The 86,664-nt window shown below is 62.4% G+C and carries 77 protein-coding genes, 1 tRNA gene and 3 pseudogenes; 40 read left to right on the forward strand and 41 right to left on the reverse strand.

Features of this window, described 5'->3' with window-relative positions; genetic code table 11:
• Positions 1-141: 141 nt before the first annotated feature.
• On the forward strand, positions 142-1,581 hold the full coding sequence (locus IVA95_RS01520; protein WP_247508891.1) for an IS1182 family transposase: 1,440 nt from the start codon (positions 142-144) through the stop codon (positions 1,579-1,581).
• Between the two features lie 919 nt (positions 1,582-2,500).
• Here the strand turns inward: IVA95_RS01520 and IVA95_RS01525 are convergent.
• From IVA95_RS01525 to IVA95_RS01535, 3 genes are read right to left on the reverse strand one after another with little or no spacing between them, the layout of a single operon-like run.
• Positions 2,501-2,785 (reverse strand): DUF1488 domain-containing protein, encoded by a 285-nt coding sequence (locus IVA95_RS01525; protein ID WP_247508955.1) that lies wholly within the window; start codon positions 2,783-2,785, stop codon positions 2,501-2,503.
• Between the two features lie 45 nt (positions 2,786-2,830).
• Positions 2,831-3,127: a hypothetical protein gene (locus tag IVA95_RS01530; protein ID WP_057847551.1), complete on the reverse strand. Its 297-nt coding sequence runs from the start codon at positions 3,125-3,127 to the stop codon at positions 2,831-2,833.
• Positions 3,120-3,389, reverse strand: coding sequence for a hypothetical protein (locus IVA95_RS01535; protein ID WP_247508892.1), 270 nt, complete (start codon positions 3,387-3,389; stop codon positions 3,120-3,122). Before IVA95_RS01535 ends, IVA95_RS01530 begins: the two co-directional genes overlap by 8 nt.
• 912 nt (positions 3,390-4,301) lie before the next feature.
• Between IVA95_RS01535 and IVA95_RS01540 the strand changes: the two genes are divergently transcribed.
• The gene (locus tag IVA95_RS01540; protein WP_247508893.1) at positions 4,302-4,784 is read left to right on the forward strand and encodes a lipocalin-like domain-containing protein; all 483 of its coding nucleotides are present in this window, start codon (positions 4,302-4,304) and stop codon (positions 4,782-4,784) included.
• 381 nt (positions 4,785-5,165) lie between these two features.
• Here IVA95_RS01540 and IVA95_RS01545 read toward each other — a convergent pair whose 3' ends face one another.
• Positions 5,166-5,378 carry a hypothetical protein gene (locus IVA95_RS01545; RefSeq protein WP_247508894.1) on the reverse strand — a complete coding sequence of 71 codons (213 nt, stop codon included), beginning with the start codon at positions 5,376-5,378 and terminating at the stop codon, positions 5,166-5,168.
• Positions 5,379-5,428: 50 nt separating this feature from the next.
• Entirely contained in the window at positions 5,429-6,766 is a 1,338-nt protein-coding gene (pcaB, locus tag IVA95_RS01550) for a 3-carboxy-cis,cis-muconate cycloisomerase (protein ID WP_247508956.1), read from the reverse strand.
• Positions 6,767-6,907: 141 nt separating this feature from the next.
• Between pcaB and IVA95_RS01555 the strand changes: the two genes are divergently transcribed.
• Positions 6,908-7,159 (forward strand): UTRA domain-containing protein, encoded by a 252-nt coding sequence (locus IVA95_RS01555; RefSeq protein WP_247508895.1) that lies wholly within the window; start codon positions 6,908-6,910, stop codon positions 7,157-7,159.
• Positions 7,160-7,239: 80 nt separating this feature from the next.
• Here the strand turns inward: IVA95_RS01555 and IVA95_RS01560 are convergent, their stop codons facing one another.
• Together IVA95_RS01560 and IVA95_RS01565 are read right to left on the reverse strand one after the other, a co-directional pair.
• Positions 7,240-10,485: an alpha/beta fold hydrolase gene (locus IVA95_RS01560; protein WP_247508896.1), complete on the reverse strand. Its 3,246-nt coding sequence runs from the start codon at positions 10,483-10,485 to the stop codon at positions 7,240-7,242.
• A 247-nt stretch (positions 10,486-10,732) separates the two neighbouring features.
• Entirely contained in the window at positions 10,733-10,990 is a 258-nt protein-coding gene (locus IVA95_RS01565; protein ID WP_247508897.1) for a hypothetical protein, read from the reverse strand.
• A gap of 272 nt (positions 10,991-11,262) precedes the next feature.
• Between IVA95_RS01565 and coaD the strand changes: the two genes are divergently transcribed.
• From coaD to IVA95_RS01595, 6 genes are all read left to right on the forward strand, one after another.
• A complete protein-coding gene (coaD, locus tag IVA95_RS01570) occupies positions 11,263-11,760 on the forward strand; it encodes a pantetheine-phosphate adenylyltransferase (RefSeq protein WP_247508898.1) in 498 nt (165 codons plus the stop codon).
• 44 nt (positions 11,761-11,804) lie between these two features.
• Positions 11,805-12,347, forward strand: a complete 543-nt coding sequence (locus tag IVA95_RS01575) for a peptidylprolyl isomerase (protein WP_213256549.1) — start codon at positions 11,805-11,807, stop codon at positions 12,345-12,347.
• Positions 12,348-12,351: 4 nt separating this feature from the next.
• Entirely contained in the window at positions 12,352-12,792 is a 441-nt protein-coding gene (locus IVA95_RS01580) for a TonB C-terminal domain-containing protein (protein ID WP_247508899.1), read from the forward strand.
• The gene (locus tag IVA95_RS01585) at positions 12,768-13,232 is read left to right on the forward strand and encodes a peptidylprolyl isomerase (protein WP_213256545.1); all 465 of its coding nucleotides are present in this window, start codon (positions 12,768-12,770) and stop codon (positions 13,230-13,232) included. The genes IVA95_RS01580 and IVA95_RS01585 overlap by 25 nt, the downstream gene beginning before the upstream one ends.
• A 148-nt stretch (positions 13,233-13,380) precedes the next feature.
• Entirely contained in the window at positions 13,381-14,457 is a 1,077-nt protein-coding gene (queA, locus tag IVA95_RS01590; protein WP_247508900.1) for a tRNA preQ1(34) S-adenosylmethionine ribosyltransferase-isomerase QueA, read from the forward strand.
• 182 nt (positions 14,458-14,639) lie between these two features.
• The gene (locus IVA95_RS01595) at positions 14,640-15,950 is read left to right on the forward strand and encodes a sorbosone dehydrogenase family protein (protein WP_247508901.1); all 1,311 of its coding nucleotides are present in this window, start codon (positions 14,640-14,642) and stop codon (positions 15,948-15,950) included.
• Positions 15,951-16,057: 107 nt separating this feature from the next.
• Here the strand turns inward: IVA95_RS01595 and IVA95_RS01600 are convergent, their stop codons facing one another.
• The 6 genes from IVA95_RS01600 to IVA95_RS01625 all read right to left on the reverse strand — a co-directional run bounded on the left by IVA95_RS01600 (position 16,058) and on the right by IVA95_RS01625 (position 21,790).
• Positions 16,058-16,528: an SgcJ/EcaC family oxidoreductase gene (locus IVA95_RS01600; RefSeq protein WP_247508902.1), complete on the reverse strand. Its 471-nt coding sequence runs from the start codon at positions 16,526-16,528 to the stop codon at positions 16,058-16,060.
• A 328-nt stretch (positions 16,529-16,856) separates the two neighbouring features.
• Entirely contained in the window at positions 16,857-17,243 is a 387-nt protein-coding gene (locus IVA95_RS01605) for a tautomerase family protein (RefSeq protein ID WP_247508903.1), read from the reverse strand.
• Between the two features lie 158 nt (positions 17,244-17,401).
• Complete coding sequence (locus tag IVA95_RS01610; protein WP_247508904.1) at positions 17,402-18,451, reverse strand: aspartate-semialdehyde dehydrogenase; 1,050 nt, start codon at positions 18,449-18,451, stop codon at positions 17,402-17,404.
• Between the two features lie 227 nt (positions 18,452-18,678).
• A complete protein-coding gene (locus tag IVA95_RS01615; RefSeq protein WP_247508905.1) occupies positions 18,679-19,284 on the reverse strand; it encodes a PepSY domain-containing protein in 606 nt (201 codons plus the stop codon).
• 273 nt (positions 19,285-19,557) lie between these two features.
• Positions 19,558-20,298 (reverse strand): TetR/AcrR family transcriptional regulator, encoded by a 741-nt coding sequence (locus IVA95_RS01620; protein WP_247508906.1) that lies wholly within the window; start codon positions 20,296-20,298, stop codon positions 19,558-19,560.
• Between the two features lie 313 nt (positions 20,299-20,611).
• Positions 20,612-21,790 (reverse strand): patatin-like phospholipase family protein, encoded by a 1,179-nt coding sequence (locus tag IVA95_RS01625; protein WP_247508907.1) that lies wholly within the window; start codon positions 21,788-21,790, stop codon positions 20,612-20,614.
• 198 nt (positions 21,791-21,988) lie between these two features.
• Between IVA95_RS01625 and tgt the strand changes: the two genes are divergently transcribed.
• A complete protein-coding gene (tgt, locus tag IVA95_RS01630) occupies positions 21,989-23,137 on the forward strand; it encodes a tRNA guanosine(34) transglycosylase Tgt (protein ID WP_247508908.1) in 1,149 nt (382 codons plus the stop codon).
• A gap of 30 nt (positions 23,138-23,167) precedes the next feature.
• Here the strand turns inward: tgt and IVA95_RS01635 are convergent, their stop codons facing one another.
• Positions 23,168-24,391, reverse strand: coding sequence for an MFS transporter (locus tag IVA95_RS01635; RefSeq protein WP_247508909.1), 1,224 nt, complete (start codon positions 24,389-24,391; stop codon positions 23,168-23,170).
• Between the two features lie 55 nt (positions 24,392-24,446).
• Between IVA95_RS01635 and IVA95_RS01640 the strand changes: the two genes are divergently transcribed.
• Positions 24,447-25,061: an Ada metal-binding domain-containing protein gene (locus IVA95_RS01640; protein WP_247508910.1), complete on the forward strand. Its 615-nt coding sequence runs from the start codon at positions 24,447-24,449 to the stop codon at positions 25,059-25,061.
• Positions 25,062-25,189: 128 nt separating this feature from the next.
• On the opposite strand, the gene IVA95_RS01645 is transcribed toward IVA95_RS01640, so the two are convergent.
• Positions 25,190-25,405 (reverse strand): hypothetical protein, encoded by a 216-nt coding sequence (locus IVA95_RS01645; RefSeq protein WP_247508911.1) that lies wholly within the window; start codon positions 25,403-25,405, stop codon positions 25,190-25,192.
• A gap of 234 nt (positions 25,406-25,639) precedes the next feature.
• On the opposite strand from IVA95_RS01645, the gene cysK reads away from it, so the two are divergent.
• Together cysK and IVA95_RS01655 are read left to right on the forward strand one after the other, a co-directional pair.
• Positions 25,640-26,617: a cysteine synthase A gene (gene cysK, locus IVA95_RS01650; protein ID WP_247508912.1), complete on the forward strand. Its 978-nt coding sequence runs from the start codon at positions 25,640-25,642 to the stop codon at positions 26,615-26,617.
• A gap of 2 nt (positions 26,618-26,619) precedes the next feature.
• Positions 26,620-26,859: a BrnA antitoxin family protein gene (locus tag IVA95_RS01655; protein WP_247508913.1), complete on the forward strand. Its 240-nt coding sequence runs from the start codon at positions 26,620-26,622 to the stop codon at positions 26,857-26,859.
• 302 nt (positions 26,860-27,161) lie between these two features.
• Here the strand turns inward: IVA95_RS01655 and IVA95_RS01660 are convergent, their stop codons facing one another.
• Together IVA95_RS01660 and IVA95_RS01665 are read right to left on the reverse strand one after the other, a co-directional pair.
• Entirely contained in the window at positions 27,162-28,589 is a 1,428-nt protein-coding gene (locus IVA95_RS01660) for a caspase family protein (RefSeq protein WP_247508914.1), read from the reverse strand.
• Between the two features lie 174 nt (positions 28,590-28,763).
• Positions 28,764-29,638, reverse strand: a pseudogene (locus tag IVA95_RS01665) (DMT family transporter).
• A 159-nt stretch (positions 29,639-29,797) separates the two neighbouring features.
• Here IVA95_RS01665 and IVA95_RS01670 point away from each other — a divergent pair.
• Both IVA95_RS01670 and IVA95_RS01675 read left to right on the forward strand, forming a co-directional pair.
• Positions 29,798-30,196 (forward strand): RidA family protein, encoded by a 399-nt coding sequence (locus IVA95_RS01670; RefSeq protein WP_247508915.1) that lies wholly within the window; start codon positions 29,798-29,800, stop codon positions 30,194-30,196.
• 78 nt (positions 30,197-30,274) lie between these two features.
• Positions 30,275-30,478 (forward strand): hypothetical protein, encoded by a 204-nt coding sequence (locus IVA95_RS01675; RefSeq protein ID WP_065747310.1) that lies wholly within the window; start codon positions 30,275-30,277, stop codon positions 30,476-30,478.
• A gap of 178 nt (positions 30,479-30,656) precedes the next feature.
• Here IVA95_RS01675 and IVA95_RS01680 read toward each other — a convergent pair whose 3' ends face one another.
• From IVA95_RS01680 to IVA95_RS01695, 4 genes are all read right to left on the reverse strand, one after another.
• Positions 30,657-31,226 carry a hypothetical protein gene (locus tag IVA95_RS01680; RefSeq protein WP_346657972.1) on the reverse strand — a complete coding sequence of 190 codons (570 nt, stop codon included), beginning with the start codon at positions 31,224-31,226 and terminating at the stop codon, positions 30,657-30,659.
• Positions 31,171-31,524, reverse strand: a complete 354-nt coding sequence (locus IVA95_RS01685; RefSeq protein WP_247508916.1) for a hypothetical protein — start codon at positions 31,522-31,524, stop codon at positions 31,171-31,173. The genes IVA95_RS01680 and IVA95_RS01685 overlap by 56 nt, the downstream gene beginning before the upstream one ends.
• Positions 31,525-31,723: 199 nt before the next feature.
• Positions 31,724-32,323: a formyltransferase family protein gene (locus tag IVA95_RS01690; protein ID WP_247508917.1), complete on the reverse strand. Its 600-nt coding sequence runs from the start codon at positions 32,321-32,323 to the stop codon at positions 31,724-31,726.
• A gap of 144 nt (positions 32,324-32,467) precedes the next feature.
• Positions 32,468-32,713, reverse strand: coding sequence for a hypothetical protein (locus IVA95_RS01695; RefSeq protein ID WP_247508918.1), 246 nt, complete (start codon positions 32,711-32,713; stop codon positions 32,468-32,470).
• A 158-nt stretch (positions 32,714-32,871) separates the two neighbouring features.
• On the opposite strand from IVA95_RS01695, the gene IVA95_RS01700 reads away from it, so the two are divergent.
• The 3 genes from IVA95_RS01700 (at position 32,872) to IVA95_RS01710 (ending at position 36,296) form a co-directional block, all read left to right on the forward strand.
• Positions 32,872-33,267: a hypothetical protein gene (locus IVA95_RS01700; RefSeq protein WP_247508919.1), complete on the forward strand. Its 396-nt coding sequence runs from the start codon at positions 32,872-32,874 to the stop codon at positions 33,265-33,267.
• A gap of 201 nt (positions 33,268-33,468) precedes the next feature.
• Positions 33,469-35,802: a PAS domain S-box protein gene (locus IVA95_RS01705; protein WP_247508920.1), complete on the forward strand. Its 2,334-nt coding sequence runs from the start codon at positions 33,469-33,471 to the stop codon at positions 35,800-35,802.
• Positions 35,803-35,813: 11 nt separating this feature from the next.
• Positions 35,814-36,296 (forward strand): response regulator, encoded by a 483-nt coding sequence (locus tag IVA95_RS01710; RefSeq protein ID WP_247508921.1) that lies wholly within the window; start codon positions 35,814-35,816, stop codon positions 36,294-36,296.
• A 19-nt stretch (positions 36,297-36,315) separates the two neighbouring features.
• Here IVA95_RS01710 and IVA95_RS01715 read toward each other — a convergent pair whose 3' ends face one another.
• The 4 genes from IVA95_RS01715 to IVA95_RS01730 all read right to left on the reverse strand — a co-directional run bounded on the left by IVA95_RS01715 (position 36,316) and on the right by IVA95_RS01730 (position 39,879).
• Positions 36,316-36,717, reverse strand: coding sequence for a hypothetical protein (locus IVA95_RS01715; protein ID WP_247508922.1), 402 nt, complete (start codon positions 36,715-36,717; stop codon positions 36,316-36,318).
• A gap of 218 nt (positions 36,718-36,935) precedes the next feature.
• A complete protein-coding gene (locus IVA95_RS01720; RefSeq protein WP_247508923.1) occupies positions 36,936-37,313 on the reverse strand; it encodes a hypothetical protein in 378 nt (125 codons plus the stop codon).
• 1,480 nt (positions 37,314-38,793) lie between these two features.
• The gene (locus tag IVA95_RS01725) at positions 38,794-39,105 is read right to left on the reverse strand and encodes an H-NS histone family protein (protein ID WP_213255062.1); all 312 of its coding nucleotides are present in this window, start codon (positions 39,103-39,105) and stop codon (positions 38,794-38,796) included.
• A gap of 102 nt (positions 39,106-39,207) precedes the next feature.
• Positions 39,208-39,879 (reverse strand): CHRD domain-containing protein, encoded by a 672-nt coding sequence (locus IVA95_RS01730; protein WP_247508924.1) that lies wholly within the window; start codon positions 39,877-39,879, stop codon positions 39,208-39,210.
• 429 nt (positions 39,880-40,308) lie between these two features.
• Here IVA95_RS01730 and IVA95_RS01735 point away from each other — a divergent pair, with 429 nt between their 5' ends.
• Positions 40,309-40,695 (forward strand): hypothetical protein, encoded by a 387-nt coding sequence (locus tag IVA95_RS01735; RefSeq protein ID WP_247508925.1) that lies wholly within the window; start codon positions 40,309-40,311, stop codon positions 40,693-40,695.
• 266 nt (positions 40,696-40,961) lie between these two features.
• On the opposite strand, the gene IVA95_RS01740 is transcribed toward IVA95_RS01735, so the two are convergent.
• Positions 40,962-41,204: a PilZ domain-containing protein gene (locus IVA95_RS01740; RefSeq protein ID WP_256470139.1), complete on the reverse strand. Its 243-nt coding sequence runs from the start codon at positions 41,202-41,204 to the stop codon at positions 40,962-40,964.
• 2,596 nt (positions 41,205-43,800) lie between these two features.
• On the opposite strand from IVA95_RS01740, the gene IVA95_RS01745 reads away from it, so the two are divergent.
• The 4 genes from IVA95_RS01745 (at position 43,801) to IVA95_RS01760 (ending at position 46,418) form a co-directional block, all read left to right on the forward strand.
• Complete coding sequence (locus IVA95_RS01745; protein ID WP_247508927.1) at positions 43,801-44,298, forward strand: hypothetical protein; 498 nt, start codon at positions 43,801-43,803, stop codon at positions 44,296-44,298.
• 315 nt (positions 44,299-44,613) lie between these two features.
• Positions 44,614-44,988, forward strand: a complete 375-nt coding sequence (locus tag IVA95_RS01750; protein WP_247508928.1) for a hypothetical protein — start codon at positions 44,614-44,616, stop codon at positions 44,986-44,988.
• Between the two features lie 249 nt (positions 44,989-45,237).
• The gene (locus IVA95_RS01755) at positions 45,238-45,495 is read left to right on the forward strand and encodes a hypothetical protein (protein WP_247508929.1); all 258 of its coding nucleotides are present in this window, start codon (positions 45,238-45,240) and stop codon (positions 45,493-45,495) included.
• A gap of 212 nt (positions 45,496-45,707) precedes the next feature.
• Positions 45,708-46,418 carry an outer membrane beta-barrel protein gene (locus IVA95_RS01760; RefSeq protein ID WP_247508930.1) on the forward strand — a complete coding sequence of 237 codons (711 nt, stop codon included), beginning with the start codon at positions 45,708-45,710 and terminating at the stop codon, positions 46,416-46,418.
• A gap of 616 nt (positions 46,419-47,034) precedes the next feature.
• On the opposite strand, the gene IVA95_RS01765 is transcribed toward IVA95_RS01760, so the two are convergent.
• Positions 47,035-47,412 carry a hypothetical protein gene (locus IVA95_RS01765; RefSeq protein ID WP_247508931.1) on the reverse strand — a complete coding sequence of 126 codons (378 nt, stop codon included), beginning with the start codon at positions 47,410-47,412 and terminating at the stop codon, positions 47,035-47,037.
• A gap of 271 nt (positions 47,413-47,683) precedes the next feature.
• On the reverse strand, positions 47,684-47,875 hold the full coding sequence (locus IVA95_RS01770) for a hypothetical protein (protein WP_156908450.1): 192 nt from the start codon (positions 47,873-47,875) through the stop codon (positions 47,684-47,686).
• Between the two features lie 556 nt (positions 47,876-48,431).
• Here IVA95_RS01770 and IVA95_RS01775 point away from each other — a divergent pair.
• Complete coding sequence (locus tag IVA95_RS01775; RefSeq protein ID WP_247508932.1) at positions 48,432-48,629, forward strand: hypothetical protein; 198 nt, start codon at positions 48,432-48,434, stop codon at positions 48,627-48,629.
• Between the two features lie 1,072 nt (positions 48,630-49,701).
• Here the strand turns inward: IVA95_RS01775 and IVA95_RS01780 are convergent.
• The 3 genes from IVA95_RS01780 to IVA95_RS01790 all read right to left on the reverse strand — a co-directional run bounded on the left by IVA95_RS01780 (position 49,702) and on the right by IVA95_RS01790 (position 53,365).
• A tRNA-Lys gene (locus IVA95_RS01780) sits at positions 49,702-49,777 on the reverse strand.
• Positions 49,778-49,906: 129 nt separating this feature from the next.
• Complete coding sequence (locus tag IVA95_RS01785; RefSeq protein WP_247508933.1) at positions 49,907-52,585, reverse strand: glycosyltransferase; 2,679 nt, start codon at positions 52,583-52,585, stop codon at positions 49,907-49,909.
• Positions 52,586-52,804: 219 nt separating this feature from the next.
• Positions 52,805-53,365: a beta-1-3, beta-1-6-glucan biosynthesis protein gene (locus tag IVA95_RS01790; RefSeq protein WP_247508934.1), complete on the reverse strand. Its 561-nt coding sequence runs from the start codon at positions 53,363-53,365 to the stop codon at positions 52,805-52,807.
• Positions 53,366-53,614: 249 nt separating this feature from the next.
• On the opposite strand from IVA95_RS01790, the gene IVA95_RS01795 reads away from it, so the two are divergent.
• A complete protein-coding gene (locus IVA95_RS01795; RefSeq protein ID WP_247508935.1) occupies positions 53,615-55,240 on the forward strand; it encodes a beta-(1-6) glucans synthase in 1,626 nt (541 codons plus the stop codon).
• Here the strand turns inward: IVA95_RS01795 and IVA95_RS01800 are convergent.
• Together IVA95_RS01800 and IVA95_RS01805 are read right to left on the reverse strand one after the other, a co-directional pair.
• Entirely contained in the window at positions 55,200-55,580 is a 381-nt protein-coding gene (locus IVA95_RS01800; RefSeq protein WP_247508936.1) for a hypothetical protein, read from the reverse strand. The genes IVA95_RS01795 and IVA95_RS01800 overlap by 41 nt on opposite strands.
• Before the next feature lie 96 nt (positions 55,581-55,676).
• Entirely contained in the window at positions 55,677-56,966 is a 1,290-nt protein-coding gene (locus tag IVA95_RS01805; RefSeq protein ID WP_247508937.1) for a hypothetical protein, read from the reverse strand.
• A 164-nt stretch (positions 56,967-57,130) separates the two neighbouring features.
• Here IVA95_RS01805 and glmU point away from each other — a divergent pair, with 164 nt between their 5' ends.
• From glmU to IVA95_RS01820, 3 genes and pseudogenes are all read left to right on the forward strand, one after another.
• Complete coding sequence (glmU, locus tag IVA95_RS01810; protein WP_247508938.1) at positions 57,131-58,489, forward strand: bifunctional UDP-N-acetylglucosamine diphosphorylase/glucosamine-1-phosphate N-acetyltransferase GlmU; 1,359 nt, start codon at positions 57,131-57,133, stop codon at positions 58,487-58,489.
• A 1,516-nt stretch (positions 58,490-60,005) separates the two neighbouring features.
• Positions 60,006-60,426: pseudogene (locus IVA95_RS01815) on the forward strand (DapH/DapD/GlmU-related protein); the annotation flags it as partial.
• Positions 60,427-60,725: 299 nt separating this feature from the next.
• Positions 60,726-61,670: a tripartite tricarboxylate transporter substrate binding protein gene (locus IVA95_RS01820; RefSeq protein WP_247508939.1), complete on the forward strand. Its 945-nt coding sequence runs from the start codon at positions 60,726-60,728 to the stop codon at positions 61,668-61,670.
• A gap of 396 nt (positions 61,671-62,066) precedes the next feature.
• Here IVA95_RS01820 and IVA95_RS01825 read toward each other — a convergent pair whose 3' ends face one another.
• Together IVA95_RS01825 and IVA95_RS01830 are read right to left on the reverse strand one after the other, a co-directional pair.
• The gene (locus tag IVA95_RS01825; protein ID WP_247508940.1) at positions 62,067-62,747 is read right to left on the reverse strand and encodes a TetR/AcrR family transcriptional regulator; all 681 of its coding nucleotides are present in this window, start codon (positions 62,745-62,747) and stop codon (positions 62,067-62,069) included.
• Positions 62,748-62,848: 101 nt separating this feature from the next.
• The gene (locus IVA95_RS01830; RefSeq protein WP_247508941.1) at positions 62,849-63,037 is read right to left on the reverse strand and encodes a hypothetical protein; all 189 of its coding nucleotides are present in this window, start codon (positions 63,035-63,037) and stop codon (positions 62,849-62,851) included.
• Here IVA95_RS01830 and IVA95_RS01835 point away from each other — a divergent pair.
• From IVA95_RS01835 to IVA95_RS01855, 5 genes and pseudogenes are all read left to right on the forward strand, one after another.
• Positions 63,036-63,929, forward strand: coding sequence for an NAD(P)/FAD-dependent oxidoreductase (locus IVA95_RS01835; protein WP_247508942.1), 894 nt, complete (start codon positions 63,036-63,038; stop codon positions 63,927-63,929). The genes IVA95_RS01830 and IVA95_RS01835 overlap by 2 nt on opposite strands.
• Before the next feature lie 199 nt (positions 63,930-64,128).
• A pseudogene (locus tag IVA95_RS01840) lies at positions 64,129-64,425 on the forward strand (methyltransferase domain-containing protein); the annotation flags it as partial.
• Between the two features lie 841 nt (positions 64,426-65,266).
• Positions 65,267-67,093 (forward strand): glutamine--fructose-6-phosphate transaminase (isomerizing), encoded by a 1,827-nt coding sequence (glmS, locus tag IVA95_RS01845; RefSeq protein ID WP_247508943.1) that lies wholly within the window; start codon positions 65,267-65,269, stop codon positions 67,091-67,093.
• Between the two features lie 92 nt (positions 67,094-67,185).
• Positions 67,186-67,968, forward strand: coding sequence for a DUF502 domain-containing protein (locus IVA95_RS01850; RefSeq protein ID WP_213253804.1), 783 nt, complete (start codon positions 67,186-67,188; stop codon positions 67,966-67,968).
• 58 nt (positions 67,969-68,026) lie between these two features.
• On the forward strand, positions 68,027-69,010 hold the full coding sequence (locus tag IVA95_RS01855; protein WP_247508944.1) for a dihydrodipicolinate synthase family protein: 984 nt from the start codon (positions 68,027-68,029) through the stop codon (positions 69,008-69,010).
• Here IVA95_RS01855 and recG read toward each other — a convergent pair.
• Entirely contained in the window at positions 68,962-71,070 is a 2,109-nt protein-coding gene (gene recG, locus IVA95_RS01860; RefSeq protein ID WP_247508945.1) for an ATP-dependent DNA helicase RecG, read from the reverse strand. The genes IVA95_RS01855 and recG overlap by 49 nt on opposite strands.
• Positions 71,071-71,346: 276 nt before the next feature.
• Here recG and IVA95_RS01865 point away from each other — a divergent pair, with 276 nt between their 5' ends.
• Positions 71,347-71,637 carry a succinate dehydrogenase assembly factor 2 gene (locus tag IVA95_RS01865; protein ID WP_247508946.1) on the forward strand — a complete coding sequence of 97 codons (291 nt, stop codon included), beginning with the start codon at positions 71,347-71,349 and terminating at the stop codon, positions 71,635-71,637.
• Positions 71,634-75,152, forward strand: coding sequence for a transcription-repair coupling factor (gene mfd, locus IVA95_RS01870; RefSeq protein WP_247508947.1), 3,519 nt, complete (start codon positions 71,634-71,636; stop codon positions 75,150-75,152). Before IVA95_RS01865 ends, mfd begins: the two co-directional genes overlap by 4 nt.
• Before the next feature lie 115 nt (positions 75,153-75,267).
• On the opposite strand, the gene IVA95_RS01875 is transcribed toward mfd, so the two are convergent.
• From IVA95_RS01875 to IVA95_RS01885, 3 genes are all read right to left on the reverse strand, one after another.
• Positions 75,268-76,512, reverse strand: a complete 1,245-nt coding sequence (locus IVA95_RS01875) for a GGDEF domain-containing protein (RefSeq protein WP_247508948.1) — start codon at positions 76,510-76,512, stop codon at positions 75,268-75,270.
• An 89-nt stretch (positions 76,513-76,601) separates the two neighbouring features.
• On the reverse strand, positions 76,602-78,107 hold the full coding sequence (locus IVA95_RS01880; RefSeq protein ID WP_247508949.1) for a class I adenylate-forming enzyme family protein: 1,506 nt from the start codon (positions 78,105-78,107) through the stop codon (positions 76,602-76,604).
• Between the two features lie 46 nt (positions 78,108-78,153).
• The gene (locus IVA95_RS01885) at positions 78,154-79,920 is read right to left on the reverse strand and encodes an extracellular solute-binding protein (RefSeq protein ID WP_247508958.1); all 1,767 of its coding nucleotides are present in this window, start codon (positions 79,918-79,920) and stop codon (positions 78,154-78,156) included.
• Between the two features lie 322 nt (positions 79,921-80,242).
• Here IVA95_RS01885 and IVA95_RS01890 point away from each other — a divergent pair, with 322 nt between their 5' ends.
• A complete protein-coding gene (locus IVA95_RS01890; RefSeq protein WP_247508950.1) occupies positions 80,243-81,070 on the forward strand; it encodes an invasion associated locus B family protein in 828 nt (275 codons plus the stop codon).
• 67 nt (positions 81,071-81,137) lie between these two features.
• On the opposite strand, the gene hspQ is transcribed toward IVA95_RS01890, so the two are convergent.
• On the reverse strand, positions 81,138-81,470 hold the full coding sequence (hspQ, locus tag IVA95_RS01895; RefSeq protein ID WP_027537766.1) for a heat shock protein HspQ: 333 nt from the start codon (positions 81,468-81,470) through the stop codon (positions 81,138-81,140).
• Positions 81,471-81,594: 124 nt separating this feature from the next.
• Between hspQ and IVA95_RS01900 the strand changes: the two genes are divergently transcribed.
• Entirely contained in the window at positions 81,595-82,548 is a 954-nt protein-coding gene (locus IVA95_RS01900; protein WP_247508951.1) for an AEC family transporter, read from the forward strand.
• Positions 82,549-82,635: 87 nt separating this feature from the next.
• Here the strand turns inward: IVA95_RS01900 and IVA95_RS01905 are convergent, their stop codons facing one another.
• On the reverse strand, positions 82,636-83,826 hold the full coding sequence (locus tag IVA95_RS01905) for a UbiH/UbiF family hydroxylase (RefSeq protein WP_247508952.1): 1,191 nt from the start codon (positions 83,824-83,826) through the stop codon (positions 82,636-82,638).
• A 135-nt stretch (positions 83,827-83,961) separates the two neighbouring features.
• Between IVA95_RS01905 and pcsA the strand changes: the two genes are divergently transcribed.
• The 3 genes from pcsA to IVA95_RS01920 all read left to right on the forward strand — a co-directional run bounded on the left by pcsA (position 83,962) and on the right by IVA95_RS01920 (position 86,490).
• Positions 83,962-84,696 (forward strand): phosphatidylcholine synthase, encoded by a 735-nt coding sequence (gene pcsA, locus IVA95_RS01910; protein ID WP_247508953.1) that lies wholly within the window; start codon positions 83,962-83,964, stop codon positions 84,694-84,696.
• Entirely contained in the window at positions 84,693-85,421 is a 729-nt protein-coding gene (locus IVA95_RS01915; protein WP_247508954.1) for a TerC family protein, read from the forward strand. Before pcsA ends, IVA95_RS01915 begins: the two co-directional genes overlap by 4 nt.
• A 94-nt stretch (positions 85,422-85,515) precedes the next feature.
• Complete coding sequence (locus IVA95_RS01920) at positions 85,516-86,490, forward strand: quinone oxidoreductase (RefSeq protein ID WP_213253791.1); 975 nt, start codon at positions 85,516-85,518, stop codon at positions 86,488-86,490.
• Positions 86,491-86,664: the final 174 nt, after the last annotated feature.

An 86,664-nucleotide genomic window follows, 5' to 3' on the forward strand; every position in this document is an offset into this window, starting at 1 on the left:
TGCAGGGCCCAAGAGATGAGCCTCATCGATTCCTGGAGAGCTGATTCTGAGAGCTTCAGTATGGCTCTGGCCCGGAATTACCCCATGTGTGAAAACGCGGTGCTGCTGTTATGATTCTCCCGTGATTCTAAGGGGGAATTGATGAGGCGCTTCGTTGAAGAGGCGGATCGCGGGCAATGGACGCTACTGCCCGAGTGCCTCGATGATTTCATTGACGAGAGCAACCCCGTCCGCGTGATCGACGTGTTTGTCGGTGCGCTCGATTTGGCTGAGATGAGCTTTGAAGGAGTGGAGCCGGCGGCGACTGGTCGGCCCTCGTTCCATCCCTCGGTTCTGCTTAAGCTTTACATTTACGGCTACCTAAACCGGGTGCAGTCGAGCCGCCGGCTCGAACGAGAAGCCGGACGCAATGTCGAGGTGATGTGGCTGCTGGGCCGGCTCGCTCCCGATCACAAGACGATCGCGGACTTCCGGAAAGACAACGGCTTGGCGCTTCGCAAGGTCTGTGCGCGCTTCGTCGAACTCTGCCGCGAAATGGGGCTTCTTGCGACGGCGAGCGTCGCCATCGATGGCAGCAAGTTCAAGGCCGTGAACAATCGGGACAGGAACTTCACAAAGGCGAAGGTGCAACGGCGGCGTGCTCAGCTTGAGGAGAGCGTCGCGCGCTATCTGAGCCAGCTTGACACGGCCGATCGACAGGAGCCAAGCGAGGCGCTGGCCGCAAAGGTAACAAGGCTCACCGAGAAGCTGACGAAGCTCAAGGAGGAAATGGGCAAGCTTGCGGTTTACGAGAAGCAGATGCTGGATTCGCCGGACCAGCAAATCTCCCTGACCGATCCCGACAGCCGTTCGATGGCGACGAGTGGCCGGGGCTCCGGCGTTGTCGGCTATAATGTGCAGGTCGCCGTCGATACCGAGCACCATCTGATTGTGGCGCACGAGGTGACAAATAGCGGCTCAGATCGGGCGCAACTGGCCAATATGGCCAAGCAGGCGAAGACCGTCCTAAAGACCGAGACGCTCGAGGCTGTGGCCGATCGCGGCTACTTCAATAGCCCGGAGATCCTTGCGTGTCATGAAGCAGGCATCACGGTAACTCTGCCCAAGCCGCTGACGTCGGGCGCCAAGTCGGATGGACGCTTCGGTAAGCAGGACTTTGCCTATCTGCCAGAAGAGGACGCCTATCGCTGTCCAGCTGGGGAGCGATTGCCGTATCACTACACAAACGAAGAAGACGGCAAGATGCTGCGGCGCTACTGGACCACTGCCTGTCAAAATTGTTCGCTCAAATCGCAGTGCACGACCGGGCCAGAGCGGCGAATTACACGATGGGAGCATGAGCATCTGCTCGAAGCTGTGCAGCGGCGCCTTGACGCAAACCCAGAAGCCATGCGTCAGCGTCGCGAGACGGTCGAGCATCCGTTCGGCACGATGAAGGCCCGCATGGGAGCGACACACTTCCTCACTAAAACGCTTCCAAAAGTAGCCGCCGAGATGGCGCTCTCGGTTCTGGCCTACAATCTGACACGGGCCATGAACATCATCGGAACCAAGCGCCTAATCGCTGCAATCGCGGCCTGAGACTTCCTCTGCGCCTGGCTCTCAGAATTGACCTCCCGTAAGACCGTTTTTACACGGCCAAGACCCCTATCGGACATTCGGCGTGGTGCTCTCGTGCATCCACAGTCCGCGCCTGGGGGAGACTACGTGAACAAGCGGTCGGTCGCTTTTTATCGAGCCGCTTGTCCGAACCGCTCGCGTCATTTAGATGACCAATCAACTCTCCGGAAGCCGGTAGATGTTGATCCCTTTGAGGTCATATAGCTTCGTACCATTACGGTCGAAAATTTCTCGACCCACTATAACACCAACGTGACTACCCTTGCTGTTGAATATATTGCCTTTCACAAGAGCCTCCTTGCTTCAGGTCGAGCCGTGCGAATCGCTGCGCTCTTTCGCCGTTGTGTCAGAGCCGCCTTTATGGGGCGGCTTCGGTCACCGCCGCGCCGCCTCTGCCGAGCACAAGGCAGGCCAATGGCTCATTGAGCTGGCTTCGTTGAGCCCGCGCCGGGATCAGCAATCGTCTCCCAGCTGTTGCCGCAAGCGGAACACCGCCATTCGTTGACAACAGCCGTGGGCCCCTCGTGATGGAGAGCGGCGCGGCTCGCTGACCATTCTAGAAGCCCAGCGCCGCTCGAACCTTCGCTGAAAATGCAATGGATAGATGATCGAATTCATGGGCTCCCTCCTATTGGGCGGCGGGAGCACGGTACGGTCTCTCAGTCACTGAAGCCTTTTTACGATCAGTGATGCTAGTAATATGGGGCTCGAGCCACCCTATGCTCTTAGCAACCTTCGCGTCGGCTGCGGGAAACGATGTAGATGAACCGCGTCCAGCGGATCTGCCAGCGGGCGTTCGTTTGCGTGCTGCCGAGCGCATAGAGCGGTCGCTAACCCCGACAGCAGCACTTCCCCATGTGCCGCGGCGAGCCGCGCGGTCTCATCGCAGCTTTCGGAAATCGATGCTGCGCAGGACAATTCCGGGCGGCGTGTCCTCGAACTCGGTCGCCCGATATTTGTCGGCTGCGCACACCTCGATGCGCTCGCGCAACCGCATGAATTGCCCCTCACGCTGGCCCGCTCTCGCGCGCACCACACCATCCAGCTCATCCATGGCGGAGGTCGAGACCGCGCAAGGGATCTCCCTGTTGCCGTCGAGCATCGAGAACAGCACCACCATCCTGTCGTACTCGTAACTGATGAAGCGTCCGTGCGTGAGCGTCAGTGACCTACTCCTTACGCGGCGCCGCGATCGCAGCCCTCTTTTGCCTCAGCCCTGCTCAGTGAGCCGGGCAAAGTCCTCGAGGATGGCCGCGACGAGGTCGCGATGCCTTGTGTCTTCCGGCGCCAGTCCTGCGGCATACAGCTTCAGGACGTAGCGCGCCTTGGCGGCCGCCTCCGGCCACGACGCGGCGGGAAACGCCAGCAAGTGATCTTCGATCTCGGCCCGCCGTTCGCGCAGCTCCCGCGCATGGGTCTCGACTTCCGCCAGCGCGCGGCGGATGTCGGTCGCTTTCTGCGCCGCCATGCCGCGGTGGCTGTCGAGGTCGAGTGGTTCGTCAGTCATCGGATGTGCTCGCGTCGATGCGGTGGGCGTCCGACAAATCGACCGGGCCGATCGAGACCACCTCCATCGCCAACCCGCGCGAGCCTTCCGCCGGCACCTTGATCATGGTGGCGACGCGGCGGAACGCCGCGAACGAAAGGCCCTCGATCGTCTCCTCATCGGTGACGACCTCGTAGGCGCCGGCGGGCAACAGGCGATCGATGCCCCTGATCCGGAACGGATGTTTGAAGGTGACGACTTCACGTCGGGAACGGATGGTCATGCGCGCCTGCCTTTCGCAAAAGTGCCGGCGCCGGCGCTGCCCGCAGAGCAGCATGCGCCCCCTCCGCCGCAATAGCCATCGCTTTCTTGCCGCGCCGCGAATGGAGGCAGTTCCTTGTCGCTTCCTGCGCGCTCTTGCCGCGGCCGGCGCGAAGCGTTTTGGCGTTCGCTATTGCTGGAACATCAGCGTAGGGTCAGCCATCACCGCATTTCCCACGGCATCCACCGGTGACTGAGGGCCGCGCGCGCTCCCGCCACAAAGCGGAGGAGCATCCCCTTGCGGCAGTTTCGCCTGGCCGAGTGGATCGTATCGCCCGTCATCATCCCGCTGCTGCTTGCGATCGTGGTGATCGCGGTGGCCGTCCTCCATGCCTAAACTGAAATACCGGGTCAGTGGCAACCATGAAGGGGCCCGCGAAAATCTCGGCCGCGTCACGGCGGCGGCCGCGCTGAAGAAGGCCAGGCAGTTCGTGCAAGAAGGCTACATCGACGTGAGGATCTGCACCCCGCGCGGGCAGTCCTGTTGTCAGACGAATTCAACCATCTTGAAAAACAGGAGGAGACTGCCATGGCCAAAAGCTAGCAACGAGGCAACCGCGAAGCCAAGAAGCCTAAGAAAGAAAAGGTCAAGGTCATCGCCGCGGCGCCCAGCCAAAAGGCCGCGACCTGGCAGCCGAGCTTCATGCCAGGGAGGAAGAAATAGCTCCGGTTGAACCGGTCAATCTCTCAACGATCGGCTGCTATTGGCACTTTTCGGATCTGACAGGCCCGGCTGGCGACGTCTGTTATTGCGGGTATGAACGGACTTTGCGCGGACGCGTCGTAAGGTCGTTTTTGACCCGTCTCAGACATTGCGACGGAGGCTCCGCAGTACAAAACTTCCCCTGATCGGAGCGCGCGATTGGAGGAAGCGATGTTCAGATTTTTGGGAATCACGTTCGTGCTGTGCCTCGTCGGTCAGCCGAGCTTCGGTGACGACACCCACAAGGTACTCGGCACCTGGAAACTGGTATCCTACGAGACAGAGGTTCAGGCGACCGGCGAGAAAGAGCCGGCGATGGGACAAAACCCAACCGGCTATGTTGTCTTCAACGCTGAGGGGCGCGTGTTCCTCGTCCTGACCGGAGAGGCGCGCAAGCCTGCAAAGACCAGCCAGGAACGTGCCGAACTATTTGCCACACTCATCGCCTGTACCGGCACTTATCGCATTGAAGGGGACAAGTGGACTACCAAGGTCGAGGTGGCGTGGATTCCCGAGTGGGTCGGCACCGAGCAAGCCCGATCTCTCACGGTGGACGGTGACCGACTGCAAGTGTTGTCGCCATGGCGAGTGAACCCGAATTGGCCGGACAAGGGGATGACGCGCAGCATCGTTACCTTCGTACGGTCCAAATAGGCGTGCAGCAGAATGTCCGGAAGTGGCCCGAAACGGACCTTCCGGGGCGGCCTGGCGACGTCCGCTCTTAGGGGATTGTGTTGCAAAAGTTTTTTTGGGGTGGCGAACGAAAATTCTTAGAGCCGCTGATCCGTTTTACGCGCGGCGACGTGAGGGGGCCAAGTCGCTTCATCCAAAATTGATCACGGACCTCCGTAGTGGCGCTGAAAAGCGACGCAGCAGCAGAGAAGTCAAAAAATCACTTTCGCGAGATTTTTGGTGCTGTTCGATTTTCGACTTTTGCAACACAATCGAGGGCACAACGGACGTGTTGTCCAAGCAGGGACACTTCCGATACCGTTTCCAGATTTCGCTCCGTTTTATCCGGGCTGCGGGCAGCCATCACTCGATCGTCAGCCCCGCCTGACGGATCAGCGGCACAAAGTCGCGCGAGAGGAATTCGGCATAGATGCGCGCGATCGCATTGGTCGGTCCGCCGGCGGCAACGGGCACGATCAGGTTGATCGGCTGGTCCGGATAGCTCGCCTGGGCGCGCAGGATGCGAAGGCATGCAGAGCGCGCCGGCCAGCCCGAACGTAACGGCGCGGCGATCAAGAGTGCGGGTCGCCGTGAATCGATCCTCGCAGATGCTTGTTTGATCGTGCTTATCGTTGGCTTTGACGCGCCAGCACGCGGTCCACCATCGCCCCGGCGGTGCCGAGATAGTTTGACGGCTCGCACAGGGCGGCGAGCCGATCGCGCGGCAAAGCGGATGCGATGGCCGGGCGCCGCAGCAAGGCATCGAGCAGCGCGTCGCCACGGTCGAACGCGTCGCGGCAGGCGGCATAGACCTCGTCGTGCGCCAACTGACGGCCAAGCGCCGGCGCAAGCCCCATCATAACCGCTTCGGCGACGATCAGCCCGCGCGTGGATTGCAGGTTTCGCTTCATCGCCGCGGGATCGACGCTCAGGCCGGACAGCATAAATTGCGCCTGCGCCAGCGACCCGGCGGTCAGAAGACAGACCTGGGGCAGGGCGAGCCATTCGCAGTGCCAGGGCCCGGTGGCGCGCTCGAGATCCTGAACCATGGCATCTAACATCAGCGAAGCGGCATCGCGCGATGCCTTTGCGTTCGCCAGCAGGATTTCCGAGGAGATCGGGTTGCGCTTCTGCGGCATGGTCGAGGATGCGCCGCGATGCGAGGAGAAGGGCTCGAACACCTCGCCGATCTCGGTCGCCATCAGGATCATGACGTCGTAGCCGATCTTGCCGAGCGCGCCGCAGATTACGGCCAGCGTCTGCACCAGTTCGACCAGCCCGTCGCGGGCGACATGCCAGGTGATGTCGGGTTCGGCCAGGCCGAGCACGCGCGCGTAAGCCGCACGCACATCCAGTCCGCGCTCGCCGAGCGCAGCCAGCGTTCCCGCCGCGCCACCGAGCTGCGCCTGAAGGGCGCGAGGCTTGGCCTGTTCGAGCCGTTCGGCCGAGCGCTGCAGCGCCGAGAGCCAGATCGCTGCCTTGTGCCCGAACGTGATCGGTAGGGCCTGCTGCAGATGGGTTCGGCCGGCCATCGGTGTATCGCGGTGGAGGCGGGCGAGGTTGGCGAGCGTTGCCATGACCTCGGTGAGCTGGGTTTCGATCAGCGCGACTGCTTCGCGCAGTTGCAGCACGGTCGCCGTATCCATGATGTCCTGGGTGGTCGCGCCCCAATGCAGATAGCGGCCGGCGTCGCCCAGCCGCTCAGATAGCTGGCGAACCAGGCCGACGATGGGATAGCCGACATTCTCGGTGTCGCGCTTCAACTGCTCGACGTCGAGCGCGATCGCCGGCGCCTGCCGCGCGATCGCCTCGGCCGCCTCGCGCGGAATCACGCCGGTCTCGCCTTGCGCGGTGGCAAGCGCCACCTCGGCCTGCACATAGGCCTTGAGCTGGGCCTCGTCGGAAAACACCGCCCGCATGGCCGGCGTCGAGAAAACGTCGCGATAGAGGGCGCTGTCGAACATCGTGCTGGCCACGCGCTTGTTTCCTCCCCGTTAGTATGTCCGGCCATCTGATTGATATGTACCAATCCGTCAAGCGCGGCCTGCGAAGGCCGAACTCGTTCTAAGAGAGCGGGCCGACCGCGAGAACTGCTCGAATGCGAATTGCATCAGACCGTTGCGGCAACCGTTGTGCCGAACGAGTTTGCCAAAGCTCTGGGCGCAGACGCAGGATCGGCTGCGCTCGAGGTCATCCGCCGATATCTGGATTCGCACGGCCGCCTGTTCGAGATATCGGAAAGCATCCATCCCGCCGGCCGATACGTCGTGACGTCGGTGCTCAAGCGCGTCGCCAATCCGGGGACGGCAGACGGCCGCGCGCCGCGACCTTCCAGCAAGACGAGATCGCGTTCCTGAGCCGGAAGAGATGTGGCGCAAGCCAAGGTATAGGCGGGCATTGGGCGACGTCTCGGTTTAGCGTTTCCTGACTCTTTGTTTTACGCCGCCAGCGATCCTCGAGACGTTCTTTCCGCGCGTCCCGTGCGAATGAAATTGCGAAGCACATCGCAAAACTCGTCCGTGGCCGAGAACATCGGGTTGTGCCCCTTGCCGTCGAAGAGATAGAGCTGAGCGTCGGGAATGTGCGAGGCGATGAATTCGCTGGCGGCGCAGGGGACGAGCCGGTCTTCTCGACCGTGCGCGACGAGCGTGGGAACCGCGATCGATTCGAGCAGCGGCGCGATGTCCATATTCGGATCGGGATCATAGAAGCTGAGGATCGTCTCGATTGGCAATCTGCAGACGCGCTCAGCAGCCATCCGCCGCAACTCGTCGGTATCTGGCTCGCTGTAGACGTACCGATTGTGCACGCGAATCAATTCCTCAATGGCACCCCGGCTATTAGCGTCCTCACAAAGCGCCATCTCGTGACAAAACGCCATGTAATCCGGATTAAGTACCGGGCAACCGTCCGCTCCGATCAGCGGCGTGCCCACCGTCATGATCCTTCCCACAAGTTCCGGGTGTTTGTGGGCAAGCTGGATAAGCAGGTTGGAGCCGCGCGAGATGCCGACGCCGACGATTGGAGCTGCGTCGGCTGCCTGGATGATCACCCGCAGATCCTCTATGTGTTGGAGAATGCCGTAAGGCCGCACCAGTGGGGCCGACCGTCCGGCGCCCCGGCAGTCGACGGTGATGACACGGAATTCTTGGCGAAGCTGCTCGAGAATCGGCTCGAAGGTCGAAAGCCCATAGACAATGGGATTGATGAATACGATCGTCGGCTCGCCGCTGCCGTGCTCGTAGAAGACGAGCCGCGCGCCGTCTCGCTCCGCGTACCGGGCGCGGTGAACGCAGTTGCGCGCGCGGTCGCGGTCGGCGTCAGTCTCGCTGAGCGCCATGGCGCGCTCGTAGTAGTCGTTCGCTCTGTCGAGATCGTCCTCGACGCCGGCCAAGTCACCCAGCATCAGGACGCACTCGCGCTCGGTGCGCCGATCGGCCGATGCTGCATTGTCCCGAGGACGGGACATGAGCTGCAGGCACGTTTCAAGTTGAGAGACCGCCTCTTTGACGGCATGCCGCGCCTTTGCCAGCCGACCGGCGGCCAGAAGATAAATTGCCCCTTGGTCGAGCAGGCCGCCTTCGATGAAATGATGGGCGACGATCTCGGGCTGGCCCGCCGCGATCTCCGGCCGCAACCGCTCGATCGCTTGCGCGATATGTGCATGCAGCTGCTGACGCGGTGACTTAAGCAGGGTGGCGTAGGCCGCGTCGCGGACGAGCGCGTGCTTGAAGCTGTACGTATGATGCGGCGGCGTCCCACGTCGTTGGATGAGACCCGCCCGGCATAGCTGATCGAGCACCGCCGTCAGCTGCTGCAGATTTGGGTATCCCGCGACCGCACCGACGATCTCCTCGTCGAACTCCCGGCCGATACAGGCAGCGATCTGCGCCACCTCGCGTGCCGGAGCCAGGCGGTCGAGGCGCGCCATGAGCGACTCCTGCAGCGTCGCCGGAATGGCCAGCGGCGGAAGTGGGCCGACGAGCTCGAGATGGTCATCGCCGGCCGTTGTCTTCCAGATCACCGATTCGAGGACCGCTTTCGTCAATTCCTCGACGAACAGCGGCACGCCCTCCGTGCGGGCGAGGATGGCTTCGATGACGATGGGCGGAAGCTGCTGTCCGCCCGCCGCACTCTGGATGAGCGCTCGGGATGCTGGCCGCCCGAAGCGATTGAGGCTGAGGAATGTGACATGCGGGAAATTCGTCCAAGGCGTCGGTACGTCAGGCCGCAATGTGGCGACGAGAAGTATCGGCAGAACCCGGATCCTGTCCACCATCCGCTCGAAAAGCTCCGCCGACGTCGGATCGAGCCAATGCGCGTCCTCAAGGACCATGAGCATCGGCCGCTGTCGTGAGAGCCCCTCCATTTGCGCCAAGAGGATGCCAAAGACGCGCGCCTTTTTCTCTTGCGGCGTGCCAGCGGGCGCTGCGTAGCGTCCAAGGAGCGGCAGCCCCAGCAGGTCAGCGAGCAGCGGCGTCGCGTCCTCGCCGAACCCGCCCGCTTTGTCGAGGAGCTGCTCCAGCTTCTCGAGCTTCAGCGAGGGTGCATCTTCACGCAGATACCCTGCCGCCCGTTGGAGCTGCACGAACACGGGCCAGAGCGCGCTATCCATATGATGCGGCGAGCAGGAATAGCCGATCCGGAACCGAGGTTCGTTGCGGATACGCTCACGCAGCGCAAGGACAATGCGAGACTTGCCGATGCCGGCCTCGCCGGCCAACACGACGACCTGACCTTCGCCGCCCTTGGCCATCTCCCAGCGATCGAGGAGGAGAGCGAGTTCCTGTTCGCGGCCGATCAATGGACCCACCTCCGCGCGTCGCAGGGCCTCGAACCGATCCTCGGCGGCCGCTTCGCCAAGAACTCGGAACGCCAGTTCCGGGCACTCGATCCCCCGGATCTGTTGCGGGCCCAGGTCGGTGAGCGCGAACCAGCTGCCAAGAAGGCGTCGTGTGCTCTCGGAGATCACCACGCCGCCGGGTTCTGCGAGCTGCTGCAGACGCGCGGCGAGGTTGGGCGTGGCGCCGACGACCCCTTCTTCCTGGGCAGCGCCTTCCCCGATCAGATCGCCGACCACGACCAGCCCGGTCGCAATCCCGACGCGCGCGGAAAGAGCTGCGCCGGCTCGTTTCTCTAACCCCTCTACGGCTTCCACAATAGCAAGCCCGCTGCGCACCGCACGTTCGGCCTCGTCCTCATGCGCCTGCGGCCAGCCGAAATAGACCAGCACGCCATCGCCCATGAGCTTGGCGATATATCCCTCGAAGCGGGCCACCTCCGCCGCCACCGCTTGGTGGTAGGTGGCAAGGATCTCGCTCAAGTCCTCGGGATCGAGGCGCACCGAGAGGGCAGTCGAACCAACGAGGTCGACGAACATCACCGTCAGATGACGGCGCTCGGCGGGCCGATTTTTAATCGACGGTCGCGAAGGGCTAGCCTCCGCTAGCGGCGGCCCGCGATCGTCCTCCATATTCTTGCCAAGTCTATTCTCAGCGAGTGTCGGAGATAGTGCGGCGATCGCCGAGAGGAGCTTCTTGCGGTGGCCCAGCGATGTGATGCCGAGTTCACGCAGATCCTCTGCCGTCAAGCTGGGCAGGGTCTCCGTGTCTACGTCGTTGTCGCGAAACACGCTCTCGTACTGATGCAACCCGAGGCGGCGTAGCCAATCCGCTATGTCCACATCGTCCTCCCGCAGGAGAGGGACGGTCACTAGTCGCAGGGGGAAGTCTACCGCAGCCTTCAACAGCACACCATCCCTGGTCCCGCCCACTGGCAAAGAGCCGCGTTCGGCGCCAGCTCGAGTTGCCAGCGCAATCCCGGTGTGATGAGAGTCTGGAACGCAAATGGCGAGCAGGAGGGCATCCCTACTCGCCATCATTTGCGTATTTGGAGGTATTTGGAGCTTGGTCTGAACGAAGATTGTACCGCTACGGGGTGCGGTCGGCGGTAACCAGGCGCGCTTCACGCACCACCGACCTGGACCCGGCCGAACGGAGGCAGGAGGCCTCGAAATTCGGCCAGGCCTGCTGCGAGCAATCCTTGCCGACGGTGCGGATATCCAGGCGGTCACCCTTGGCAAGCGCCTGCGGCACGCTGGCTTCGACCTGGGGGGCAAAGCCGGGCAATACAGTGAGCGCGGCAGCAATGAACGCGGCGGCAGCGATGGCGGAAAAAGCCTTGATCATGACGGTCCCCTGTCATGGGCCTTCGCGGCCCGTCGTTTCGTTGGGAGTACTTGTAGTCAGGGCAAGTTTCCGGCCGTCTTCGCGGGCGCGGAAAATGGTTTCGTCAGGGCCGAGTTTTGTTTCGTCGTTCATTGGCGGACGAAACACTACCGGCCCGCCCGAGACGCAGGGGGCCTCGGGATTGGTTCATTGGCCGACTCGAGGTAAAAAGCCGGCTCAGCGGGAACCCGACCCGGCTTGCCGGGCCGCCCGGGGCGGGGTAGGAGGGGCCTATGTCCCGTATTGCGCTCTATCCCGGTTCATTCGATCCCATCACCAACGGCCATCTGGACGTGCTGCGGCACGCCGTGACGCTGTGCGACCGGCTGGTTGTCGCCATTGGCGTCCATTCCGGCAAAAAGCCGCTGTTTTCGACCGAGGAGCGGCTCGAGATGGTTCGGGCGGTATGTGAGCCGATTGCGCAAAAGGCCGGCTGCGCGTTCGACTGCACCACCTACGACAACCTCACCGTAGCCGCGGCGCGGCAGGTTGGCGCGACCATCATGATTCGCGGCCTGCGCGACGGAACTGACATGGACTACGAAATGCAGCTTGCCGGCATGAACGAGGTGATGGCGCCAGAGGTGCACACCGTTTTCGTCCCGGCGTCACCCGCGGTCCGCCCGATCACCGCCACGCTGGTGCGCCAGATCGCCGGCATGGGCGGCGACATCTCCGCCTTCGTGCCGCCCCAGATTGCCGCGAGGCTGAAGGCCAAATTCGCGGGTTAACGCGCTCTTACGCGCTGTCCTGTTTCCATATGACCGGAGCTTTCATGATCCGAATTCTCGCCGTTCTCGCCGCGCTGTTCCTTGTGGCCCCCGCGATCGCGCAGCCGCTCCCTGCCAATCTCGACAAGGCAAATGCGATCGTAATCGACACCACCAAGGGCCGCATCGTGATCAAGCTGCGGAACGACATTGCGCCCCAGCATGCCGAGCGCATCAAGCTCTTGGCGCGCGAGGGCTACTACAACAACGTGCCGTTCCATCGCGTGATCGAGGGATTCATGGCGCAGACCGGTGACGGCAAGAATTTTAACGGCACTGGCGGATCGAAACATCCGAACCTGCCGGCCGAGTTCTCCAACGTGCCGTACAAGCGCGGCATCGTCGGCATGGCGCGAACGAGCGATCCCAACTCGGCCAATTCGCAGTTCTTCATCATGTTCGCCGAAGGCGCGTCGTTGAACGGCAAGTACACCGTGATCGGCGAAGTCGTGTCGGGCATGGATGTGGTCGACAAGATCAAGCGCGGCGAGCCGGTCGTCGACCCTGACAAGATGGTGAAGGTGCAAGTCGCATCCGACATCAAGTGAGGCCATGACGGCGGGCCGCAGCAAGCCATTCGTCTGGTTTGTCGTTGCTCTCGCGTGGCTCGCATTGGGTGCGCATGCGCCGGCTCAGCCGCAGCAACTCAACACCATCAAGGATGTCTTTGCCAAACTGTATTCCTGCTGGCGGCCGCCGCCTTACTCGCGCGCCAACCCGATGGACATCACGGTCGTCGTCAGCTTCAACCGCGAGGGCGCCATTCTGGGTCAACCCAGGATCACCTACGAATCGGAACGCGCCAGCGATAACGACAGGATTGCGTACCGAACTGCCGTGATGGAGACATTGCAACGCTGCACGCCGTTGCCATTTACCGAGGGACTGGGCGGTGCGGTCGCCGGCCGGCCTTTCGCGGTCACTTTCAGAACCCGCAAACGTCCACCCAAACCAGAAGAGACAAGAGCATGGCTGATACAGAAAATACTTTGATCCTTGAAACCACCCAGGGTCCCGTCACCATCGAAATGCGTCCCGATCTGGCGCCGGGCCATGTCGCCCGGATCAAGGAACTGGTGCGCGAAGGCTTCTACGACGGCATCGTGTTCCATCGCGTCATCGAAGGCTTCATGGCGCAGACCGGCTGCCCGCACGGCACCGGCACCGGCGGCTCCGGCAAGAAGCTGAAGGCCGAGTTCAACAAGGAACCGCATGTGCGCGGCACCGCCTCGATGGCCCGTGCCGCGAGCCCGGATTCCGGCGACAGCCAGTTCTTCATCTGCTTCGACGACGCCTCCTTCCTCAACGGCCAGTACACGGTCTGGGGCAAGGTCACCTCGGGCATGGAAAACGTCGACAAGATCAAGCGCGGCGAGCCGGTGCAGAACCCGGACAAGATTGTGAAAGCGCGGATGGCAGTGGACGCGGCTTGAGCTGCGAGAAACAAACTCCAATGTCATGCTCCGCGAAAGCGGGGCATCCAGTACTCGCCAGCCTTCGCTATAAGAGAGGTCTGTGAGTACTGGATCGCCCCGCCCCAGTGCGCAATTGCGCACAAGGCGGGCGATGACGGCTTAGGCCATGCGCACCGATCTCTTCGATTTCGAACTTCCTGCGACCAGCATCGCGCTGCGGCCTGCGAGCCCGCGCGATTCCGCGCGCATGCTGGTGGTGCAGCCGGATGGGGTACTGCGCGACCGAACCGTCGCCGAGTTGCCGCAATGGCTGGAGCCGGGCGACCAACTCATCGTCAACGACACCAAGGTAATTTCCGCCCAGCTCAAGGGCCGCCGCATCGGCCGCGAGACCGAGCCGATGATCGAGGCGACCCTGATCAAGCGACTCGACGGCTCGCGCTGGCAGGCGCTGGTCAAGCCGGCGAAGAAGCTCGCGCCCGGCGACGTCGTTCGCTTCGGCAACGAGGGCAAGGTCTGCCTGCTCGGCCATCTCGACGCCGAGGTCGAGGCCAAGGGCGAAGAGGGCGAAATCACGCTGTCGTTTTCGTTTCACGGTCCGGCGCTGGATCAGGCCATCGCCGATCTCGGCACGCCGCCGCTGCCGCCCTATATCGCCTCCAAACGCACGCCTGACGATCGCGATGCCGCCGACTATCAGACCATGTTCGCCGCAAACGAAGGAGCGGTCGCGGCGCCGACGGCGGGACTGCATTTCACGCCTGAGCTCGAGACGGCGTTGCGCCGCCACGGCGTCGAATTGCATCCGATAACGCTGCATGTCGGGGCAGGGACCTTCCTGCCGGTGAAGGTGGAGGAGACCTCCGAGCACAGGATGCACGCCGAATGGGGATCGATCTCGGCCGACACTGCGGCGGCGCTGAACGCGGCGCGCACCCAGGGCGGCCGCATCATAGCTGTCGGCACCACGTCGCTGCGGCTGTTGGAGAGTGCCACGGCCGAAGACGGCACCATTCAGCCGTTCGACGGCGAGACCTCGATCTTCATCACGCCGGGCTATCGCTTTCGTGCGGTCGATATCCTCATGACCAATTTCCACCTGCCGCGCTCGACGCTGTTCATGCTGGTGTCGGCGTTCTCCGGCCTCGATACGATGAAGCACGCCTATGCGCATGCAATCGCGGCCGGCTACCGGTTCTATTCCTACGGCGATGCCTGTTTGCTGTTCCGTGCGCGGGATTGAGGCAAAGCCGGGCGTCCTCGTGCTTGAAAAGAGGCCCGCCAATTGGGCGGGCAAAGGTTCAGGGAGGAAGCGCTCTGACAATAAAGCGCCAACGCCTGTCTTCTTGATTCGGCTGATGTCGCCAAGATCGTATAACTACCGTCTCTCGGCGCATCGATGCGCGGGAACAACAGGGGCCTTACATGAACTTTTCCGGCATTTTTGCGCGAATAGTCGCGCTGATCGGCGCCGCTGCGCTGCTGTGGCGCCGTCTGCAGGGATCCGTGCCTAAACCGGCCTGGGGCAACACGCCGGCAATTCCGGCGGCGAAGCCGCAAGGCGCGATCCCGACGCTGAAGATGCCGACGGCGCAGGGCTGGAGGGAGGGACAGAAGCCGACCGCGGCCCCCGGCCTCAAGGTCAACGCGTTTGCGTCAGGCCTGGACCATCCGCGCTGGATCAACGTGCTGCCCAATGGCGACGTTCTCATCGCCGAGGCGACGCAGATCCCGGGCCCCATCAGGACCGTGTTTCATTATGCGATGCAGGCGACGATGCGGCGCGCCGCGGCACTCGGCGTCAGCGCCAACCGCATCACGCTGTTGCGCGATCGCGACGGCGACGGCGTTGCGGAGGGGCGCGGGATCTTCATGGAGGGACTAAGCCAGCCGTTCGGCATGGCGCTGGTGGGCGACACCTTCTACGTCGGCAACACCGACGGCGTGGTCGCCTTTCCCTATGTCGCGGGCGCGGACCGCATCAGCGCCGAGGGGCGAAAACTCGTGGCGTTCAAGCCCGGCGGTCATTGGACGCGGAGCCTGCTGCCGAGCGCGGATGGCAAAAAGCTCTATGCCGGCGTCGGCTCGCTCAGCAACATCGCCGAGAGCGGCATGGAGGTCGAGCAAGGCCGCGCCGCGATCTATGAGCTCGATCTGGCGAATGGCACGAGCCGCATCTTTGCAAGCGGCCTGCGCAACGCTGTGGGTCTCGCCTGGGAGCCCAACACGGGCGTGCTCTGGACCGTGGTCAACGAGCGCGATGGGCTGGGTGACGAAACGCCGCCGGACTATCTGACCTCAGTGCGCGACGGCGGCTTCTACGGCTGGCCCTATTGCTACTGGGGGCAGACGGTGGACGATCGGGTGCCGCAGGATCCGGCAATGGTCGCCAAGGCAATCACGCCGGACTATGCGCTCGGCGGCCACACCGCCTCGCTCGGTCTGTGCTGGATGCCGGCAGGCACGCTGCCCGGTTTTCCTGACGGCATGGTGATCGGCCAGCACGGCTCCTGGAATCGCAGCACGCTGAGCGGCTACGCCGTCGTGTTCGTGCCGTTCGAGAACGGCCGGCCATCCGGTCCGGCGCGGGATATTCTGACGGGTTTCCTCGCGCCCGACGAGAAGGTCTCCTACGGACGACCGGTCGGCGTCACGCTCGGTCCCGACAGCTCGCTGCTGGTGGCTGATGATGTCGGCAACGTCATCTGGCGCGTGACGGGCGATCGAGGTGGCTGAGCCGGCTCGGCTCGTGGGCTGCGACCGCGGCTCCGGATCAATCCAGACGAGCCGCGACCCGGCTGCAGCGGAGTTCCTACCGATATCACCAATTGAAAGCTGGTGAGCTATTTCGGTGTTGAGGGCATGGCCGAGGAATGGTGGTCGACGATCAGCCAACGCTCGCCGTTCTTGACGTAAGTGAAACTGTAACGCGCGGGCAAGGTCTTCGCCTCGCCATCCCTGACATAGGAGAACGTGTAGTAGCCAGTGTTGATCGCCGCATTCCCGTACACGCGGACCAATTGATCGCCGAAGGCGACCTTCAGGCCGGGCAGAACCTTGAAGGCGTTCACGAAATAATCTTGTAGCGCCGCCCGATCGGAACGCACGGTCGGCGACAGCGTGCCCCAGAGCACGGCGTCGTCCGCATAGAGCGTCAAGACTTTTTCGGGATCGCCTCCGCCAATAGCTTGCCCCCATGCCGAGGCCGCTGCCGCTACCGCCGTTTTTGGTTCGACCAAAGCGCTGGAGCCAAAGGATAGCAGCACCATGCACAGGGCAAGCGCTGCACTAGCTGCTCTTGTAAATGATCGCATGACGCACTCCCTTGCGAATACGGCCAGATATGAGACGGCCTCTTGCAATGCGAGCGATTAGACTTGCGTGGTTTGGCGTCAGGTAATCGATGTCACCTGGGCTCATAAATTGAACTTGAACTGTCCCAACCTGGCTTGACCGTGTTTCGTGACCTCACACGAGTGAAACTACATCATCCGCGACCGGCGAACCATAAGTCAGAGCGGTTGACTTACCAGAGAGCAAAAGGTCGATGTCCCATTGGATCAAGATGGGCACTGATTGAGAAGTGCGTAGTGGCTTGCGCTTCCGAAGTGACCAGCGATGCCTACGTGGCGCGGGCGGTGGTCAGACGTCAATGCGGAATCCAAGATCGATCTCGGAAGCAGGTTGGCCGCCGCGCAGGCCCCAGTCTTCGGGAGGAGCCTCAATCAGAACGATCTTGATTTCACTCGCTGGCACTCCGAGGTCATGCAGATTGGCAACCAATGCCTGATAGAGCGACCTTTTCGCGTCCAGAGATCGCCCGGAAAACAGCACGACTTCGATGCGCGTGTACCGCTCAGATCGCCCGGTAGGAATAATCCTTCTATTCGCATCATACAGGTCCAGCACGATATCGCGGTCGTAATCGGGGATTTTCAGCGCAGAGAGGAGAGCATTCTGAACGGCTTCAAGAACGCTGGCCTCGCGGCCTCTCGCCCAGCTTCCTGTCGTGATCCGCGTGCTTGGCATGGTGGTCTTCCCAAATTCGTGTGCGTGTCGAAACAGCGTCGCGCGTCGTTAGCTGTATGGCGGGCCAAGCGAAGCGTGCCCACCATCGCGAGCCAGAGCGCTCGACGATGGGCACGGCGCAAGAGCGCCTTTGCCCACCCTCACATCATCTCGCCACTTCACGCCATCGCGCGCTGCGGCAGCAATTCCGCGATCTGAATCGCATTCAGCGCCGCGCCCTTGAGGAGCTGGTCGGCCGACACGAACATCGAGATCGAGTGGCCGGAAGCGTCGCTGAGATCCTTCCTGATACGACCGACGAGCACATCGTCCTGGCCTGACGCATCGATCGGCATCGGGAAATAGTTCTTCGCCCGGTCGTCGACGATTCTGACGCCTGGCGCCTTCGACAGGATCGCGCGCACTTCATCCTCGGTGATCGGCTTTTCGCATTCGAAGGTGATCACCTCGCAATGGGCGCGCAGCACCGGAACGCGGACGCAGGTGACGCCGATGGCGATCTTGTCGTCCTCGAAGATCTTGCGGGTCTCCTTGATCACCTTGGTCTCTTCGTCGTTGTAGCCGGTCTCGGGATCGATCGCCGTGTTGTGGCTGAAGACGTTGAACGCATAAGGCAGCGGGATCACCTTTGGCGTGAACGGCCGGCCGTCGAGATAGGCGCGAGTCGACTCCACGAGCTCTTCCATGGCGGCCGCACCTGCGCCGCTCGCCGCCTGATAGGTCGAGACGATCATGCGCTTGATGCGGTTCTGGCGGTGGATCGGCCACAGCGGCACCAGCGCTGTTATCGCCGAGCAGTTCGGATTGGCGATGATGCCCCTGTGGTCGCGGATGCGGCCCGCGTTGATCTCGGGGATCACCAGCGGCACGTTCAGGTGCATCCGGAACGCCGAGGAATTGTCGACCACGACCGCGCCGGCCTTCACGGCGGCGGGTGCGAACTTGCGCGAGATGCTGCCGCCGGCCGAGAACAGCGCGATGTCGACGCCCTCAAACGACTTTTCAGTGAGCTCCTCGATGATGATCTTCTCGCCGCGGAAATCGATGGTCTTGCCGGCCGAGCGGGCGCTCGCCAGCGCCTTGAGCTTGCCGACCGGAAAAGCGCGCCTGTCCATGGTGGCGATGAATTCGGCGCCGACCGCGCCGGTTACGCCGACGATGGCAACAACGGGTTGATAGCTCACGGGTCTGTCCTCTGGGTTAAGCATGTGTTTGCGGGCAATAAAAAAGCCCCGGTCCTTTTCAGGCGGGGCTTCGGTTCAGATAATGCGATCGTTCGACTACGCGCGCACGGCTCCCGAGCCCCCGGAGGGTGCTTTGGTTTTCGTGGTCGCTTTGGTCGAAGTCGTCATGGCGCGGACTTATGCGGCAGCTCGGGGCCGCCGTCAACGGCTTTTCGCCCCATCCGGGCTGCAATGGTGGCAGACGAGCTCCGTCATGGCCGCCTTGCGGCGCCAGGAGGCTCGAGGATCACCTCTTTCAGGTCGTTGCCACTCATGACGACGATCGCGAAACTCACCCGGCCGCGTTCGCGGATCAACCCGCCGCTGATAGCCTTGCCCGACGCCGCGTGCTCGGCAACGCGAACGGCATCTGCCAGGCGCTGCCGGATTGTCTTGAGTGCAACGAGGTTGCTGCGGTCCTCGGCGTCGAACTCCTTCAGGGGCAGTGCGGCTTCGCCGCCGACGATCTTGCCAGTCGTCGCGTCGATGGCGTGGTGCCAGATGCGGTCGTTGTGAAGAGTTTTGACGCGGTAGACCGGTGAATCCGGGGCACCGTCGAAGCTGACATCGGCCGTCGTCGCGCCGGCATGCAGGGCTTCCGCGATGGCCATCGCCTGGGTCAGCGAGACCGCCGACCCGCGGAAAAGCGCGAGCTCGCGGTCAACCGCCTGCTGGTCGGACGCGGCGCCATCCTCGGTCTCATTGCGAAGCGAGGCGGGTTCACCGGTCGGCGACGCGGTGGCATAGATCGGAGCAGGGAGGATGATCGCCACCAGGATTGCTGCAAGCAACGGTCTCCAAGATCTCGGCGCATGCATTGCGCAGTCTCCATCCATGAGCCTGTCTCTGCCGGCGGTTGGGCCGGATCGTCTCGAAGAAAGCGCGGCCGACCCTTTGGAGGCATACGGGTCGGCCGCGGAACGTCGCAAGTACCGTCGTTTTGCGACGATCGAAGCGGCGCGCGCCCCCGCTGGGACCACTGAAAGCGGAAACCGCACTTCGCTTGCAACAAAACCATACCGTATCGTTTTGTTTTGGTCAACGATGCTGCTGTGGCGTAACGCACGTGAAACGCGGTTCTCACGGAATTGTCAGCGGGAAGGGCGCCGCCGAATGGTTCCTTTGGGGGTGGACTGAACGCGGCTCGATGGCCCAAGCGCACCGGCCAGGAACAGCCTGATCGCCGAGCGCATGCGCTTCTCGGCGGATTTCATCTCCAGCGGCGTTCCGAACGTTGCCATCCGGTGCGCGTGACCGACGACCATGTCGAGAAAGACCTCAGCCGCGATGCGAGTATCCTCGACGTCCATGGCGCCTTGTGCGACCAAATGATCAAAGAAGCGCGCAGTCGTGGAAACCGCCTTCAACCAGCCCTCTTCCTTGCCAAGTTTGGCAATGTCGGGAAAGTTGATGGCCTGTGACGTCATCATGCGGCTGAACGCGACGGCATCGGGTCCGCAGGTGAACGTCAGCATCTCGCGCCCGACCTCTATCAGGCGCTGCTCGACCGAAATCTCCGAGGAACGCGTGAGCTGCCCCTCCGCCGCTTCAGCAAGCGGAGCAAGCCAGCGCGCAATCTCGCGCCTCAGTACCTCCGCAAACAGTCCGCGCTTGTCGCCGTAGCGCGAATAGACGGTGGGCTTGCTGACCCGGGCTGCTTCCGCGACCGCATCAAGCGAGGTCGCATCGTAGCCCCGGTCCAAGAAAAGGCGGGTGGCGACTTCGATCAGCCGCTGATCGCGCTCGATGGCGGCGCTCTTCGTCGGCCGGCCGCCACGCGACTTCGGGACGTCTCGTCTTGCTGGTCTGGCCTTGGTCGCAGTCAATCCCATGCCCATCGATTCCTGCGCATACTCGTCATTGTTCTATAACGCGCAGTAACAGGGGCGTCATCGCGAATCTGGCCGAACCCGCTCTCCGTTCCCTGGATGCTGCGCAGCGCGCCGCGTCTTGGCGGCGTGGTGCGCTGCTGATCCGGGGCCCACTAGCTTGGGATGGGTCCCGGCTCTGCGCCGCGTCACTTCGTGCCGCGTCGCGTCCGGGACACGGAGGATGAATGTCACGCGGCTGCTCGCCCATGCCCTCGCGCCGAATTGGCCATATCGCCAACGGTCTCGGCAGGTGGTCGTTCCGCTCCAAAGCGGCTCATGGAAGCGTCGAGGTCCAGGCGCGGCCCGATGCAGCCTTCTCATAGCCATACCAATAAAGGGCGCGCATATAGGCGGTATCGAATCCCTCTGAGGGCGACGCGGGATAGTCGCGCTCAATATAGGACAGATGGAAGCCCCACCGATTGCGCTTGGCGAAATCGTATGTCGAGAAGATAACCGAGCGCGTCTGGGATTGGGTGATCGACGACAGGCTGCGAGAGGCGACATCGATCGTGCTGTTGGACACGAGCTCGAAAGTTCGTTCGAGCTTCTTGTTGACGAGGATGTAGATGTTCATCCGGCTGTTTCCGGGCAGACGTCCCTGGAGGAGCAGGGCATCCGGCAGCGTCAGGACCGGAGCAGTCACGCCGCCGTCAACATGCATCTCCTCAAAGCGCCGGCCCTGACCCTCGGCTTCGATCAGGATGGGCGGAAAGACCAGGGGAATGCTGGCGGAGGCCGCCATCACGTCGCGAAACAGGCGCAGCGCCTCGGGCGAACCGATCGCGGCGATTTTCCCCATGTCCCAAACGACCGTGCGTTGGGTGTCGAGATCCGTCGTCACCACGAGCAGTTTTCGGCCCTTGGCATTTTCGCGTGCAACGGCGGCCAGGATCTCCGGCCCGACATAGCGGGCCACCAGCTCGCGCAGTCGCGTATTGCCGAACAGGCCGGATCCGAACAGCACGCGAATGATGCTGGGATCAGCGAGCAGGCTCTCCGCTATGCCGCTGGTGTAGACCTCGCTCAACGTGCCATCATATTGGGACCCGAGAAACGCGAAAGGCGCAATCAGCCCGCCGGTGCTTACGCCTGAGACGACCGAGAAGGTCGGGCGGGTGCCGGCTGCGGTCCAGCCGTTCAACACGCCCACGCCATAGGCGCCATCGGCGCCGCCGCCGGAGAGCGCGAGATAGGTCCTGGTTGAGGAGAGATCGTCTTTCTCGAAACGGAATTTTGTGACGGGTTCGTCGGTGTAGCGCCGCAGGCCGTCGATATCGAGCACGCGGGAGCCAGAGGCATCCGCAGCGCTGTAGGGCGTCCGCGGCAGGGACGTGCAGGCGGCCAGCGCGAGGCTGCACAGCAAGACGGCTGACCTGAACAGGCGTGAGGCTGCCCTCCTGATCCGGCCGTCGGAGAGGATTGATCCAGTCAGGAAAGAGATGGAGGGCATTCGCCGTCAGTCACCGTACACGCACTTGCCGCCGCCGGACTCATCGGCCGCGGCGCCCCCTGTTTATAAAACGATACGGTATCGTTTATTTAACAAGAAGGGCACGGCGGCTCAATTGTGTCCGGCGTGGGGCACGGACTGCTCAGAACGCGCACAGGGCGGTTGATTGGCCGTTCCCGGCACGTAATAAGCAGCGCCATGAGTCTTCCCAATCATTTCGAATTGCTCGCTACCAATGGCGCAGCCCGCACCGGCCGCCTGACCACGCCGCACGGCGTGGTCCGCACACCCGCCTTTATGCCGGTGGGCACGGCGGGGGCGATGAAGGGCATGCACTGGCGCGAGGTACGCGATGCCGGCGCCGATATCGTGCTCGGCAACACCTATCATTTGATGCTGCGGCCAGGCGCCGAGCGGATCGCGGCGCTCGGAGGCTTGCAAGCCTTCACCGGGTGGAACGGGCCGATGCTGACAGATTCCGGCGGCTTCCAGGTGATGTCGCTATCGGACCTGCGCAAGGTAAGCGAAAAGGCCGTGACGTTTCGCTCGCATATCGACGGCGCCAAGGTCGAGCTGTCGCCGGAGCGTTCGATCGAGGTGCAGCGGCTGCTTGGGTCCGACATCGCCATGCAGATGGATGAGTGCGTGCGGCTTTCGCCGGACCGCAGTAACCACAGCATTACGGACATCGAGCGCGCGATGCGGTTATCGTTGCGCTGGGCGGAGCGCAGCAAGCGGGCGTTCGAGAGCGCGCCAGAAGGCTACATGCTGTTCGGCATCGTGCAGGGCGGCGACATTCCCGAGATGCGCCACATCAGCGCGCGCGAGCTGGTCGACATAGGTTTCCACGGCTACGCGATCGGCGGGCTTGCAGTGGGTGAGCCGCAGTCGGTGATGCTTGCGATGATCGAGGAAACGGCACCGGCGCTGCCTGCGGATCGTCCGCGCTATTTGATGGGTGTCGGCACGCCCGAGGATCTGCTGGAAGCAGTGGCGCGCGGCATCGACATGTTCGATTGCGTGATGCCGACAAGGAACGGGCGCCACGGCATGGCGTTCACCCGCTTCGGCCAGATCAATCTGCGGAACGCCCGCCACGCCGACGATCCGCGGCCGCTCGACGAGGAAAGCGAATGGCCGTCGGCGCGCAACATTTCGCGCGCCTATTTGCATCATCTGGTGAGGTCAGGAGAGACGCTCGGCGCGATGCTGCTGTCGGAAATCAACGTGGCCTATTACCAGCACCTGATGCAGGGCATGCGCGACGCAATCGCGAGCGGAACGTTCGAGACGTTCCAAAACAAAACGCGCGCCGGTTGGGCGAAGGGCGATATACCGCCGCGCTAGGGCGCGGATTCGCGAGGGCTAACTCGATTGTCAAGTTGAAGTCGCTGGTGCGGACCTTCGGCCAAGCAGGATGATCGCAACGGCGAGAAACTGAACCATCGCGATGAGTGCGAACGGCAATTGATAATTGGCCGTCGTGTCACGTATGGCGCCAATGATTGCCGGCGCGAATGCAAATACCCCCTGGTTGATTGCGATGATTAGTGCCACTGCGGTGCCGACATCCTCGCGTTCGAATTCCTTCTGCACGATCAATGGCGGGAGTGACGTCAGATTGCCGATGCCGAGACCGAAGAGAACGCAGCCGAGCGTAAGACCCACCCATCCAGTACTGAAAATCAGCAATAGGACGCCGCCAATCTGCACGGCAAAGTTGATCGCAGCCGCCAAACGGCGATCATGCTCACCGATCCATTTGCCAGTCAGGGTCCGGCCTATGATGGCGCATATCGTAGCCAGGCTCACAAGAGACCCTGCGTAGCTAATTCCAAGGTCCGGCGTCAGACGAGCTACCAGGTGCGCCAGCAGGCCGATCTGTGCGAACAGGCCAAGCGAGAAGGCGGCCGAAATCGTGATGAAACGTGAGGTTCGAATGATCTCAGTGCGAGTTCGTCTCGGCTTTGGGCTCGGTGCTGCCTGATGCGATGCGGCGCCGTCCGGCGCCAGGCCCATTTCGCCGGGCGATCTCGCCAAGAACCTGACGCAGAGATATGCAACCGCGGCCACCATGCAGCCTCCGACGAGGAGCGCTGCTGATGGGAAGCCGATCGATCGTATCAGGTAGACCCATATCGGCACGAACAGCACGCCGCCGACGCTGGCGCCATTGAATGCAAGGGCGATCGCCATCGGCCGGTCGCGATCGAACCATTTTGCCACGATGGCGTTCAGCGCTGCTCCGCTCGTCATGGCCCAACCAGCCCCGCTCGGGATAGCCGCGACGAACAACTGCCACGGCTCGCGTGCGCCGGACCAAAAAATCAGGCCTGTCGCCGTTGCGACCGCTCCAATGAACGTCGTTACAGCGATCCCCAGTCGGCGATGAATCTCCGGCAGGTACGCTATGATGATTGCGCTGACCAAGAAGTGAGCCGTGATAGCCATTGAAATCTTCGAGATGGGCCAGCCTCGCGATTCGTGTAGCGACTGGAGAAATACCGAAGGACCGTAGAACCCGATGCCCCAGGCGAACACAGCGATCGCAAACGCCGACCAGGCAACCGACCATCCAAAGAACCGGCTCGCCGCGACCATTGTCTCTGTTCTCCCTAAACATAAGATGAGCACGACCTAGCATCAGGAGCGCGCAATGGCTCGCCGCAAACGGACTCCGTCGTCGGCAAGGGCCGAGCTTGGCAATCTGGATGTCGCAGTTTGCGAGCGGGCTCGCGTCACGCGTGATCGACGGTTTGACGGCCGGTTCTTTTCTGGTGTCCGGACAACGCGCATTTACTGCCGTCCGGTCTGTCCGGTTCGCCCGGCGAAGGCGGAGAACGTGTCCTTTTATCCGTCTGCAGCGGCGGCGGAGCGCGCCGGATTTCGGCCGTGCCTGCGGTGCCGGCCGGAGACGGCGCCGTTCTCTCCGGCATGGAAGGGCTCATTGGCGACGGTCGAACGCGCGATGCGACTCATCGCCAAGGGGGCACTCGATGGGGCGCCTGTTGAAGCGCTCGCGGCCAGCCTTGGCGTCGGGGCGCGGCATCTATGCCGATTGTTCGACAGGCATCTCGGCGCCAGCCCAGGCCAGGTTGCCAAGACCGCACGGGTGCAGCGGGCGAAGCGACTTTTAGATGATACCGAACTGCCGATGACCGAGATTGCGTTGCTGGCTGGTTTTCGCAGCCTGCGCCGCTTCAATGCGGTCTTTGCGGAGGTGTACAAGCGGCCCCCGAGTGAAATTCGGCGGGCGCAGCGGAACGTTTAAAAACTTCAGGATCTATGCCCCATGGTCGCACTTCGCGCCGCACCGATCGGTTGGGCGGCTTCGAGGCATTCCAAAACCAAACGCGCGCCGGTTGGGCGCGCGGTGATATTGCTCCACGATAGTTTGAGTCAATTGCAGGCGAACCTCTTGACCGAATGCTTGGTCACGAAACCGTAACCGCAGGTGTCGCAGGTCCAGAGATAGCTGATCACGTTGTCGTTGAGGTAGGCTGACGCTTCCGCTGCTACCATGGTGTCGGCACACACAGGGCACGTCGGCAGATCACATCCACGCGGATCTGGTCCAAGCGGCACGGTCGACCGGACTTCAGCAAAAGCTGGCATCGTGACCTCCTAGCGATCTGAACCTCTGGCTCAGCTCACTACGAAAGTATACACCAAAATCTTTGACGATGTGGCAACACAAATGCGTTCATTTCGCGATATTTAGTGACGTTCTTGTTTTGCAATGCAGCGAATTCTTCAGCGCGTTGATTTCACCTTGCGCATCAATGCTAGCGCCTCCTAAGTAGGAACAGCCGCCAATTCCCCGCACATAGTCGTCACAGGAGTGTTGAGATGGATGCGTCGTCAGCCGCGAGTGCAGTGCAACGTCCGGGGCGGGGACGGGTCTTCGACTCCATAGTCGACGCGATCGGTGACACGCCGATCGTCCGCTTGCGTAAATTGCCGGAGGCGCATGGTGTTAGCGCAACCATTCTGGCCAAGCTCGAATATTTCAATCCCGCCGCGAGCGTGAAAGATCGCATCGGCGCGGCGATGGTGATTGCGATGGAAAAGGCCGGCGTGATCAACGCCGACACCGTGCTGATCGAGCCGACCTCCGGCAATACCGGCATTGCGCTGGCGTTTGTCGCGGCATCGCGCGGCTACCGGCTCAAGCTGGTGATGCCGGAATCGATGTCGATCGAACGGCGCAAGATGCTGGCGTTCCTCGGCGCCGAGATCATCCTGACGCCCGCCGCGCAGGGCATGAAGGGCTCGATCGCAACCGCTGAGGAACTGGTGCGGACCACGCCGAACGCCGTGATGCCGCAGCAGTTCAAGAACCTCGCTAACCCCGAAATTCACCGCCGCACCACAGCGGAAGAGATATGGAATGACACCGGCGGCAATATCGATTTCTTCGTCGCCGGCGTCGGTACCGGCGGCACCATCACCGGCGTCGGTCAGGTGCTGAAACCGCGCAAGCCGTCTTTGCGGATCGTTGCCGTCGAGCCGGAGGAAAGCCCGGTGCTGGGCGGCGGTCAGCATACGCCGCACAAGATCCAGGGCATTGGCGCCGGCTTCGTGCCGGACATTCTGGATCGCTCTGTGATCGATGAGATCGTCAGGGTCGACGGCCCGACGGCGATCGAAATCTCGCGTGCGCTGGCGCGCATGGAAGGCATTCCCGGCGGCATCTCCTCAGGCGCTGCGATCGCGGCGGCGCTTGCGATCGGCAAGCGTCCCGAGAGCGCCGGCAAGACCATTTTGGCTGTCGTGCCGTCATTCTCCGAACGGTATTTGTCGACGGCCTTGTTTGAAGGAATTTAGCGATGGCGGACCAGCCGCGGCGGCCGAGAACCCTAAACGATGCGCGCACCGAAGCCGAGGCCGCATTCAAGCGCGCGACCGCCAAGGTGGCGCAAGCACCGGCCAAACAAGCCGCCATTCCCGGCGCGCGCGAGCAGGTCACACTGCGGATCGATCAGGATGTGCTGGAATGGTTTCAGGAGGGTGGTCCAGGTTGGCAGGATCGCATCAACGAGGCGCTGCGAAAGGCTGCAGGCAAATAGAACGCTCTTAGAGCATGATGAAATTGAGTTTGATTGCGACCACGAAGAAGGTGCGCTCCCTCTCCCGCTTGCGGGGGAGGGCTGGGGTGGGTGTCTCCGCGGGCGACACTGCCCGAGTGGAGAGAGCCCCCACCCGGCGCTTCGCGCCGACCTCCCCCGCAAGCGGGAGAGGTAAAGCGCGTCTGCGGCCAAATCGATCTAACCAAAAATCACTATTGCTCGAGGCTGCATTGATCTGCGGCATGCAAAATGAAAAGGCCCGGGATGATCCCGGGCCTTTTTGGCAGATGGGTCGCTTGCCGTCAGCGCAGCATGCCGCCGACGACGCCGCCGATGAAGCGTCCGGCACCGGCCGGATCGGGGCCGGGGTTGCTGTACTGGCGCTGCGGCGGGGGCTGCTGCGGCTGCGCTTGAGGCTGCGCCTGAACGGTGCTGGGGGCGCGGCGCTTGGGAGCGGGACGCTCCTCATCGGAACTCGCAGTCGGTGCGGCCGCCACGATCTCCGTCAGCAGCGCCTTGTGCTGCAGCCTGTTCAGATAGCCGCTCTTCGGATAGCCACGCGCCGCTTGCCAGCGCGTGATCACGGCGCGCGTCGGGGCGTCGAACTGGCCGGTGACCTTGGTATCGAAACCGAGCCCGTTGAGGCGGCGCTGCACGTCGCGGCGCTGGCCTTTGTCGAGGCCGATCTGGTCCTCGGTGGTCTGGTTTGCTTCTTCCTTGAAGGTCGCGGGATCGATGCCCGTGCTCAGGTTGCGGGTCGCATCCTTTGCGCCGCTCTCGAGCGAGGCAATCCGCGACAGCGCCAGCGAGCGGAACTGACCGTTAGGATAGTTGGTCAGGTAGGCGTTGAACTCTTCCGGCTTGTTGGAATCCTTGATCGAGCGCCAGAACTCCAGTTCGACGTCGGACCCCGGCTTTGCACCTGACGCCGGTGCTGCAGCCGCCACGGCGCCGGGCGCGGGCGCGCCGTTCAGGTAGACCGCGCCGATCAGGTTGGTATGACCCCAGGGGAGCTGACCCTTGTTGGTCTCTTCGTTGACCTGGGCACGGACCTTGGTCATCGCCTGCTGGATCTCGACGCCGGGCTGGGTGAGGTTGGCGAGCAGGGCGCGCGTGAACGGGCTGTTGCCGCCTTCCTGGCCGTCGAGCGCGGTCTGGCCCGGGCCGGTCGCAAACGCGATCAGCGTGCCTTCGCCAGACTTCATTTCGGCCAGACCGGTCTGCACATTGACGCTGCGGGTGGCGGAGTTCGACTTGATCTTGGCTGCGAACGGATTGTCGCGGCAGGCGTCAAGGAACACCAGCTTGACCTTGGCATCGCCCATGGTCTGCTCGAGGGTGAGGTCGATATTGATCGCGGCGCCAAGCTTGACGTCCATTTCGGACTTGATGTCGGCGTCGATCGGCAACAGGTAGTTGGTGCCGGAGATCGCAATGCCGTGGCCGGCATAGAAGAACAGCGCGACGTCGGCGCCTTGCGCCTTCTTGCCGAAGTCGAGCAGACGTTCGGTCATCTTGTCGCGCGTGAGATTGGAACCTTCGACCACCTCGAATCCGACATTGCGCAGCGCGGCGGCCATCGCCTTGGCATCGACCGACGGGTTCGGCAGCGGTGCAACGTTCTTGTAGGTGCCGTTGCCGACGACGAAAGCGACGCGCTTTTCGGCTTGAGCGGTTCCGGCCGCAAAGGCCATGCATATGACGGACAAAATGAGCGTTGGGTAACGCATATGAAATCCCCCTGCAGAATCAACAAAGGCTTTGGCTGTAACGCTGGCTGGACATTACAAATATCGCCCGCTTCGCACCACAAAAAAGCAGCCGAACGGCCAAATCTGGAGCCATCCGTTACCGTCGCGACACGCGGCGTAGCGTGATCTAGATCACAGCCCGGGAAATAAACTTCAGCCTTGCACGCGCGTAGGCGAAGGATTCGGTTTCAGGTTCAACAGATTGCCAGTGAGGATCAGCGCCGCGCCGAGCACGGTGAATGCATCCAGCCGTTCCGAATAGATCAGCCAGCCGGCGGCGGCGCTTAAAGGAACGCGCAGAAAATCCATCGGGATCACCACGGTGGCATCCGCGTGCAGCATGGCGCGCGCCATGCAGTAGTGGGAAAACGTGCCGCAAAACGCGATTACCACCACCCAGCCCCAGAGGTGGGCGGGCGGCCATGTCCAGACGTAGAGCGCGGGGAAGAGACCGGCCGCCGACTGTACCACCCGCATCCAGAACAGGATCGAGAGTGTCTGCTCGGTCCGGGTCAGCGACTTGACCATCGCCACCGAAACGCCGAACCCGACCGCGGCTGCCAGTGCGATCAACTGCCCGGGATTGATCTCGCTTGCAGCGGGGCGACGATCACGAAGACGCCGACGATTCCGAGCACGATCGCGGCAATCTTCCAGGGTGTCATCCGCTCGCCGAGAAACGTCGCGGCCAGGATCGCAGTCCAGATCGGCATGGTGAATTCAGTCGCCACCACCTGACCGAGGGGGATCAGCGTCAGCGCAAGGAACCAGCCTAGCTGCGCGCCGTAGTGAATGAGGTTGCGCGCAACGTGCTGCGGCAGCCGCGCCGTCTTCATCATGGCAAATCCGCCCCTGGCGCGGATCAGCGGGTACAGCATCAGGAAGCCGAGGACCGAGCGCATCTCCATGAGCTGGAACACGTTGATCTCGCGCGCCGCTTCGCGTCCGGCGATCGCGATGATCAGCATCAGGGTCAGCCAGCCGGCCATCCACAGCGCGGCCAGGGTTTTTGAGGGTGTGCGGTCCATTCGCGGGGAGATCGTTGAGGGCAGGCCGGTATCGGCGAGCGCGCCACGATTTGCAACGCGCAAATGCGCGGGGGCAGCGATGCACGCCTTCGCAATTTCGCTGTGGGAGCGGCTCCCGGTTCAGTGCTAAGAGCGGCGGTCTCAAGGGAGGACTTACGCATGCGCATCTTGCAACCGGCCGAATGGTCGAAACCCCGCGGCTTCTCGCATGGTGTCGAGGTCGATGGTCCCGGCAAATGGATCGTGCTGGCCGGCCAGACCGGCGGTGACGAGAAGGGCGACTATGCTCCCGACATGGCCGCGCAGGTCGGCAGGGCGCTCAAGCGTATCGTCAAGCTGCTTGGCGAAGCAGGCGCCGGCCCAGAGCACATCGTGCGCCTGACCTGGTACCTGACCAGCCGCAGCGAATACGAGGCCGCAGGTCCCGGCATCGGTGCGGCCTGGAAGGAAACACTGGGGCGCAATTTTCCGCCGTCGACGCTGCTCTACATCGACGGCTTGGTCGACGTCAGGGCGAAGGTCGAAATCGAAGTCACCGCCTTCGTGCCCAAGGCGTAACCAGACACCACAACTGCCGCACGGGCGCTGTTTGTTTGATCAGGCGCGCCGGAAAAGACAAAAGGATACCGTGAGCCAATGACCACTACTCGATCGACTTCTGCAGATTTCGTGACCGCCTTCGCAACCGGCTGGCCCGAGCACCAGCCCGACATCATGGTGTTGTCGCTGACCACCCACCGCGGCGTGCAGGATTTTGCGTTCAACAAGGAGCAGGCCTTGCTGATCGCCAAGACGATCAAGGAGACCGCGGCGAAGCTCGAGAAGCCGAAGACGAGTTAAGAGCGCGAATAATCGCTCGCCGTCATACCCCGCGAAAGCGGGGTATCCAGTACGCTGCGGACCATCGAGTTATCCCGAATATCTCTGGACTATTGGATTACCCGCCGGAGCTTGTCATCGGGCAGCGCATTCGCGCGACCCGTTGGCCGGCGACGACAGGGTGGCGGTGCGGGTTGACCTACTTCGACAGCGAAATACTGGCAGCGCGGAACTGGCTGTCGGCCCTCATGGCGATCTGCTGCTTGTTGCCGGTCGTCTTCAGCGAGATATTGGCGGTGAATCCGGCCGCCTGAGCGATCACCTGGAAACTGCCGCTAGCCCCGCGGCCCTGGATGCTGCCGCCGATATTCCGGCTGGTTTCGGTCCAGGTGCCGCTGACTTCGCCGCCGGCTGCGACCACCGCCGCTTGCAGGTTGAACCTGTAGGCGTCGCTGGCGCAGGTGAGGACCATTTCCATGCTGGCCCCGCTCACCTTGTAAGTGGAGCGGCAGCGGATCCGCTCGCTCGAACCGTCGTCCAAGGTCACCGTGCCGGGACCGGACCATGTGCCGGCCATGCCGGCGAACGTACTGGACTGAGCGTAGCTCGTGGAAGCGGCCAACACCGTCGTAAAAAGTGCCGTCATAAAAAAAGCGACGGCTGCGAATGTCAGCCGCCGCGCTTGGGCAGAAAATTCAAAAGTCTGGCTTGCCTTACTGACGGGACGCTTCCCATCGACCGCTACATGCGACACCAGCTGAAGCCCCATTCCATTTCCCCGATCCGGAGTTGCCACTGAGTTGACCGTTCGCATATGCACCATTGATCGAGACTCGCACAAGTCCCCCGCTGCCGACGCTGCCAGAGACGGGACCGCCCGAAATCTTGCCGCCGGTGACATTCACGGTCGAGGTAGTCTGCGCATCGCAGTTGCCCGTCTTTGTGACAACGGTGACCTGCCAAAGGCCGTCATAGGGGGACTGGGCGGAGGCGGGAGCGGTGGCGCAGGTGGCGGCGGAAGCAAGCAACGAAACAAACAACAGGTTGTGAATGCGATTGGAGCGCATGGATCAAGTCCCCGAAATGTGTGTGATGGCTTGCCTTATCTGGTCACAATGTGTCCAAACTTGGGTGCGCCGCAACACTGTGGAAAGTTCCCGCGATCTCAAACACATCAAGGTGAATCCAGTTCCGGCCGGGAACGAAAATTCGCAGTTTAGTCTCGTTTGCGACCTATTTGCAGTCTGAACGGTATTAAAGTAGTGATCAATGCTTAGCGTCGGGCAGGCTCGGCGCTTGGGTGGCGAACTCCTCTTCCTGCGGTGTCGCAGGAAGGTTGTTGTGGGTCTTGGCGTGGAAGATGACGTCAGCGAGCAGTTTCTGGCCCAGCGGGGCCAGCGCTCGCTCCCAGAGCTCGCGCGCGGTCTCTCCCTTCTTGACGAACACCCACTCCTGCGCGGCGATGGCACCGGCATCCATCCGGTCGGCGAGGTGGTAGACGGTACCGCCGGCGATCGGATCGCCTTCCTTGATGGTCCATTCGACGGCGGCGATGCCGCGGTGCCGGGGCAGGAGCGAGGGGTGATAGCCGATGCCGCCGAGTTTGGTGGTGGCCAGCGCTTCCCTGGTGACGCGGGCATGGCTGTGCGCGGTTACGATCAGGTCGGTACCGGGCCCGATTTCCGATGCGAGCACCCGTTTCGGATGGGCCTGCACGACGACCTCGATCCCGGCGGCCCGCGCGGTGGCGGCAAGCCGGTCCTCGCCATCGTGGACGACAACGCGGATGATATCGACCCCGTGTTGGCGCAGCGTGTTGAATGTCGTCACGCCAAAATGGCGGGAACCGACCAGGGTAATCCGCATGTGTTCCGTCCGTCGTTAATCAGGCCGATATGCCGATAGCACACGATGCCGGTCTGTTTCGATGCTCGCCAACCGGCTCGCGGGTTATCAACAGGGCGGACCGGCTGAGCACAGGCGGAGCGGCAGGCGCCTAATCCTGTTGCCTTACCATGACAGGATCCGCAGTCCTGGCCTGAAATGGGGCGAGGCCGGTGATCGGGCCGGCGCGGGCTGTTGTTCAGCCACCCTTTGCAGGCACACCCGCAAGTCGGCGCTGCACTGCTTCATCTGGTTGCGCAGCTCGCGCCGGGCGAAGGTGGTGAGGGTGGGATCGCCAAGCTGCTGCCAGGCAGCGCGCAGCCATTGCTGCAGGGCGCGGATATCGGAATCGAGCGCTTCGGGCTGGTTCATGCCGCCGGAACCTCAAAACGTGATCGCGCTTTGATTAGGACTGATTCTCCCGCCGACGCTACTCCGTAACAGGGCGGACAGCACGAAGGGCTCGCCTGGAAGCTGGGGAACGCGCGCCCTACATGTTCGTTGGATGGAGGCCTCCTGGAGAGACCTCGATGTCCCGCAATTTGGCGCTTGTTCTCTTCGTGGCGCTTGGCCTGATTGTCCCGGCAAAGGCATTCGCACAACTGACGCCGCCAGCCGGCTCGGCTGGCGCGGGGAATTCGCCGATATCGGGCGTGCCGTTCGGACCGGCCAACCCCAGGGCGCTCTCCGATCCCAGCGGCATCGGCAATGCCGCGAACGTGCCACCGCTCCGCCCCAACCCGCCGCCGCCGGCCGTCTCCTACGGCTCAGTCGAGGCGCCGCGCGCACGTGTCGTGACGCCGCCATATCCAACCGCCTCGCAGCGGATCGTCAGTGCGCGCAAGGCCCGCCCGCGCAAGCCGCCGGTGCGCCCGCGGGGGCGGCCCGAGGTGAGTTCGTTCACCGGGATCTGCCGCGGGTGCTAGCGATCAAATTCCGATCCATCCTGCGGGACACGAGGCGCGCCGGAAGACTGATATTCTGCGCCCGGCCACAGCTAGGAACAAATTTTCTCTTGCCGGATTTGTCCAAGGTCAAACGCTCAGCGGTCGTGCGTGCTGGTCCCTCCATGTACCGACACCGAGTATTGTGCAACGCAAAATTGCCCTTTGGCGGGGATGGCGGGAATGAACATCCAGCAACGGACGGCCAAGACTCTCTCCCAGCCAGGCCGGTCCGCCCCGCTGGGCGTGCCTCATCTGCCTCGCGATGAATGTCGGCAGGCGCACGAAGACAGGCTGGCTGTCACCTACGAACATGTCGGCGTTGGCATCGTCGAGATCGACGAGGCTGGGCGGATGCTGCGCGTCAACCAGAAGCTCTGCGAACTGATGGGACACGAAGCGGCGGACCTGCTCGGCCGCTCCATCTTTGACGAGACCTCGCCGCAGGACGTCGCACATGATCTCGCGCAGTTCAGGCGACAGATCACGGGCGACATCGATCGCTACACCATCGAAAAACGAATCGTGCGCAAGGACGGCTCATCTTTCTGGGCGGAGGTTACGTCCGCAAGCGTCCGCGATGCATTGGGAAACTTCCTTTACGCGGTGCGCGTTCAGCATGACATCAGCGCCCGCAAGGAAACTGAATTTGCGCTGGCGCGCCGCAGCGAGGAGCAGGGGGCCCTGTTCGAGTTCTCCGAAAAACTGCAATACGCTACGTCGCTTTCGGATGTTTACGACACCGCCCTGGACGCCATCCTCGCGGCGCTCGCCTGCGATCGCGCTTCCATTCTCCTGTTCGACGAGCGCGGGGTGATGCGTTTCGTCGGATGGCGGGGCCTGTCGGACGGGTACCGGCAGGCTGTTGAAGGTCATTCGCCATGGGCGAAGGATGAAAGAAATCCGCGTCCGGTCTGTTTCGAGGACATTGGCGCTTCCGGCCTGTCTGATTCCCTCAAGGAAACGATTGCACGGGAAAAGATCGCGGCCGTCGCCTTTATTCCGATCCTGATCGGCGGCCGGCTCGCCGGAAAATTCATGGCCTATTACGACAGCCCGCATCGCTTCACCGATCCGGGGGTCGATGTCGCGCTGACGCTGGCCCGGCAGCTCGGCTTCGGCATTGCCAAGTTGAGGGCGGAGGAGGCGCGCTCGGCCGCCGAACAGAGCGCACAGCAGCTTGTGTCCATTGTCGAGTCCTCCGACGATGCGATCATCAGCAAGGATCTCAACGGGATCATCAGGACCTGGAATTCCGGCGCTGAGCGGCTGTTCGGCTATAACGCCGGCGAGGTCGTCGGTAAACCCGTGACCATTCTGTTTCCGCCGGGACGCGAAGACGAGGAGCCCGGGATCCTGGCCCGCATCCGGCGCGGCGAGCGCATCCACCATTACGAAACGGTTCGCCGGCGGAAGGACGGGAGACTTCTGGACATCTCCCTGACCGTCTCGCCCGTGCGCGACGGCACAGGGTCCATCATCGGCGCATCAAAGATCGCCCGCGACATCACCGATCGCAAGGAGGCCGAACGCAAGCTCCAGGAGAGCGAACTGCGTCTCAAGGAACTGCTCGCGGCGATTCCAGCCGCCATCTACACAACGGACGCGCAGGGAAAGATTACCTACTTTAATGAAGCGGCGGTGGAATTCTCAGGTCGGACGCCCGTGCTCGGCACTGACGAATGGTGCGTCACGTGGAAGCTGTTCATGCCGGACGGCACGCCGCTTCCGCACGACCAGTGTCCGATGGCGGTTGCGCTGAAAGAAGGACGCGCGGTGCGTGGCGCCGAAGCGGTCGCCGAGCGGCCGGACGGGACGCGGGTGCCCTTCATTCCGTTCCCGACGCCGCTGCGGGACTCTTCTGGCAAGGTCACCGGCGCCATCAACATGCTCGTGGATATCAGCGAGCGGCGGCAGGCGGAGACCCAGCAGCGGCTTCTGCTCGATGAGCTCAACCACCGCACCAAGAACAATATACAGATGCTGCAAGCGTTGCTGTTTTCCGCAGCCAGGACCGCGCACAGCGATGAGGCGCGGAAAGTCCTGAACGAAGCCAGTGCGCGGATCGCGGCCATGGCGGCGGCGCAGCGCGTGCTGTACGGCCGAAGCGATGCAAGCCGGTTTGATGCGGAAGAATTTCTGCCGGCGGTCTGTCAAACGATCCGGCAGTTGCTGCCGCCGGATGCACGAATTGAATGTGGCGAAGCGCGCGGCGTGCTTTCCAACGACGTGGCGATGCCGCTCGCGCTGATATTGAACGAGCTGCTGACGAATGCGGTGAAGCACGGCATCAAGGATCACGCGAGGCAGGGCGTCCGGGTCAGCCTGACCGAGCATGACGGACGGCTGGCGCTCTGCGTCGAGGATGACGGCGAGGGGTTCGACCTCGAGGCCGTGCGCAAGACCTCGTCCGGGCTCCAGCTCGTACTCGGCCTCGCACGCCAGCTCCACGGAACGCTTCACGTCACGAAAAGCCCTTCGCGGGCGTGCCTCGATTTCCCTGCTGCCAAGAGCTAGGCCGGTGATCGATGACGACGCCCCACCAGAACGTAGGGAATGTTGCGTTGCCATCCGCGCCGGACCGGAATTCGTTGCCACCTGCTGAAGAAACCCGCCGCATGGAAGGGAAGCAGGGTCCGCTGCGGGTTCTTGTCGTCGAGGATGATTTCCTGATCGCCATGCAATCCGAAGTCGCACTGACGGCTGCCGGCTTTGAGGTTGTCGGTCCGGCCACGACCGCCGAGGAAGCCGTCGCGCTCGCCGGCGAGGCCCAACCGACGCTTGCCGTGATGGATATTCGCCTGGCCAGCACCCGCGACGGTATCGACGCGGCACGGCAACTCTATCAGGACTTCGCTATTCGCTGCATCTTTGCGACCGCGCACGACGATGTGCACACGCGCGGGCGCGCCGAGCCCTACGCCCCGCTCGGATGGCTGCCGAAGCCGTACACCACGGCGTCGCTGGTATCGGTGGTCATCGAGGCGCTCGCGCTGTTGCGCCGGTCTTAGCGGAGGCGTTGCGCGATGCTCAGTCCTGATAATAGTAGCGGCGACCTTCATATCCGCCGCCGTAATGACGTTGGCGCCCCGCCTGAAACTGCGGCGGCACCGTTCCGTTCGGGTAGCATTGACCGTCGCGGATATCGAGATCTGCGCCGTGACCACACCGAACAGGGTAGCGGCCGCCGCCATAGTAGCCGTCGCCGTGATGGTAACGCGGATACTGTCTTGCGGCCTGATCCTGTGGATGCAGATAGCCGTTCGGGTAGCAGAGGCCATCGCGCGCGCTCAAATCCCAACCATGGCCGCATGGAGGGGGATGGGCAGGTACGCGGTATTGCACGGCTTGAGGCAGGACAGGTTCAGCAGCGCTCCCGGGCGTCATGCTCAAGTGAGCGGCCAGTGCTGCGGCGGCAATGCTGACGATCATTGGTTGGTCTCCGATCAAACCAGAAGCTGCCGGCGCTTCCACGACGCGCTGACCGGTCGCCCGATCAGCATCAAGGGGCTGCTGTTGCATCGATGTAAATATATCGAAACATGCCCTGAATATCCCATGAACACATTTCAGATATCGGAAGTCAAATGCCCGCAACGGCAGTCCCGGGATCGCCGTGACTCGGCGAGCAGATGTTCGGCATCGCCGCACTATCGCATTTCGTAATAGCCGTTACGTCGATAGTGATAGCCCGGGCGGCCTGCCTGGTATTGCCGTGGCACCGTGCCCGTCGGATAGCAGAGCCCATCGCGAATATCGGCGTCCGCGCCATGGCCGCATGGTACCGGCCGCCGGCCGCCGCCGTACTCCAGGGGGTAATACCGGCCCGATTGAAATCGCGGCGGGACCATTCCGTTCGGGTAGCACTTGCCGTCCCGCTCATCGAGATCGTAGCCGTGGCCGCACGGCGGTGGATGGCCGTGACGGCGGTACCGGATTTCCTGGGCAAAGGGGGCGCTTTCGTTCTGCGGGTAAGCAAGCACTCCCAATTGTAGCGCGAGGGCTACGCCGGCAATGCTGGCGAACATCTTTTGGTCCTCCGGTGAACACCAAACTCTGCCCGATATCCTCTCGGGAAACGGCGACGGCGGATTGTACGCTCCACTGTCGATTTTGTATGCGCCGATGAAGCTTGCGAGTGCGATGACGACGCACTCACCACGGAGCCAGGCCCGCTCGGGCGGTTGCCAAATCCAATACCCTCGTTGAGGTCGTCGCCGAAGCTGTCGCGCTATTGGCCCGGCCGTAGCACCGGCATCGCCAGCCGGACCGGAGCCATGGAACTTTCCATTTTCGGCCTGGGCAATTGCATAGAAGATGGATCGAACCGTGGGTGGGGGGCCTTCCAAGGCTCAGCACGCAGATACCGCTAAAGCCGCGCTCGCGGTTCACCGGTTCGGCGGCCACGGGCCTCGACCGGACACGAAGAAATCGACAAGCGGTAGCTGACGTTCGATGAACGCTGCCGCGGTGCCTGAGGCGACGTTTTGTTTCTCCGCTGGGCGCTAGTCGGTGCGGTAGGCGTCCAGCGCGTGGGCAGCGAAGATCCCCACGCTAATCAGGGCGAGGATCGCTGAGAGCTCGATCATTTGTTCGGCGTTCCTGTGTTTTTATTACTAACCAGGTACGCAGCCGTTTGTTTCACGGCGGTCGAGCAATCTCGAACTCGAGGTTTGGCGAGGAACAGCAGAGCTAAGTGGAAAAGGGGAGGACGTTCGGCCAGCGCTTCTTCATCCCAGCGGCAACTTGGAAGGCCAGGCGATTTTCGGATCGCGTCGATGGGGCGTACTTGACATGAGCTCGACGGTCGGCCGCCTTCTGTCGTCCGCGCTGGCGCCTGACATATCGTTTGGATCGCGTATGCATTTGGCATCGCTCCAAAGTCTTGTGACCGGCCATGATCCTCTCACTGAATTTGAGACTTGGCAACCGGACCAGCGCCAGCGGTCAGAGTGCACCGCACAAACAGTTTCACTTTCGCCAGGCGCGAATCTACGCAAAGCTTGGCCAGCGACATGTCATTGGGGGTGAGCATGGACGTTGTGGAGCTCGTAATTTACGGCTTGCTGGCTTTGTGGGGACCGCCTTTGTTGTTCGCGGCGTACTTGTTGCGGCCGATCAAATCAACTGCCTCACCATCCAGACGATGAGGAACAGCCAACCGGCCATCGCGATCACGACAGCGATAAAGTAGTTCACCCTCAGCCATAGGTGGTGCACCGATCGTCCTCCAGGACAAAGCCGCCAGGCGAAGTATGGTCGCCTGACGGCTTGCTGGTGTGGGCCCGGACGCTTGGGGAATTGTCCGGTGGCTGATCACTAGGTGTAGCCGCAGAGCGCGGCAATCGAGTTCGCTGTTTAACCTAACCAATCAACCTTACCGACCGCGATGTCTCCGTCTCAACTCCATTTCACCTTCCTGCGACAGTAGAGTAGTGCGGCTAGTGCAATAAAAGAGCGCCCGAAGGCGGTCTCCGTGCATCTCTGACAGGCTGGTCGCCCAGGTATCTATTGAATCCTAAACTCATCGAGGTTTCTGCCAGCCGCAATCAATTCTGCAACCCAGCGCGGGGTTTTGCCCCGACCTGACCACGTCTGTGACGGATTGTTCGGGTTTCGATACTTGGGCTCTACCTTCGGGTAAGGCCTACGTTGCGGGAGGTCACTAGGAGAGCTACCGAACTTGCGACCAAGCTCATCAAGCTGGTTTTCAAGCTTCCGCTTCTCGTTCTCTAGTTTTCGATCCAGGATCACAATGATCCTCTGGTGCAGGTCCCAGAGATCGTCCAGCTCCATCTTCTCCAGTTCTCGGTCTTTCATGCCCAGCCCCAAGGCAACGACGTGACGCGCGACGCAATGAATCGCTTAGCAAAAGAAAAGCCGCTCCTTACGGCGGCCTTTCCATAAGAACTGACCGCGGCTTTAGACCAGAGCAGCAGCCGCTCGGCGCTTCCGCCGATAGGTCATGTAGCCGACGCCGGCGAAGCCCAAGATCATCATCGCCCATGTGGAGGGCTCAGGGACGGCGGCGACGCCGATGTTGCCGCGAATTTCGCCACCTCCGAACTGTACCGTGTGAAAATTGATGTACGAATGGCCGCCCAGAATGTTTGCTATTTGCGCGGCAAGCGTCGTTCCGTTGCCTTCCGGCACATCCCATTTCCCGCTGATGGTGCCGCCGACGCCGACTGCAAATGGCGTAAATACCATATCGTTCGGATTGTTGTCGTTGAAAGGCGCACCGAAGAATCCCCACACAACAGGCCCGTTAGTGGTCGGTGTTACCAGCGGGCCGGCGTGAATGTGCGCGGCGACAAGGTTGTCGTTAGTGTCAGCAGTTTGCGTGCCGGTGAAGTCGATATTGAAGATCGTCGCCGTGAAGCTGAGTGCCGTCTGGGCCGTGTTTAGAACGAAGTCCGCCGTTCCGAACGAGGCAGGGCGCGGCGCCCCGAGTCCTGTTGTAGGCGCTGCCGCAGGGTTTTCAGCCGAATTACTCAGGTCGGCGTGGAGAAAAATGTCAGCGCGGGCGCCGGCGCTCGACAAAGTGAGGGCGAAGACAAGAACTCCGGTAGCACCGGCAAAGGAACGGAACATATGTTTTCTCCAATCAGAAAATCAGCGACTAGGCCTCCTGACGGCAAAATGACCCGTAACGTAGAAATCACGGACAAACGGGTCCCGACGAGCAGTTGCCCGCAAAATAAAATTTAAATACCCCTGCATTAACTACCCATTAATGATGGCGCAGCGTGCGATAAATCGCAAGGGTGCATATTTATTTTCGGGACGCTTTTGGTGCTCTACCCAACGGCAACTTGAACGTGTGGCAACGGGGGCATTCGTCCGATCTCCCCAATCTTCGCCACGGCCTTGCCGCGACTCAGGCCCTGCATCTGCCAGCGCAATTAATCGACAAGGAGCTCGGTTTTCTAAGTTGGACCGAAGGCGCTCAGAAGCCCGATTAGTATGGTGATGAGGCCGAGGCAAATCCATAACGCGGGTACGCTGGAGCCTGAGCCGGCAATGAGGATCCAGACACCAAAGCCGGTAATTCCGAGCGAGATCGCATGGGCAGCCGCTTTTTCCATGCTCGACCCAAACGGAAATGGAAGATGGGGGTCGATGATCGCCTCTAAGACTCGCATCGGGCGAAAACGTTCCGCTGAGCGCGGAAAAGCTGCCGGACAAGCCGGAAGTGCGCATCAATACCCTGGGGCGGCGGCGACTGCCCATCACCAGGAAACGTGCAAGGTGTTTGCAAGCGCAGCTTTGAGCGGCGCGATCGTCCCAGGGACTTCGACCGCGACGGAAGTCAATCCGACCTTCGCATTGATCAAGGAGAACAAGAAAGCGAGTGCCCGTTTTTACGCCGCATTGGAGGTGGCAGGCTCAACCCGGATCCCGAGCTGAGCAACGGCCCATTAGAAGGTGGGCGTTAACTTTTTCTTAAGTTTTTGGTTGAGATAATTCAGAGTTTAAGAAATTGCGAATCATCGGGCTGGAGATTTGCCATGCTCACGACGGTTCTCTTGATGGCCTTGGCCGCGCTGGGCGCTTGCACAGCTATTCTTGTCCGCTTCGAATTGTTAGCGCGAAAGCGAAGAGCGTAAGCCAATGCCCATTGGGGCGGCGAGGGTAGAGCAGCCGGACATCGGGAGCCGCGCGGCTGCGTAGAGCTACAGGTCGAAGACCACGCCAATTCTGTACTCTCTGCGCCACACAACGCGACAAGGAAGCTTTAGCTTGTCATCCGGTAAGATCAATGTGAACGCATCGGGAATGCGGATCAGCTCGGAAAAGTCCAGCGCCGCGCCCGTGCTGGATATGTCACGAACGATACAAGGATACTTGTCGCCGCCGTAATCGATTTTGGCCGGCTTCATCACGCGAACACGTGGAGCGATCCGAGTATTCACCATCGCAATAGATCCACTTTAAAACACCGCCTTAGTAGCACTGAACTCTTAAAGCGTTCCAAACACGGAACCCGTTTCAACCACATCGTGCCTTCTAATAGCGGCCCGAGCTCTGGTTGCCAGCAGACGAACTGAGGCTCAGCGTCCGACAGCCACACATGGTCCCGCCAGCGATCGGCGTCGAGAACAGTCAAGTGGCTACAGTGAAAATCGCCGCATACACGACACCGAATTCGCGCATCTCTTGGAATGTGATTTTCTGCGCGCGCAGCATCGTGCCCAATTCTGCCAAGAATCGAAATCAGCCTGAATAAGCCATTTAAGGGGAGTGCCCTGGCGTGGCATGGCTCTGCGCATGTCGTCCGGCAACGTCGTGCGCAGGGCCTTCCATTGGGCGAGCACGAAGCGGGTCTTGATGCGCTGGAAGCCCCGCCGGTTCACGCTAGCGGGCCTGCCCTTTGTCGGCGGCCGTACAGACGACGGTCTGATGGCGGACTATTTTGAACGTTCCCCCGGCAATGCCCCCAAAGCCCCCGCCGGGGGCCTCTGTGCGGCGGCCCCGGTGCGTTGCGTATGGCCGGGGCCGCTAACCGGTCGATTTAGCGCGGTATGCACATCATGGCTTGCCGACTCCATCGGTAATATGGGCCGCAAGGCGGAGATGGCTGGGATGTGGCCGGGCACACGTTCCGAACCGGCAAACCTTGCTGCCATCCATCCCGGACACAAGCCCCCTCAGACGTGCTGCTGCACCCGACTCCACATCCGCCCCCGGCCAAAGCTGGTTCGGCAAGAGCAAAAGCTACAAAGAAGGCCCCTAAGCAAGCAAAGCGGATCATCATGGCGGCTCCTCGTTGTCTTGAGTGCACGGGTAAAATTGGCGCCGTGATTATCGTTCCTTGCTCTGCTCGGATGCAAGCTGCCGCCGGGTTACTATGCCTGGGCCGCTTCCGCTGGGCTCGTGCCGTGAGCCAGGTTCCGCAATTACGGGACAGGTATTCGTTGTCTCGTACGGCGGGATTCCGGAGAAGTACCATGCCAACGGTCGCAGCTAGCGCTAGGCGCTCGACATGGCGCGTGGGCCAGAGAGTAGCCCGCAAGGATAGCGAGGAACGCGGGACCGTCACCGAACAAGATGGTTTGATCAAAGTGAAATGGGATGGTGGTCGGACCAGCTACTTCCGGCAACGCTGACGAAGCTGACGTCGAGTTGGAGGCCGCGCCCGAGCGGTCAGGCACCTGAGTTGCCCAATTCTGCCAAGAATCGGCCGCAGCCTGAATTAGCCATTCCGGTGGGTGACCGCAGTGGTACGGCCCGGCGTATGTCGTCCGGCAACGTCGTGCGTCGGGCCGCCTTGCTCACCCCGGCACTCTATTCCACAAGGCGAAGGGTCCGGCGCCTTCTCATCCGATCGAGAGCGTGGACAACCTCATCTCTATCGAGGACCGCGATGAGCCGGTGCACTGTATGCGTGGCGTCTCGTGGGCCTGGCGCGATGTATTCTCCGACGATGCGCCTAGCATCCTCCATAGCTCGCGATAACGATCGCCACGCCGATGATGACACTTTCCATGACGAACTCCGTCGTTGCGCAACTGGTTTGCAGATACAGTGCAGACAATCGGACACGGGAAGCGAACGCGTGACTGGCGTCAGTTTCTGATTGAGAACCTGGTGGCATCAAGGAGCCTTTGGATGCCTAACGCGGAATGTCCGCTCTGAAAAAATCCCCCGGCTGGTGTCGCAAAGGTGCAGGCCGGGCCTACAGCGACCCAGCACCTGGCAGACAATCGTGGCCCCCTCAATCGTCGTAGTAGTGGCGGCGACGCGGCCGTGGATAGTCGTCATAGTATCTGTCGCCGCGATACCTGCGGTATTGTCGCGCCGCTTGATCCCTCGGGTGAAGAGAGCCGGTCGGATAGCACATGCCGTCGCGAGCACTGATATCCCAACCATGGCCGCACGGCGGCGGACGGACGGGCACGCGGTATTGGATTTCCTGAGCGGCTGGCAGCTCGCTATCGTTCAGGGGGTGAGCAGGTACTCCCAGCTGCAGCGCGAGCACCACGCTGGCAACGTTTAAGAGCATTTCTAATCCCTCCGGTGAGCGGGGAAGTGCCATTGGAGTTTATGCTTTTTCACCTGTAGGGCGGCTGAATTGGACGTTCACGCAGCATTAACACGCAGGATCAAGGCGCCAGCGTCCAGCGCGCCTAGCGACCTCACGTTCCCATACGCGCCTGCTCAAAAAGCGGTCTGATATCCGAGCCACGCGGCGGCATGCCTGGCATGTGAATCTCGGTTCCAGGTCGGACAGGCGAACGTCGTCACCCCAGCGGCCGGCGTCGATCAAGACGGAATGCGCACACCGGTAATCGCCGCAGTAGACGATGAGCCGGGTAGGGCTGGCGCCACTGCGCCGATCGAGTCGGTGTCGGGTCCACTTGGTTCTCGACCGTGAGTTCTCCGATCTGCCGCAACCTTAGGTACACCGTAGTTCTACGGAGAGCCTCCTCCTCATTTGAGGCGGACTACCACTTGTTCCCGCTTCGGAAAGTTTCCATGGTGTGGGTGCGTAGCCGGGGACTGAGTGCGCGGATGGAATATCGCGGCAAGCAGTACAGCGTCATCCTGAGCATCGGTGGCAAATGGAAATGGTCCGTCGAAATCGACGGGCACACGAAATCAGGGAGTGCGCCGAACCGTCTCGCTGGCATCAAGGTGGCCAAAGCAGAAATTGATCGGGCACTGGCTCGGAAGAAGAAGCGACCGGTGCCACCGGCGCCGCTGATCAGCGCGTACCCGCGCCATTCTGATTATGTTCTCTGCGGCGTATTTTTTGCGCCAGAAGTCCGCTACCCGACAGACACTGGACTCCGTGTGGGGAAAAATTTGCAGAAGAGAGGTGGAGGACGGATGTACCCCTTCGCCACTGCGGTAGGGCCTCGGCGCGATCCGGGGCCTTACTTTTTGTTCCGGGATGACGAGCTTGCCAGCCCGGTAGCGGACGCCGTCCAGTGGTCTGTTCCTATCGTGATTGGCGTCCTGTCCGTGTTTGAACCCTCTTGTCCTGATTTCGTTGTGGTAGTTTCCTAGTCTCAAATCGCCGAAAAGTAGCCATGTGGGCACTTGCGGTATTCGCGATTTATGTGACGCCCTTTCTGATTTTGGGCGCCCTCACGAAGTTCTTGATGAAGCGGTATGGCGTCGAGCTTAGAGACGTCCAATCGCAAGCCGGTCCCACCCGTAGACCGCGCAAGGTATTTCTCTTGGGTGCTTGGCGCTGGGAAGAGTAAGGCCGCCTCTGTTGGAGGCCTCTTTTCATTCTACCACAATCCCTAGCTGCTGGACTCATTGTTCCTGTTTTGTTCTAGTTCGCTCATGACGAATGAGCGACCCGCAAGCTGGCGAATGCCGTCCCCAAAGCAGATGGAGAAGTTGGCGCGCGAGGCTGCGCGCCGGCGAGATCAGGCGGTGCCAGACCCTGGCCCCGGCGATCCGATGCCGGACAAACTATGGGATGCCGTGCTGTCCGATCCGCGCGCGGCCACAAGACCTGCGCAGCCGATCCAGCAATGCCGCCTCTCAGAAATCCAGCGCCATGTGCTGCGGGTCGAATGCCAGCGCTGCGCTCGCATCGTCGAAATCCAGAAGGCCGACGCGGTCCGCTTCTATGGGGCGAGTGCGCTCTGGAAGAATGTCGGCCGGCGCCTGCTCGACCAGACTTGCACCAACCGCACCGGCCGGCACGAGGAGGATGGATGCTGGCCTAGTTGGAGCGGCTAGACCGAGCGTCCAAATAATTCAGGTATTTTGGTCGAAACTCCCTTGCCAAGCGTTGGCTGCCGCACATTTTTGCGTGCATCCGCTGGCGAAGACCCGGCGACCGCGGCGCGTCCTAGGCGTTTAGGCGACTTGGCGTTTCGCTTCGAAGGCACTTCGGGTCCTATGGGCTCAGGGGGACTCTTCTCGGTTGTCGGCTCCATAGAATTGGTGTCGCTGGTTAGCTGGCGGGGAAACGAAAGGAGACGCCGTATGAGCAAGATATTTGCACGTATGGCGCACCTTATTCGCGAGATCGCAGTCTTTTTGATTCTGGTACTTACCCTTATCAAGCTTCTGATTGAAATCGCGGATAAGGTCGCCAACTGCAGATGCTCATCAACTACAGCCTCAGGTATCGCACGCGCGGCAGGTGGATTTTTGTTCCGACGGACCAAAGCCGAAAGGATCGAGCGCGCAATTGCGGACGACCTGGCATTCCTCGCCGCGCATCCAACGCGCCGGCTGTGACAAGCAAGGGCTCGGGTCTTCGGGCCCGCGCCGTGGTCCGCTTGGCCACCGAAGCGACGACGAACTCCTGGTTGATCCCATCGTCCACTGACTGTTGCATTCAGGATACAGACATGGCTCGGGAATCCGATCATAACTTGTCTCGTTAAAGTTGAAATCCGGCGTTCGCGCCCAGGGCTACGCTTCAGAACGGGGCGTTTTGGGGGACTGAAATGAAGAAGTTTTTGCTTACGACCGTCGCATTGGCGGCCCTAGGATCGTCGGCATCGGCGGCGGATCTCGCCGCACGGCCTTACACAAAGGCGCCTGCCCCGATCGTCGCTGCCTACAACTGGAGCGGATTCTATATCGGCGCGATGGGCGGTTATGGCTGGTCGGACCGGGTAACGATTGACGGCTTCGCGATCACGGGCGCGGACATCAACGGCGGCTTCGCAGGCGGCACCGTCGGCTTCAACTACCAGGCGCCGGGCAGCATGTTCGTTTTCGGCATTGAGGCCGATGCGGCCTGGGCCGATCTCAGCCACAGCGAAGCCATCATCGGGCTTGGCGTCGCCACGCAGCGAATCAACTCGTTCGGTTCGGTCACCGGTCGCGTCGGCGTCGCGGTCGACACCTGGCTGCTCTACGCCAAGGGCGGCTACGCCTGGGCGGACAACGAGTTCAGTGCGACGGCGCTTGGTCTAACCATCTCGGACTCGCAGTTCCACAGCGGCTGGACCATCGGCGGCGGTGCGGAATGGGCTTTTGCCGGGCCGTGGTCGGCCAAGGCCGAATACATGTTCGCACGCTACGATTCCGAAACTTATTTCGCCGGCATAGCACCTCCCGGCGTCGGCTTTGGTGCGGACGTTCATACCGTCAAGGTTGGCATCAACTATCGCTTCGGCTGGGGTGCCGGTCCGGTTGTCGCAAAGTATTGATCGACTAACAGCGCGAGTGAAAAGCCCCGGCAATGCCGGGGCTTTTGTTTTGACGATCGCATGTTCTCAGCGCATGAGCATCACCGGTCCACACTGGCGGGCTCATTGCGGCCAGCGGCCCCGGCGCGGATAAGCAACTGCACCAGGGCCGCTAATCCAACGGCTTTAGGCACCCTCGCCGGGCTGGCAGCAAAGGCTACCGGCAAGCCATCGCCGTCATATTAGCTTCACACTACCATTTTTTCCCGGGCACAGTGTCGCATCATTGTTCCAGTGTCAGCTTTATAACAAACGCGCCCCATTCCTGATGCTTCAATGTCCCGGTTTGAGCACGTGCAGTTACTTACCGAGTTAGCCCGGCCCTTGGCCGGGCTTTTTCGTAGGCTATAGCGACCCGGGCGTCTGCCAGACGATGGCCAGCACCAAGATCACCAACATTGGCGTAAGCGGTCCTGCGGCCGATGCTGTTCATTCCAGAACCTCATACTCGCCTGCCGGCGCGTCGAGGGTCTGGCGGCCTTGAAACCTCCTGCCAGACGGAAGCCCGTCGTGAGGGACCATCGCGACGGGCTTTTTTTGATGCCTGGATATTTCGAGCCCTGTGTTTGCTGGTGCGTTATTCCGACGCCGAGGCTACCGATCTGCGGCCGAGGCCGAAATAACGCATGGACGGGGCTGGCTGCGAATCTTGGCGCGCATGCCGGTAGCTGGCGAGAATGCCAACGCTAGCTCCGAGCAGCAGAAACAGCTCGCCTTGCCGGCTCAATCGGCCATGCACCATCGACAGCGCGCTGGCATAGGCGAGCGCGCACAACAAAAACGCCGCGGCGGGGTTCTGACGTGCGAGTGGCACCAGGCGCAGCGCGGTCGCGGCCATCAACAGCGCCAGCGCGCCGCCGCCGATCCAGCCGAGTTCGATCAGGGCCTGCAGGTTGGCGTTGATAGTCGGGCAAAGTAGCGCGACCGCAAAGGCTGCGGCGCGTGTCGTCGGCAACCCAGCGGCCCGCTGATTTTTTACGGGCGCGGGGGGCGAAATGCTAGCGGCGGTTGAGTTCCGCTGTGCAAAAAAGCAAGATTTCGCAACTCGGGAACCTAACCGGTCAATTAGTTTGACGGTCTCAAAGCGCTGCCGATTACCGAATATTCGAACGCCACGCCTTCGGGGGCATTCTCCTCAAACCATTTTTCCGCGGCGTCCTCGCTCGCAAGCCTTGTCACCAACTTGATTGCTTGTGAGGCTGGAGCCTGCAGGAGTGCCTCACTTTTTAGCTGACAATCTCCCTGACCTTGATGCCGCGCAAGGCTTCGATGCAGTCAGCCACCAAATGCAAGAACTCTTGCCGCTTTATGCGCTTCACCTGACGCCCTTCCATATTAATTAGAATGAACCTCGCCATGTCGTGGGCGACTTCAAACTGCGATTTGCCGGTAACCTCAACGTCTATTCTCTCAGCCATTTCGCTCTCCGCTAGTTGAAATTGGAAGGCAGCGGTTCACTCCAAGACCTCATACTCAAAGGCTACGCCTTCAGGATCGTTTTCTTCGAACTATTTTTCAGCGGCGTCCACATTGGCGAACACCTTGATGTGCTCGGGATCTCCCACCTGCTTGCTGGTGTTGACGTAGACCAAGACAGTCACTGGTCTCTCTTCAGCTTGCCCTTTCCCAAGTATGATTGGTGCACAAAATGCTCAGGGCTGGTGTTTGCCGCCTTTCCCACGTCGATGTGGGCGTTGGCTTGTAATGCCTGGAATGTAAATTTCGATGCCGCGGATCATCACACGATAGGCCTGGATCACGTCCGTTCCAAAATCGAGCACATGCGCGTCCAAGTCGGAAGGCAGCGTAAGGAAATCCTCCAGCTTCAACGCGCCGGCTTATCGACTGCATCGGCTGACCTTTTGCTGCAGCGGAGGTTGCCAAAGATCGAGGGCCTTTATGACGAACGGGACCGGCTCAAGAAGGAGGAGGGCGGTCCAACGAGGGGCGCGTGCTTGGGGGCCGGAGTTGGTGATGTGCGATCAACTGAAATGGTACGATGACAAGGCCGACAATTCGGCGTGGCTCGATGCGCTTGCCGAGTTGCGCCAGCGGGCCGCGCGTGAAGGCTACTGCTATCAGCACGTCCAGGCGATCACGGTCGCGATCGATCAGTATGCTGAGAAGGCGCTCGGCAACCGCGATTACTTTCTCAACAAGCCCTACGGCTAGGCTGAGCCTCAAAAGACGACGGCACCGAAGAGGCCCCCACTCGCGCAATTCGCCGGTCGAAGCAAAAAACTGTGTCTCGCTTCATTCTCTTCTGATGGTTGTTAGCGCCGCACGGGGTCTGTTGAAGAGCCTGTGGTGTTGGTGTCGCTCTTAACAGCACTGGAGGAACCAGCCCCAGCTGGCCCACCAGTCGCACCACCGGCGGCAGCGGCTGAGGCGTCGCCAGAACCGGAGCCTTGCGCGCTGCCGCTGGGACCCGTCGCGTCGCCCTTGACTGCGGTGGAGGAACCAGCCCCGGCCGGTCCACCCGTCGCGCCGCCGGCAGCAGCGGCATCGCTAGAACTACCAGCTTGTGCAAATGCGAGTGTGGACCCGAGCGTCAGGATTGACGCCAAAGCGATTGTCGTGAGCTTCATGGGTTGTCCTTTCATAATGATAGAACAACCAACGCGTTTATTCGAACGTTCCGAGCAAACGCAAAATCTCCTTAAGCGCGACCCGCAGTGGTACGGCCCGGCGTATGTCGTCCGGCAACGTCGTGCGTCGGGCCGCCTTGCTCACCCCGGCACTCTATTCCACAAGGCGAAGGGTCCGGCGCCTTCTCATTCGATCGAGAGCGTGGACAACCTCATCTCTATCGAGGACCGCGATGAGCCGGTGCACTGTATGCGTGGCGTCTCGTGGGCCTGGCGCGATGTATTCTCCGAGGATGCGCCTAGCATCCTCCATAGCTCGCAGTACAGTCTCTTGATCCGTGTTGTTCATGGTGCGCGCCTACTGAGCGCGGACTCAATTAGGTAGCCCAGCCATCGTTCCTACAGTATGGGCGGCGGGCATTCCGCTCTACGGGCCCGCTGAGCCGGGGGAGCATTCCTGCACCGCGACTATGTATCGGGCGGGAAGTGGTGGCGCAGCGTCAACCGGATGCCACGTAGCGGCCGATAACGATCGCCACGCCGATGATGACACTTTCCATCATGAACCTCCGTCGTTGCGCAACTGGTTTGCAGACACAGTGCAGACAGAGGGTTTTCGGCGAAGGCCAAGATGTCAGCTAAGTGTTTGATTTCATTGGTGAGCGCGGAGGGACTCGAACCCTCGACCCCATGATTAAAAGTCACGTGCTCTACCGCCTGAGCTACGCGCTCACTCGCCGCGCTGTGTAGGGGGCGGGCCCCTGCGGGTCAATAGCACAAGCGCGGCAAATTCGTGGTTCGCTTGCTCCCAATTCCCTTTAGGTAGCTAAAGGTTAGTTCGGATTCTTCAACCGGCGGCGGTTACTTGACCTCGCGGCGAATCTCGGAGGCGACCGGCTGGGACTGGGTGTTGACCGTCGGCAGGGTGACCGGGCGCAGCCCGATCAGTTCCGCCGTCCGCACCGCGCTGTTGCGCCAGAAGGCGAAGGAATTGATACGGGAGTTTTCCAACACCGCGATCGCGACCGCCGCGAGGAACGGCAGGCTTTGCAGCACCAGCACGCCGGCGAAGATGTAGATCTCACGCACCTCTTTGTAGCCGTTCGTGACGACAAGTACCGCGGCGCCAATCAGCAGCAGGATGCCGATCACGGCTTCCCAGAACGCCTGGAATTCGATCGACATCCGCGACAGCCCGCCCTTGGAGGTGCGGGCGAAGGCGAGATGCTCAGTGATCAGGCCTTGGGCCACTGCGCGCGATACTGTCCACTGCACGCTCATGGCCGCGATCATCGCGCCCAGCATCTGGCCGGCCTTGATCTTTACCCGCAAGCGATAGAGCGCGAGGAAGTGGATCAGCGAGACGGCGAAGGAGGCGATGATCGGCAGCGTCAGGATCTTGTCGGGAACAGCGATGTCGGCAAAGGCCACGATCGGCACCCAGATCAGGTTCAGGATCGCCACGACGACGCCCAGGCTTTCGGCGCCGAGCCAGTTCAGCCAGCCCAGCGAAAATTCGCGGCGTTGGTCCGGAGTCAGCCGGCTCGCGCCGGGCAGGAAGCGCCGCCAGTGCTTCTTGACGATCTGGAAGCCGCCATAGGCCCAGCGGTGACGTTGCTTCTTGAACGCCTCATAGGTGTCGGGCAGCAGGCCCTCGCCATAGCGGACGTTGGTGTAGTGCGTCAGCCAGCCTTGCTCCTGGATGGTCAGGCCGAGATCGGTGTCCTCGCAGATGGTGTCGCCGGACCAGCCGCCGGCCATGTCCATCGCGGAGCGGCGGATCAGGCACATCGTGCCGTGCACGATGATCGAGTTGAACTCGTTGCGCTGGACCATGCCGATGTCGAAGAACCCGGCATATTCGCCGTTCATGATGTAGTGCATCAGCGAGCGGTCCCCGTCGCGATGCTCCTGCGGCGCCTGCACCAGGCCGACGCGCGGATCGGCGAACACCGGTACGAGATCCTTCAGCCAATCCGGATGCACGACATAGTCGGCGTCGATGATGCCGATGATCTCGGCATCCGCAGCGGTGCGCTCCATGGCAATGCGAAGCGCGCCGGCCTTGAAGCCCTGCACCTTCTCGGCGTTGATGAACTTGAAGCGTTCGCCGAGCGCACGGCAGTGGTCCTGGATCGGCCGCCAGAATTCCGGGTCGGGCGTGTTGTTGATGATGCAGACGCATTCGAAGTTCGGGTAGTCGAGCCGCGACACCGCATCGAGCGTCTGCTTCAGCATCTCGACCGGCTCGTAGTAGGCGGGGATGTGAATCGAAACCTTCGGGAAGGCGACGTTCTCGCCGATGGTGGCGGGCGCTAACGGCGCGCTCTTGGTGATCAGCCGGCGCGGGCCGCGGCCGAAGGCGATCGCGGCGATTTCGTCGATGCGCGCCATCGCGATCAGGATCAGCGGAACCAGCAGGATCAGGCCAAGCGTCAGCGCAAATGCCGAGCCGAACACGAAATAATGCCCGGCCCAATAGGCGAAGACGGTGGAAACCCAGGCGCCGACGCCGTTCGCTGCCGCTGAAAGCACCAGCGCCTGCATGATTGTCGGCTGCTCGAGCCGCAGGATCGGCAGCGACATCAGGATGCCCATCAGCAGCGCGATCGCAGCCAGCTTCCAGTAATTCTCGTTTACGATCGGGCCGGTCCACGCGAATTTCGGTTCGCGATTGGCATCGAGGATGCCCCAATAGGGGCCGACGCCGCCTTCGAAGAATTTCCAGGGCTGATCGATCGCCTCGACGATGTTGTAGTCGATGCCGATAGCTTCGGCGCGGGTGACGAAATTGCGCAGCACCGAGGCCTGTTCGAACGGGCCGGGCTCGGCGTTCCTCAAATTGTATCCGGCGCTCGGCCAGCCGAACTCGGCTATCACGATCCGTTTGCCGGGAAACTGATCGCGCAGTAGCTGGAACATGGCCACCGCCTGATCGACGGCTTGCTTGTCGGTGAAGTTCTCCCAATAGGGCAGCACGTGCGCGGCGATGAAATCGACAGAGGACGCCAGTTCCGGATTATCGCGCCAGATGTTCCAGATCTCACCGGTCGTCACGGGAACGTTGACGGATTTCTTGACCTGCTTGATCAGCTCGACCAGGTCGGTGATCTTCTGCTCGCCGCGGAAAATCGTTTCGTTGCCGACGACGATTCCGTTGACGTTGCTGTTGCGCTTGGCGAGGTTGATCGCCGCCTCGATCTCGCGCTTGTTGCGATCGGAATTCTTGTCGATCCAGGCGCCGACGGTGACCTTCAGGCCGAATTCGGCAGCGATCGGCGGCACCAGTTCGACGCCACCGGTCGAGGAGTAGAGACGAATCGCGCGCGTGATCGTCGAGAGCTTCTTCAGGTCGGCGCGGATCTTTTCGATCTGCGGAATATTGTCGATGTCGGGATGCGCCGAACCCTCGAACGGCGCATAGGAGACGCTCGGCAGAATGCCTCTGAAATCGGGCGCCGCCTGCTTTTCCTGGAACAGGCCCCACAGCCCGGCGTGAGCTGCGGTCACAAACAGCAGAACGGCGACGACAGCGCGCATCGGAGGCTAAACCATACGGGGCTGCAATTTATGGGAAGCGAACCTGTCCCCTAGGTTCGACCGAGACGGCGGCATCATCAGGATAGTCCTGCCCTGCGTTTTCACAACTGGTATGACGCCATGACTTTTTTAAGGACGGCGTTTTAAGGGCGCGAGCAATCCATCCGAACGCCGGATCAATAGGATCGTTCCTCTGAACGTATCCTGAATGCCGGACGTCTATTTCGCTGGGGTAGGCGCGGGGCTGGGGGCCGGCGAGGGCGAAGCTGCCGGCGCAGGCGGCGCATTGCCGGCGGTCGCAGGCGCCGGGCTGGCTGCTGCAGCCTGCGGCTGGGCCCCCGGATTTATCCAGCAGACGTGGATGCGGCTGTCGAGGGTTTCCGCCACCTTGGGATCGATCTGTCCGCCAAAACGGGTCAGGCAGCGGAAGGTGGCCTGGACATGCCCACCGGGGCAGCCGAACCGGTCATAGAGATCGAGGTGCCGGAACGCGGTATCCAGGTCGTCTCGCCACATCAGGCGAACCACCCGACGCCCGAGCCAGACGCATTCGGGATTTCCGGCCGGGCCGTTGATAACCTGGGCTGCCTCGACGAACTCGTCGGTCTTGCGCTGGTTGTCCTTGTTGGCGTCGGCGGCCGGCGCCTTGCCTTGCTGATCCTGCGGGGCAGGGCTGCCGCTCTGGGCAAACGCCCCGCCCGATCCGATCAGAAGGGCCAGGCCGGCAGCGGCGAAGCGCCTCGAAACCGCAACTCTTGGATCAAGCAACCGTCGACGCATACATTCCCCGATCAATTTCCTGCCGCGAACGGCTGGTGTGGTGTTCTGGCTTGTTGCCGCCCAAATAGGTCCCCAATGCGGCGGAAACATCCGGCGATTCACATGACGGGTATTTCAGATTTTGTCCAGCAAAGTCACAACTTTATCACGGGCGCTGGTAAACTGCCGCAGGGACGGAGGCGGAATAGGGCGATCGTGCATCTTGGCAGAACGCCTATGAACGGGTAATCGACGGTCCCCGCCCGGAGGATGGAACCGATTTCTCTTCGTACGCCGCTGGCGCTTCTCCTTTCATCGCTAGGTATGATCGCGGCTCTTTGGTGGTGGCTCGCCTCGCCGATTACGCTTCCGCGCGCGCCGATCGACCCCACTGCCAAGCTGCAATGCGTCTCCTACGCACCGTTCCGCGGCGCGCAGACACCCCTGATCCCGAGCACGCAGATCCTTCCTGAACAGATCGTGGAGGACCTGGCGCAACTCGCCAAGATCACCGACTGCGTGCGGACCTATTCGATCGAGAATGGGCTCGACCAGGTTCCGGCGCTGGCCGCCAAGGTCGGGCTGAAGGTGATCCAGGGGATCTGGCTCTCGAGCAACCGGATCAAGAATCTTGCCCAGATTTCGGTTGCGATCGAACTGACCAAGGAACACCCGGACACAATTACCGCACTGGTAGTCGGCAACGAGGTGCTGCTGCGCGGCGAGATGACGACATCGGATCTCGCAGCCCACATCCGCTCGGTCAAGTCGCGGGTCACCGTGCCCGTCACCTATGCCGACGTCTGGGAGTTCTGGCTGCGTAACCGCGAAATCTATGACGCGGTTGACTTCGTCACGATCCACATCCTGCCTTACTGGGAAGACATGCCGGTGCGCGCGAAGCACGCCGCCGGCCATGTCGACGATATCCGCAAGCGGATGGCGGTGGCATTTCCGGACAAGGAAATCCTGATCGGCGAAACCGGCTGGCCGAGCGCAGGGCGGATGCGCGAAGGCGCGCTGCCGTCGCGCACCAACCAGGCGCGCGTGGTGTCCGAAATCCTCGATCTGGCCAAGCGCGAAAAATTTCGGGTCAACCTGATCGAGGCCTATGACCAGCCGTGGAAGCGTCAGCTCGAAGGCACCGTCGGCGGCTATTGGGGCATGATCAATGACGCACAGCGGGCGGTGAAATATCCGCCCGGAGAGCCGATCAGCAATTATCCGCTCTGGAAACTGCAGATGGGATGCGGCATGGCGCTGAGCGCCTTCGTGTTCCTGGCGGGCTGGCTGACGCTGCGGCGGCGGCCGTGGAAGCCCGGGCTGGCCGCCTGGATCGCGGTCGGGACATCGGCGACGACCGCCGGCATGCTGCTCGGGGTCGCCGCCGACAAGATGTTTTACGAGAGCTACGGCGCCGGCGGCTGGGTGCAATGGGGCGCGCTGCTGGCGGCCGCCATTGCGTCGCCGATGCTGTGCGCGAACGCCGCGATGGCGGGGCGGTCGCTGCCGACCTTTCTCGAATTGTTCGGACCGCGCGAGGGCCGGACCAAGTCGGTGCTGACGGCGCTGTTGGGAATCGTGCTTGTCGTCACCACGCTGATTGCGGCCGAAACCGCGCTCGGCTTTACGTTCGATCCGCGCTACCGCGATTTTCCGTTCGCTTCGCTGACCATGGCGGTGGTGCCGTTCGCGGCGCTGATGCTGCTCAACCGGCCGAAAGAGGGCGTTCGCCCGATTGCCGAATCCGCCTTTGCCGGATTGCTGGTCGTGGCCGCGCTCTTCACCGGCTTCAACGAAGGCAATCAGAACTGGCAGGCGATGTGGACCTGCGCGATCTATTTGTTGCTGGCGCTCACGCTGTGGCGGGCGCGGGCCTTGCAAATCCCAAAATGAGCAGGCCGATCGCAATTCCCGACAGCGCGATATTGTAGAGCACGATCCCGAATCCCGCTGCGATCAGCCCGCCGGTCAGCAATACGATCGATGGCCGCATGACGTGAAGCGTCGCAATAATCAGCGCAACGATGCCGAACACCGAATTCTTGAACAGGTAGGTGGCGAGCGTCCGCGACTTGCACAGCATGGTCTGCAGGCCGGCGTCGCAGGCCAGCGCAACCGTCGAGAACTCGATCGCGAGGTAGCGCAGATAGAGCGCGTAGCCGACGGTGACGAAGCCGACCACCAACAGGAATTGAACTTGATAGGGCGTGAGCCGGAACGGGGATTTTTTCATCGGCGCAATATGGTCGGGATTGGCGGCCGGGACAAGCGTTCGCCCACAGCGAGAAAACAAGTCAGAATTTTGGCGTAACGTCTTGTAGCCAAAAGCTTATTGTGAATTCTTCCTGCCGAAAATGGACGACAATGTCGGCTGCGGTGTGGCCGGCGGCGGTTCGGGCTTGTTCTGCACCTCCTCAACGACTGTCGCCGCCGGCTGCTTGGCAATGGCGCGCCGGCGCGGGCCAGGTTTGGCGGCAATGGGCGGCGGATCGTCGGATTTCACCGACAGCCGCTGGCCATCGAAGATGGCGGTTTCGCAGGGGCGGTTGTTTTCGGCCATGATAGCGCAGATCCTGGCGGCGGCGCCGGCGTCGTTCAGCGGACCGGCGACCAGGCGAAGCTGCATGCCGAGGCCGTTGGTGCCTTCCTTCACGACGATGATCGGGCGCAGTGCCGTCAGGGGCGCGTTCGATCTGGATTTCAGCAGCCCGCGCCACAACGCGCGCAGGCCGTTCACCGAATTGGCGCTGCCGAGATCGACCCCGAACTCGGTCCGCTGCAGGGATACTTTTGGCGCGGTGGCATCGTCCGCCTCCGCATCTGATGGCGCCGACGCCACGACGTCGGGGATCGGGCTTGCGATCACCGGACCTGAGGCCTTGCCCGGCTCGATCAGTTTGCCGGCGGCGGGATCGGGCGGAGCCATCGCCGCCATCAAAGGGGTGGCGGGCGAAGGCTTTGCGGGCTCCGGCTTGACGGGCTCCAGCGTGGCGCTGTCGGCCTTTACCATCTCCGCCTTGGTCGTTTCCGGCTTGGCGCTATCCGCTTTGGCCGCGTCGGTCTTCGCCGCATCCTTTGCCGCGGGCGAAACCGTTGCCGAGGAGGGCTCGGCGTTGGCGGCAGTGGGCTTGTCCGCGGGGGGCGTGCTTGCCACTGGTGCGACGCTTGGCGACGGCGGCTTCTGGGCGGCTTGCGGCTCCGCATTGGCAAGGGGCGGCAAAGCCTGCGCGGAACCATGGCGGGCGATGGCCCCGGTGACGGATTCGAGCCCCTGTTCCAGGCTGGTGACGCGGGAATACAGCCGGTCGCGATCGCCGTTCAGCGTATCGATGGCGGCGGCGAGCCGCCGCGCCTCATTCTGGGTTTCCCTGGCCACGAGCTGAATTTGCTGCGCCTGCCGGGTGATATCAGCGGCGGCGACCTGTTCGCGCTTCAATCCAAGGGACGACTGGTTGGCCATTACGGCCAGAATCACCGCAGCCGTGGCGCCGACACCCCAGGACCCGATCCGCCACAACGCGCGGCGGTCGAGCTCATCTTCGTCGGCCAACAGGTTGCTCAGCACGCCGCCGCTGTCATCCGCCTCGAAGTCTGCGAGATGGTCTGTTTTCCTGGCCAAGCGCCCCTGGCCCTCCTCAAGGCCCGCCGAATCACAGGGCAAACATTAACAGGAAAAGCGACGCCCACTTGTTTCAGGACGTTTTCGGGGCGGCGAATCGGTTTGATCTCCGGGGGAAAACAATTAAAGACGGCCGACAACTCCTAGTTCGCCTGAGGACCAGAATGACCGCTCGATCCAGCCTGACTGTCGTACTTGCGGCCGGTGAGGGCACGCGCATGCGATCCTCGCTGCCGAAGGTGCTGCACCAGGTCGCCGGCCAGTCGCTGCTGGCGCATGTGCTGGATGCGGCCCCGCACGGCCCGGGCGCCTCGCTCGCGGTCGTGATCGGGCCGGACCACAAGGCGGTCACTGAGGAGGTCAAACGCGTCCGCGCGGATGCGGCGACCTTCGTTCAGGCCGAGCGGCTTGGCACTGCGCATGCCGTGCTGGCCGCCCGCGAGGCGATCGCGCGCGGCGCTGACGATTTGCTGGTGGCGTTCGGCGATACGCCGCTGATTTCGCCAGAGACCTTCGCCCGGCTGCGCGCGCCGCTGCAAAAAGGCGCGGCGCTCGCCGTGCTCGGCTTCCGCGCGGCCGACCCGACCGGTTACGGCCGGCTGCTGCTTCAGGGCGATCGGCTGACGGCGATCCGCGAACATGCCGACGCGTCGGATGAAGAGCGCAAGGTCACGCTGTGCAATGCCGGCGTGATGGCGTTCGACGGCCACAGAGCGCTGGAAATTCTCGACCGGATCGGCAATGCCAACAGCAAGGGCGAATATTATCTGGTCGATGCCGTCGCCATCGTCAGGGAAATGGGATTGGAGGCCGTCGTGATTGAAACCAGCGAAGACGAAGTGCGCGGCATCAACAACAAGGCGCAGCTTGCGGAGGCCGAAGCGGTGCTGCAGGCGCGGCTGCGCCAGGCGGCGCTCGACGCCGGCGTGACGCTGATCGCGCCGGAGACGGTTTATCTCGCCGCCGATACCAGGTTCGGCAGCGATGTCACCATCGAGCCGTTCGTGGTAATCGGGCCCGGCGTCAGCATCGGCGACGGCGCGGTGATCCATTCATTCTCGCATATCGTGCAGACCTCGATCGGCAAGAAGGCGTCCATCGGTCCCTATGCGCGCCTGCGCCCAGGCACTTCGCTCGGCGATGGCGTTCGGATCGGCAATTTCGTCGAGACAAAGGCCGCGACGATTGAGGCGGGCGCCAAGGTCAACCATCTCTCCTATGTCGGCGACGCCCATGTCGGCGCCAATTCAAACCTCGGCGCCGGCACCATCACCTGCAACTATGACGGCTTCTTCAAGCACAAGACGCTGATCGGCGAGGGCGCGTTCGTCGGCACCAATTCATCGCTGGTGGCGCCGGTGAAGATCGGCAAGGGCGCCTATATCGGCTCGGGCTCCGTCATCACCAAGGATGTGCCCGACGACGCGATGGCCGTGGAGCGCAGCCCGCAGAGCAACCGCGAAGGCGGTGCTGCGCGCTATCGCGAGATGAAGCTGCGGGCGAAAGCTAAGAAAGAGGGTTGAGCGCAGGGCTTGTTAAGCTTTCCGCTTCAGACTTGTCTCAATCCGCAATACGGTTTTCGGTCGAAAATGCCGTGAATAGCCCGGCACATTGCGGACACTCGCGAAGCCCGCCGCAATGCCATCGCAGCACGATTTAGCAATTGGCTACCAATTGGTGCCAGCATTCCGCCATTGCAGGCAGATCGCGATCGGCGACAGCGAATTCCAAAAGGCTCTAACCCGACCAGCCCGGTTGGCGGTCTCTTTCCTTTGGAGAGGCCCACTATGTTCAAAGGCTTTGTAATGGCAGCCTTGATGCTGCTTGGTGCGTCGCAGCTAGACCAGTATCTCACCCACGGTCGGTATACCGACGCTGCCATATCGATGCTGAGGCAGATCAGGCACTCGTTCGGTATTTGACCTGCAACCCGGCTGGCGTCGGCTGAATGCGACCGCCCGTTAGGCCACCTCGGTTGACGCCGAAGGGAACGCCTTAATCTTGATGAATGGAAGCGGCCCTAGAGCAGCTTGACGGGTAGTCATGCAAAAGCCCGGCAGCCATTTCGGACTGCCGGGCCAAACGCAAATACTAGGTGAACTCAATGCCGCGCCGCTGCAATGCGGCTATTCTGATGCGGATTTCGGGACCGTCTATCCGGAAGAGTACGGGCGCGCACTTTTCGTCCTGTTGGAACCGAACCCTCGCACCTTTGCGGGGCCGGCGCACCTTGCATACCGGCAGAGCGCGGGGTCGCACCGGAGCTAGAGGATTTTATTACAGACGATTTTTTATCCGGTGGGCCGCAGAGCAATCTGCGGCCATTTGCTTTCTGAACCCAGAGCTGGAAGCCGCCCGCGATATCCGCGCCGCATAGTGCGCGGTCGTGTTCAGAGAGTAGTCGTAAGAGAGGAGCCGACCCGAACGGACGTGACTTAACCTCTGAGCTTCGTCTCGTCTTCTAACTCCCGAAGTCGATCGATTTGCATTTTGAAGTTCGCGGGTATCTCTCGATCTTCCTTTATCGACGCTCGTAGTCTTTCGCCAATCTTTTGAACGATCGCGCGACTGTGTCGGGAGTCGATCTCAACAGTGTTTCGCTCAACAGTGTTTCGCATAACAGTTCTCCAGCGCGCAGGGCCCAACGACGCCCGACAGTATATCGAGGGCTTTCTTCCTGCTTGCAGATCAGAGGGAGACCGCCGCCTTTGGCTATCTTGCGCGAGCGCTTGTTCTTGAACAGCGGGTCCGAAGACCTTTGGCTATCCGCGACATGCGCCGTTCATTGACGGCGGGCGACGGCCTCACATCAACAATTCCGCGATGAGGACTTTCGTTCCGGTTCCATTAACGGCTGTTCAGCTTTCCCTGAATCGGAACTTTTGAGACGACAGAATTCTTTGAAATAGTCGGGTGCCCACCGCCGGGGCACCGACCTGAACGGTCCCAGCCCGCTGCCCCCCTTAGCGCTGGGATCGTTCTTTTTGTTTGCCGCCCGGCACAGGGCCTTCAGGGCACGTTGGCCGTCGGCAAGAAGGTCTCGGTCCGTACGCGCGCTTGCGGCCCGGCACCTCGCTCGGCGACGGCGTTCGGATCGGCAACTTCGTCGAGACAAAGGTCGCGACGCTCGAAGCGGGCGCCAAGGTCAACCATCTCTCCTATGTCGGCGACGCCCATGTCGGCGCCAACGCCAATCTCGGCGCGGGCACCATCACCTGCGACTGCGACGGCTTCTTCAAGCACAAGACGCTGATCGGCGAGGGCGCGTTCGTCGGCACCAACTCCTCGCTGGTGGCGCCGGTGAAGATCGGCAAGGGGGCCTATATCGGCTCGGGCTCCGTCATCACCAAGGATGTGCCCGACGACGCGATGGCGGTCGAACGCAGCCCGCAGAGCAACCGCGAAGGGCGGGGCGGCAAAGTATCGCGAGATGAAGATGCGGGCGAAGAAGGAGGGGTGAGCGCGGAGCTTGTGGAGCTTTCCGCTTAAGACTGTCTCAATCCGCAATAAGCTTATCGTCAAAAGTTGAAGGATGAGTGGGAGCTGTTAATTGGGTCGCCTCTGTGAATTCGACCTATCGGACGCAAAAGACCACGGGAAGGGTTCGAAATCCTACCGTCATTTGACATATCTATGACTGGCAAAATACCCTTCGGAAGACCAGTCGATCCTCGGGCTGACCGACTTTCTTGCTGCAATGCACCTCGTCAGAGACCGGAGAACGAAATGCTGTACCGTATTCTCGCAAGACTCGCTGTGGTGGCCGCGACGCTCGGGTTGCTCGCTGGTGCTGCGACGGCTCAAGACAAGTGGCCATCGAGGCCCGTGACGATCATCGTACCGTTCGCCGCCGGCGGCAACACGGACGTCATGGCGCGCATTTTTGCAGAGCAACTGACGAAGCGGCTCGGTCAGCAGTTCGTCGTCGAGAACAAGGCCGGTGCGGGCGGGGTCAACGGCCTGCACGCGCTGACGCGCGCGGCGCCGGACGGCTACACCGTTGCGGTGGCGACCTCCGGTGGAATCGCCATCAATCCGATCCTGATCAAGGACAAGATCCCCTACAACGTCGAGAAAGACTTCACCTACCTCTATGGCATGGCAGCACAGCCGAACATCTGGCTCGTCAACCCATCCGTCCCGGCCAACACCATGCCGGAGTTGATCGCCTGGCTGAAGGCGAACCCGGAGACGCCGTATGCGACATCCGGCCCCGGCACGACGCAGCATATCTGCGGCGCGATGCTGGAGGACGCCGCAGGGGTCAAGATGACGGCCGTCTCCTACCGCGCATCGAACATCAGCATCCAGGATCTGATTGGTGGTCAGATCCGGCTCGCCTGCGACAACTTCGCCGTGGCATACGAGCAGGTGAAAGGCGGCAAGCTGCGTGCCGTCTCGATCACGTCGCCTGGGCCCTATCCGCTCGCCAAAGAGATCGAGCCGACAGCCGCGACCCTGCCGGGCTTCGAACTGATGCCGGCATTCGGCTGGGTCGGCCCCGCTAACATGCCGCCCGACATCGTGAAGCACCTCATTGAAGAGCTTGTCGCGGTCGGCAAGATCCCCGAAGTCCGCACCGCACTCGAAAAGTTTGGTGTACTCCAGACCGAACTGCCCGGTCCGGCTTACGCCGAGGCGCTCGCCAAGGAGCGCGCTGGGTACGCACGGGTGATCGAGCGTGCCGGGATCAAGGTGCCTTAGCGCCAGACAATCTAAGGTTTAGACGTAATTCCGAGCTAATTCCGAATTCCGGTGACAGCATTTAACTTTCCGGCGAGCCCGACCCGCACGCGCAGTCCAGCACTGTCACCGTAATGCCGAAGCGCGCGTCCGAAGCTGCCAGCGTGTTTGTACGCAAGACAGATCGATTCCCGCTGAGTGGCGCCGGCGACGTGAACACATACGCATTATTTGCGGAGCTATTTTCCCAACTGACAAGAGCGGGTGGGCGCGCGGGAATCATCGTGCGGACTGGTATCGCAACCGATAGTTCAACAAGCGTATTTTTCCGCGATCTTGTCGCCAATCGAAAGCTCTTCAGCCTCCATGATTTTCAAACCGGTCTCGGTTATTTTGACAACATCGGTCACGCACGATTCAAATTTTGTTTTTTGACCTTGGGGCAGGCAAATATCCGCCCACGTGGTCGTTGCCACCGTGCGCGGCGATGAACATGGCGACGGCCGACCGGCAATAGGATTCGATTTCGTTGTCGTCCTCTGCTCTCGCCTCATCGAAGCGTGCGATAATCAGGAGATCGGATCCTTTGAAAAGCGCGGCAAACAAGCGGGCGGACCGGAGAGGATCGGGCACGTTCAGAACCGCCTTCGCGTGCAACTGACGCAACAGGGCCTCGATTTGGGCGATGACATGGGCGGGGCCGGCTTCGTAATGGAGCTTGCTTAACGACTTTTGATTCGTCTTGTCGGCCATGATCATGGCTTCGACACTGCGGACGTCCGGGCTCAACAGCGTGCGAAGCAGGGATGATCCCACCGCCATGAGCTGATCTTCGGCCGAACCGTCGACGCCTTCAAAAAGGGCCTGTGGTGCAAACTGATGGCAGCGGGCCGCGATGGCCGCGCTGAACAGCGCCTCCTTGTTCTCGAAGTGCCGATAGATGCTGAGCTTGGATATCTTCGCCCGCTGGGCGACCTTGTCCAATGTCGTCGCTTGAAAACCCAATTCCACAAAGAGTTCGCACGCGGCGTCGACTATCGTTTGGCCAAGCGCCTCGTTGGCGGGCCGGCCGCGCCGGCCCTGGCTGTTTTCGGTCACGACAATTCCAGTACTTGACAGTATTATAATTCTTGCATTACGATACCATGTAGTATCTGAAACGTGCAAGCCAATGGGTAGGTTTCAACGTGTCCTCCAAATCAAGTTTCCCCGGGCCGCCCGGCGATATCGAATGCGGCATTGTCCGGCCGGTCAACACAGTGATGGGCGACTTTCTCGCAGATGCCGAAGCCCTGCTCGCTGCCCGTCTCGAGCGCGTATCGCTGGACGATATTGCGCGCCAGGCCCAGCCCAACCCCCTCCATCCACAACACGGAGCCCATCACCATGGATGACGTCATCATCATCGGCGGCAGCTTTGCCGGTCTCGCCGGCGCCCTGCAGCTCGGCCGTGCCCGCCGCAAGGTCACCGTTCTCGATACCGGCCTGCCACGCAACCGCTTCGCCGGCCACTCGCATGGCCTGCTCGGCCACGATCACAAGCCGCCGCTGGACATCCTGGCCGAGGCGCGGCAGCAGCTGGCGCGTTATCCCACGATCAAGCTGGTCAGTGCCCGGGCCGAAAGTGTCTCCGGCGCCATCGACGATTTCAACGTCCTCACTTCCGATGGCGAAAGCTTTGGGGCGCGTCGTCTGATCCTGAGCTATGGCGTCGCCGACCAGATGCCTGATGTTCCAGGCTTTGCCGAAAGCTGGGGCACGTCCATCGTGCCCTGCCCCTATTGCGACGGCTTTGAAGTCGCCGGCCAGCATTGGGGCCTCGTCTGGTCCGGCCCGCAGTCGCACAATTATGTCAGGCTGTACCACGATTGGACCGACACGTTGACGCTCTTCGCCGATGGTCACGACATTCCACCCGATATCCGGGCCGATCTGGCGCGCCGCAACATACCTGTCGTCGATGGCCGGATCACCGAGATCGCCCATCACGGGGGCCATATCGCCACCGTCAATCTCGATACCGGCCGCAATGTCGCGGTCGACATCCTGTTCGCCCATCCGCGCAACAAGCCGTCCGCAACCCTGCATGAATCACTGGGCCTCGCCACGGTGGATACGCCCCTCGGCATCGCCCTCAAGGTCGACGAGCGCCGCGAAACCAGCATGCCCGGCATCTACGCCGCCGGCGACCTCGCCAACCCCCTCATGGCCTCGGTCACCACGGCATCATCGCACGGCGCGATGGCGGGTATCTTCGCCCAGCAGTCGATGCTGGTTTGAGAGCACAGATTCCCTTCTCCGGTTGCCGCGGGCGCGGTTGTCCTTCGAAGTCCGGCGCTAGGCGGCACCGATCTCGACGCATGAGACGATCACACGCAGGTCTGGCGCCTTATCGCTGGTGGAGGCGGGATCGCTGGAGACGATGCGCGCTTTGGCATCGGATAGCTTAGTTAAGAACGAATCAGAACAAGGATATGTCATGGCACAGCACAATGCCGATCAGGTCGCCGACTGGAATGGCCAAAGCGGGGAGCGCTGGGTCGCCCACCAGGCCCGGCTCGATGCCAGGCTGGCGGTGTTCGGCCAGGCCGCGATCGAAGCCGCCGCGCCCGCGACGGGCGAGCGCGTGCTGGACGTCGGCTGCGGCGCGGGCGCGTCGAGTCTGGCTCTGGCCGCCCGCGTCGGCGCGGGGGGCCAAGTGCTGGGCGTGGACATATCTGAACCGCTGATCGGCCGAGCGCGCGCGCTTGCGCCACAGGATACGCCGGCCCTGTTCCGGCAATAACGGTGACAAGTGCATTTAACTGCCTTTATCGCCAGGGGAGCTAGCTGATTTGCGCTGCGCATTCAGCGCAATTTGTTGAACCAGATCAACCTGATGCTACCCGTCCAGTCGTATCCGAAAAAATAAACCGCTTTCGCTACAGGCCAAATCACCGCTATCACTTCGCCCATCCACCCCGGCAAGAGGGGCGTATCGCGATCGTCACGGACGCGGGGTTGGATGCGGTGGACGCAGCGGCGTCGGGCGCGATCGTGGTCGCAGGGCGGGTCTCCCGTGAGTGATCTTACGTTTACGGAGACGACCGGCGTTTCAAGGCCTTCGCCAGAACCTCAGTCGGCATCTCGCCGATCGGAGTGACGGTTGAGGGCGCTGCGTACGGCGAAGTCGTGTGGTTCTGGCATCCGTGGCTGATGTCAAGCCAGCGGAGATGCGTCGGCCCGACCGGGCTTAGACAAATCTCAATCCGCTGGTGACGGTGACAAAAAGGAATTCGTCGCCGGGAAGAGCACGAAGTAAGCCGTAAAGCCATTGCGCAGGGAATGCCGGATTGCCTCCGCTGAACCTGTATGCTCGTGTGCGCTTCCTTCTACCCATTGCACACGAGACCGCGGGTGCAGCGCGCATCCGGCATTCCCTGCTCCCTCTTTTTTGGGGGGAACCAAGGCCACAGCTCGGGCAGCTCATGCCGCGAGATCGCGGACCTGTATTCCGTTAAGCTTTCCGCTTAAGACTGTCTCAATACGCAACAATTATTGAGTATCTGTCGGCCCGCAATTACCGTTAAGAGGAAGCGGGTTGCGACGCATTTCGTCGATTTGGGGTATTGAACCGCATGTGCGGCATTGTCGGCATTCTTGGGAAAGCTCCGGTCGCGGAGCTCCTGGTGGATTCACTCAAACGGCTTGAATATCGCGGCTATGATTCCGCAGGCGTCGCCACGCTGGAAGGCGATCACCTCGCTCGCCGCCGCGCCGAGGGCAAGCTGAAGAACCTCGAGAAGCGGCTCGATGCGGAACCGCTGAAGGGTCACACCGGGATCGGACACACCCGCTGGGCAACGCACGGCAAGCCGACCGAGAACAATGCGCACCCGCACGCGACCGATCGCGTCGCCGTGGTTCACAACGGCATCATCGAGAACTTTCGCGAGTTGCGCGAGGCACTGGAGAAGAAGGGGGCAGTCTTCAAGACCGAAACCGATACCGAGATCGTTCTGCATCTGGTCGATAGCCTGCTGCAGAAGGGCATCAAGCCGGTCGAGGCGGTGAGGGCGGCGCTGTCGGAACTGCGCGGCGCGTTCGCGCTCGGGTTCATCTTCGCCGGCGACGAAGATCTGATGATCGGCGCGCGCAACGGTCCGCCGCTCGCCGTGGGGCACGGCGACGGCGAGATGTATCTGGGCTCGGATGCGATCGCGCTCGGGCCGTTCACCGATACGATCAGCTATCTCGACGACGGCGACTGGGTGGTGCTGACGCGCAAGGGCGCGACCATCTATGACAAGAACAACGCAATCGTGCACCGCGAGGCGGTCAAGCACAGCGCCTCGACCTCGCTGGTCGACAAAGCGAACTACCGCCACTTCATGGCCAAGGAAATCCACGAGCAGCCGGAAGTCGTCGGGCACACGATGGCGCGCTACGTCGACATGGCGAGCGAGCGCGTGATGCTCCCGGTCAAGCTGCCGTTCGACTTCAAGGACATCCAGCGCATTTCGATCACGGCCTGTGGCACCGCGAATTATGCCGGCTATGTCGCCAAATACTGGTTCGAGCGGCTGGCGCGCGTGCCGGTCGAAATCGATATCGCCTCCGAATTCCGCTACCGCGAGGCGCCCTTGCGCAAGGGCGATCTTGCGATCTTCATCTCGCAGTCCGGCGAGACCGCCGACACGCTGGCCGCGCTGCGCTATGCCAAGGCCGAGGGCGTTCACACCCTGTCGGTCGTGAACGTGCCGACCTCGACGATCGCGCGCGAAAGCGAGACCGTGCTGCAGACGCTGGCCGGCCCCGAAATCGGCGTTGCCTCGACCAAGGCCTTCACTTGTCAGTTGATGGTGCTGGCCTCGCTCGCGGTCGCCGCCGGCAAGGCGCGCGGCGAATTGTCCGATGAAGACGAAACCAAACTCGTTCACGGTCTCGTCGAGATTCCGCGGCTGATGGCGGCGGCGCTGACGTTGGAACCGCAGATCGAAAAGCTGGCGCGCGACATCTCGAAATCGAAGGACGTGCTCTATCTCGGCCGCGGCACCAGCTATCCGCTGGCGCTGGAAGGCGCGCTGAAGCTGAAGGAAATTTCCTATATTCACGCCGAGGGCTATGCCGCCGGCGAGCTCAAGCACGGGCCGATTGCGTTGATCGACGAGACCATGCCGGTGGTGGTGATCGCGCCGCACGACCGGGTGTTCGAGAAGACGGTCTCCAACATGCAGGAAGTAGCGGCCCGCGGCGGCAACATCATCCTGATGACCGACGCCAGGGGAGCGGCGGAAGCCAGCATCGAATCGCTTGTCACCATCGTGCTGCCCGATATGGCAGCGGCGTTCACCCCGATGGTCTATGCCATCCCGGTGCAGCTCCTGGCCTATCATACCGCCGTGGTGATGGGCACCGACGTCGATCAGCCGCGAAATCTCGCGAAATCGGTAACCGTCGAATAGGCGCGAGCCCATTGGCTGTCACGTTGGCTCTTCAAAAACCTGCTAGGATGGCTTAGCTGGCATAGAAGCCCGCCGCCCGACCTGGAACCAGAATGAACCGCGAAGAACTGCCCCCGACCGCGCCCCTGGATGAACCTCTCCCGGAGGCTCACCCTCCCGGGCTAATGGCCCGTTTCCGGAACTATTTTCTGACCGGACTGATTGTCGCAGGGCCGGTCGCGATCACGCTATACCTGACCTGGTGGTTCGTGAACTGGGTCGACAATATCGTCCGGCCGTTCGTGCCCACGGCCTACCGTCCCGAAACCTATCTGCCATTCGGGCTGCCCGGCTCGGGGCTGATCGTCGCGGTGGTTGCGCTGACGCTGTTGGGCTTCCTTACCGCCAATTTGATCGGGCGGACGCTGGTCGATCTCGGCGAAAGATTGCTTGGCCGCATGCCCGTGGTGCGCGCGATCTATCGCGGCCTGAAGCAGGTGTTCGAGACGCTGTTCTCGGGCAAGGGGTCGAGCTTTCGCAAGGTCGGCCTGGTTGAATTTCCCTCGCCGGGCATGTGGTCGATCGTCCTGATCTCGCAGCCGCCGAGCGTGAACATCGCCAGCCAGCTTCCCGACCAGGAAGAGCACATCTCGGTGTTCCTGCCCTGCGCGCCGAACCCGACCACGGGTTTCTTTTTCTACGTGCCGAAGAGCAAGATCATCGAAGTCGACATGACCACCGAGGACGCCGCGACCCTGATCATGTCGGCCGGCGTGGTGCAGCCCGGCTCCGATCCGCAGAAGCGCAACGCCGCGCTGGCCGGCATGGCGAATGCGGCCCGCGTGGCGAATTCGGCCGCGCTGGCGCGGGCTCCAGCAAAGGTGAAGGTGGAGTAGGGCGCGTGACGTTCCTCCGCCGCCAACGCGAGCCTCAGGACGCTGACAGGCCGACATCATGACCAAGAAGATCGAAGGCATCATCCCGGTGATGATCACGCCGTTCACCGAAAGCGGCCAGATCGACTATCCCGGCCTGGGCCGGCTGGTGGAATGGTACATCGACCATGGTTCGGACGCGCTGTTTGCGGTCTGCCAGTCCAGCGAGATGCAGTTTCTCAGTCTCGACGAACGGGTTGAGCTCGCCGCTTTCGTCAGACAAGCCGCAGCAGGCCGTGTCCCGGTGATCGCTTCCGGTCACATCGGCGAAAGCCTGGATGACCAACTTGCCGAGCTGATCGCGATTGCCGCAACCGGAGTTGACGGCATGGTGCTCGTCACCAACCGGCTCGACGCCAAGCGGGAAGGCGGCAGCAGGTTCATCGACGATCTGACCTGGCTGCTCGATCGGCTGCCGAAGCAAATTCCGCTCGGTCTCTACGAATGCCCGGCGCCTTATCGCCGTCTGCTCACCGATGATGAACTAAAGTTCTGCGCCAATACCGGCCGCTTCGTCATCCTCAAGGACGTGTCCTGCGACCTCGAAACGGTGAGGCGCCGCGTGACGCTGACCAGGGGCACGCCGCTTGCCATCGTCAATGCCAATGCGGCGATTGCCTTTCAGGCATTGAAAGCCGGTTCACGCGGCTTCACCGGCGTATTCACGAACTTTCATCCCGATCTCTACAAATGGCTGATGACGGAGCATGCCTATCATCCGGCGCTGGCGGACGAACTTTCCGTCTACCTCGCGCTGTCGGCGATGGCCGAACCGATGGGCTATCCGAAGCTCGCAAAGCTCTACCACCAGCGCCTCGGCACGTTCTCCTGCACCGATAGCCGCGCCGTCACCTTCGATATCCGCGAGAAATTCTGGGCGCTGGATGCGCTGTTGGACAAGATCGTCGAGGGCACCGAGCACTACCGGCTTCGCCTTGCCACGGTTGCAGCGAGTTATCCGGCCCCGATCAGCGGCACCGCTTCATCGCGCTCATACAGATAGAGCAGACAGCGCAGCGCTTCACCGCGCTCGCCCTTCAGCTTTGGATTGTCCTTCATGATGCGCAGCGCCTCGTCGCGGGCTTGCGTGATGAGCTGGCCGTGCACGTCGGAGCGGGCGATGCGATAGCCGGGCAGGCCGCTCTGGCGGATGCCGAGCACATCGCCTTCGCCGCGCAGCTTGAGATCCTCCTCGGCGATCCGAAAGCCGTCGGTGGTCTCCCGGATCACCTTCAGCCGCGCCGCCGACATCTCGCCGAGCGGCTCCTTGTACAGCAACAGGCAGGTCGAGGATTCGGACCCGCGGCCGATCCGGCCGCGGAGCTGGTGTAACTGCGCGAGCCCGAAGCGTTCGGCGTTTTCGATCACCATGATGGTCGCGGCGGGGACGTCGACGCCGACTTCGACCACGGTGGTGGCGACCAGGAGCCCGATCTCGTGGGCGGCGAACTGCGCCATCACGCGATCCTTCTCCGGGCCCTTCATCTGACCATGGACCAATCCGACGCGATCGCCGAAGCGCTTCTGCAGCTTCTCGAAGCGTTCGGTTGCGTTGGTGAGATGTTCGGTACCCTCGGCCTCGGATTCCTCGACCAGTGGACAGATCCAGTAAACCAGCTTGCCGGCCTTCAGCGCGCGGCCAACGGCATCGACGACTTCATCGAGGCGGCTGGCCGGAACCGCGCGGGTGTCGATCGGCTGGCGGCCGGCCGGTTTCTCGCGCAATTCGGAGACGTCCATGTCGCCGAAATAAGTGAGTACCAGCGTGCGCGGGATCGGGGTTGCGCTCAAGACCAGCACGTCGACCGCTTCGCCCTTGTTGGTGAGCGCCAGCCGTTCGCGCACGCCGAAGCGATGCTGCTCGTCGACCACGGCCAGCGCCAGCGCCTTGAAGATCACGTCGTCCTGGATCAGCGCGTGGGTGCCGACCAGAAAATCGATTTCGCCGGCTTCGAGCTGCGCAAGTATCTCGCGCCGCTCCTTGCCCTTTTCTCGGCCGGTCAGGATCGCTACGCGCAGCCCCGCCCTTTCGGCCAGCGGTGCGATGGTCTTGATGTGCTGGCGCGCCAGGATTTCGGTCGGCGCCATCAGCGCGGCCTGCTTGCCGGCCTCGACGACCGCAGCAGCGGCGAGCAGCGCCACCACCGTCTTGCCGGACCCGACGTCGCCCTGCAGCAGCCGCAACATCCGCACCGGCTGGAGCAAATCCTCGGTGATGGCGGCGACCGCCGCGCGCTGCGAGGCGGTGAGCGCATAGGGCAACGCATCGATGATCTTGTGGCGCAGGTGGCCGTCGCCGGCGTTGCGGTCGCCGGCCGGACGCCGTAGTTGCGCGCGCACCAGCGCCAGCGCCAGTTGGCCGGCGAATAGCTCGTCGAAGGCGAGCCGCGACCAGAACGGTCCGTCCGGCAAAATGTCCGTGAGTTCGACCGGCACATGCACACGGGTGAGCGCCTCCCGGACGGGTGGAAACTTGCAGCGACGGATCACTTCCGGGCTGATCCACTCCGGCAGTTCCGGCAACTTCTGTAGCGCCTGCGCGATCGCCCGGCGCAGCGAACCCAGCGCGAGGCCTTCAGTCAGGGGGTAGACCGGATCGATGCCGCTCAATTTTGAAAACGCCGCTTCGTCGACGACGCGGTCGGGATGCACGATCTGCGGGATGCCATCATACATCTGCAGCGTGCCGGAAACGTATCGCTTCTCGCCGACCGGCAGCAGTTTTTCAATATAGCCCGGCTTGGCGCGGAAAAACGTCAGCACCACGTCGCCGGTATCATCGCTAGCGTAGACGAGATAGGGCGCGCGGGCACTGCGCGGCGGAGGCGGCCGGTGATGGTCCACGGTGACCTCCAGCGTCACCACGGTTCCCTGCACCGCCTCGCGAATCTTCGGCCGCGCCCGGCGGTCGATCACGCTGGCCGGCAGGTGCAGCAAGAGATCGACCAGCCGCGGCGTCTCATCGCGCCCGAGCAGATAGCGCAACAGCTTGTCCTGCTTCGGCCCGACGCCCGGCAGGCTCGTGACCGGCGCAAACAAGGGATTGAGCAGGGTGGGGCGCATCAGCTCTCTCATCGCACATCGTGCGTCATGCGCGGGCTTACCGCCTTCGCCAAGGCTTCGGCGGCCGAGCACGCTCCTGGCCCGGCGAAGCCTTGGCGGAGACGGGATCCGCGCATCCATCACTCTTCAAAAGATGATGGATTGCCGGGTCAAGCCCGGCAATGACACCGTAGTAGTAATTCACGGAACTGTTGGGGCTGACATTCGTCACCTCGACCGCTATATCAACCCGGCCCGGCACGTCCGGGCTTTTGGCGTTCGGATGGGACCAGAGAAATGACGGGATTGACACGATCGAGCGGTGGCCTCGATGACCGCCGCAAGCGGCTTTTGTTTCGCTGCTGGCATCGCGGCACCCGTGAGATGGACCTCATCCTCGGGCGCTTTGCGGATGCCGAGATATCGGGCATGCGCGATGACGAGCTGACCGAGTTGGAACGCCTGATCGAGGTGCCTGATCCCGATCTGTATGCCGCGCTGACCGGCGGCACGCCACTCGATCCGGAATATGCGACCGTGCTGTTCGATCGCATCAAGGCATTTCGCGCCGTGGATCACGACGCATGAAGGCGCCCGTCAAATCGCCCGCCGCGCTGCTGGCCCCCGGCCGGGCGCTAACCTTTGCCAATGTCGCCGAGGGCGCGGAGGGGCTGGTCGTATCCGACCTCGCGCGCGCGGTCGCGGCCAGGCCGAAACCGCCGGCTGTGAGCCTTGCCGTGGTCTGCCGCGACGGCCCGCGCATGCAGCAATTGGCGCGGGCGCTGGAGTTCTTCGCGCCCGATCTGCCGGTGATGCAGTTTCCGGCCTGGGATTGCCAGCCCTATGACCGGGTGTCGCCGCATGGCGGCGTCCTGGCGCAGCGCCTGACGACGCTGGCGCGGCTGTCGCGCCTGCAGGGCAGCGACAAGCCGCTGATCGTGCTGACGACGGTAAACGCCATCGTGCAGCGCGTGCCGGCGCGCGAGGTGGTGGCGGCGCAGGCGCTGTCGGTTGCGCCCGGCCATGTCGTGCCTATGGATTCGATCGTCGCCTGGCTGGAGCACAACGGCTATAACCGCTCCTCGACCGTGCGCGAGCCCGGCGAATATGCCGTGCGGGGCGGCATCCTCGATCTGTTTCCGGCGGGGCTCGATCAGCCGGTGCGGTTCGACTTCTTTGGCGACTCCCTGGAATCGATCCGGACGTTTGATGCCGAAACCCAGCGCACGCTTCTCGACATGCGCGCGCTCGATCTGGTGCCGATCTCTGAATTCCAACTCGTCACCGAAACTATCCGCCGCTTCCGCATGGGCTATGTCGCGACCTTCGGTGCACCCGAGCGTGACGATCCGCTCTATGAAGCCGTCAGCGAAGGACGCCGCCATCCCGGCATGGAGCATTGGCTGCCGCTGTTCCAGGAGCGGATGGATACGCTATTCGACTATCTCGACGGCGCGCCGGTCGCGATCGAACCGCAAGGCGAGGACGCCGCGCGCGAACGTTTCAAGCAGATCGCGGACTACTACGAGGCACGGCGCGAGGCGCTGGAGCATCCGGGGTCAGGCGCGATCTACAAGCCGTTGCCGCCTGACCGGCTCTATCTGACGGAAACGGAGTGGACGACGCGGCTGGGCGACGCCGCGGTGGCGCGGCTGACGCCGTTTGCCGTGCCGGAGGGCACCGGCGACGTGTTCGACGCCGGTGCGCGGCAGGGCCGCAATTTCACGCCCGAGCGTGCCGATACCTCCGTCAACGTGTTCGAAGCGGTCGTGGCGCATGTGCTGGCCTTGCAGGCGCAGCGCAAGAAGGTGGTGATCGCGCTGTGGAGCGAAGGCTCGCGCGACCGCATGGCCAGCATGCTGCGGGATCACAAGCTCGCCAATATCACCAGCGTCAACACCTGGCGTACCGTGCAGGCAACGCCGCGCAACGAGGCCATGCTGGCGGTGGTCGGCATGGAAAGCGGTTTCGAGACCGATGAATTCGCCGTCATCAGCGAGCAGGACATTCTCGGCGACCGCCTGGTGCGCCAGCGCAAAACAAGCCGCAAGCTCGACAACTTCATTTCCGAAGTCACGAGCCTTTCGACCGGCGACCTCGTGGTCCATGTCGAGCACGGCATCGGGCGCTTTGTCGGCTTGCAGACGATCGAGGTCGGTGGCGCGCCGCATGATTGCCTCGAGCTGCATTATGCCGCCGAAACAAAGCTGTTCCTGCCAGTCGAGAACATCGAGCTGCTGTCGCGCTACGGCTCCGATCACGCCAATGTGGAGCTGGACCGGCTGGGTGGCGGCGGCTGGCAGGCCCGCAAGGCCAAGCTGAAGAACCGGATTCGCGAGATCGCCGGCGAACTGATCAAGATCGCGGCCGAACGGCAACTGCACGAAGCGCCGAAAATGCCGGTGCAGCCGCATGTCTATGACGAATTCTGTGCGCGCTTCCCTTACGAGGAGACTGAGGACCAGCTTGGCGCCATTACATCCACACTGAAAGACCTTGAAACCGGCCGTCCCATGGACCGGCTGATCTGCGGCGACGTCGGCTTCGGCAAAACCGAGGTGGCGTTGCGCGCGGCGTTCGCGGTCGCGCTGGAAGGCAAGCAGGTCGCCGTCGTCGTGCCGACCACGCTGCTTGCCCGCCAGCACAGCAAGAATTTTGCCGAACGTTTTCGCGGCTTTCCAGTCAATGTCGCGCAGGCCTCCCGGCTGATCCCGGCCAAGGAACTGACGCAGGTCAAGAAGGGGCTGGCCGAAGGCCATGTCGATATCGTGGTCGGCACGCATGCGCTGCTCGGCAAATCGATCAAGTTCCGCGATCTGGGCCTTTTGATCGTCGACGAGGAGCAGCACTTTGGCGTCAGCCACAAGGAAAAGCTGAAGCAGTTGCGGGCGCAGGTGCATGTGCTGACACTGAGCGCTACGCCGATCCCGCGGACGCTGCAGCTAGCGCTGACCGGCGTGCGTGATCTTTCGATTATCGCCTCACCCCCGGTCGATCGCCTCGCGGTGCGCACCTTCGTGGCGCCGCACGATCCCCTGATGATCCGCGAGGCGCTGCTGCGCGAGCGCTACCGCGGCGGACAGGCGTTCTACGTGGTGCCGCGGATCGAGGACCTCGCCGGCGTCAAGGACTTCCTCGACAAGAACGTGCCGGAGATGAAGGTTGCAGTCGCGCATGGCCAGATGGCGCCGACCATGATCGAGGACATCATGTCGGCGTTCTACGACGGCAAGTACGATATCCTGCTCTCGACCACGATCATCGAGTCCGGCCTCGACATTCCGAACGCCAATACGCTGATCGTGCATCGCGCCGACATGTTCGGGCTCGCACAGCTCTATCAGTTGCGCGGCCGGGTGGGGCGCTCGAAGCTCCGCGCCTACGCGCTGTTCGCGTTGCCGGCACAGCAGAAGATCACCGCGCAGGCTGAACGGCGGCTGAAGGTGCTGCAGTCACTGGAAACGCTGGGCGCGGGTTTCCAGCTCGCATCGCACGATCTCGATATCCGCGGCGCCGGCAATCTGCTCGGCGAAGAACAATCCGGTCACATCAAGGAAGTTGGCTTCGAGCTCTATCAATCGATGCTGGAGGAGGCGATCCTCAATCTCAAGGCCGGCGTCGCCGAGCCCGCCGCGGACCGCTGGTCGCCGCAGATCACCATCGGCATGCCGGTGCTGATCCCCGAGGATTACGTCAACGATCTCTCGGTGCGGCTGTCGCTGTACCGGCGGCTCGCCGATCTCGACACCGACGAGGAGATCGACAATTTCGCCGCCGAGATGCGCGACCGTTTCGGCGTGCTGCCGGACGAAGTCCGCTATCTCTTCAAGGTCGCCGCGATCAAGGCGTATTGCCGGCGAGCCAATGTCGAGAAGGTCGACGCCGGTCCGAAGGGCGCGGTGATCTCGTTCCGCGACAACAGCTTTGCCCAGCCGGATCGCCTCGTCGCCTTCATCCGTCAGCACGGCCAGGCCGCGAAGGTGCGGCCGGACATGAAGGTGGTATTCCTGCAGCAATGGAAGACGCCGGAAGAGCGGCTGATGGGTACAACCGAGATCTTGCGCCAGCTCGCCAATCTCGCGGAGAGCAAAAAGGCGGCGTGAAACGCGTCGATCCATCCCCCGTCATTGCGAGGAGCGAAAGCGACGAAGCAATCCATGCCTACCGCATATGCGGAGAGATGGATTGCTTCGCTTCGCTCGCAATGACGGCGAGGCTCTACGACGCCGCCCGTTGCGCCTCGTCCTGCAGCCGCGATCGCAGCGACTTTGCGGAATCCTTCGGCAGCAGCGTTGCCACCGTCACGGTTGGCTCCGACCGTGCGTCGCGCTGGCCATGGCTGGTATGGCGCATCACGCTTGACAACCGCCGCGCGATGGCGTGAGCCGACTTCAGGTCGGCTTCGGCAAAGACAACGACGACTGAGCCGTCTTCCTGGGTGGCGCCGAAATCCATTTGCCGCATCAGGCGGCTGATGATCCGCGCGCCGTCGAATTGCGCGCGGGGATGGTCGGGATCGAACGCAAAGCGTGCCACCGACAATCCGCCGCCGCGTTGCTGCGTCTGGTAGATGGCGCTGGCAAAGTCGCGCTCGAAGGCTTCCGGGGTGAGCAGACCAGTGCGCGCGTCGATCAGGCCATCCGCGTCGATGGCTTTCAGTGTGCGGCTGAGATGCGCTTCGAAGGCGTGCTGGCGGATCAGCGGCAGCGCGATCGCTGCCACCCGGGCGGCGTCGCGGGAGATGATCTCGAGGTTTGACAAATCATAGGCCGGCGCCAGATCGGCTGCCGTCACGACGACGGGAAGATTGCGGAAGCGTGCATCCTCCGTCAGCACGGTGAGGAAGGCATCGACGACGCGGAGGCTAAATCCTTCGCCGAGCACGATGCCGTCGATATCTCTGGCGTTCAGATGCTTCGCAGCCGCCTCGATCGAAAGCGCGCCGACCACGCCGGTGCGCTCGCCAAGCGCGACCGACAGCGCGGGATAGGCGCCGCCGCGGCCGATCAGCAGCACGGTAGCGTCGCGCGCCGGATCGATATGCGACAACGCCATCGGCGCCGTCGGTACCAGCCGGCGCATCACCGTTGCATGCAATGACCGCACGCGCAGGGCGGCGCGCAGGCGAGCCGCCAGCCGGTCGGAGCCGCCTCGTTGGGCGTGTGGGACTTGGCTCTGAAAGAAGGGAATGACGTTGTCCGGAACAGGAATCTGCGGATCGACCGCGATCAGCGGCAGGTAGGGCTGACGCGCTGCGACCCGCACGGCCAGCTCCGCCAATCCGGCTGCGTCGGTGCCGGAGGTTTCGGCCAGCACGGCCGCCGGTTGCACCTGCTCGACCGCGCGCGCCGCATCCGTCCACCCGGTATCGACCACCGGAAACAGTCTCGCGACGTCGAGCGTGGCGGCAAAGGACGGCCGTTTCGCGGTCGATACGACGAGGATCGGACCTTGCTGGGACATCTGAGAACTCGGATCAGGCGAGCAATTTGAGCCGCGATCCTAGTTTGTGGCGCTTAATGTGGCGTCAACGGGCGCCCGCCAGCGGCTTCTCAGGCGGCGTTGCTCCGATCCCGAAATGCTTCCACCATCAAGGGGTTAAGGCCGAGTTCTGTCAGCGCGTCTCGGGCACGGGCGTTGTCGAGCGCACGGCCGGCAAGCCGGTGGCCGCTGAGGCGGTCCGGCAGCGCGGTCAGCAGCGCGCCCTGACCGAGCCGGCGCGCCCACTCCTGAAGGTCCTGCGCCAGGAATCGGTAGCCGCCGACGGCCATGACGCCGGACGGCGGCGCGGTGATATTGACCGCACCTGTGACGCGGTCGAGCCGCGCCGCGTAATCCGTATCCACATAGTCGCGCGGCGGCGACGCGATCAGGGAGTCGCTCGGCGGAGGAGGAGGTGCATAGGCCGCGACCGGCACCATCGGTCCGCGTAGTCCCAACGTGCCGCGCGGCGTCAGCAGGATCTCGCCCGCGATCGATGATCCCGGCAAATCGCGCGGCGCTCCGTGCGGGCCGGGCTTGATCAGAGCCGGCGAGCCGTCTTCCGCGATCCGTCGGGCACCAAACAATCCGGCCTCGCCGAACAGATACACATCCGTCAGCGTCGCCTGTTGCGCGGCCCAGCACGCGCTGGAGCCGACCTGCTCCGGGGTACGCCACAGGCCGATGACATTGCGCAGGCTCGCCATCCGCGCGCCGAGGTCCAGTTCGTCCAGCCGCAGCGCCAGTTGGGCAGGTGCGATCAGCGTGTCGCAGGCCTGCTCGTTGAGCTGCTGCTCCAGCACCTCGTCGTCGAACGGATGGTGCAACGCCAGTGTTCCGCCCGACAGCAGCCAGATCGCCAGCGACGAGGCGAGGCCGGCAAATGACATCGGCGAGAAGGCAGACAGGATGATTGCGCCCTGCGGCACGTCGCTTTCGAGCGACATGGCAAGCCCGCCGGCGATCAGGCCGAGATGGGCGCGCGGGACCGGCCGGAAGCCGTCCGAGGTGACGTCGAAGGAAATCAGCGCCGCTTTGCGGCCGTCCTGGATCACGGCGCGCGTGGTCGGGGATTCCCGGAAGATGGCGTTGTCGAGTGAGGCCATGCCCTCGGGCAGGTCGCCGCCGAAGCCGCAGACATGGCGGATCGAGAACGCTTCTGCGGCAGCGTTCATGGCGAGATCCGAGTAGATCACGCCATCGATTCTGCCTGAGGTCACGATCGCCCGGGCGGCGGTGCGGTTGAGCGCCATGGTCAATTCCGACTGCCGCCAGAGCAGCGGCAGCACCGCGACGACGAGGCCGGCGCGGAAGGCGGCAAGCACGGTGAGTGCGAATTCGATGGTGTTGGGCAGCTGAACCGCGATCACCGAATTGGACGGCAAGCCGGATTCGATGAAGTGCGCGGCCAGCGACGAGATCATGCGGTCGGCCTGCGCGAAGGTAAGACGCTTCGGCGGCTGGCCGGTGATGCGCTGCTTGTTGGGGGGATCGACCAGCGCCAGCGCGTCCGGCTGCCGTGCCAGGTTCCGTTTGAACAACGTATCGAGCGTTGGCGAAGCGGTGGGCTGGGTCACGGCGTTACTTCGGCTCTGTCGCGGAGGTTGGATCGCTTTGGCGAGTTCACTTCATTTCCGGCTTCTGCCACCAGGTTTCCGGCAGATAGCCCGTCAACGCGGTCGCTGTAGGTTGTTCTATCCGATTCCACCGCGCAATCCATTGCTCCTGCACGTTAAACACTGGAATTGCGTAGAAGCCCGACATCAGGACGCGGTCGAGCGCCCGCACCGCGGAGACGAAAGCCGGGCGTTCGCGTGCCTCGAGCAGGGCAGCGATCATGGCGTCGATCGCGGGCTCCTTGGCGCCCATGTAATTCCGAGTGCCGGGAATGTCGGCGGCCTGGGTGCCCCAGTAGAAGGACTGCTCGTTGCCGGGGGATAGCGACTGGTCCCAGCGGTTCTGCAGCATGTCGAACTCGTAGCCGAGCCGGCGCTGGTCGAACTGCACGGGATCGACCGTGCGGACGCTAGCTTCGATGCCGGCGCGCTTGAGGTCGCGCTGATAGGACAGCGCAATCCGCTCCTGGTCGCGCGTCGTCACCAGGATTTCGAAAGTGAGAGGGGTCCTCGACGAACGCTGCCGCAGTATGGGTCCGTCGAGATCGTAGCCGGCTTCCGACAGCAATTTGAGTGCGCTGCGCAGGGTTGTTCGATCGCGGCCCGATCCGTCGGTGATGGGCAGGCGGTACGTGCCATCGAGAATATCCGGCCGGATCCGTTCGGCGAATGGCTTCAAGAGTTCGCGCTCGTGCTCGTCGGCCGGGCGGGCATAGGCGGATAGTTCGGACCCTGCGAAGAAGCCTGCCGCGCGCGCATAGAGTCCGAAAAAGTAATTGCGGTTGATCCATTCGAAATCGAACAGCAGCATCAGGGCTTGCCGCACCCGGATGTCTGAAAACACCGGACGCCGCGTGTTGAACACCAGGAATTCCGAGGGTTGCGGCATTCCGGTCTTGATGGTGTCGCGGATCACTTCGCCGCTGCGGGCGGCCGGAAAATCGTAGCCCTCATGCCAGCGCAGCGGCTCATGCTCGACGCGAAAATCATAGAGACCGCGCTTGAATGCCTCGAACTGGCCGTTCGCCTCGCGATAGAAGTCGATCCTGATCTCGTCGAAGTTCCACAATCCCCGATTCACCGGCAGGTCGCGACCCCAGTAGTCGGGATCGCGGGTCAGCGTGACGCTGGCGCCCGGCTTGACGGCGGTGACGCGATAGGGGCCGGAACCAACCGGTCCGGTCATCGTGGTTTCCTCGAACGTCGCCGGATCGACGGCGTGCTGCGGCAAGACCGGCATCAGCCCGAGGATCAGCGGCAGCTCGCGGTCGTTGGCGCCACCGAAATCGAACCGTACGGTGAGCGGATCGGGCGCTTCGGCCCTTACGACTTTGGAATAATACTGGCGGTGATTGGGGCGACCCTTGTCGCGCAGCAAGGCCCACGAAAACAGGACGTCCTTTGCCGTGACCGGCTTGCCGTCGGCGAAGCGCGCTTTGGAGTCGAGGTGGAAGGTGACGTAGCTGCGCGCGTCATCGGTCTCGACGGTTCTGGCCAGCAAGCCGTAGAGCGTGAAAGCCTCGTCATTGCCGCGCGCCATCAAGCTCTCGACCACGAAGCCCCTGATCTGCTGAACCGCGAGGCCGCGGACGATCAGGGGGTTGAGGCTGTCGAAGGTTCCGAGGGCGCCCCAGATCAGCCGTCCGCCCTTCGGCGCTTCGAGATTGGCGTAGGGCATATGCGTGAAACCGGGGGGAAGAGCAGGCGCGCCGTGCATCGCCAGCGCGTGGCTTTCGGCCGCCTTGCTTTCGTGGAACGGCGCCAGCGCCGTCATTGCCAGCGCAAGGGCAATGCCGGCGAGCACACGCAGGGGGATACGACCGGAGCGGGTCATAGGCGGGTAGGGATCTGATTCGAAAATACGCACGAAGAAAGCTTTACCATAGGCTTCGGCCTCGGCCTGCGAGGAACACCCAAAGATGCTTGTCGGCATTGATCTTTTCGTCTGCCGCTGTATTGAAGGCGGGCAGTTGATGACGGCGGGAACGCCTGTCACGTATCCGCCTCAATTGCCAACGAGACAGCCGCCCCAGCGCGGCTTGGTGTCGGTGCCTGTAGCGGTTTCGGGCGCTCCGGTTCAGAAAGGGTTTTCCGCAATGAATTTCCGTATCTTGGCCGCGTCGATTCGGCCGCGTGGGCAGGTCTTGGCCCTGTTGGCGGCGTCGGCATTGTCGGCAACGTTGATCGCGTCGGGCGCGCACGCCCAGCAGCCCGCGCCGGCGCCGGGCGCCCCGAAGGCTACTCCTGCCCCCGCGCCTGCCGCTCCGAAGGCGCCTCCGAAGGCTGCTCCCAAGGGTCCCGCCGGTGCTCCCGCGGCGCAGGCGCCTCCGGCTGGCGCTCCCGCCGGCGCGCCCCCGCCACAGGAGCAGCAGGTCCAGCTAATCTACGCGCCCTGGACCAAGTTCTGCCTTAAGGGCCAGGAAGCCGGCGCCAAGCAGGTTTGCTTCACCGGCAAGGACGGCCGCATCGAGTCGGGCCAACCAGTCATCGCCGCCGTCATCATCGAGCCGGAAGGCGAGCCGAAGAAGCTCCTGCGCGTGACCTTGCCGCTCGGCATGCAGCTCGTGCACGGAACCCGGATCATCGTTGATAACAATCCGCCGCAGCAGGGCCCCTATGTGATCTGCTTCCAGAACGGCTGCATGTCGGACTACGAAGCAACGCCCGAGCTGATCGCCAACTTGAAGAAGGGCCAAAACCTCGTCGTTCAGGCGATCAATTCCAACGGCGCGCCGCTGACGCTGCCGCTGCCGCTGGCCGGTGAATTCGCCAAGGCCTATGACGGTCCGCCGACCGATCCGAAGCAGTTCGAGGAAAACCAGAAGAAGCTGCAGGAAGAGCTGCAGAAGCGCGCTGAAGAGCAGCGCAAGAAGCTGGAGGGCACCCAGCCGGGCGGCGCCACTGCAAATCCGGCGGCGAAGTAACAGCCGCGCCATTGATAAAACAAAAAGGCGCCCGACCAGGGCGCCTTTTTCGTTGCGGCAGAGGTTGCTAGTTCAGCGACGGATTGCGCGGGCGGTAGCCGCCGGACTTGTCCTTCACGAAGATCTCGGCCACCTGCGAGTGCCGGATCGGCTCGCCGGAATCATCAGGCAGCAGATTTTGCTCGGAGACGTAGGCGACGTATTCGGACTCCGAGTTTTCCGCGAGCAGGTGATAGAACGGCTGATCCTTGTGGGGCCGAACCTCCTCGGGGATCGACAACCACCACTCCTCGGTGTTGTTGAATTCCGGATCAATATCGAAAATCACGCCCCGGAATGAAAACACCCGGTGGCGGACGATCTGGCCGATCTGAAATTTGGCGGTGCGCGCTTTGATCATGTCCCGTCGAATAGACCATGATTGTGGCCGATGCTAGGGGCAATAGGACGAATTAACCTTTACGCGTGGTGGCCATATCCGGTGCCATCCCCCCAAAATCACTGACGAAAAGACGCTGTCCTAGATGGTCGACATCCTCAACCTCGCGCTTCCCTATTTTGGCCTGATCTTCATCGGCTTTGTCTGCGGCAAGACCAGGAAGCTGCCGGAATCGGGCCTCGCCTGGATGAACTTCTTTCTGCTCTACGTCTCACTGCCGGCCCTGCTATTCCGCATCATGTCGGAGACGCCATTTTCCGAACTGAACAACCCGCCATTCCTGATCGCGACCACGCTGGCGACCGTGAGCGCCTTCGTGCTTGCCATGGTGACAGGCCGCATCATCGGCGAACTGTCGCTGCGCAAGGCGACGATGGCGGGCCTCGCCGGCGCTTACGGCAATATCGGCTATATGGGCCCCGGGCTGGCGCTGGCGGTGCTCGGAGCCAAGGCAGCGGCGCCGACCGCGCTGATCTTCTGCTGCGACAGCATTTTCCTGTTCACGATCGTGCCGCTATTGATGGCGCTGAGCGATCGCAAGCATCCGTCGTTCCTGCATGCCATTGGCATCGCCGCGAGGCAGATCGTGCTCAATCCGCTGATCATGTCGGCCGCCGCGGGGGCGCTCGTCGCGGCGTTGCACATTCAAGTGCCGGTTGCCGTCGACAGGACCCTGCTGTTTCTCCAGAACGCGGCGGCACCGACGGCGCTGTTCGTGCTGGGCGTTACCGTGGCACTGCGCCCGTTCGACCGGGTGCCCTGGGAAGTGCCTGGCGTGATCGCGATCAAGCTCCTGATCCATCCGCTTATCGTATTCGGGCTGATGCTGCTGTTCGGCCCGTTCGCGCAGCCCTGGGCCGCGACCGCCGTCCTGATGGCCGCGCTGCCGCCGGCGCTGAACGTGTTCGTGATCGCCCGGCAGAACAACACCTGGATCGAGCCGGCGTCAGTGGCTGTCCTGATCGGAACCTTCGCCTCCGTGGTCACGCTGACGAGCGTGATGTGGTTCATCCAGAGCGGACGGCTGGTGTTTCCGTAAGTGTGGCGCGGAGATACAAAATCGCGAAAACAACCCCATGCAAAGTAGAGTTGGGCTAGGTCGCAGCCCTCACGCGGGCGTCCGGAGCTAGCTTACGCGCTTCCAGGTCGGCGCCAGCCCCTCGCGCATGGCTAGCCGGCGCAGCGGGCCGAACGAGCCGAGCAGGTGCATGCCGGCCGCGCGCAGCGATTGCATGGGCAGGAAATCGCTGAGCAGGGAACGGTTGGCGACATCAATCGCGATCAGCCGGCTCGCGACGTCGGCGCGGCGGGCGGATTGATAGCGCGCCAGCACCGCCGGTGACCCCGGATCCTCGCCGAGCGAGATCGCATTGCCGGCGATGTCGGCGATATCAGCCGCATCGCGCAATCCCATGTTGAGGCCTTGCGCACCGATCGGCGGCACGACGTGGGCGGATTCACCGACAAGCGCGACGCGATGGCTGGCGAATTGCTCGGGACGCTCGATCGTCAGCGGAAACAGGTTGCGCCCGGCTTCGACCTGGACACTGCCGAGAATGGAGTGGGACTGCCTTTCCGCGGCTTCCGACAATTCCTCATCGCTGAGCGACATCAGCCGCTCCGCTTCCCTGGTTTCCGAAACCCACACCACGCTGCAGCGGTTGCCGGGCAGGGGCACGAATACGCATGGTCCTTGCGCGGTATGAAACTCGGTGGAGATGCCGTTGTGCGGTCGAGAATGAGAGATGTTGAAGGTCAACGCCGACTGGTGCAGGTCGCGGCGGCTGGTCTTGATGCCGGCCGCCTCGCGGGACGGTGATTGCCGACCATCTGCGCCGATCACGAGCCGCACGGAAAGTTGCTCGCCCTTGCCGGTACGGATGGCGACGGTCGCATCCTGCGGGTCGATCGCGGCGGCCTCATCGTCAAATCGAGTCAAATTGGAAAGTTCGGCGGCGCGCTCTTCGAGCGCAACCATTAACGATCGGTTGTCGATGTTGTAGCCGAACTGTTCGAGACCGATCTCGTCCGAGGAAAACCGCACCTCGGGCGCGCGGATCAGCCGGTCAGTGTCATCAACGAGGCGCATGGTCCGCAAGGCGGCGGCCTTGTCCCGGCAGCGCGGCCAGACCTCGAGACGTTCGAGCAACTCGGTGGAAGCCCCCAATAGGGCCGTGGTGCGGTTGTCCGCATAGGGCGCGCGGCGGGCAAGCAGGGCGGTTTTCGCGCCGGTAACGGCCAGCGCGACGGCCGCGGTCAGGCCCGCTGGCCCGCCGCCGATCACGGCAGCGTCATAAACTTGCGATGCACCATTCATAGCGGGACAATTGACGCTCGGCCCCGTATTTTCAAGCCATCAACCGGCCGAAATGTTTCCGCTCAAACACGTGGCGGAACGCCGCAAAGCGCTGATATGCAAATCGGGGCGATTCCTGATAGCACTGCCGGAGCAATGGACCAGACCACAGAGCCAGATTCCGTCCCATCGACCAGCCGAATGCGGACAGCAGCATTCGCCGTGCATGTCTTCACGGCGATGGGGGCGGGCATCGCGTTGCTCGCGATGCTGGAGGCCGTGCGCGGGCATTGGGCCAACATGTTCGGCTGGCTTGGCGTCGCCCTGATCATCGATGCCATCGACGGGCCGCTGGCGCGAAAGTTGGACGTCGTGCGGCTGCAGCCGAACTGGTCGGGCGAGGTGCTCGATCTCGTGGTCGATTTCGTGACCTACGTCTTCGTGCCGGCCTATGCCATCACCGCGAGCGGGATGCTGCTGCCGGAGGTGGCGCCGCTGCTTGGCATCGGCATCATGGTTTCCGGTGCGCTCTATTTCGCCGACCGGCGCATGAAGGCGTCTGACAACCACTTCCGCGGCTTTCCGGCGCTGTGGAACGCGGCGGCGTTTTATTTGTTCTTGCTGCACCTGCCGCCGATACTTTCCACTCTCGGAATCGCAATCCTGATCGCCCTCACATTCGCCCCGTTTCATGTGCTGCATCCGATCCGGGTGGTGCGACTACGCTGGCTGACCCTCTGGCTGATGGCCATTGGAGCCGTGCTGGCGATCTATACGCTCATCTGCGATTTCAATGTGGGCGCTCCCATCGTCGCCGCGCTTTGCGCCATTGCGGCTTACGTAATAGGAAGTGACGCCGTGATCCGGCAAATCAAGTCGTTCAAGGCATGATGGAATTATTGACTAGCCCGGAAGCCTGGGCGGCGCTGCTGACGTTGACGGCGCTGGAAATCGTGCTCGGCATCGACAACGTCATTTTCATCTCCGTGATCGTCTCGCGCCTTCCGGCGGCGCAGGCCAAACGGGCGCGCCAGATCGGCCTGTTGCTGGCGCTGGTGTTCCGCATCGTGCTGCTCACTCTGCTGGTGTGGCTGATCGGCCTGACGGAGCCGGTGATCACGGTACGAAATGTCGAACTGTCCTGGCGGGACATCATCCTGATTGCCGGCGGAGCCTTCCTGATCGCGAAGGCGACGCATGAAATTCATGGCGAGGTCGAGGCGAGCGATAGCGAGCCCAATGCCGAACCTAGAGCCAGCGTATTCTTCTGGGCAATCATGCAGATCATCGTCATAGACATCGTGTTCTCGCTGGACTCGATCATCACCGCGATCGGCATGGCGCAGGATCTGGAGATCATGATCGCCGCCGTCGTGATCGCATGCGTCGTCATGTACGTCTCGTCGGGCCCGGTGGCCCGGTTCGTGGCCAATCACCCGACCACCAAAATGCTGGCATTGGCGTTCCTGGTGCTGATCGGCGTGGCGCTGGTCGCCGATGGATTCAAATTCCATATCCCGCGCGGCTACATCTATTTTGCCATGTTGTTCGCAGCCGCTGTCGAAATGTTCAATGTGCTCGCCAGGCGCAACCGCCGAAAAGCAGCCGCCAAATAGGCGTTTTCGACCGATCAGTTGACAAGTCGACGGCGATGGCTTTCGTTTCGCTTGGTAGTTGGGGCGTTCAGCAAATACCGGAGGAGAGAGTGTCATGACCAAGGCTGTGCGCGTGCACAAGGTGGGGGGACCGGAAGCCCTGGTATACGAGGACGTCGAAGTCCCGGCGCCGGGGCCGGGCGAGGTTCGCCTCCGCCAGCATGCCGTTGGACTCAACTTCATCGACGTCTATTTCCGCACCGGCCTCTACAAGGCCCCCGGGTTGCCGTTCATTGCCGGCAATGAGGCCGCCGGCGAGGTTGTGGCGGTAGGCCCGGGCGTCACCAATTTTCATCCCGGCGACCGCGTCGCCTACTATTTCACGCTCGGCGGCTACGCCTCGGAGCGGGTGATCCCGGCGGACAAGCTGGTCAAGCTGCCCGACCACATCACCTATGAGCAGGGCGCGGTCCTGATGTTGAAGGGGCTGACGGTCTGGTACCTCCTGCACAAGACCTTCAAGGTCGAACCCGGCCATCGCGTGCTGATCCATGCCGCGGCCGGCGGCATCGGTTTGTTGGCCTGCCAATGGGCGAAGGCGCTCGGCGCGCATGTGATCGGCACCGTCGGCTCCAAGGCCAAGGCCGACCTCGCGCTCGCCAATGGCTGCGACCACGTCATCCTCTATAACGAAGAGGACTTCGTCGCCCGCGTGAAACAGATCAGCCGCAACGAGCTCTGCGACGTCGTCTATGACGGCGTCGGCAAGACCACCTTCCCGGGCTCGCTGTCGTGCTTGCGGCCACGTGGTCTGTTCGTCAGCTTCGGCAATGCCTCCGGTCCGGTGCCGCCGTTCCCGCTCGCCGAGCTCAACAATCACGGCTCGCTGTTTGCGACCCGGCCGAAGCTCAATGACTATGTCAGCACCCGCAAGGACCTGCTCGAAGGCGCCGACACACTGTTCGCCGCCGTCATCAACGGCAAGCTTCACGTGCCGATCAATCATGCCTACGCGCTGAAGGACGCGGCGAAGGCGCATACCGAGCTGGAGAGCCGCGCGACGACGGGCGCGGCGATCTTAAGGCCGTAAGCCGAGCCGTCATTGCGAGGAGCGATAGCGACGAAGCAATCCATTCCTCCACCGTGGAAGTATGGATTGCTTCGCTTCGCTCGCAATTGTCGATGTTCACTAATTCGCTGATTGGATCGCGGTGGTCTTGGTAGCGGCGAAGGCCTTGGGAGTTTGCCCTGCCAAGGCCTGATG

It is taken from the genome of Bradyrhizobium sp. 157, from assembly GCF_023073815.1.
Classification (GTDB): Bacteria; Pseudomonadota; Alphaproteobacteria; order Rhizobiales; family Xanthobacteraceae; genus Bradyrhizobium.

Excerpts from the sequence above, each read along its gene's own strand:
- IVA95_RS01520 (WP_247508891.1), top strand. The coding sequence starts at position 142 with ATGAGGCGCTTCGTTGAAGAGGCGGATCGCGGGCAATGGACGCTACTG.
- IVA95_RS01530 (WP_057847551.1), bottom strand. The coding sequence starts at position 3,127 with ATGACTGACGAACCACTCGACCTCGACAGCCACCGCGGCATGGCGGCG.
- IVA95_RS01535 (WP_247508892.1), bottom strand. The coding sequence starts at position 3,389 with ATGACCATCCGTTCCCGACGTGAAGTCGTCACCTTCAAACATCCGTTC.
- IVA95_RS01540 (WP_247508893.1), top strand. The coding sequence starts at position 4,302 with ATGTTCAGATTTTTGGGAATCACGTTCGTGCTGTGCCTCGTCGGTCAG.
- pcaB (WP_247508956.1), bottom strand. The coding sequence starts at position 6,766 with ATGTTCGACAGCGCCCTCTATCGCGACGTTTTCTCGACGCCGGCCATG.
- IVA95_RS01565 (WP_247508897.1), bottom strand. The coding sequence starts at position 10,990 with ATGATCAAGGCTTTTTCCGCCATCGCTGCCGCCGCGTTCATTGCTGCC.
- coaD (WP_247508898.1), top strand. The coding sequence starts at position 11,263 with ATGTCCCGTATTGCGCTCTATCCCGGTTCATTCGATCCCATCACCAAC.
- IVA95_RS01575 (WP_213256549.1), top strand. The coding sequence starts at position 11,805 with ATGATCCGAATTCTCGCCGTTCTCGCCGCGCTGTTCCTTGTGGCCCCC.
- IVA95_RS01580 (WP_247508899.1), top strand. The coding sequence starts at position 12,352 with ATGACGGCGGGCCGCAGCAAGCCATTCGTCTGGTTTGTCGTTGCTCTC.
- IVA95_RS01585 (WP_213256545.1), top strand. The coding sequence starts at position 12,768 with ATGGCTGATACAGAAAATACTTTGATCCTTGAAACCACCCAGGGTCCC.
- queA (WP_247508900.1), top strand. The coding sequence starts at position 13,381 with ATGCGCACCGATCTCTTCGATTTCGAACTTCCTGCGACCAGCATCGCG.
- IVA95_RS01595 (WP_247508901.1), top strand. The coding sequence starts at position 14,640 with ATGAACTTTTCCGGCATTTTTGCGCGAATAGTCGCGCTGATCGGCGCC.
- IVA95_RS01600 (WP_247508902.1), bottom strand. The coding sequence starts at position 16,528 with ATGCGATCATTTACAAGAGCAGCTAGTGCAGCGCTTGCCCTGTGCATG.
- IVA95_RS01605 (WP_247508903.1), bottom strand. The coding sequence starts at position 17,243 with ATGCCAAGCACGCGGATCACGACAGGAAGCTGGGCGAGAGGCCGCGAG.
- IVA95_RS01610 (WP_247508904.1), bottom strand. The coding sequence starts at position 18,451 with ATGCTTAACCCAGAGGACAGACCCGTGAGCTATCAACCCGTTGTTGCC.
- IVA95_RS01615 (WP_247508905.1), bottom strand. The coding sequence starts at position 19,284 with ATGCATGCGCCGAGATCTTGGAGACCGTTGCTTGCAGCAATCCTGGTG.
- IVA95_RS01620 (WP_247508906.1), bottom strand. The coding sequence starts at position 20,298 with ATGGGATTGACTGCGACCAAGGCCAGACCAGCAAGACGAGACGTCCCG.
- IVA95_RS01625 (WP_247508907.1), bottom strand. The coding sequence starts at position 21,790 with ATGCCCTCCATCTCTTTCCTGACTGGATCAATCCTCTCCGACGGCCGG.
- tgt (WP_247508908.1), top strand. The coding sequence starts at position 21,989 with ATGAGTCTTCCCAATCATTTCGAATTGCTCGCTACCAATGGCGCAGCC.
- IVA95_RS01635 (WP_247508909.1), bottom strand. The coding sequence starts at position 24,391 with ATGGTCGCGGCGAGCCGGTTCTTTGGATGGTCGGTTGCCTGGTCGGCG.
- IVA95_RS01640 (WP_247508910.1), top strand. The coding sequence starts at position 24,447 with ATGGCTCGCCGCAAACGGACTCCGTCGTCGGCAAGGGCCGAGCTTGGC.
- IVA95_RS01645 (WP_247508911.1), bottom strand. The coding sequence starts at position 25,405 with ATGCCAGCTTTTGCTGAAGTCCGGTCGACCGTGCCGCTTGGACCAGAT.
- cysK (WP_247508912.1), top strand. The coding sequence starts at position 25,640 with ATGGATGCGTCGTCAGCCGCGAGTGCAGTGCAACGTCCGGGGCGGGGA.
- IVA95_RS01655 (WP_247508913.1), top strand. The coding sequence starts at position 26,620 with ATGGCGGACCAGCCGCGGCGGCCGAGAACCCTAAACGATGCGCGCACC.
- IVA95_RS01660 (WP_247508914.1), bottom strand. The coding sequence starts at position 28,589 with ATGCGTTACCCAACGCTCATTTTGTCCGTCATATGCATGGCCTTTGCG.
- IVA95_RS01670 (WP_247508915.1), top strand. The coding sequence starts at position 29,798 with ATGCGCATCTTGCAACCGGCCGAATGGTCGAAACCCCGCGGCTTCTCG.
- IVA95_RS01675 (WP_065747310.1), top strand. The coding sequence starts at position 30,275 with ATGACCACTACTCGATCGACTTCTGCAGATTTCGTGACCGCCTTCGCA.
- IVA95_RS01680 (WP_346657972.1), bottom strand. The coding sequence starts at position 31,226 with ATGGGGCTTCAGCTGGTGTCGCATGTAGCGGTCGATGGGAAGCGTCCC.
- IVA95_RS01685 (WP_247508916.1), bottom strand. The coding sequence starts at position 31,524 with ATGCGCTCCAATCGCATTCACAACCTGTTGTTTGTTTCGTTGCTTGCT.
- IVA95_RS01690 (WP_247508917.1), bottom strand. The coding sequence starts at position 32,323 with ATGCGGATTACCCTGGTCGGTTCCCGCCATTTTGGCGTGACGACATTC.
- IVA95_RS01695 (WP_247508918.1), bottom strand. The coding sequence starts at position 32,713 with ATGAACCAGCCCGAAGCGCTCGATTCCGATATCCGCGCCCTGCAGCAA.
- IVA95_RS01700 (WP_247508919.1), top strand. The coding sequence starts at position 32,872 with ATGTCCCGCAATTTGGCGCTTGTTCTCTTCGTGGCGCTTGGCCTGATT.
- IVA95_RS01705 (WP_247508920.1), top strand. The coding sequence starts at position 33,469 with ATGAACATCCAGCAACGGACGGCCAAGACTCTCTCCCAGCCAGGCCGG.
- IVA95_RS01710 (WP_247508921.1), top strand. The coding sequence starts at position 35,814 with ATGACGACGCCCCACCAGAACGTAGGGAATGTTGCGTTGCCATCCGCG.
- IVA95_RS01715 (WP_247508922.1), bottom strand. The coding sequence starts at position 36,717 with ATGATCGTCAGCATTGCCGCCGCAGCACTGGCCGCTCACTTGAGCATG.
- IVA95_RS01720 (WP_247508923.1), bottom strand. The coding sequence starts at position 37,313 with ATGTTCGCCAGCATTGCCGGCGTAGCCCTCGCGCTACAATTGGGAGTG.
- IVA95_RS01725 (WP_213255062.1), bottom strand. The coding sequence starts at position 39,105 with ATGAAAGACCGAGAACTGGAGAAGATGGAGCTGGACGATCTCTGGGAC.
- IVA95_RS01730 (WP_247508924.1), bottom strand. The coding sequence starts at position 39,879 with ATGTTCCGTTCCTTTGCCGGTGCTACCGGAGTTCTTGTCTTCGCCCTC.
- IVA95_RS01735 (WP_247508925.1), top strand. The coding sequence starts at position 40,309 with ATGAGGATCCAGACACCAAAGCCGGTAATTCCGAGCGAGATCGCATGG.
- IVA95_RS01740 (WP_256470139.1), bottom strand. The coding sequence starts at position 41,204 with ATGGTGAATACTCGGATCGCTCCACGTGTTCGCGTGATGAAGCCGGCC.
- IVA95_RS01745 (WP_247508927.1), top strand. The coding sequence starts at position 43,801 with ATGGAATATCGCGGCAAGCAGTACAGCGTCATCCTGAGCATCGGTGGC.
- IVA95_RS01750 (WP_247508928.1), top strand. The coding sequence starts at position 44,614 with ATGCCGTCCCCAAAGCAGATGGAGAAGTTGGCGCGCGAGGCTGCGCGC.
- IVA95_RS01755 (WP_247508929.1), top strand. The coding sequence starts at position 45,238 with ATGAGCAAGATATTTGCACGTATGGCGCACCTTATTCGCGAGATCGCA.
- IVA95_RS01760 (WP_247508930.1), top strand. The coding sequence starts at position 45,708 with ATGAAGAAGTTTTTGCTTACGACCGTCGCATTGGCGGCCCTAGGATCG.
- IVA95_RS01770 (WP_156908450.1), bottom strand. The coding sequence starts at position 47,875 with ATGGCTGAGAGAATAGACGTTGAGGTTACCGGCAAATCGCAGTTTGAA.
- IVA95_RS01775 (WP_247508932.1), top strand. The coding sequence starts at position 48,432 with ATGTGCGATCAACTGAAATGGTACGATGACAAGGCCGACAATTCGGCG.
- IVA95_RS01785 (WP_247508933.1), bottom strand. The coding sequence starts at position 52,585 with ATGCGCGCTGTCGTCGCCGTTCTGCTGTTTGTGACCGCAGCTCACGCC.
- IVA95_RS01790 (WP_247508934.1), bottom strand. The coding sequence starts at position 53,365 with ATGCGTCGACGGTTGCTTGATCCAAGAGTTGCGGTTTCGAGGCGCTTC.
- IVA95_RS01795 (WP_247508935.1), top strand. The coding sequence starts at position 53,615 with ATGGAACCGATTTCTCTTCGTACGCCGCTGGCGCTTCTCCTTTCATCG.
- IVA95_RS01800 (WP_247508936.1), bottom strand. The coding sequence starts at position 55,580 with ATGAAAAAATCCCCGTTCCGGCTCACGCCCTATCAAGTTCAATTCCTG.
- glmU (WP_247508938.1), top strand. The coding sequence starts at position 57,131 with ATGACCGCTCGATCCAGCCTGACTGTCGTACTTGCGGCCGGTGAGGGC.
- IVA95_RS01835 (WP_247508942.1), top strand. The coding sequence starts at position 63,036 with ATGGATGACGTCATCATCATCGGCGGCAGCTTTGCCGGTCTCGCCGGC.
- IVA95_RS01830 (WP_247508941.1), bottom strand. The coding sequence starts at position 63,037 with ATGGTGATGGGCTCCGTGTTGTGGATGGAGGGGGTTGGGCTGGGCCTG.
- glmS (WP_247508943.1), top strand. The coding sequence starts at position 65,267 with ATGTGCGGCATTGTCGGCATTCTTGGGAAAGCTCCGGTCGCGGAGCTC.
- IVA95_RS01850 (WP_213253804.1), top strand. The coding sequence starts at position 67,186 with ATGAACCGCGAAGAACTGCCCCCGACCGCGCCCCTGGATGAACCTCTC.
- IVA95_RS01855 (WP_247508944.1), top strand. The coding sequence starts at position 68,027 with ATGACCAAGAAGATCGAAGGCATCATCCCGGTGATGATCACGCCGTTC.
- recG (WP_247508945.1), bottom strand. The coding sequence starts at position 71,070 with ATGCGCCCCACCCTGCTCAATCCCTTGTTTGCGCCGGTCACGAGCCTG.
- IVA95_RS01865 (WP_247508946.1), top strand. The coding sequence starts at position 71,347 with ATGACGGGATTGACACGATCGAGCGGTGGCCTCGATGACCGCCGCAAG.
- mfd (WP_247508947.1), top strand. The coding sequence starts at position 71,634 with ATGAAGGCGCCCGTCAAATCGCCCGCCGCGCTGCTGGCCCCCGGCCGG.
- IVA95_RS01875 (WP_247508948.1), bottom strand. The coding sequence starts at position 76,512 with ATGTCCCAGCAAGGTCCGATCCTCGTCGTATCGACCGCGAAACGGCCG.
- IVA95_RS01885 (WP_247508958.1), bottom strand. The coding sequence starts at position 79,920 with ATGACGGCGCTGGCGCCGTTCCACGAAAGCAAGGCGGCCGAAAGCCAC.
- IVA95_RS01890 (WP_247508950.1), top strand. The coding sequence starts at position 80,243 with ATGAATTTCCGTATCTTGGCCGCGTCGATTCGGCCGCGTGGGCAGGTC.
- hspQ (WP_027537766.1), bottom strand. The coding sequence starts at position 81,470 with ATGATCAAAGCGCGCACCGCCAAATTTCAGATCGGCCAGATCGTCCGC.
- IVA95_RS01900 (WP_247508951.1), top strand. The coding sequence starts at position 81,595 with ATGGTCGACATCCTCAACCTCGCGCTTCCCTATTTTGGCCTGATCTTC.
- IVA95_RS01905 (WP_247508952.1), bottom strand. The coding sequence starts at position 83,826 with ATGAATGGTGCATCGCAAGTTTATGACGCTGCCGTGATCGGCGGCGGG.
- pcsA (WP_247508953.1), top strand. The coding sequence starts at position 83,962 with ATGGACCAGACCACAGAGCCAGATTCCGTCCCATCGACCAGCCGAATG.
- IVA95_RS01915 (WP_247508954.1), top strand. The coding sequence starts at position 84,693 with ATGATGGAATTATTGACTAGCCCGGAAGCCTGGGCGGCGCTGCTGACG.
- IVA95_RS01920 (WP_213253791.1), top strand. The coding sequence starts at position 85,516 with ATGACCAAGGCTGTGCGCGTGCACAAGGTGGGGGGACCGGAAGCCCTG.